The sequence below is a fragment of the Draconibacterium mangrovi genome (assembly GCF_010586825.1).
Taxonomy (GTDB): domain Bacteria; phylum Bacteroidota; class Bacteroidia; order Bacteroidales; family Prolixibacteraceae; genus Draconibacterium; species Draconibacterium mangrovi.
In genome coordinates, this window is the sequence record NZ_JAAAGB010000003.1 from 173,015 (window position 1) to 288,357 (window position 115,343).

The 115,343-nt window shown below is 40.0% G+C and carries 103 protein-coding genes (2 of these 103 running past the window's edge); 66 read left to right on the forward strand and 37 right to left on the reverse strand.

Annotated features, from left to right (window positions below; translation table 11 throughout):
• The 3 genes from G4420_RS10150 to G4420_RS10160 form a co-directional block, all read right to left on the reverse strand.
• Window positions 1–660 carry the 5' portion of a diacylglycerol/polyprenol kinase family protein gene (locus tag G4420_RS10150; protein WP_163323537.1) on the reverse strand. It extends 15 nt beyond the left edge of the window, so the window shows 660 of its 675 coding nt (coding positions 1–660); its start codon is at window positions 658–660; its stop codon lies beyond the left edge, outside the window.
• 132 nt (window positions 661–792) lie between these two features.
• The gene (locus G4420_RS10155; protein WP_163323538.1) at window positions 793–1,521 is read right to left on the reverse strand and encodes a phosphatidate cytidylyltransferase; all 729 of its coding nucleotides are present in this window, start codon (window positions 1,519–1,521) and stop codon (window positions 793–795) included.
• A 1-nt stretch (window position 1,522) separates the two neighbouring features.
• The gene (locus G4420_RS10160; protein WP_163323539.1) at window positions 1,523–2,320 is read right to left on the reverse strand and encodes a sulfite exporter TauE/SafE family protein; all 798 of its coding nucleotides are present in this window, start codon (window positions 2,318–2,320) and stop codon (window positions 1,523–1,525) included.
• Between the two features lie 232 nt (window positions 2,321–2,552).
• Here G4420_RS10160 and G4420_RS10165 point away from each other — a divergent pair, with 232 nt between their 5' ends.
• From G4420_RS10165 to G4420_RS10175, 3 genes are all read left to right on the forward strand, one after another.
• The gene (locus tag G4420_RS10165) at window positions 2,553–2,699 is read left to right on the forward strand and encodes a hypothetical protein (RefSeq protein ID WP_163323540.1); all 147 of its coding nucleotides are present in this window, start codon (window positions 2,553–2,555) and stop codon (window positions 2,697–2,699) included.
• A gap of 219 nt (window positions 2,700–2,918) precedes the next feature.
• Window positions 2,919–6,152: a S41 family peptidase gene (locus G4420_RS10170; protein ID WP_163323541.1), complete on the forward strand. Its 3,234-nt coding sequence runs from the start codon at window positions 2,919–2,921 to the stop codon at window positions 6,150–6,152.
• Between the two features lie 188 nt (window positions 6,153–6,340).
• Window positions 6,341–7,114, forward strand: coding sequence for a hypothetical protein (locus G4420_RS10175; RefSeq protein ID WP_163323542.1), 774 nt, complete (start codon window positions 6,341–6,343; stop codon window positions 7,112–7,114).
• Window positions 7,115–7,166: 52 nt separating this feature from the next.
• Here G4420_RS10175 and G4420_RS10180 read toward each other — a convergent pair whose 3' ends face one another.
• From G4420_RS10180 to G4420_RS10190, 3 genes are all read right to left on the reverse strand, one after another.
• The gene (locus G4420_RS10180; RefSeq protein ID WP_163323543.1) at window positions 7,167–8,480 is read right to left on the reverse strand and encodes a M20 metallopeptidase family protein; all 1,314 of its coding nucleotides are present in this window, start codon (window positions 8,478–8,480) and stop codon (window positions 7,167–7,169) included.
• 147 nt (window positions 8,481–8,627) lie between these two features.
• A complete protein-coding gene (locus G4420_RS10185) occupies window positions 8,628–10,898 on the reverse strand; it encodes a TonB-dependent receptor domain-containing protein (protein ID WP_163323544.1) in 2,271 nt (756 codons plus the stop codon).
• Window positions 10,899–11,070: 172 nt separating this feature from the next.
• Window positions 11,071–11,373, reverse strand: coding sequence for a hypothetical protein (locus tag G4420_RS10190; RefSeq protein ID WP_163323545.1), 303 nt, complete (start codon window positions 11,371–11,373; stop codon window positions 11,071–11,073).
• Window positions 11,374–11,762: 389 nt separating this feature from the next.
• Between G4420_RS10190 and G4420_RS10195 the strand changes: the two genes are divergently transcribed.
• A complete protein-coding gene (locus tag G4420_RS10195) occupies window positions 11,763–13,085 on the forward strand; it encodes a UDP-glucose dehydrogenase family protein (protein WP_163323546.1) in 1,323 nt (440 codons plus the stop codon).
• Between the two features lie 5 nt (window positions 13,086–13,090).
• Complete coding sequence (locus G4420_RS10200; RefSeq protein WP_163323547.1) at window positions 13,091–14,041, forward strand: UDP-glucuronic acid decarboxylase family protein; 951 nt, start codon at window positions 13,091–13,093, stop codon at window positions 14,039–14,041.
• A gap of 1 nt (window position 14,042) precedes the next feature.
• Here G4420_RS10200 and G4420_RS10205 read toward each other — a convergent pair whose 3' ends face one another.
• Together G4420_RS10205 and G4420_RS10210 are read right to left on the reverse strand one after the other, a co-directional pair.
• Complete coding sequence (locus tag G4420_RS10205; protein WP_163323548.1) at window positions 14,043–16,349, reverse strand: type IA DNA topoisomerase; 2,307 nt, start codon at window positions 16,347–16,349, stop codon at window positions 14,043–14,045.
• Window positions 16,350–16,645: 296 nt separating this feature from the next.
• Complete coding sequence (locus G4420_RS10210) at window positions 16,646–17,230, reverse strand: thioredoxin family protein (protein ID WP_163323549.1); 585 nt, start codon at window positions 17,228–17,230, stop codon at window positions 16,646–16,648.
• A 213-nt stretch (window positions 17,231–17,443) separates the two neighbouring features.
• Between G4420_RS10210 and ligA the strand changes: the two genes are divergently transcribed.
• From ligA to G4420_RS10245, 7 genes are all read left to right on the forward strand, one after another.
• A complete protein-coding gene (gene ligA / locus G4420_RS10215; protein ID WP_163323550.1) occupies window positions 17,444–19,450 on the forward strand; it encodes an NAD-dependent DNA ligase LigA in 2,007 nt (668 codons plus the stop codon).
• 57 nt (window positions 19,451–19,507) lie between these two features.
• Complete coding sequence (locus tag G4420_RS10220) at window positions 19,508–20,083, forward strand: hypothetical protein (protein ID WP_163323551.1); 576 nt, start codon at window positions 19,508–19,510, stop codon at window positions 20,081–20,083.
• Window positions 20,084–20,094: 11 nt separating this feature from the next.
• Window positions 20,095–20,613, forward strand: coding sequence for a DUF6913 domain-containing protein (locus G4420_RS10225; RefSeq protein ID WP_163323552.1), 519 nt, complete (start codon window positions 20,095–20,097; stop codon window positions 20,611–20,613).
• Complete coding sequence (dapA, locus tag G4420_RS10230; RefSeq protein WP_163323553.1) at window positions 20,610–21,491, forward strand: 4-hydroxy-tetrahydrodipicolinate synthase; 882 nt, start codon at window positions 20,610–20,612, stop codon at window positions 21,489–21,491. Before G4420_RS10225 ends, dapA begins: the two co-directional genes overlap by 4 nt.
• 74 nt (window positions 21,492–21,565) lie before the next feature.
• A complete protein-coding gene (locus G4420_RS10235; protein ID WP_163323554.1) occupies window positions 21,566–22,102 on the forward strand; it encodes a hypothetical protein in 537 nt (178 codons plus the stop codon).
• Window positions 22,103–22,164: 62 nt separating this feature from the next.
• On the forward strand, window positions 22,165–25,428 hold the full coding sequence (locus G4420_RS10240; protein ID WP_163323555.1) for a UvrD-helicase domain-containing protein: 3,264 nt from the start codon (window positions 22,165–22,167) through the stop codon (window positions 25,426–25,428).
• Between the two features lie 75 nt (window positions 25,429–25,503).
• A complete protein-coding gene (locus tag G4420_RS10245) occupies window positions 25,504–25,932 on the forward strand; it encodes a QcrA and Rieske domain-containing protein (RefSeq protein WP_163323556.1) in 429 nt (142 codons plus the stop codon).
• Window positions 25,933–25,939: 7 nt separating this feature from the next.
• Here G4420_RS10245 and G4420_RS10250 read toward each other — a convergent pair whose 3' ends face one another.
• Both G4420_RS10250 and G4420_RS10255 read right to left on the reverse strand, forming a co-directional pair.
• Window positions 25,940–27,265 (reverse strand): alpha-L-fucosidase, encoded by a 1,326-nt coding sequence (locus G4420_RS10250; protein ID WP_163323557.1) that lies wholly within the window; start codon window positions 27,263–27,265, stop codon window positions 25,940–25,942.
• A gap of 63 nt (window positions 27,266–27,328) precedes the next feature.
• Window positions 27,329–27,595: a cupin domain-containing protein gene (locus G4420_RS10255; protein WP_163323558.1), complete on the reverse strand. Its 267-nt coding sequence runs from the start codon at window positions 27,593–27,595 to the stop codon at window positions 27,329–27,331.
• A gap of 275 nt (window positions 27,596–27,870) precedes the next feature.
• Here G4420_RS10255 and G4420_RS10260 point away from each other — a divergent pair, with 275 nt between their 5' ends.
• Window positions 27,871–28,776 carry a metallophosphoesterase family protein gene (locus tag G4420_RS10260; RefSeq protein ID WP_163323559.1) on the forward strand — a complete coding sequence of 302 codons (906 nt, stop codon included), beginning with the start codon at window positions 27,871–27,873 and terminating at the stop codon, window positions 28,774–28,776.
• Between the two features lie 53 nt (window positions 28,777–28,829).
• Here the strand turns inward: G4420_RS10260 and G4420_RS10265 are convergent, their stop codons facing one another.
• Entirely contained in the window at window positions 28,830–28,985 is a 156-nt protein-coding gene (locus G4420_RS10265; protein WP_163323560.1) for a YjbQ family protein, read from the reverse strand.
• A gap of 60 nt (window positions 28,986–29,045) precedes the next feature.
• On the opposite strand from G4420_RS10265, the gene G4420_RS10270 reads away from it, so the two are divergent.
• From G4420_RS10270 to G4420_RS10280, 3 genes are all read left to right on the forward strand, one after another.
• On the forward strand, window positions 29,046–30,689 hold the full coding sequence (locus tag G4420_RS10270) for a recombinase family protein (protein ID WP_163323561.1): 1,644 nt from the start codon (window positions 29,046–29,048) through the stop codon (window positions 30,687–30,689).
• 375 nt (window positions 30,690–31,064) lie between these two features.
• Window positions 31,065–31,382, forward strand: coding sequence for a hypothetical protein (locus tag G4420_RS10275; RefSeq protein WP_163323562.1), 318 nt, complete (start codon window positions 31,065–31,067; stop codon window positions 31,380–31,382).
• A gap of 26 nt (window positions 31,383–31,408) precedes the next feature.
• A complete protein-coding gene (locus G4420_RS10280; RefSeq protein WP_163323563.1) occupies window positions 31,409–31,792 on the forward strand; it encodes a hypothetical protein in 384 nt (127 codons plus the stop codon).
• A gap of 84 nt (window positions 31,793–31,876) precedes the next feature.
• On the opposite strand, the gene G4420_RS10285 is transcribed toward G4420_RS10280, so the two are convergent.
• From G4420_RS10285 to G4420_RS10305, 5 genes are all read right to left on the reverse strand, one after another.
• Entirely contained in the window at window positions 31,877–34,534 is a 2,658-nt protein-coding gene (locus tag G4420_RS10285; protein ID WP_163323564.1) for a restriction endonuclease, read from the reverse strand.
• A 2-nt stretch (window positions 34,535–34,536) separates the two neighbouring features.
• Window positions 34,537–34,848 (reverse strand): hypothetical protein, encoded by a 312-nt coding sequence (locus G4420_RS10290; RefSeq protein ID WP_163323565.1) that lies wholly within the window; start codon window positions 34,846–34,848, stop codon window positions 34,537–34,539.
• Window positions 34,849–34,850: 2 nt separating this feature from the next.
• A complete protein-coding gene (locus tag G4420_RS10295) occupies window positions 34,851–36,824 on the reverse strand; it encodes a site-specific DNA-methyltransferase (protein ID WP_163323566.1) in 1,974 nt (657 codons plus the stop codon).
• Window positions 36,825–36,937: 113 nt separating this feature from the next.
• Window positions 36,938–37,507, reverse strand: coding sequence for a tyrosine-type recombinase/integrase (locus tag G4420_RS10300; protein WP_163323567.1), 570 nt, complete (start codon window positions 37,505–37,507; stop codon window positions 36,938–36,940).
• Window positions 37,508–37,851: 344 nt separating this feature from the next.
• On the reverse strand, window positions 37,852–39,144 hold the full coding sequence (locus tag G4420_RS10305; protein WP_163323568.1) for a hypothetical protein: 1,293 nt from the start codon (window positions 39,142–39,144) through the stop codon (window positions 37,852–37,854).
• Between the two features lie 378 nt (window positions 39,145–39,522).
• Here G4420_RS10305 and G4420_RS10310 point away from each other — a divergent pair, with 378 nt between their 5' ends.
• From G4420_RS10310 to G4420_RS23435, 4 genes are all read left to right on the forward strand, one after another.
• The gene (locus G4420_RS10310) at window positions 39,523–39,933 is read left to right on the forward strand and encodes a secondary thiamine-phosphate synthase enzyme YjbQ (RefSeq protein WP_163323569.1); all 411 of its coding nucleotides are present in this window, start codon (window positions 39,523–39,525) and stop codon (window positions 39,931–39,933) included.
• 131 nt (window positions 39,934–40,064) lie between these two features.
• Window positions 40,065–40,352 (forward strand): hypothetical protein, encoded by a 288-nt coding sequence (locus G4420_RS10315; RefSeq protein ID WP_163323570.1) that lies wholly within the window; start codon window positions 40,065–40,067, stop codon window positions 40,350–40,352.
• Between the two features lie 206 nt (window positions 40,353–40,558).
• The gene (locus G4420_RS10320) at window positions 40,559–41,020 is read left to right on the forward strand and encodes a hypothetical protein (protein ID WP_163323571.1); all 462 of its coding nucleotides are present in this window, start codon (window positions 40,559–40,561) and stop codon (window positions 41,018–41,020) included.
• Window positions 41,021–41,128: 108 nt separating this feature from the next.
• Window positions 41,129–41,296: a YjbQ family protein gene (locus G4420_RS23435; RefSeq protein ID WP_163323801.1), complete on the forward strand. Its 168-nt coding sequence runs from the start codon at window positions 41,129–41,131 to the stop codon at window positions 41,294–41,296.
• Here G4420_RS23435 and G4420_RS10330 read toward each other — a convergent pair.
• Entirely contained in the window at window positions 41,289–41,618 is a 330-nt protein-coding gene (locus G4420_RS10330; protein WP_163323572.1) for a YjbQ family protein, read from the reverse strand. The genes G4420_RS23435 and G4420_RS10330 overlap by 8 nt on opposite strands.
• A gap of 188 nt (window positions 41,619–41,806) precedes the next feature.
• Between G4420_RS10330 and G4420_RS10335 the strand changes: the two genes are divergently transcribed.
• The 4 genes from G4420_RS10335 (at window position 41,807) to G4420_RS10350 (ending at window position 44,388) form a co-directional block, all read left to right on the forward strand.
• A complete protein-coding gene (locus G4420_RS10335; protein WP_163323418.1) occupies window positions 41,807–42,226 on the forward strand; it encodes a hypothetical protein in 420 nt (139 codons plus the stop codon).
• Between the two features lie 13 nt (window positions 42,227–42,239).
• Window positions 42,240–42,608, forward strand: coding sequence for a YccF domain-containing protein (locus tag G4420_RS10340; RefSeq protein ID WP_163323573.1), 369 nt, complete (start codon window positions 42,240–42,242; stop codon window positions 42,606–42,608).
• A gap of 170 nt (window positions 42,609–42,778) precedes the next feature.
• Window positions 42,779–43,549, forward strand: coding sequence for a DUF432 domain-containing protein (locus G4420_RS10345; RefSeq protein WP_163323574.1), 771 nt, complete (start codon window positions 42,779–42,781; stop codon window positions 43,547–43,549).
• Window positions 43,549–44,388: a mechanosensitive ion channel family protein gene (locus G4420_RS10350; RefSeq protein ID WP_163323575.1), complete on the forward strand. Its 840-nt coding sequence runs from the start codon at window positions 43,549–43,551 to the stop codon at window positions 44,386–44,388. The genes G4420_RS10345 and G4420_RS10350 overlap by 1 nt, the downstream gene beginning before the upstream one ends.
• Window positions 44,389–44,390: 2 nt before the next feature.
• Here the strand turns inward: G4420_RS10350 and G4420_RS10355 are convergent, their stop codons facing one another.
• The 4 genes from G4420_RS10355 to G4420_RS10370 all read right to left on the reverse strand — a co-directional run bounded on the left by G4420_RS10355 (window position 44,391) and on the right by G4420_RS10370 (window position 47,891).
• A complete protein-coding gene (locus tag G4420_RS10355) occupies window positions 44,391–44,957 on the reverse strand; it encodes a Crp/Fnr family transcriptional regulator (protein ID WP_045029800.1) in 567 nt (188 codons plus the stop codon).
• Between the two features lie 99 nt (window positions 44,958–45,056).
• The gene (locus tag G4420_RS10360; RefSeq protein WP_163323576.1) at window positions 45,057–46,370 is read right to left on the reverse strand and encodes an aminotransferase class I/II-fold pyridoxal phosphate-dependent enzyme; all 1,314 of its coding nucleotides are present in this window, start codon (window positions 46,368–46,370) and stop codon (window positions 45,057–45,059) included.
• 148 nt (window positions 46,371–46,518) lie between these two features.
• Window positions 46,519–47,043 (reverse strand): flavodoxin, encoded by a 525-nt coding sequence (locus G4420_RS10365; protein WP_045029805.1) that lies wholly within the window; start codon window positions 47,041–47,043, stop codon window positions 46,519–46,521.
• 17 nt (window positions 47,044–47,060) lie between these two features.
• Complete coding sequence (locus tag G4420_RS10370; RefSeq protein ID WP_045029807.1) at window positions 47,061–47,891, reverse strand: prephenate dehydratase; 831 nt, start codon at window positions 47,889–47,891, stop codon at window positions 47,061–47,063.
• Window positions 47,892–48,176: 285 nt separating this feature from the next.
• Between G4420_RS10370 and G4420_RS10375 the strand changes: the two genes are divergently transcribed.
• The gene (locus G4420_RS10375) at window positions 48,177–49,742 is read left to right on the forward strand and encodes a sulfatase family protein (protein WP_163323577.1); all 1,566 of its coding nucleotides are present in this window, start codon (window positions 48,177–48,179) and stop codon (window positions 49,740–49,742) included.
• A 300-nt stretch (window positions 49,743–50,042) separates the two neighbouring features.
• Here G4420_RS10375 and G4420_RS10380 read toward each other — a convergent pair whose 3' ends face one another.
• The 4 genes from G4420_RS10380 to folP all read right to left on the reverse strand — a co-directional run bounded on the left by G4420_RS10380 (window position 50,043) and on the right by folP (window position 53,458).
• Complete coding sequence (locus G4420_RS10380) at window positions 50,043–50,234, reverse strand: hypothetical protein (RefSeq protein WP_163323578.1); 192 nt, start codon at window positions 50,232–50,234, stop codon at window positions 50,043–50,045.
• Between the two features lie 460 nt (window positions 50,235–50,694).
• Entirely contained in the window at window positions 50,695–51,645 is a 951-nt protein-coding gene (locus G4420_RS10385; protein ID WP_163323579.1) for an NAD(P)H-dependent flavin oxidoreductase, read from the reverse strand.
• A gap of 128 nt (window positions 51,646–51,773) precedes the next feature.
• On the reverse strand, window positions 51,774–52,580 hold the full coding sequence (gene cdaA / locus G4420_RS10390) for a diadenylate cyclase CdaA (protein WP_163323580.1): 807 nt from the start codon (window positions 52,578–52,580) through the stop codon (window positions 51,774–51,776).
• Entirely contained in the window at window positions 52,580–53,458 is an 879-nt protein-coding gene (gene folP, locus G4420_RS10395; protein ID WP_163323581.1) for a dihydropteroate synthase, read from the reverse strand. Before folP ends, cdaA begins: the two co-directional genes overlap by 1 nt.
• A gap of 192 nt (window positions 53,459–53,650) precedes the next feature.
• Between folP and G4420_RS10400 the strand changes: the two genes are divergently transcribed.
• The 13 genes from G4420_RS10400 (at window position 53,651) to G4420_RS10460 (ending at window position 70,070) form a co-directional block, all read left to right on the forward strand.
• The gene (locus tag G4420_RS10400) at window positions 53,651–54,196 is read left to right on the forward strand and encodes a DUF1599 domain-containing protein (protein WP_163323582.1); all 546 of its coding nucleotides are present in this window, start codon (window positions 53,651–53,653) and stop codon (window positions 54,194–54,196) included.
• Between the two features lie 8 nt (window positions 54,197–54,204).
• Entirely contained in the window at window positions 54,205–55,329 is a 1,125-nt protein-coding gene (locus tag G4420_RS10405) for a BT_3928 family protein (protein WP_163323583.1), read from the forward strand.
• A 372-nt stretch (window positions 55,330–55,701) separates the two neighbouring features.
• Window positions 55,702–56,460: a triose-phosphate isomerase gene (gene tpiA, locus G4420_RS10410; protein WP_163323584.1), complete on the forward strand. Its 759-nt coding sequence runs from the start codon at window positions 55,702–55,704 to the stop codon at window positions 56,458–56,460.
• A gap of 294 nt (window positions 56,461–56,754) precedes the next feature.
• Window positions 56,755–57,186, forward strand: coding sequence for a hypothetical protein (locus G4420_RS10415; protein ID WP_163323585.1), 432 nt, complete (start codon window positions 56,755–56,757; stop codon window positions 57,184–57,186).
• A 323-nt stretch (window positions 57,187–57,509) separates the two neighbouring features.
• Window positions 57,510–59,867, forward strand: a complete 2,358-nt coding sequence (locus G4420_RS10420) for a WD40/YVTN/BNR-like repeat-containing protein (protein ID WP_163323586.1) — start codon at window positions 57,510–57,512, stop codon at window positions 59,865–59,867.
• A gap of 70 nt (window positions 59,868–59,937) precedes the next feature.
• Window positions 59,938–62,781 carry a TonB-dependent receptor gene (locus G4420_RS10425; RefSeq protein ID WP_163323587.1) on the forward strand — a complete coding sequence of 948 codons (2,844 nt, stop codon included), beginning with the start codon at window positions 59,938–59,940 and terminating at the stop codon, window positions 62,779–62,781.
• A 16-nt stretch (window positions 62,782–62,797) separates the two neighbouring features.
• On the forward strand, window positions 62,798–64,000 hold the full coding sequence (locus G4420_RS10430) for a DUF4876 domain-containing protein (RefSeq protein ID WP_163323588.1): 1,203 nt from the start codon (window positions 62,798–62,800) through the stop codon (window positions 63,998–64,000).
• Entirely contained in the window at window positions 64,001–65,569 is a 1,569-nt protein-coding gene (locus tag G4420_RS10435; protein ID WP_163323589.1) for a DUF6850 family outer membrane beta-barrel protein, read from the forward strand.
• A 4-nt stretch (window positions 65,570–65,573) separates the two neighbouring features.
• On the forward strand, window positions 65,574–66,464 hold the full coding sequence (locus G4420_RS10440; RefSeq protein WP_163323590.1) for an ABC transporter ATP-binding protein: 891 nt from the start codon (window positions 65,574–65,576) through the stop codon (window positions 66,462–66,464).
• A 4-nt stretch (window positions 66,465–66,468) separates the two neighbouring features.
• Window positions 66,469–67,143 carry a hypothetical protein gene (locus tag G4420_RS10445; RefSeq protein WP_163323591.1) on the forward strand — a complete coding sequence of 225 codons (675 nt, stop codon included), beginning with the start codon at window positions 66,469–66,471 and terminating at the stop codon, window positions 67,141–67,143.
• Between the two features lie 79 nt (window positions 67,144–67,222).
• Window positions 67,223–68,380, forward strand: a complete 1,158-nt coding sequence (locus tag G4420_RS10450) for a DUF4857 domain-containing protein (protein ID WP_163323592.1) — start codon at window positions 67,223–67,225, stop codon at window positions 68,378–68,380.
• Between the two features lie 71 nt (window positions 68,381–68,451).
• Entirely contained in the window at window positions 68,452–69,294 is an 843-nt protein-coding gene (gene prmA, locus G4420_RS10455) for a 50S ribosomal protein L11 methyltransferase (protein ID WP_163323593.1), read from the forward strand.
• Window positions 69,295–69,398: 104 nt separating this feature from the next.
• Entirely contained in the window at window positions 69,399–70,070 is a 672-nt protein-coding gene (locus tag G4420_RS10460; protein WP_163323594.1) for a phospholipase D-like domain-containing protein, read from the forward strand.
• Here G4420_RS10460 and G4420_RS10465 read toward each other — a convergent pair.
• A complete protein-coding gene (locus tag G4420_RS10465) occupies window positions 70,065–70,577 on the reverse strand; it encodes a metallophosphoesterase family protein (protein ID WP_163323595.1) in 513 nt (170 codons plus the stop codon). The genes G4420_RS10460 and G4420_RS10465 overlap by 6 nt on opposite strands.
• A 130-nt stretch (window positions 70,578–70,707) precedes the next feature.
• On the opposite strand from G4420_RS10465, the gene G4420_RS10470 reads away from it, so the two are divergent.
• The 5 genes from G4420_RS10470 (at window position 70,708) to G4420_RS10490 (ending at window position 74,888) form a co-directional block, all read left to right on the forward strand.
• Window positions 70,708–70,986, forward strand: a complete 279-nt coding sequence (locus G4420_RS10470) for a putative quinol monooxygenase (RefSeq protein WP_163323596.1) — start codon at window positions 70,708–70,710, stop codon at window positions 70,984–70,986.
• A gap of 59 nt (window positions 70,987–71,045) precedes the next feature.
• Window positions 71,046–71,540, forward strand: coding sequence for a SixA phosphatase family protein (locus tag G4420_RS10475; protein WP_163323597.1), 495 nt, complete (start codon window positions 71,046–71,048; stop codon window positions 71,538–71,540).
• A 246-nt stretch (window positions 71,541–71,786) separates the two neighbouring features.
• Complete coding sequence (locus G4420_RS10480; RefSeq protein ID WP_163323598.1) at window positions 71,787–73,097, forward strand: cytochrome ubiquinol oxidase subunit I; 1,311 nt, start codon at window positions 71,787–71,789, stop codon at window positions 73,095–73,097.
• The gene (locus G4420_RS10485) at window positions 73,090–74,094 is read left to right on the forward strand and encodes a cytochrome d ubiquinol oxidase subunit II (protein WP_163323599.1); all 1,005 of its coding nucleotides are present in this window, start codon (window positions 73,090–73,092) and stop codon (window positions 74,092–74,094) included. Before G4420_RS10480 ends, G4420_RS10485 begins: the two co-directional genes overlap by 8 nt.
• Window positions 74,095–74,186: 92 nt before the next feature.
• The gene (locus G4420_RS10490; RefSeq protein WP_163323600.1) at window positions 74,187–74,888 is read left to right on the forward strand and encodes a 16S rRNA (uracil(1498)-N(3))-methyltransferase; all 702 of its coding nucleotides are present in this window, start codon (window positions 74,187–74,189) and stop codon (window positions 74,886–74,888) included.
• 31 nt (window positions 74,889–74,919) lie between these two features.
• Here G4420_RS10490 and G4420_RS10495 read toward each other — a convergent pair whose 3' ends face one another.
• Entirely contained in the window at window positions 74,920–75,513 is a 594-nt protein-coding gene (locus tag G4420_RS10495) for a nucleotidyltransferase family protein (protein WP_163323601.1), read from the reverse strand.
• Complete coding sequence (locus G4420_RS10500) at window positions 75,506–76,522, reverse strand: XdhC family protein (RefSeq protein WP_163323602.1); 1,017 nt, start codon at window positions 76,520–76,522, stop codon at window positions 75,506–75,508. The genes G4420_RS10495 and G4420_RS10500 overlap by 8 nt, the downstream gene beginning before the upstream one ends.
• A gap of 225 nt (window positions 76,523–76,747) precedes the next feature.
• Between G4420_RS10500 and G4420_RS10505 the strand changes: the two genes are divergently transcribed.
• Genes G4420_RS10505 through G4420_RS10520 form a run of 4 tightly spaced genes read left to right on the forward strand, consistent with a single transcriptional unit; the run spans window position 76,748 to window position 79,147 of the window.
• Entirely contained in the window at window positions 76,748–77,722 is a 975-nt protein-coding gene (locus G4420_RS10505; RefSeq protein ID WP_163323603.1) for a GTP 3',8-cyclase MoaA, read from the forward strand.
• A gap of 1 nt (window position 77,723) precedes the next feature.
• Window positions 77,724–77,966: a MoaD/ThiS family protein gene (locus G4420_RS10510; RefSeq protein WP_163323604.1), complete on the forward strand. Its 243-nt coding sequence runs from the start codon at window positions 77,724–77,726 to the stop codon at window positions 77,964–77,966.
• Window positions 77,967–77,976: 10 nt separating this feature from the next.
• Window positions 77,977–78,447, forward strand: coding sequence for a molybdenum cofactor biosynthesis protein MoaE (locus G4420_RS10515; RefSeq protein ID WP_163323605.1), 471 nt, complete (start codon window positions 77,977–77,979; stop codon window positions 78,445–78,447).
• A complete protein-coding gene (locus G4420_RS10520; protein WP_163323606.1) occupies window positions 78,431–79,147 on the forward strand; it encodes a HesA/MoeB/ThiF family protein in 717 nt (238 codons plus the stop codon). Before G4420_RS10515 ends, G4420_RS10520 begins: the two co-directional genes overlap by 17 nt.
• Before the next feature lie 1,007 nt (window positions 79,148–80,154).
• Here G4420_RS10520 and G4420_RS10525 read toward each other — a convergent pair.
• Both G4420_RS10525 and G4420_RS10530 read right to left on the reverse strand, forming a co-directional pair.
• Entirely contained in the window at window positions 80,155–82,371 is a 2,217-nt protein-coding gene (locus G4420_RS10525) for a xanthine dehydrogenase family protein molybdopterin-binding subunit (RefSeq protein ID WP_163323607.1), read from the reverse strand.
• A gap of 56 nt (window positions 82,372–82,427) precedes the next feature.
• On the reverse strand, window positions 82,428–82,883 hold the full coding sequence (locus G4420_RS10530) for a (2Fe-2S)-binding protein (RefSeq protein WP_163323608.1): 456 nt from the start codon (window positions 82,881–82,883) through the stop codon (window positions 82,428–82,430).
• Between the two features lie 1,162 nt (window positions 82,884–84,045).
• On the opposite strand from G4420_RS10530, the gene G4420_RS10535 reads away from it, so the two are divergent.
• The 5 genes from G4420_RS10535 to G4420_RS10555 all read left to right on the forward strand — a co-directional run bounded on the left by G4420_RS10535 (window position 84,046) and on the right by G4420_RS10555 (window position 89,532).
• Entirely contained in the window at window positions 84,046–84,723 is a 678-nt protein-coding gene (locus G4420_RS10535) for a YiiX family permuted papain-like enzyme (RefSeq protein WP_204273652.1), read from the forward strand.
• Window positions 84,724–84,926: 203 nt separating this feature from the next.
• On the forward strand, window positions 84,927–86,807 hold the full coding sequence (locus tag G4420_RS10540; protein WP_163323609.1) for a mucoidy inhibitor MuiA family protein: 1,881 nt from the start codon (window positions 84,927–84,929) through the stop codon (window positions 86,805–86,807).
• A 41-nt stretch (window positions 86,808–86,848) separates the two neighbouring features.
• Window positions 86,849–87,301 carry a hypothetical protein gene (locus tag G4420_RS10545; protein ID WP_163323610.1) on the forward strand — a complete coding sequence of 151 codons (453 nt, stop codon included), beginning with the start codon at window positions 86,849–86,851 and terminating at the stop codon, window positions 87,299–87,301.
• A gap of 286 nt (window positions 87,302–87,587) precedes the next feature.
• On the forward strand, window positions 87,588–87,947 hold the full coding sequence (locus G4420_RS10550) for a hypothetical protein (protein ID WP_163323611.1): 360 nt from the start codon (window positions 87,588–87,590) through the stop codon (window positions 87,945–87,947).
• 79 nt (window positions 87,948–88,026) lie between these two features.
• A complete protein-coding gene (locus G4420_RS10555; RefSeq protein ID WP_163323612.1) occupies window positions 88,027–89,532 on the forward strand; it encodes an alkaline phosphatase D family protein in 1,506 nt (501 codons plus the stop codon).
• A 15-nt stretch (window positions 89,533–89,547) separates the two neighbouring features.
• Here the strand turns inward: G4420_RS10555 and G4420_RS10560 are convergent, their stop codons facing one another.
• The 3 genes from G4420_RS10560 to G4420_RS10570 form a co-directional block, all read right to left on the reverse strand.
• Complete coding sequence (locus G4420_RS10560; protein WP_163323613.1) at window positions 89,548–91,095, reverse strand: basic secretory protein-like protein; 1,548 nt, start codon at window positions 91,093–91,095, stop codon at window positions 89,548–89,550.
• 211 nt (window positions 91,096–91,306) lie between these two features.
• Window positions 91,307–92,191: an NAD(P)-dependent oxidoreductase gene (locus G4420_RS10565; RefSeq protein WP_163323614.1), complete on the reverse strand. Its 885-nt coding sequence runs from the start codon at window positions 92,189–92,191 to the stop codon at window positions 91,307–91,309.
• Window positions 92,192–92,657: 466 nt separating this feature from the next.
• Window positions 92,658–94,262 carry a fumarate hydratase gene (locus G4420_RS10570; RefSeq protein WP_045029855.1) on the reverse strand — a complete coding sequence of 535 codons (1,605 nt, stop codon included), beginning with the start codon at window positions 94,260–94,262 and terminating at the stop codon, window positions 92,658–92,660.
• Window positions 94,263–94,502: 240 nt separating this feature from the next.
• Here G4420_RS10570 and G4420_RS10575 point away from each other — a divergent pair, with 240 nt between their 5' ends.
• The 10 genes from G4420_RS10575 (at window position 94,503) to G4420_RS10620 (ending at window position 105,930) form a co-directional block, all read left to right on the forward strand.
• A complete protein-coding gene (locus tag G4420_RS10575; RefSeq protein WP_163323615.1) occupies window positions 94,503–95,123 on the forward strand; it encodes a hypothetical protein in 621 nt (206 codons plus the stop codon).
• Entirely contained in the window at window positions 95,116–95,412 is a 297-nt protein-coding gene (locus G4420_RS10580; RefSeq protein ID WP_163323616.1) for a transcriptional regulator, read from the forward strand. Before G4420_RS10575 ends, G4420_RS10580 begins: the two co-directional genes overlap by 8 nt.
• Window positions 95,413–95,514: 102 nt before the next feature.
• Window positions 95,515–97,524, forward strand: a complete 2,010-nt coding sequence (locus tag G4420_RS10585; protein ID WP_163323617.1) for a sialate O-acetylesterase — start codon at window positions 95,515–95,517, stop codon at window positions 97,522–97,524.
• 93 nt (window positions 97,525–97,617) lie between these two features.
• On the forward strand, window positions 97,618–100,029 hold the full coding sequence (locus G4420_RS10590) for a TonB-dependent receptor (RefSeq protein WP_163323618.1): 2,412 nt from the start codon (window positions 97,618–97,620) through the stop codon (window positions 100,027–100,029).
• 133 nt (window positions 100,030–100,162) lie between these two features.
• Window positions 100,163–100,948, forward strand: coding sequence for a PhzF family phenazine biosynthesis protein (locus G4420_RS10595; protein ID WP_163323619.1), 786 nt, complete (start codon window positions 100,163–100,165; stop codon window positions 100,946–100,948).
• Between the two features lie 154 nt (window positions 100,949–101,102).
• A complete protein-coding gene (locus tag G4420_RS10600; RefSeq protein ID WP_163323620.1) occupies window positions 101,103–101,804 on the forward strand; it encodes a class I SAM-dependent methyltransferase in 702 nt (233 codons plus the stop codon).
• Window positions 101,805–101,982: 178 nt separating this feature from the next.
• Window positions 101,983–102,198 carry a hypothetical protein gene (locus G4420_RS10605; protein ID WP_163323621.1) on the forward strand — a complete coding sequence of 72 codons (216 nt, stop codon included), beginning with the start codon at window positions 101,983–101,985 and terminating at the stop codon, window positions 102,196–102,198.
• 109 nt (window positions 102,199–102,307) lie between these two features.
• On the forward strand, window positions 102,308–103,114 hold the full coding sequence (locus G4420_RS10610; RefSeq protein ID WP_163323622.1) for an FRG domain-containing protein: 807 nt from the start codon (window positions 102,308–102,310) through the stop codon (window positions 103,112–103,114).
• A gap of 90 nt (window positions 103,115–103,204) precedes the next feature.
• Window positions 103,205–104,122, forward strand: a complete 918-nt coding sequence (locus G4420_RS10615) for an aldo/keto reductase (RefSeq protein ID WP_163323623.1) — start codon at window positions 103,205–103,207, stop codon at window positions 104,120–104,122.
• Window positions 104,123–104,289: 167 nt separating this feature from the next.
• Window positions 104,290–105,930 carry a SulP family inorganic anion transporter gene (locus G4420_RS10620; RefSeq protein ID WP_163323624.1) on the forward strand — a complete coding sequence of 547 codons (1,641 nt, stop codon included), beginning with the start codon at window positions 104,290–104,292 and terminating at the stop codon, window positions 105,928–105,930.
• A 136-nt stretch (window positions 105,931–106,066) separates the two neighbouring features.
• Here the strand turns inward: G4420_RS10620 and G4420_RS10625 are convergent, their stop codons facing one another.
• On the reverse strand, window positions 106,067–107,113 hold the full coding sequence (locus tag G4420_RS10625; RefSeq protein WP_163323625.1) for a Gfo/Idh/MocA family oxidoreductase: 1,047 nt from the start codon (window positions 107,111–107,113) through the stop codon (window positions 106,067–106,069).
• A gap of 272 nt (window positions 107,114–107,385) precedes the next feature.
• On the opposite strand from G4420_RS10625, the gene G4420_RS10630 reads away from it, so the two are divergent.
• Together G4420_RS10630 and G4420_RS10635 are read left to right on the forward strand one after the other, a co-directional pair.
• Entirely contained in the window at window positions 107,386–108,108 is a 723-nt protein-coding gene (locus G4420_RS10630) for a cytidylate kinase-like family protein (RefSeq protein WP_163323626.1), read from the forward strand.
• Window positions 108,109–108,446: 338 nt separating this feature from the next.
• Window positions 108,447–108,902 (forward strand): RNA recognition motif domain-containing protein, encoded by a 456-nt coding sequence (locus G4420_RS10635; RefSeq protein WP_163323627.1) that lies wholly within the window; start codon window positions 108,447–108,449, stop codon window positions 108,900–108,902.
• Between the two features lie 112 nt (window positions 108,903–109,014).
• Here G4420_RS10635 and G4420_RS10640 read toward each other — a convergent pair whose 3' ends face one another.
• The 3 genes from G4420_RS10640 to G4420_RS10650 all read right to left on the reverse strand — a co-directional run bounded on the left by G4420_RS10640 (window position 109,015) and on the right by G4420_RS10650 (window position 113,688).
• Entirely contained in the window at window positions 109,015–110,010 is a 996-nt protein-coding gene (locus G4420_RS10640; protein ID WP_163323628.1) for a N(4)-(beta-N-acetylglucosaminyl)-L-asparaginase, read from the reverse strand.
• Window positions 110,011–110,111: 101 nt separating this feature from the next.
• Entirely contained in the window at window positions 110,112–111,914 is a 1,803-nt protein-coding gene (locus tag G4420_RS10645; RefSeq protein WP_246241595.1) for a chloride channel protein, read from the reverse strand.
• A complete protein-coding gene (locus tag G4420_RS10650) occupies window positions 111,907–113,688 on the reverse strand; it encodes a chloride channel protein (protein WP_163323629.1) in 1,782 nt (593 codons plus the stop codon). Before G4420_RS10650 ends, G4420_RS10645 begins: the two co-directional genes overlap by 8 nt.
• 96 nt (window positions 113,689–113,784) lie before the next feature.
• Here G4420_RS10650 and G4420_RS10655 point away from each other — a divergent pair, with 96 nt between their 5' ends.
• Entirely contained in the window at window positions 113,785–114,651 is an 867-nt protein-coding gene (locus G4420_RS10655; RefSeq protein WP_163323630.1) for a TIGR01777 family oxidoreductase, read from the forward strand.
• A gap of 65 nt (window positions 114,652–114,716) precedes the next feature.
• Window positions 114,717–115,343, forward strand: partial view of an FUSC family membrane protein gene (locus G4420_RS10660; protein WP_163323631.1) — the 5' portion only. The gene runs 1,506 nt beyond the window's last position; 627 of the gene's 2,133 nt are visible here — the first part of the coding sequence; its start codon is at window positions 114,717–114,719; the stop codon falls past the right edge of the window.

Sequence of the window (115,343 nt, forward strand, 5' to 3'; positions counted from 1 at the left end):
AAGTGTAACTGCTGCCCCAAGAGGGATGGTTAAATTGTCGGACCCACGCCAACTCAGTAATTCTGCCAAGGTGCTGACTACCGCTACTGCCAGCCCGATATAAAAAGTTTTCAAATCGAAAACACCTCTATTAAAATAAAGGGCCAGCAAGCTGATAACAAAGCTGGTAAGTAAAAATGCACCCGATCCGAAAATTGACTTTCCGGTATCGATGCCAAATATCTTTATTTTATGATTGTTTGTTTTAAAGCTGATTCCTACAATCGCTGCCATGGGGTCGCTGATTCCTAAAATCAGCATTGGCAGGATGAAAATGAATTTACTGTCGAGCAAATCCGATAGTAAAAATGTAAGGTAAATTGATGCCGGCAACAAGTAACTTCCTATCGATTTCCGGTCGATATCGTGAATGGAATTCAGTTGCTTGCTGTACTGTGTTATAAACAAAGCTGCAAAAAATATTAAAGCCAGTACAAACACATACCAATGGCTTGTAAAGATGTATGGAAATGGTACCACGGCAATAGTAGCAGTAAAATGCGCGAACTTGCGTGTAAACTCGCCTTTTACTTTTAGTCGTCTGTAGTTAAGTTCGTTAAAAGCCAGTAATAATATTATTGCAATAAAATATACTACTGACAGCGTAATAGTGTTTCCCATAAAAATATTTTAGTCTCTGGTATCTCCTCTTTAATTCCCGCTCCGTTTTCAATAAACAAAGTTATCGCCAAATTAGTTTCTCAACTCCATTTATTGATCGAACTGTTATTATCCTCTCCTGAAATGCTCAAGTTAAGAACCAATCATTAGAAAAAAAAATGTTACCCAGGCACCTCCGGCAATTAAACTATCAAACCGGTCGAGAAATCCTCCGTGCCCCGGTATCAAATTGCTGTAATCTTTTACTCTGAATTTTCTTTTGTACAACGAAGCAGCAATGTCGCCTAAAAAGGCAAACACAATTATTCCGAGAGTAAGCCCGGCAACCACATACCATTTATTGTTGTATAATCCGTGTAGAAAAAAGCCGCTTGCAAATGCAAACAAAGCACCACCAACCGTTCCTCCAATGGTTTTATTGGGACTGATTTCAGGTGCAATTTTTGTTTTTCCCCATAACTGTCCCGAAATCTGGCTAAACGCATCAAATATCGATAAGATCAGAAATGCAAAAAGCACCAGTTTATTATCCATAGCCCCAAACAACCACAATCCTGCCCCCAAAACGGAATAGATGATCAGCGAGATGAATACAAAACCTGAATGTTCGAATCCTGCACGTTTAAACAGCAGAAAAAGTTCGAAAGCACCTGCCAGCCATATTATTCCAACCAAAACCTGGAAGAATACCGGATTTATTGTGATGCTAAAAAACAGAATGTGGATAATTATAAAATAGCTAATGAATTTTGTCCAGCTTTTTCGGGCCACTGCTTTTTCCTTTTTCCGGTTAATGAAAAAGAATCCAACTGCACCCAACAGGAAATACGACAGAATGAATATGTATATCGTTAAAATCATGTTATCTGTTTACTATCATTAAAATACCGATTGCTGCAACTACTGCTGCATAAACGTACTTCACTTTCTTTTCTGATTTTCCGATCTTCGCTTTCGAGAACAGACGTGGCCCCAAAAAAGCACCAATTACCGAACCCGATGTAAGAAAAGCAATAAGTGTTAAGTCGATACTGCCTATTAAAAAGTGGGCACCAACCGCAAAAACGGTATTAACCAAAACCACCAGTAACGATGTGCCAACCACTAATTTAACAGGTAATCGCATCGAAAACAATCCGGCAATAATCGGCGCTGTTCCGCTGGTTCCAAATGTTCCCGCTATCAATCCGGCTGTTAAACCAAAAAATGAGCCTTTCCCAATACGAACAGCTTTAAGCTTTGTATTATTTTCTTCGTCTCCGGCCTCTCTGTATTTTCGGATACCGGTAACCAGCATATTTATTGCTATCAAAATGGAATAAACTCCAAACAGTAGCTTCAATTGCGGCTCCGAAATCAAATTTGTTATACGTGCTCCCAGTAAAGCTCCAACAATTCCGGCAATGCCAAACAAGGTGCCGGTATTGGTATCGATATTCCCTTTTCGGTAGTGCCCCCACGAGCCCACCAAACCAATGGGTAAGGTTGCTGCGAGCGATGTTGCAACAGCTGTATGCACCGGCACTCCAATAATTAAGGTAAGCACCGGCAAAAAGAAAAAGCCTCCGCCTCCTCCAAGCATAGTACCAAAAAGTCCTATTACAAAGCCAATTAAGGGTAAAACCAAATAGATATTTTCAAATGAAGAATTAAAAATCATAATTTATTTTTACGGTCAGTTAAAATTAAAAATTATATGACTCAACCGCAGTATTTAAAACCAGTCTAATTCAAAATTCAAAGGTAAAGCATAAAAATTTATCGTTAAGTGATACGAAACACAATCTAAAATCACGCTTTATATTTTAACATCTGTTAACACTTTAAGCTAAAAAGAGTTCAGAAATTGAATTTCTGACCGAAAAATAACGGGAGAAAAACAGATATATATTATGACTGCAGCACACGTTGTTGCCGATGGCTCGAAAATACAGGTTGTTTTTGCCGACGGTATCAGCACCGGGGCAAGTATTCGGCGTATTGATCAATACGAATCAAATTCGCTCATAATTCTATTTCAGCAAGCAAAATTCCTATAAAATAAGAAGCAAAATACCTACTCCAGAATTACCTAATATTGAAAAACACATCGCAAAAATCAACGATGCACAGAGTACCCGCGATATTTGATATTGATTGAGTTTGTAATTTGACCGGCACTTTGTTTACCTATGAGGTGTTGTGAACAAACTTTGTTTTAATTATGTATCCTTAAAGAGATTTTAGCGTCAATACATTCAAACAATAAATTATTATTTATGCAAAAATTAGCACTTTTAATGATGTTTCTTGCTTTGGGCTTTGTGTCGTTTTCGCAGGAAACCAGATTACTGCGACAACCAGCTATTAGCGACAACCAGGTTGCTTTTACATACGGGGCCGACATTTGGATCTACAATTTAACAAGCAATGGCACCTCGCGGCTCACAAGTACCGGTGCCGTGGAGAGCGAACCCTGTTTTTCTCCTGACGGAAAAACCATAGCATTTAATTCTAACCGCTCCGGTGTTACGTCGGTATATACCGTGCCTGTTGAAGGTGGAACCCCAAAACGAATAACCTGGCACCCCAGTGGAGCAACCGTTTGCGGGTGGTCTCCTGATGGGAAAAATATTCTGTTTACCTCTCTACGCGAAACGGCTCCAAGTTCATTCGGGCGTTTGTGGACTATTTCAAAAGATGGCGGTCCGGCAAGTTTGCTTACCAAACAATTCGGAAACGATGGATCTTTTTCTCCTCACGCAAAAAAAATTGTAATCGACCGCGTATCGCGATGGGATTTAGAGTGGCGCGACTATCGTGGAGGACAAAATAAACCACTTGTAATACTGAATCTGAAAGATTTTTCGGAAGAATTTATTCCCAACGAAAAAACCACCGATATTCAACCGCTTTGGCTGGGCGATAAAATCTACTTTCTTTCCGACCGCGATTTTGTGGCTAATATTTGGTCGTACTCGCCAGAAACAAAGGAGTTAGAACAATTAACTTCTTTTGAAGGAGCCGATGTAAAATGGCTGGCCGGCAAAAACGACCAGCTTGTTTTTGAACGCGAAGGTTATTTACACCTCTTTAACCTGAAGACAAAAGAGATTAAAAAACTCACCATAAATGTGGTTGGTGATTTTCCGTGGGCCGAAACAAAATGGGAAGATGTAAGTTCTTCTGCACGTTCAGCATCGTTATCTCCAACCGGGAAACGTGCCATTTTTGAAGCACGTGGCGAAATATTTACCGTACCCGAAGAAAACGGCGATACACGTAATATCACACAAACGTCGGATGTGGCAGACCGTGCCCCAATTTGGTCGCCAAAAGGTGATCAGCTGGCCTGGTTTTCAGATAAAAATGGCGAAGGTTACGCTTTGCTTATAGCCAATCAAAACGGGCTGGAAGAACCAAAAAGTATATCAATTGGCGAATCAAAACTGGGTTGGGAACCCACATGGTCGGCCGATGGTAAATACATTGCTTTTACCGACGATGATGTTCGAATACGAGTTGTAAACGTTGAAGATGAAACAATTGAAACCATTGATGTTGGTGGCAACAATATGGAACGTGGAGATATGGGCCTCACCTGGTCGCCCGATTCAAAATGGCTGGCTTATGCCAAAGCTGCATCCAATAATTTCAGGCAGATTACCATTTGGTCGCTTACCGACAAAACAATACACAAAGTAACCAACACGTTTGCCGACGCCTTTTCTCCTGCCTGGGACAAAGACAAAAAGCATTTCTACTTTCTGGCAAGTACTGATTTGGCACTAGGTTCTGGCTGGGCGAACACCAGCTCGATGACAGCAAATGCAAAATACAGTGTATATGCCGTAAATCTTCAGAAAGACGAAGATTCGCCATTCAAATTAAAAAGCGATGAAGAAGAAGTAAAAGAAACGGAAAAGAAAGAAGATAAAAAGGAGGAGGAAAAAACGGAAGAAAAAGAAGAATCGATTAGCATTGATTTTGAAACAATTGCCGAACGAACCATTCCGTTGCCTATGCCCAACAGAAGTTACCGCCAGGTGGTAACCGGTACCGAAGGAAATGTTTTTATTGCAGAATCGGTTCCAAATCAGCCGGGCTACACCATTCAGAAATTTACGCTTGAAGATCGCGAAGCTAAAGAATTTGAGAGTGGTGCCCGAAATATAACGGTATCAAACGATGGCAAAAAAATGTTGGCACAATTTGGCTCGTCATGGAAAATAATGCCAACCAGCGGCGCTTCGGGCAAAGATGGAAAATCATTAAAAGTCAGCTTAAAAACCAAACTCGACCGTTCGAAAGAATGGGGCCAGATTTTTGAAGAAGCCTGGCGTTACGAACGGGATTACTTCTACGATCCGAATCTTCACGGAAGAGACTGGAATGTTGTGCACGAACGTTATGCACCACTTATTTCATTTGTTAAACACCGTGCCGATCTCACCTATATTCTAGATCAAATGAACGGGGAACTTTCGGTTGGACATAGTTTTGTAATGGGCGGCGACTATCCTGAAACAGAAAGTAATTCGGTAGGATTGCTGGGTGCTGATTTAGTACCTGAAAAAGGAGCATGGAAAATCGACAGAATTTATAGTACCGAAAGCTGGAACCCCGAATTATCCAGCCCCCTGGAAGAACCAGGGTTAAAAGTTGCTGAAGGTAATTTTATTGTTGGCGTAAATGGTAAAGAATTGACTGCAAGCGATAATCCTTTTAAGTTTTTAGATGGGAGTGTGGGTGTGCAAACCGTTTTGCATATTAATGACAAGCCCGATTTTGAAAGTGCCTGGACCATAACAGTAAAACCAATTCGCAACGAAAATGCATTACGCCAACGAGCGTGGGTAGAAGATAACCGACGAAAAGTTGATGAATTATCCGATGGAAAACTGGCTTACATTTGGGTACCAAACACCAGTACGCCAGGATTTATTTCGTTTAACCGTTACTTTTTTGCACAACAAGATAAATTGGGTGCTGTAATTGACGAGCGTTTTAACGGTGGCGGTTTATTAGACGATTATATGGTCGACCTGATGACACGAAAACTACGCGCAGCACTAACCAACGAAGTGCCAAACGGTAAACCATTTCGTTTGCCGGCCGGAATTCTTGGTCCAAAAGTATTGTTGATAAACGAAAAAGGCGGTTCCGGCGGCGATTTCTTTCCGTGGGTTTTCCGTCAGCAAAATGCAGGCCTGCTAATTGGATCAACAACCTGGGGAGGTCTTGTAAAATCATCGGTACATTACAGCCTGGTTGATGGTGGCGCTCTTACCGCTCCCGACAACGCCGTTTTCGACCCGATAAACAACGAGTGGATTGCAGAAAATAAAGGAGTAGCGCCTGATATTGAGGTGCAGCAAGACACAAAATCACTTGAGGCTGGTAATGATCCTCAGTTAGAACGTGCAATAAAGGAAGTATTAAAAAGAATTGATGAACAAGGAGTAAAAGAAGTAACACCTCCGCCATTCCCCACTCCTGCCATAAAAAAATAGAAATAGTTGCACTATTTACAAAAGTTCCGCTTCTGCTTGAGGCGGAACTTTTTTTTTGCGCTCACTTCCTATTTCTCTGTAGATCAAAAACTTTAACAAACTTTAATATTAAGACTAATTTGTGTTTTATAACAGGAATCACTACCTTGAATCATGTATTTAACCACGTACTAATTAACATCCACAGCATGAAAACAATTTACACCGGACTATTAGTCCTCTTAATTTTTACACTAACTAACTTCTCGTTGAGCGCCCAGGAAAATCCATCAAAAACCAAATATATGGTTTGGGAAGCTCAGGTAAACCCTATTCAGCAAGAGAAACTGATACATGCAATCGCGAGTCAAAATGCCTTTCTGAAAGAGCAAAACTATCCTTTTGCCAGTATTACACAGTACACCAACGAAGGCTATTTATGGTACTCAGTTCCATTTACAAACTATGCCGATATCGATAAAATCGAGGCGATGTCGGAGAGATTATGGAAGGAACACACTGAAAAATCGAAGGAATTACAAATGCTATTTGATGACGCATTTAACTCAATTGGCGCATTTATTCTCGAATATCAGCCGGAATTGTCAATTCGCTCTGCAGAACGAAATATACCTGCCAATGGTAAAAAATTTCGCTTTTATGAGAAGTTCTACATCAAATTTGGTAAAGAAAAGGAATTTGAAGAACTAGTGAAGCGCTATAAAGAAATGAGAGAAACAAATGGTTTTAAAGATGATTTCCTGACACTGTATCCTGCTTTTGCCCCTGAAATGAATGTGGTTTACTTTATTGATGAAACCGGAAGTAATGCCGCCGAACACTTTAGCGACATTGAGAAACACTGGGAAATTTTTGGGCAGGAAGGCGAAGAACTATGGAAAGATGTTAAACAGGTTATTGAAAAAATAGAAACCCGCACGGGATTAATTGACTACGATGTTAGTTATTTCCCCGAGGAATAATTTTAAATAATTAATTCTTTCAGAAAAGCTCTTCTTTCTTTGGAAGGGCTTTTTATTTATTCATCAGCCCAATAACGTTTCCGGCCATAACTGCAATCCCGGTTTCGATGGTGTTTTCATAGTCTGGATTTAGCTGTGGCGAATGCAACGGAAAAGGTGCTTTTCCTGCTGCTTTTAAACGCTGCATTTCTTCAGGACTTGTGCTTCCCAACCATATCAAACAAATCGGAATATCTTCTTCGGTGCGGCCATATTTACCAAAATCCTCGCCTACCATTTCGGGTTGTGTTTCAATAATATTTTGCCGGCCAATAATGTCTGCAGCAAACCCGCTCACTTTTGCACTCAATTCATTATCGTTTAAAACCGGTGGAGTTTCAACCGCAAAAACATCCACAAATGGCAGCTTATCTTCCGGAACACCTGCTGCCCTGGCTGCATTTTCGCTAATTCGTTTTATTGCAGCAATCACTTTTTCAATTGTTTCGTCGGAAAAATAACGCAGCGTGAGTTGCATTTTCACCTCGTCGGGAATAATATTTGGGCGTGTTCCTCCATGAATTGATCCAACAGTTACAACAGCAGGTTCTGTTGGACTTAATTCGCGGCTTACAATGGTTTGCAGATCGTTTACTATTCGCGATGAAATCACAATCGGATCGATACATTTTTGCGGATAAGCGCCGTGCCCGCCTTTTCCATAAACGGTGATTTCAACGGTTTTTACTCCTGCAAATACGGGTCCGCCACGCAGGCCAATCTGCCCGATTTCCAACTCAGGGTTAATATGGTAAGCCAGTGCATAATCCGGTGTTGGGAACTTCGTAAACAGTCCGGCATCAATCGCCTGTCCTGCCCCGCCACTGTATTCTTCTGCCTGTTGCGCAATTACCATTAATGTACCTTTCCACTGCTCTTTTAAGGCAACTAAAGTCCGCAATGTTCCGGTCCAGGTCGACATATGTATATCATGCCCGCAAGCGTGCATTACCGCAACCTGATTTCCGACAAGGTCCCCCATCTTCTTGCTGGCAAAAGGCAGACCTGTGTTTTCTTCCACGGGCAAGGCATCCATATCGGTACGCAAAAAAACCGTTGGGCCGTTGCCATTTTTATAAATACCCACCACACTGTTTCCTGCAAACTTTTCAGTTACTTCAAAACCCAGCGCTTTTAATTCCTTTGCCATTCGTGCCGAAGTTTCAAACTCCTGAAAAGATAGCTCCGGATTTTCATGCAAGTATTTGCAAAGTTCCAGCGCATAAACGGTTTGTTTTTTTGCTTCCTCTTTAATCTGATTATTCATTTGTGCATATGCACTTGTTGAGAAAGCTAAAACGAGAAGAATGAGAATGAATCGGTTCATGTGTACGGTAATTTTTGAATTAAAACACAGGAAAAGTAACTAAAGTTTTTGGCAATTGCGGCGTCTCCAAATTTCTGCAATCAGATTTTTAAAAAAAGTGATTGCCTGAAAAAGACAACCACTTTTCAACAAAAACACATTTATATGCTATAAGAAACTAATAGTGAGCGTTACATAAAAGCTCCTTCCGGGCGAATAAATGGGTCGGGCATTTGCTCCACGAACCGATCGCGCCAGATGTTCGTAATACGCTTCATCAAAAAGATTCTGCACACCACCGGTGGCTGTAAAAAACTTATTCATCAACCACGAAACTTTTGCATCAACTACATTAAAAGCCGGTGTTTCTGTTTCGCCGTACGATGTTGCAATCCGATCCTGTTTCATGGCATGCCTGAACATCAGTTCCGGCTTTAGTTTACCATCTGCAAAATTCCCCATCAAGTGATAATGAAACTCCATCGGTGGAATTTCGGGCAACGGTTCATCCAGCTCCTGATTTTGGCCGTGCGTATAAACCAATCCCAAATCGTGGCTCAGGAACGAACTATATTGCTGAATCCAGTTGGCTTCAAAACCGGTCATCAATGCTTTTTTGATATTTATAAACTGACGAACACCCGGCGAAGTACTCAACGCAGGCTGCAGATCTTCGCGAATTTCAGACGAAATATAATCGCGCAAAACAGAGGTAAATACGTTTATATTAATATTCGTTTTTTCGGTTTGATAGCGAAAAACTAGGTCAAGCTGGTTGTTAATCTCCGGATCAAGATCAGGGTTTCCCAGCATTTCATACGGATCGAGCCCAATCGGAAACTGATTTATATAACGCTCGGCAATACCCGGGCTGCGCGTGGCCATTCCTACCCACAATCCCAGCGAGATATTTTCATTGAACAAACGTGTTCCGCCTGCACTAATTGACGGATGCACCTGCGACGATTCCAGATCGGAATATATTTCCACAAAACGCGGATCGGGATTATTGGCTTTTGACGAATTTATATCGAGACGTCCCGAAACAACAAACTGAAATCCCGGCTGCGCAATGTGCCATTCACCAAATAATCCGGTGCGATTTATTTCGGCATCCTGCCACACGTTATCTCTCAGCACTTTGCCGGCCATTGGCCCCATTAGCATTGTGCGCTCGCGATATCCATCGGCCGACTCAAAACGATAATCGGTACCGGCATACAGGTAGCTTTTATTAAAATCGAAACGCAATTCTGTTCGTCCGCCGTAATTTCTGGTTTCGGCCTTTGTTATTGCATCCACCATTCGTGGATCGTTAATTTTATCGTAGTTATCCATCAGGTGATCGACCACCGTACCATACACACTGGTATTCCAGGAGCTAAGTGCTTTATCATAAAAAACTGCCGAATGACTGGCGTTAACCAGCCAGGTATTGTCTTCGCGTAAATCCATTGGTAAGGCCGGAAAATCAACATCTTTGGCAATATTGTTTGAAACCAGCACACCAATATTTTGGGTTTGGCTGAGTTTTACCCCAAGTTTTCCTCCCCAGTTCAGCCGGTTAAAACGCGCCGCAATATCCACTCCATCGCCATCGGTATAATCATCGCCGGTGGAATAAGCACCAAACATACGGAAATCTACTTTTGAGCCGGAAACTCCGGCCACTCCTTCGGTTCTAAAAATGTTTCCGTTGCTCTCGTAACTTGTTCCCACACGACCAACAGGTGTTGCTTTTTCCTTAAAATCGGGCGAAGTGCTTTTAAAGTTTATGGTTCCGCCAAAGGCATTTCCATAACGCAAACTGTGCGGGCCTTTTAATATTTCTGCTTCGGCAATCATATTTATAGGAATTTGGCTCGCAGCCGGATCCATTCGGTTTGGACAAGCTGCCGATGCCGTTTGGCTTCCATCCAAAACCAGGTTAATCTGGTCGTATTTAAAACCACGAAGCACCGGATCAAATCCATATGCACCACTTTTACGAATAGTAGATATTGATGCCACCGATTCCAGCAAATTACCGGCATCGTGTGCCAGTTTGTTTTGCACGGTGAATTCCATTTTTCGTTTATCGCCGGCCGTTGGATGCACTAAAACCACCACCGCGGGCAAATAGGTAGATGATTGCACCAAGGCGATAACTCTGTCGTATGATAACGTTTCAACTTCTTCCGAACTAAATGCAACTTTCCCATATTGCAAATGCGACAGAAACAACTCTGCCTCTGCTGTTATTTGCAAAACGATATTGCCCTCCTTATCCGAGAATCCCCTCATTTCGTTGTATTGATAGTGAACATCAGGAATTCCGGTTTTCGTTTTAGAATCAATAATTTGTATTGTTTTTTCCTGCGAATAAGAAATATGTACCAGCAACATAAATACCAGCAAATACAACATTCTGATTCCGGAATTATAAAAGATCTTTCTCATTCCAAAATGATTTGTTATACCAATTCTGAAAATGATTTGGCTCTTCTTCCATTATTTTCAAATTGGTATAATGCCGATATATAAAAACAAATTCATTGGGAGTAGACGAATCAATGGCTTAATGTTTTTAATAATCGGTATTACTATTTAAATTATCGTTTGGGGCGGTATTTTAACAGCAATATTTTGGAGGATGAAAGACCTTCAAAGCCTTTAGAAATGAATAATTTGATGAATTTTTGATTCTCAGGTTTTCACTATTTGGGTATAAGCCATCATTCAATTCCGTGGCTTGAATACAAAAATCAATATTCTGCTTTTCAGTCTGTTGTGGTGGTAGTTCCCTTTTCTGCTCTTCCTGCTCATGCATTTTCTTTTTCAACTGGCAACATCCCTGGCAAGTTGATCCTTCCACATCCTTTTCAATACAAAGGTTTTTTGCAATATAATCCTGGTTGATTTTAAACGATGCCAAAACCAATAGTTCAGAAAACTGAAACAAAAAAATAGAACAGACTAATATGACTGAAATAAAGAATTTCACAAAGCCAGTTGATTTTTAGTAAAGTTACTAAAACAACATTAATTATTGTCAAAAGTTCAATACCATCTCTTTTGCGTTTTTGATTTTGAAATCAAGAGACTCACCGTAGCTTTACTAATCGCCGTTCTGTAAAAATTCATACACTAAAAACGGCCGGAGAAGCGGATTCTAATTATAATCATTGATTGTTTCTAAGGAAATCAATTATCTTTATTCCGTATTATTAAAACAGTTGTAACGGATAAATTATGCCCGATAATGACAAACTCATTATTGTTTACACGCTTAAATAGATCCATTTCAAAAAAGATAAATCAGCTATGAAAATTTCGGTAGTAGGAACAGGTTATGTAGGATTGGTTTCGGGAACATGTATTGCAGAAACCGGTGTTAATGTTGCCTGTGTTGACATCGACGAGACAAAAATTGAGAAACTAAATAACGGAATAATCCCCATTTACGAGCCGGGTTTGGAAGACATTTACAAAAAAAATGTTGAGAAAGGCCGCCTCGAATTTACCACCGACCTGGGTGCCAGTATAAAAGATGCCGACGCAGTTTTTATTGCCGTTGGTACACCGCCGGATGAAGATGGTAGTGCCGACCTGAAATATGTTTTGGGTGTGGCTCGTGAGATTGGTAAAAACATGGATCACTACCTGGTTGTGGTTACAAAAAGTACGGTTCCTGTTGGCACCTCAGTAAAAGTTAAACAGGCCATTTTGGAAGAGCTGGAAAAACGAGGCGAAAAAATACCGTTTGATGTGGCTTCAAACCCTGAATTTCTGAAAGAAGGAAGTGCGGTTAACGATTTTCTGAAACCCGACCGCATTGTGATCGGTACCGAATCGAAACGGGCACAAAAAGTGATGCAGCGTTTGTACAAACCTTTTGTACTGAACGGACATCCGATTTTATTTATGGATATCACCTCGTCGGAAATGACGAAATACGCGGCCAACTCGATGCTGGCAACAAAAATCAGTTTTATAAACGACATTGCCAACCTTTGCGAGCTTGTTGGCGCCGATGTTGACAATGTACGTCGTGGAATTGGTTCTGATCCTCGTATCGGGAACAAATTCATCTACCCTGGAACCGGTTACGGTGGTTCGTGTTTTCCAAAAGACGTGCAGGCTTTAATACGCACTGCCGATGAGTTTAAGTATTCGCTTGATGTGTTAAAAGCCGTTGAGAAAGTAAATTATCGTCAAAAAGAAGTACTATTCAACAAGCTTTACAAACGTTTTGATGGTGATCTGAAAGGCAAAAAATTTGCCCTGTGGGGACTGTCGTTTAAACCCAAAACCGATGATATGCGCGAAGCTCCATCTTTGGTAATTATAGAGAAATTACTGGAAGCCGGAGCTACAGTTGCTGGTTACGACCCGGTTGCCATGCACGAAGCAGAACGAATTCTGGGTGATAAAATCTCTTACGCAAAAGATGAATACGATGCATTAATTGATGCCGATGCATTGATTTTAGTTACCGAGTGGTCAGAATTCAGGCTGCCGAATTTCCGCGTTATGGAGAAGCTGTTGAAGAGTAAAATCATTTTCGACGGGCGAAACATTTACGATCCCGAAGAACTGGCAGAACTTGGGTTTGAATATTTTGCGATCGGTAGAAAAACAAAATAAACGATATGAAACGAATTTTGGTAACCGGAGGAGCAGGATTTGTTGGATCTCACCTTTGCGAAAGGCTGTTAAACGATGGCAATGAGGTAATTTGCCTCGATAACTATTTTACCGGCAAAAAGCAAAAGATCATTCACTTGCTTGACAATCCATACTTCGAGCTGGTACGGCACGATATTACACAGCCTTTTTACATCGAAGTGGACGAAATATACAACCTGGCTTGTCCGGCGTCACCAGTTCAGTATCAGTACAATCCCATAAAAACTATCAAAACTTCGGTGATGGGTGCTGTAAATATGCTTGGTTTGGCCAAACGTATAAAAGCCAAAATTCTGCAGGCATCAACCAGCGAAGTTTATGGAGTTCCCGATGTTCATCCTCAAAACGAAGAATATTGGGGACACGTTAATCCCATCGGAGTCCGCTCGTGTTACGATGAAGGGAAACGTTGTGCCGAATCGTTGTTTGTGAATTACCATGTACAGAACGACGTTTTGATCAAGATCATACGTATTTTTAATACCTATGGCCCTAAAATGGAGCCGGATGACGGACGCGTTGTTTCGAACTTTATAGTACAAGCGCTGAAAGGTAAAGACATTACCATTTTTGGCGACGGACAACAAACCCGCAGCTTTCAGTATGTAAGCGATTTGATTGAGGGAATGATTCGAATGATGAAAACCGATGATGATTTTATCGGGCCGGTAAACATTGGTAATCCGGGCGAATTTACCATGCTCGAGCTGGCCAACGAGATTCTTGATATTACCGGATCCAAATCAAAAATCGTTCATTTACCATTACCACAAGACGACCCGACACAACGTCAACCGGATATTACGTTGGCTAAAGAAAAACTGGATGGCTGGGAACCTACCATTCCGCTTCGCGAAGGTTTAATAAAAACGATTGCATATTTTGAGCAACTATTGAAAGAAGAAAACCTGTAATTTAACTCTGCAAAATCTCCAGCACCAACTCCTTTGTTAGTTTGCGTCCGGCAGCTTTTTCGCGAATGGCATCGAAGGTGAATTTAAAATCGCAGCCTTCTTTCCAGTTGCTGCAACCGTAGGCCGTTTTCCCTTTTAGTATTGTTCCGCCACACTTTGGGCATTTGGGCGTTGAATCGACGGCTTTCTTTTCTGACGAAGATTTATCCACAAACTCCACATTACAATCCGACGTGAGCTGCAATATACCGTCCACCTTTTTATCCCCCATTTTAAAACCTTTGAGTTTAGTGGTGGCTCCTTTTTTCAGCAAACGCTCAACCTGTTTGTCGGTGAGCTTTTTCTCCATAAAAACAAATGGCAGCCTGAAATCACAACCTTCTTTCCAACGGTTACAACCATAAGCATTTTTGCCTTTCAGCACTTTTCCTTCCGAGCACTTCGGGCAGATCATTTCATCGTTACCACCGTTAACGTCCTTTTTCCCTTTTGCCTTTTGCCTTTTACCTTTCTCCTTTTTTTCCGGTTCCGGTGCGGCCAGTTTTACCGAGCTACGATCGCGCATCACTTCAACTACCAGATCGTAAACCATACGTTTCATATCGTAAATAAACTTCGAGGCACTGTATTCACCCTGCTCAATTTCACGCAGTCGCTTCTCCCATTGGCCGGTTAGTTCGGCCGATTTCAGCAATTCATTCTGAATGGTATCAATCAACTGAATTCCCATTTTGGTTGGGTGGATCTGCTTCTTCTGTCGCTCGATATATTTACGCCGGAATAAAGTCTCGATAATTGCTGCACGTGTAGATGGACGACCAATACCGTTGGCTTTCATCAGGTCGCGCAGTTCATCGTCATCCACATTTTTACCGGCCGTTTCCATGGCTCGCAGTAACGTTGCTTCGGTATAATAACGCGGCGGTTTGGTTTCCTTTTCAGTAAACGACGGTTCGTGCGGACCGTGTTCTCCTTTTTCAAATGCGGGTAAAATGGTATCGCCGTCGCCGCTCTTCGAATTTTCATCCTGAAAAACCACACGCCATCCGGGTTGCAGAATTAGTTTTCCGGTGGCTACAAATTGCACCGTATCAACTTCTGCCTTCACCTGCGTTTTGGCCACTTTACAATCGGGGTAAAACGCGGCTAAAAAACGTCGTGCTATGGCATCGTAAACCTTTTTCTCGTTACCGCCCAGCAATTTCTCTTCCCCTGTAGGAATAATGGCATGGTGATCGGTAACCTTTTTATCGTTAAAAACTTTTGTCGATTTTCGGATTTTCTTTGCCAGCAGGGGCTGCGCCAGCTCGCTATAACTTTTTAGTCCCTTTAAAATTCCGGGAATTTTTGGGTACTGATCGTTGGGCAAAAAAGTAGTATCAACACGCGGATAGGTAACCACTTTCATTTCGTACAAACGTTGCACGGTTTTCAGCGTTTCATCTGCAGTTAATCCAAAACGGGTGTTACAATGAACCTGTAAACTGGTGAGGTCGAAAAGTTTTGGCGCATATTCCTGTCCGTCTTTCTTTTCAACGTCGGTAATGTAAAGGTCCTTACCCAACACCTGATTCAGCAGTTTTTCACCGTCTTCTTTTTTGAAAAACTTTCCTTCGGTATTGCTAAAAACCGTATCGCGATAGGTAGTTTGCAACTCCCAGTATGGTTCCGGTTTAAAATTCTCGATTTCGTAATGGCGCGTTACCAGCATCGCAAGTGTTGGCGTTTGCACCCGCCCGATAGACAAAACCTGCTTGTAACCACCGTATTTCATGGTGTATAAACGTGTGGCGTTCATTCCCAGCAACCAGTCGCCAATAGCCCGTGAGCTTCCGGCGTAATACAGGTTATCAAATTTTTCGGCCGGTACCAGCTTCTGAAATCCGGTTTTAATGGCTTCGTTCGTCAACGATGAAATCCACAAACGTTTCACTTCGCCTTTGTAACCAGCCTCTTTCATCACCCAGCGCTGAATAAGTTCTCCTTCCTGGCCGGCATCACCACAGTTAATCACCTGTTCGGCTTTATCCAATAAGCTTTTAATGGTATTAAATTGTTTGGTTACTCCGCCATCGCCTGTCATCACTTTGGTTTCGAAGCGTTTCGGCAACATGGGTAGTGTCTGCAGATCCCAGCGTTTCCACTTCGCATCGTAGTCCTCGGGCGGCCACAAGGTACAAAAATGGCCAAAGGTCCAGGTTACCTGGTAACCATTTCCTTCGTAATAACCATCTCTTCGCGAACCTGCCCCAATCACCTGGGCAATTTCTTTGGCAACACTTGGTTTCTCTGCAATACAAACAATCATAAGTGCTGCAAATATACAAGGAATGATGTGGGATGAAAAAGGGAGTTATTAACAAGCTTTTAAGAAAGATTGATTTTTAGATTGATGGAGATTGAAGAAGATTGAGCACTGAGACAAGGAGATTGTGAGAACGTGAGATAGAGAGAACTGAGAATGAAAACTGCGACTGCAACTTTTTCCTCTCTGTGAAACTCCATATCTTCTCTGTGCAACTCTGCGGTAAAATAGTTTAAAAACTGTGACTGAAATCAACGACTGAAAACTTGTAACTCGCAGCTAGTAACTTGGAACTCTTCTCACCATACCAAATCACAGGCATCAGCGGGCATCCAGTGTTTTTCTTTGCCATCCCATTTTACATTGCAACCAATCGGGTTGGTAACCGGAACAGAAATCGTTTTTCCACTGGTCAGTTCTTCCAAAGCATTCGCCAAATCGTTTACCGTAATTTTTGAGGCATCGCGCGGACTGTCAACTCCCCTTCCGGTATAAACAAGCTCGCGCTTTTCGTTAAATACATAAAAATGAGGTGTTCGCAGTGCACCGTAAGCCAATGCCACTTCCTGCGATTCATCATACAAATACTTCCACGGAAACTGGTGTTCCTTCATGCGCGCTACCATGTGGTCAAAATCATCCTCTTCGTAGGTATTTTTGCTGTTCGCGTTAATTCCGACAAACTCAACACCCAGCGGTTTAAACCGTTCAGCTGTTTTTCGGGTTACTTCGTCGCTGTTTATTACATAAGGGCAGTGATTGCAGGTAAAAAACACCACCAGATATTTCGAATCTTTAAAACTTTCCAATGAATAGCTGTTCCCGTCGGTTGCCGGAAGATCAAAACCGATTGCCTTTTTTCCTATTTCAAGTGTAAATGCCATAATTGTATTTCCTTTTACTACATAAAGAATTTCTACCTAAAATTGTTTAATCGCTGGATTGTTTTACCCTCAACCTCTAAAGGAGAGTATGACCAAGTCCCCTTTACAGGATTTAGGGATTAATCGAAATTTGGCATGTAAAATTTTATGCTTGTTTCGTCCAACAAATTATCTTTGAAAAATCATCTTGAAACATTTACAATTAGTGTACGAATGAGCAGCGAACAGGATTTACAACGAATTAAAGATTTGCAGGCCGAACTGGCCGAACATAACTATAAATACTACGTTTTAGCGCAACCATCAATTAGCGATTTTGATTTTGACATGAAATTAAAAGAGCTGGAACGCCTTGAAAAACAATACAATATTAATGATCCGAATTCGCCAACACAGCGCGTGGGAAGCGATTTAAGTTCCGACTTTAAGCAGGTTACACACAAGTACACAATGTTGTCGTTATCGAATGCCTACTCGCAGGACGAGCTAAAGGATTTCGATAACCGCATTCAGAAAATTATAGGCACCAATGATTATGAGTATGTGTGCGAGTTGAAATTCGACGGCTCATCCATTAGTCTGACCTACGAAAATGGCGAATTGGTGCGTGCCGTAACCCGTGGCGACGGCGTAAAAGGCGACGATGTAACAACCAATGTACGCACCATTCAATCGGTGCCGCTAAAATTACGCGGAAATGATTTTCCTGAAAGTTTTGAGATTCGTGGTGAAATTGTAATGCCTTTCGATGTTTTCAACAACCTGAATGCGGAATTGGGAAAAGCCGGCGAACCTTTGCTGGCCAATCCCAGAAATACAGCTGCCGGAACATTAAAAATGAAAAACTCCTCGATTGTAGCATCACGAAAACTGGATGCCTACCTGTATTATGTGCTTGGCGAAAATTTGCCGGAAGACGGCCACTACGAAAGCCTGCAAAAAGCACGCGAATGGGGATTTAAAATTTCGGAACATACTCAACTTTGCAAAAATATTGATGAAGTTTTCTCCTTCATAGAAAAGTGGGATACCGAACGTTTTAACCTGCCGGTTGCTACCGACGGAATTGTAATTAAAGTGAATTCGCGCAAACTGCAAAACAACCTCGGTTTTACGGCCAAATCGCCGCGTTGGGCCATCGCGTATAAGTTTAAAGCAGAAAGTGTTGCCACCATTCTAAAATCGGTTTCGTACCAGGTGGGCCGCACAGGAGCAGTTACACCGGTGGCCAATCTCGAGCCGGTGCTTATTGCCGGAACCATTGTAAAACGGGCGTCACTGCATAATGCCGATATTATCAGCAACCTGGATTTGCATATCGACGACACGGTATTTGTGGAAAAAGGAGGCGAAATCATCCCAAAAATCACAGGTGTTGATCCGGCCAAACGACATCCGATGTTTCAGCCGGTGCAGTTTATTGAATCGTGCCCCGAGTGCGGCACAAAGCTGATACGAAAAGAAGGTGAAGCCGCCCATTATTGTCCGAATGAAGATGCCTGTCCGCCACAAATAAAAGGTAAAATGGAGCACTTTGTCAGCCGGAAAGCAATGGATATTGATGGCATCGGTCAGGAAACCATTGAGTTGCTTTACAACGAAGGTCTGGCTAAAAACATCACTCAACTGTACCAACTACAAAAGGAGCAACTGCTAAACCTGGAACGAATGGCGGATAAATCGGCCCAACGAATTCTTGATGGTTTGGAAGCATCAAAACAAGTTCCGTTCGAGCGGGTACTATTTGCGCTGGGAATTCGTTTTGTTGGAGAGACAGTGGCCAAAACGCTGGTAAAAAAGCTGCATACCATTGAAAATATTCAGCAGCAAACAAAGGAACAGCTGGTTGAAATTGATGAAATTGGCGACCGCATTGCCGAAAGTGTAGTGGAATGGTTTTCGAACGAAGAACACCTGCAGTTTATCCAACATTTGAAAGAATACGGACTTCAGTTTGCAATCAGCGAAGACCAGCTGGAGGGACAAACCAACAAACTTGAAGGTTTGAGTATCGTTATTTCGGGTACTTTCGAGCAACACTCGCGCGACGAGCTTAAAAAACTAATTGAGCAAAACGGCGGAAAAAATGTGGGCTCCATCTCGAAAAAAACAAGTTATATGCTCGCCGGAAGTAATGTTGGGCCAAGCAAACTCCAGAAGGTGGAAAAGCTGGGTATCCCAATGATCAGCGAGGAAGATTTCCTGAAAATGATTGAATAGTTTATCTTTTTTTATGACGCAAAAATTACAATTACAGCTAAATACGCCGCTTTTAATATGACAAAAACAATTCTTCTTTTATCGATAACACTCCTCTTATCAGTCGCTGTCAGCGCTCAGAACATTATTGAGTGGTCGGCCGACTATCAACTTCAAAAAAGCGATTTTCAGGCCAAAGCGCCCAACAGCGGACAAATGCAAACAGCCTCAGGAAGTTTTTCTGTGGAATACGAAACAGGCGGTCTGAACCTGGTAATGAACCGTAACATGAATGAAAGTGTATCGTGCCACTTTCAAAAAGACGCTTCGTACATTGACGACGGGACGGAGGAAGCAACAGCCCGTTTATTACGTTACGAGCAACTGATTTTTAACCTTTATGAAATTCAGGCGCGAAATATCCGCAAAAAGTTTTTCGAAGAACGCAAAACGATGCTAACTAAAGGCCCCTCGGAACTGCACCTACAGGCATATGCCGAGCATGCAAAACTGCTTTCGCGGGTGGAAAGCGATACATTTAACGGTACGCTTGATTCGGAAATTGATAAGTGGATGAAGTGGTCGCTGGAAGAGCTGGATAAACTGGGTGACTTTTGCAAAACCTGTAATCCAAAAAAGAAGAATAGAAAATAAGACACTGCATTATGGGATTGAAAGAAAAATATGCCTATCGAAAACTCCGGAAGCTGGTGGCTGCACAGAAACGCACTCCGGTGATTCCTAATCTTGCTTTACATTCGAAAGTAGGTGTGATTTGGCAACCATCGGAAAAACCGGCGGTGCAATACCTCCGCGATTATTTTAACCGGCATGGTGCTATTTTTCGTGATTACTGCATATTCGACAGCGACTCGAACCCAGCCGCCGAAGCCAATTCCTTAACTGTAAACGACCTGAACTGGTGGGGAATTCCGAAACCCGAAAAAGTGGGTGACTTTATCGAAATGGAACTCGATCTTCTGCTGTGTTTGGCTGCCGAAAAAAATTATGCTGTCGATTATATAACAGCGTTATCACATGCTAAATTCAAAATTGGCAGTTCTGAAGCCGATGATTCCTACTTCGATCTGAATATTAAGATTGACCAAAATAAGGATGCAATGTTTCTGGCCAAACAACAAATTTTCTATCTTGCGCAGCTAAACAACAGTACAGATTCATGAGTCGATATTTTACAGGCGCGGGGGTAGCCTTAATAACTCCATTCACAACAAACGATCAGGTTGATTACAAAGCACTTGAAACCATAATCGATAACCAGGTAAAAGGTGGTATGGACTATTTGGTAGCTCTTGGTACCACCGCAGAAACTGCCACACTGAGCAACGATGAAAAAGCACAGGTGGTTGAACTGGTGAAGGAAAAAGCCAATGGTTTGCCCGTTGTTGTTGGAATGGGCGGAAACGACACCCGTACCATGTGTAACCAGATCGATAACTTTAATTTTGAAGGAATCGACGGAATTTTAGTTGTTACTCCATACTACAACAAACCTTCGCAGGAAGGAATGTACCGCCATTATCTTGAAATTGCCAAAGCCAGTCCGGTTCCGGTTATTCTTTACAATGTACCGTCGCGTACTGGTATAAATCTGGAAGCAACCACTGTAGGACGTTTGGCGGAAGCATCGGATAAAATTGTGGCCATAAAAGAAGCGTCGGGCGAGCACTCGCAAATGACTAAGATCGGAAAATATACACCCGATGATTTTACCGTTATTTCGGGCGACGACCTGCTTGCCATTACCATTGCTGCCATTGGCGGACAAGGTGTAATTTCGGTGGCAGCAAACGCTTATCCCGAGAAAATCAGCAAAATTATGCACCTTGCTATGAACAATGACTTTGATGGAGCAAGAAAAATTCATTTCGAACTAATTGAGATGTTCCAGCTGCTGTTCCGCGAAGGTAATCCCGGAGGAATTAAAGCGCTTATGAATATTCAGGGAACCATCGAAAATATCCTTCGTTTGCCGTTGTACAAAATCAGCGACGGACTGTACGACGAGATAAAACAGCGCCACGAACTGATAATGCGTTAACAGTTTTTAAGCTCACATTTTTGAATCCCCTCGTAATAAATGGTACTTTTGCATAGCACTATATTATGAAAGCTATGCGATCAGTTTTAATAGGATTTCTATTGTTCTTTGGCCTGCAGGCTGTTGCCCAGCAAGGTTTGCAAATGGATTTTGGCGAAGTTGATTCGAGCGAAGTTCTGCTGCAACGCCAGATTGAATACTACAACCTGATTAATGGCGGGATTGATGGCAGTTACCTGATGGAGGAATTGCAACTTCCGGCTTTTGATATGAACCGGTTTTACCAAAGTCGCTACACCCTGGCACTGGCAGCATTTCCACAATTAAATTATACCGGTTTATCGTTTCACGGATCTGATATTGTTTCCCCCTACTATTACAACGCAGAAATGCTAAGTTCTGCGGCATTCGAATTGGGCGACAAATTTGTTATTGGCGGATACAGCTACGGGGCGAACTTCATTAATTCGGCGCCACTTCCCAATCAGAATTCGAGCTATTTTGATGCCTACGGTTCTACCATGTTTATGCAATATAAGGTTTCAAAGAAATTCAAAATCGAAACCAGCATCAGCATTCAGCAAAACCGAATTGGACCACCGGGATTTTAGCCTTGCGTCCTCCACTCAAAATCTTATCTTTAAAAACTGAACTTTAAACTCAGATCACATACATGCTTACAGTTTACAAAGCTTCTGCCGGATCGGGAAAAACCTTTCAACTGGTGGTTGAATACCTGAAAATCATCCTGAGCAATCCGTACAACTACAAACACATTCTGGCAGTAACTTTTACCAACAAGGCCACCAACGAAATGAAAAGCAGGATCCTTGAGCAACTGCATTTGCTGGCCATTGAGAAAGATTCTCCCTACATCGAACCACTTCAAAAAGACAATAATTACACCGAACAATTTATCCGTCAAAGGGCTAAAGAAGTGCTCAAAAATATTCTGCACGACTACAATCGTTTTTCAATAAACACCATCGATTCGTTTACGCAGAAAGTAATCAAATCCTTTAACCGCGAGTTGGGTATATCGCCAAATTTTACGGTGGAACTCGACAACGACCTGCTTTTGCAGGAAGCTTCAGACCGTTTGCTGGCCCGAATAAATGACGATAAAGACCTGTTAAAATGGTTGCGCGACTATAGTAAAGAAAAGATTGAAGCCAACCGTAGCCAGCGCATCGACGACGATATACAAAATCTGGGCAAAGAGCTTTTTAAAGAATCGTTCCAGGTGTTTTTTCCTGATGAAGGAGAATCGGTTTATAACCGCGAAAACCTGAATGATTTTGGCAAAGAACTGCGCCAGATAAAAAGACATTTTGAAAGCACGCTAAAGTCAAAAGGTGAAAATGCAGTGGCTGCCATGGAAGGACTAAATCTTGGACCGGCAGATTTTTCAGGCGGTGCAAGCAGAAGTATCGGCAGCTTTTTTGTTAAGCTCGCCAATGGCCTTCTTCCCAACTTCACACAAACAGTGCGCAATTGTGCTGAAGATATTGAAAAATGGAGTTCGAAAAGCAGCAAACGTCGCGATGAAATTCTGTCAGCTGCCGAAACCCGTCTGCAGCCAATGTTAATTGATATTGTACAATATTACGATACAAACTGGACACGATACAACACCGCTCTTGCCGCTCTTAGTCAGCTTCGCATGCTCGGAATTTTAACCGATCTAAAAGTAGAAATTCAAAAAATTCAACAGGAAAAAGGTGCCTTGCAACTTTCTGACTCCAACCTTTTGCTGAGCAAAATTATCGGTCAGAGCGATTCGCCTTTTGTGTACGAAAAAATTGGTAACTACTATAAATATTTTATGCTCGATGAGTTTCAGGACACCTCGGGCCTGCAGTGGCAGAACTTTAGGCCGCTGCTTGAAAACTCGCTGGCCGAAGGAAATGCCAACCTTATTGTGGGCGACGTAAAACAATCGATTTACCGCTGGCGTAACAGCGACTGGAGTATTTTGGCCGAGCAATTGGATGCCCAGTTTTCGCCGCAACAAAAACAGGATTTCACCCTTGAAAAAAACTGGCGAAGCGATAAAAACATCATCGCTTTTAACAATGCCATTTTTGGAGAACTAAAAACAGCTTTTGAAGATTACCTGATCGGTTCGCTTGAAAACCGGGAGGCTTACATTCAAAAGTTCGATCATATTTATTCGTCGTACCAACAGGAAGCCGGAAAATCGAATGATGAAGCAACAGGTTTCACACAAATCAATTTCCTTCCGGAAGACGACTTTGAAGAAACGGCTACCGAACAATTGGTTGAGCAGGTAAAATACCTGCAGGATCAGGGAATCAAAGCCAAAGACATTGCCATTTTAATCCGTAAAAACAAAGAGGGCGGCCCAATTATCGAAGCCTTTTTAGCGGCTGCAAAACTCGATGAGAATAAAAAGTATAACCTTTCGGTACTGTCAAACGAATCGTTGTTTTTACATGCCTCCAAAGCAGTTTTGGTTGTGATAAGTACCATCGAGCTGTTGATCGATCCGGAAAATAAAATCACACAGGCTACCTTGTTACTCTTGTGGCAAAGCTGGCTAAAACCCGGTTTGAAAACCATGGGTATTCCGGTTCATTCAAACAATGGGCAAAGTTTGCTTGATTTTAACGATTACAGCGACTGGCACCTTCAACCCGGTTTTGACGAAGAATTCAGTGCGGAATTAGCCGGTAAACTCGAACAGGTAAAACGAAAGGTTTTGCTAACATCATTGGATGAAACAATCACGCATATTTGTTCGCTTTTTGGCTTGTTCAATTTTGAATCGGAATTGCCATTTCTGCAAACACTGATAGATAAAGCGGGCGAATTAAAAATATCCTTATCAAACGATTTGTCGAACCTGTTGTACTGGTGGAACGAAAAAGGCAGCAACACATCAGTAAATGTAAACGAAGAAGTAAGTTCCATTCGATTGATGACCGTTCACAAATCAAAAGGGCTGGAGTTTAAAGCAGTTCTGCTCCCCTACCTCGACTGGAAAACCAGCTGGAGTGGTACAACGGCACCTTTGCTTTGGTGCAAACCACAATCAGAACCGTTTAACAAATTTCCGTTACTACCGATCCAGGCCGGTAAACACATGGAAACATCGGAATTTGCGCCCATGTATTTCGAGGAAAAAATGAATTACTACATCGACACGCTTAATTTGGTTTATGTGGCCTTTACGCGTGCCGCATCGGTGCTGATCGCCAATTGCCCCATGCCAAAAGAGAGCAAAAATAATTCAGGCTCGGGCAAACCAATTCATTATTTATTGCACAAAGCGCTGGCGAACCAAAGTAAGCAGGATGAATTTGCCGATTGTTTTAACGAAGAACAAGATCGTTTTGAATTTGGAAGAATTGCTAAACAGCCGCAGGAGGATGACGAGCAGAAAGCCATTCTAATCAAAAAATACAACTTTAACGACATTTCGGATAAAATTAGTTTGCGATTGAATGGCGAAGATTTTTTAATTGAGAACGAACAGCAACATTCAGTAAAAAACACTGGGAAAATCATTCACGATATTTTATCTGAAATTGTGTTGGCCGACGATGCCAATGCTGCTTGTTTACAGGCGCTGCACGATGGAAAAGTGTCGAAAACAGAGTTTGATGAAATTCAAACAAGCATACAAAACAACCTGCTGCTACCGGAGGTTGAAAAGTGGTTTGACGGCAGTTACGAAGTACTGAACGAACGCGACCTGCTTACTTCCGACAAACTGCTGCGACCCGACCGCATAATGTTCTCGGGCGACGAAGCAATTGTTGTTGATTACAAAACCGGCGAACGACAAGACAAGTACCTGTACCAGGTGAAAGAGTATGCAAAGGTTTTGCAGAGCACCGGTTTCTCAAAGGTTAGTGGTTTTTTGTGGTATTTGCACACCGGTGAGCTTGAAAAAGTATGTGAGTTAAAATAAACTCCATTTTTTACTCAATCCGAACAATAAAATACATTTTGGTGTTTATACTTTCAAACATCCAATAAATTGATCATGGAAAGAAAAGAATTCATCAAAAAGTTTGCTTACGGTGGCAGCATTCTATTAACTGCTCCTGTAATTTTAAGTGCCTGCTCTAGTAGCGATGACGATTACGTGCCGAACGATCCGAATGAGCCTGGTAATGATTTAACGATCGATCTCACCAGTTCAACCTACTCAGATTTGGGAACCATTGGCGGTTATGTTTACGCAGGTAATATCATGATCTTCCGAACAGGAGAAAGCACCTACCTGGCACTTTCAAAAATATGTACACACCAGGGATGTACAGTGGCCTATAATCATGATGCTACTGAAGTACAATGCCCTTGTCATAATTCGCGTTACACAACTGCCGGAGCGGTTATTGATGGACCGGCACCTGCCAGTTTGAAAAAATATAGCGTGGTAAAAAACGGTGATATACTTACGATTAGTTAAAGTATTTTTAGTTGCTCTCAATCACTTGGCCCTGCTCGCGGTAAAGGTCAACTTTTCCGTCGAGTAGAACGGCAATTACCGTAACCTGCTCATCAAGCACTTTTTCGGGAACATCAATGTATACAATTCCCGGAACAGCGCTCCAGTATTGTTTCATTTTCACATCCCAGTTCAACTTGGTTCCGTTGCCAACAACCCAAATCCGGTTAATCTTATTTTTTATTCCTTTCAGCACCAGCGAACCGTTTGGTTTGTGTGGCACAAATAAATAAAGAATATCTCCGGTTTTGTTCAGTGCAGTTGGTCCGTAATAATGTTCATACGGAATTCCGGCCTGCGTTCCGTAAATGGCTTCAGCATGTTTGTTGGTCCAGCGGCCCAGTTCTTTTAAAATCTTAACCTGTTCTTCAGGAATTGAGCCATCTGCTTTCGGACCAATATCAAGCAGTAAATTTCCTCCTTTGTTGATACAATCCACCAAAATACGAATAACCTGGTTGGGTGTCTTATAATTGTGATCGTTGTGCTGATACCCCCAGCTGTCATTCATCGTCATACACAGCTCCCAATACGGTGCATCGGGCCTTGTAACAGGTAATCCCTGCTCCGGAGTGGCATAATCGCCATAGCCCTGAATCCGGCTGTTTAGAATCACATCTTTATTCCAGCCACGTAATGCTTCGCTTAACTCCTTTGCTTTCCACTTTTCTGCTGATTGCTCCCAGTCGCCGTCAAACCAATACAAATCGGGCTTAAATTGTTTCGACAATTCTTCCAACTGGCAAAAGTTAAAGTCCACAAAATTCGCCCAGCGAAGCGAGTCATTTTCGTAACGTTTTATTTTTCGTGTTTTATTTGGATAATCAGGGTGCGACCAGTCGAGCAACGAATAATACAAACCAACTTTTAGATCGTTTTTACGAAGTGCTTTTACAAAAGGAGCTACCAAATCTCTTCCGGCTGGTGTTTTGTCCACCACATTTAAACCGTTACAGTGGGTATCCCACAACGCCACACCATCGTGATGTTTTGTGGTAAGAACAGCGTATTTTGCTCCACTTTGGGCAATCAGTTCAGCCCATTGCTCAGGACCATAGTTATCGGCCGTAAATCCTGAAAGCTGCTTCATATAATCGTCGTACGATATGTAGTCGTTAAAAAACGACCAGCTTTCATCAATGCCGTTTACCGAATAAATTCCCCAGTGAATAAAAATGCCCAGCTTCGAGTCGCCAAACCACTGCATTCGTTTCTGCGTTTCTTTACTTATTTCCTGAGTGTTTGCACCAAGTGACAAGATGATTGCCATCCCCAAAAATAAAATCTTTCGCATGAGATTTAATTCAATAGTTAGTTCGGCTGCAAACTTTGTAAATTATTTAAAAAGCAAATATGATTATTCGCAGGAATAGTGCATTTCTATTTCGGACTCTACATCCCAAACACACTCGAGACCTTTCGGAAAGGTTACAAAATCACCTGCTCGCACTGTTATAATCTCAAACTCAGTTGTTATTACCGCTTCACCCTCGACAATATAACACAACTCTGTTTCATCGTAGTACCAATCCATTTTTTCTTCATCGAGTTTACGAACCGGCCATTCAAAAACTCCCTCTTCCTGTAATTCTTCCTCGGAATAGTTGTCAACGGAAATTTTCATCAGTATTAAATTTAGTTTCACAAATTACGAACAAAAATGATAAAAATCTGTGACATTTTTCGATAAAAAATCATTCTCATATGCTTTCTGTATAACAGGAGTTCGATTGTGATATTATAAATTACGATAATTCCTGATTGATGACGAAAAGCGGCCTGTTTTCATACAAGTTCTAGGTAGCAACCAATTAGCAGTTAAAGATTATTTAAATTATAATCAACTTTTTTTTTCGCTAATTCTGCTAAATTCACAGAATAATTTAAAAAAAAAACAAAATGAAACGACTTATCTATTTATCATTAAGCCTATTTCTGTTTTTTAGTTGCACGCAAAATTCCAACCAGCAAGCGCATTCAGAAACAGATAACTTTTCTTTTGTATTTATGACTGATATTCATATCACGCCAGAACGAAATGCAACAGAAGGTTTTAGCCAGGCTATTGATACGATAAACAGTCTGAATCCGGATTTTGTGTTAACCGGAGGCGACAACATAATGGATGCGCTTGGGCAGACATATGAGGTCAGCGACAGCCTTTACAAGCTATACGAAAATACGGTAGCAAAAGTGAAAGCTCCGGTTTATAACACCATGGGAAATCATGAAGTTTTCGGACTTTACGAAAATAGCGGCGTTTCTCCGTCGCATGAAGAATACGGCAAACAGCTTTACCAAAACCGACTGGCCAAACGATATTACTCGTTCGATTATAAAAACTGGCATTTTGTGGTTCTTGACGGAATTGGATTTACAAACGACAGACATTACTACGGACATGTTGACGAAGAACAACTGGAGTGGCTAAAAAATGATCTGAAAACAGCAGGAGACAAACCAATAGCCGTAAGCATACATATTCCGTTGTTAAGTATAGGATCGCAGATTATGCAAGACCCTACAGAGGGGATGTCGGAGGGCTCGATTGTTACCAATGCGAACCAGGTTAGGGAGATACTCGAACAACACAATACAAAACTGGTTTTACAGGGCCATTTGCATTTCCTCGAAGATATTGAATACAATGGGATTCATTACATTACCGGGGGAGCTGTTTCTTCGCAGTGGTGGCAAGGCCAACGATTTGGCATGGAAGAAGGATTTTTAAAGATTGATGTTAAAGGAGAAAACTTTAGCTGGGAATACATCGATTATGGCTGGGATGTAAAAGAAACAAATTAATACAGCACATAAAATGAAGCAGAAAAACCGGGGAGTTCCCGGTTTTTCTGCTTTTAGCTATATATCGTTAATACCAATCGTCGTGCACCTCCGTAATCACGGAATTCGCCAAAATATATTCCCTGCCAGGTGCCCAAATTTAAGCGATGGCGAGTAATGGGTATGGTTACTTCGGCACCAATAACCGACGATTTAAGGTGCGCAGGCATATCATATTAGTTGGAAATTAATACATATATTTGTATTGGTTCAATTAATTGATATTGTGTATGAAAGCAATTCTATTAGTCCGTGTTTCATCGGACACACAGGAATATGAGGAACAAAAAAACGATTTAATCAAAACTGCTATTGATAAGCAATACAGTGAACAAGATTTAATAATCGTAGAACACGAAGAATCTGCCATAAAATTAACAATTGACGAAAGACAAGGTATAATAAAATTAAAAAAGTCAATCGCAGAAGATAAATCAATAAATGCGGTCTTTGTATGGGAATTGTCAAGGTTAGCTCGGAATCAAACCGAAGGTCACTTATTAAAAGACTTTTTCTTCAAAAACAAAATACAATTCTACTGCACACACCCTGAAATACAACTGTTTAATGATTCCATTACTGCTCCTTACGAAATTGGCGACATAACATTCTCGTTATTCCTACAAATGACAGAAAGTGAGATGCGAACAAAAAAAGCACGTTTTCATCGTTCAAAAATACGAAATGCTAAAACAGGTAAGTATAGTGGTGGTTTTATTAAATATGGTTACACCGTTGATGATAATGGTTATTACCAGATAAAAGATGATGAAGCTGAATTAATACGATATGTATTTAACAGGTATGAAGCAGGAATTAGTGTTTGGAAGCTGAATAAGGAAATTGTAGAGAGAGGTTTACACAATTCAATATCATTTGTAAATGAAACATTAAAATGTGAGGCATACACAGGTTTAAGTAACAAGTATGGAATGAACAGAGTTTATCCACAAATTATATCTGTGGAACAGTTTAATAGGGTTAAAGAGCTAAAAAAGAAGAATAACAAGAAGTTGGATAAAAGCAATGAAATCTACTTTGGTAAAGGTTTAATAAAGTGTAACCATTGTGGTGCAAAATATTTGGCAATGAAATCGTCAATTCAATATTTGTGTTACAATCGATTTGGTAGAGAACAAAAAATTAATCCAACATTAGCTTGTCGAGAATCAGCAAGTATTAATATTAATGTTTTAGATACAATTCTATTTGAAGCGAGTGTAATTGAAGAAACATACTTTGTTATGAACAATTCTAAGGATGCGATTAAAAATTTAGTCGAGCAGATAAATGTTAATAAACAAAAGATAGATAATCTTAGATTGACCATAGAAAAATCTGAAGCTAAGAAAGAACGAAATAATACCATGTACTTTAATGGCGGTATTTCTGAAGAAAAATACTTAGCTAACGTTAAAAATGTAGATGCAGAAGTAAAAGAAGCTACTAATGCTATCGTTGCTACTACCAATTTAAACACACAGTTGGAGAATAGAATTAACGATATTAATACTGAAAAACGTGATTTGTGGACTGAATACCGTAAATACGAAAATGGTGTTTATGCAATTGAAGATTTAAAAGAAAAGCAAAAAATTGTACAAAGGCATATTAAAGAAGTTGAAATAATTGATGAAATACCAAATCATACAAAAATCGTTATGATATATTTCCATATGAACCCAAAAGTACCATTGTTATATCGGGTACATTTCAAAAAGATTCCCCAATTGATAGAAATTTGCACTGATTTTTATGATGACGGACATAACGGCTACAATAACGAATTTATTTCTGCATGGGGCAATAATATCTTGTGGCAAGAAGTAGATTTTAAAATTGAAAAAAGATTTGTAAGAAACAAAGCCAAATAAGACCTTCCATTTTACACCCTGACCTAAATTTTTCTAAATAAAAATTCACTTTCCCATAAGAAGGTTGAACCCCTTTCTTCCAGATTATCAATTTTTTATATTTTTTTTAAGACCTTCTTTTTTCCGAAACGAGTTTCAATTTTCAAAATAAAAAATTGATTTAAGCATTTATAGTAAAAACACAGACCTTCGATTTAGCAAAAACGAAACGTATAAAAGATTTACATACGCTGCACCTCGTTAATATAATGGGGGTATCCCGTGGGGGTAACCACGGGGGGGTACCGTGGTTCGTACATTATTTTTAACGGATAAAACAGCGATTATGACAAGTTTTGTAACTCTAATCCGTATTTATATGAAAAAAGGCACACTATGAATACAATAGGAGAACTAATAACCAACATGACGATTAATCCGCAAGAGTTTAACCACTTAAAAATATTCCTACACCGTGAAGACACTAAAATACAATCGGATTTCGGTGGAAAATTTCTGTTTGTTTCACCAAACTCATTTGGTCTGGTTAAGTTGAACGACCTTGTTGTAGAGAACAATAACATTCAGCTTTATCTGGAAGATGTTTTCACTGGTCAATCGGACACATTTACAATTGACACTAACGATAAATCGTTTCAATTTCTGCTGATTGAATGGAATGATATTCAGGAATTAGTTTCCCGTGATTCGTAAATTAATTAAATCGTAAAACAGCAATCATGAGCAAATTACAAGACCGATTTCCATACTACGACCAGACATTACTTGGTTTAAACAATCAGTACATAGCCATTGGCAATGATTCATTTCTTATTAACTCACCAGCGGTACTTGCAGATCAGCATATAGTTGTAACGGGATGTTCCTATCTATTGGTCTGGTCTGAAAACGAAAAAATGAATGTTCATCATGTAAAGCTAACAGATGTGTACCACGACAATGAAAAAGTAAACGTGCTCTTAAAAGAAATATCTACCAACCACGTTAAAAAACTGGAACTATTTCTGGATATGGAGCATCAATCTACTTGGATTTTGATTGATGCAGGTTATATTAAAAATCAGGTTGATAGAATTCTTATAAAAGAATACTGCGGCTGTTAAAATAATTGCTATCCACAACAAAATGAACCGCGGGTTTCACCCCCGGATCATTTTTTGCTTGCAATAGTTAACTGAAATATTCATTTAACTTATCAATTGCCCAACTTTATTCACCACCTTGTAATCCAAATCTTCAAACTCATTGAAGTGTGCTTTCCCACATTTAATTTTTAACTGTTCATCAACTTTCAATTTTGATAAATCGACTTCTGGCGTTCCTGTATCTTTAGTTTCAGCAACAAAATACACTTTCATATCATCTTCAAACACGACTGCCCAATCAGGATTATAATTTCCAATTGGCGTAGGTATTTTAAACCAATTAGGTAATTTGAAATAAAACTTTATTTGGTCGCTTGTTTCACAATCCTTAGCAAACTTGTTTTCAACACCAGAATCCAATGGGATTAATTCATCATAAATGGTTTTAGAATTATCTGATACTTTAAACGTGTAATCATTTAAATAAATTTCAAGTTCTTGCGCCTCAAATAAAGCCATTTCGTAATCTATTCCACCAATGTTATGGTATTTTATCCCATCTATCATTAAGTGATATAAAGTACGTCTAATTGCCTGTGAAGCTAAGTCAAGGAATAGTTGTGGATTAATCAATATGTCACCTATTCTTCCAGATTTTTCTAATATCTCTAATATTGTCGAACGTGTTAGCTCTGTTCTACTTTGGATATAACCTAATACATCTGGTATTTTCCATGCGTAACCATCATATGATTCAACTTTATCACCTGCATAATTCGTCCCCACACCTTCGTCTGTCATCGTTACTGAAACTTTTGTAGAGCGTATGGATGGTGCTTTTATTTCTGGTAATTCTTTAACTGCATTACCAGCAGAAATAACTAAATCCTTCGTGTCGTAATCAACCCTGTAAGTGGTTTTCTTCTTTATTTTTTCCCATATCTCAAGAAATCTTGGGTCTGCCTCAAATCCTTTACGATATTTTATTTCGGTACGTTCACGTTTATTTTTGATACGTCCTTTAAACTCAACACCACAATCTTCTTCAATTTCTTTTTGTAATGTTTTGGCAAAATCATCATACGATTCATTCGCAACCACTGTTAACCGATTTATGTTTTGGTCGTAAATACGTTTACCATCTTGATTAACAGCTAAACGCAAACCTCGTCCAATTTCCTGACGTTTCTTCATGTCAGATTTGGTTTCGTTTAAAGTGCATATTTGAAATACATTAGGGTTATCCCATCCTTCTCGTAAAGCAGAATGTGAGAATATGAACCTCAAAGGATTGGTTATATCAAGTAGTTTTTCCTTGTCTTTCATTATTAAGCTGTATGTATCATCATCAGCTTTTGTTTCCCCCGATGTATCTTTCACTTTTCCTTTTTTGTCTTGGGAGAAGTAACCATTATGGATTTTATCTACTGGAAATTTATTTAATTCTTTAAATGCTGGTTTGCTTACGTACTCTTGATATATTTCTTCAAACCATTCAGCAAATTTTCCCTGTATTGCATTCCCTGTCGTATCATACTGCCTGTAGTTAGCTACCTTATCAATAAAGAACAATGATAACACCTTGATTCCTTTGCCACTCAAACGCTTTTCCTTTTTCAGGTGTTCTTCAATGGTTTTTCTTATTTGAAACTTCATCACCTCATCAGTTAAACCACCTTGAATCTCCCCTTTGTAAAGCATATTACCATTGGATAATGCAATACAATTATTAGCTGCATCTATTTCTTCAACGATGTAGCCATCAGCATAAATTTCACGTTCTTTAGATTTCTTATAAAGGTCATCACCTACTTTTACTGTAATAGCCTTCTTTTTAACACCATTGTCTTCGTTAACGTTAATCGATACTTTAGCTGTAACTTTGGTTTTAGTTGCTGTAACAGATTCTAATGCCACGAATGCATCATTAAACGAATTTTCTTCCAATATTGAATCTACTTCAATCTGCTTTACCAAACCTAAATCATATGCTTTTACAGGATTAAGACTATACACTAAATTGTAATGATTTCGGTGGGTTGCCGAATACCGTAAGGTGCATAATGGTTTTAGGTTATCAATTGCAGCCGAACGCTTTTCTGTCTCCATGTTTTGGGGTTCATCCACAATAACAATTGGATTTGTTGACTGTATAAATTCAATCGGATTTTGACCATTCAATTTATCATTTGGCTTATTAATTATGTTTTCATCTTTAGCAAATGAATCAATATTAATCACCAGTACCTCGATGTTATTCCCCGAAGCAAATCCCCTTAGCGATGATGGATTAGCACTATTGTAAACCTGAAAATTGATTGGAATATTATCGTACAGATTTTGAAAGTGTTCATGTGTAATTTGAAGGTTTTTTAGAACGCCTTCACGTATTGCCACAGATGGTACAACAATCACATATTTCTTAAATCCGTATTGCTTAAACAACTCGTAAATGGTACGCAAATACACATAGGTTTTACCTGTACCAGTTTCCATCTCTACAGAAAAATGCATTCCATCTAATTTTTTGGACTGTGGAATTTCATTTTCAGACTGCACCGATTGAAGATTTTTAAGAACTTGGTCTTGTGAAAGTACCATCTTATTGCCAACACCATTAATAAGATTAAGTACTCCAACATCCTTAGTAAAATCAAATTCAGCTATTGAATCTTCTAATGGTTGACCTTCAAACAATGAAGTTACCGATTTTATAGCTTCTGCTTGGTATTGAAGATTTGAATCAAACGTTAATTTCATAATTACCTTAATTTCCAAAGTTCCTTAGATTCATTACCTTCCTTTGTGTTTAGCTGGATATTCGAAGAATTACTACAAACAAACCGAACCCTATCTTCAGTTAAATCATTATGGCTCGCAATCGCCCTTGTTGAACGCCATTCTTTTGCCTGATTTGGCGTTGTATTATTTTTAAGCCACTTTTTCACTTTAATGGTATGACATTTATTCATGATACCTTTTTTTATCAAATCTGCAAGCCATATTATCAGACCAGCAATTGCACCACCAACACCACCAATTATTATACCTTCAACAATAGTTTCTTTTGACATAACTAAATTGTTTTAAATTCAATATCTGCATCCTTCATTTGCAATACTGTATTTGTTTTTAATTGGTCGTTTCCTTTAAACAAACGGTCTAATGCAATTACCTTTTGTGGCTTAATCTTCAAAATACTACTTACAATTTCTTGAGTAGCTTTTTCAAGCATTAACACTAATTCAGTATCATTTACACAGTAGAAATCATCACTATTATCAATTCGACAATTAATGTCTTTTCCACTCTTTAATAATAACTCATAGACCATGTTTTCAGTAGTAGCTTTTTCTGAAACAGGGTCAACAAACAACTTCATTTGTTCGGCCAACGCATCAGCATCATTTCCTTTAATTTGCTGCCATTGCTTAAAGTTACTTTCAGCTAATTTCAATACTTTAAAACCTAAATCCTGTTTTACTTCAAATTCTTTTTCATTAAAATTCAATTCTGAATTTTTCTTTTTCTTCTCCTTGCTTAGACCGTCTTGGATTTTATATGATGCCCTTCGAATTCTTTCCTTTGCAACGTCTGCAATTGTTGCATAACCGCTTTTATATGCTTCACTTTTTATATCACATTTCTCTGGTAATTGAATGCATATAAACTTCCGATTTTTACCGTCCTCACTATTTAATTGATAAACAGCATGTGCTGTTGAGGCAGAACCCGAGAAGAAATCTAATACAATATCATTTTCATTTAAAAGAAATGGGAAAAATTGATTCAAAAACTGAATTGGTTTAGTATTGTTAAATAATCTTTTTTTGTCAGGAAACAGAGATTTCATATCATAAGAACCTAACCTTCCGTCCAATTCTATAACACCAGATAGCTTTTCCTGATAATCCTTTGCATAAACTTTTAATTCAATAATTTTATTTTCATCCTTTCCAAAAATCACCTTCTTTTGCTCCAACAATTCCAGCATAGTTTCTTCAGGAAATCGATACCCCATTAATGGTTGTTTTGTAGGTTTTTTAGTTACAGGATGAACAACATCATACCTATATCCTTCCTTCCCTGGGTTATGAACACTCTGACTTCCCGTATAGATACCACCAAAATCGATATACTTATATCTATCCAAGGGAACAAGAAATTTCTTATTTTGCTTATACCATTTGGCATACTCATATTGTAATTGTTCTAAATCTTTAAATTGATTGATAAGATTTTGACCTACCTCTACAAGCAAATCTTTGATAACAGAAACATTACTTTTCCATACACTTTCTATCGAATTTTTGTCCTTTGCAAAAACATGAACATATTCGTGTTCGACTGCAATATTGGTGGGATTATTATCTGTTGCATTTTTCCAAACTATCGTTCCAATCCAATTTTCTTCTCCAAATACTTCATTTAACAACAAGCGTAAATTATGAACTTCATTATCATCAATCGAAACAAATATGACCCCATCAGTTTTAAGCAGATTTTTAGCCATAAACAAACGAGGATACATCATATTCAACCAATTGCTATGATACTGCCCGTTTTCCTTGCTATTCTTCTTAAACATGCCATCTTTGGTCATATAGCCTTCTTCATCCTTATCACCAACACGTTTTTCATAATCAGCTTTTGTTTCAGAAAACTTGTCAGGATAAATAAACGAATCGCTTCCTGTATTATATGGTGGGTCGATGTATATCATTTTCACCTTCCCGAAATAAGATTTTTGTAAAACTTTAAGTACTTCCAAATTTTCACCTTCTATGAACAGATTTTGCGTTTCACTGAAGTTTATGGATTCATCTTTAGCAGGTATTAGTGTTTTTGCCGAAGGTGCTTGCAAAACTTTAAATGCTTCGCTTTTACCTGCCCAATTCAGTACATAACGTTCGTTTGAGAAGTTAATATCATCACCCAATGTTGCTTTTAGTTTTTCAATGTCAATTTTCCCTTCACTAAATGCTTCTGGCAATATTTCTTTTAGTTGTTGTAACTTTATCTCCTGTGGAGTAAGGCTTTTACCGTCCATGTTTTTGGTTGTTTTTAAAGGTATTTCATGATCGTGCGTTTCACGCACAATCATGAATGCAATGTCGCAATTAAAAATTGATTTTTAAAATGGATTAATAGATAGGTTATCCCTTATAATGTTAAATAAGCATTTTCAATGGTCTTCTGCCGAATACCAATATAACGTCTGGTTATTGCAATACTTGAATGCCCGAATATATCAGATAGCAACACCAAAGCATTTTCACTTTCGTTATTGTTTTCATAAATTCTTCTTCCAAAGGCTTTGCGTAAAGAGTGCGATGAAACCTGCAACTCTTTTGTATTAAATATTTGCTTTAACACTTCATTGATAGATTGTGTACGATATACAGTACCCTTTTGACTAACAAAGATGAAATCTTGCTCGTTAAACTTTATTCCATTTTCAGTAAGCATCAACTTCAACTTTGCATATGCATTAATCACATTATTGTTAAGTGTAATGGTTCTTTTTTTCTTAGTCTTTTTTTCCTCAACAATCAGTGTGTTATTGCTTGTTATATCACCATGCTTAACTCTTAATGTATCAGAAATCCGCAATCCAGTATTAATACTAAATATCAAATAAAAACCAAGAACACACTTCTTAGGGTCTTTCAACAATAAATTAGCTTTGTAATTTACCTTATCAAATTCTATGTAATCGCTTGCTTTATTCATACAGTAAATTTAGTAATATATCTTCATTAATACAAGGATGGCTCATTAATGAAGAATAAATTTAATATATTATCACATGTCGCCACATAACCATCTAAATATGTGATAGTTGTGAAATAATCTTCAATAATGTTATTATTGAAGATTTATAAAATACGGTTTCACAGAATATAAATTCAATTAAAAATGCACGTGTATCAGGTACATTTTTGTCATTTGAGAGCAAAAGATGTATAAATCACCGATACCTGAAGGATTTTCAGCACATTTAATGCTCCAAACACAATCTTAATTAAGAGTTATAGTACGTTTAAAAGCATATTAATGTGTATATAAATCGAATTTTAATTCCCCGTTTTTTTTACCTCGATTCTAAGTGCATCCAACTTTATTAATTGCTTGTTTGTTTTTCTGTAACTTGATGTGATTTGTTTTTTGATTTCATTTTGGCTTTTTACATGTGTAGCGTAATTCTGTGAAAGATTTAATCTTTCCAATTCGCCAACAAAATCATCAAACTGTATCGTCCCATTCACAATTTCATTTTTCTGAATAAACTCTTTTGCCCAGTATTTTTGTTTCTCTTTATAGTATTGAATCAAAGTTGGATGCAGGAATAGATGGTCGTTTATGGTCTCATTCCATTTTTTATAATTACTAATTATCTCTGGATTAAACTTTTCATCAAATTCCTCTGGCATATATAAATCAATATAAAGTGCCTGAGCCATATTGAAATATAAATTCTTTAAAGTAATCCTTTCGTTTCTGGTGGCTTGAACTACTAATGGTTTGGTTTTCGTTAATAGTTCTGTACTAAATTCATCAAATCGAATTGGTGTTACATTCCTTTTCCATTTTTTATCATGATTTGAGATTGTTTTTTCGAATTCAAAATAATTCTTACAATGGGTTGCAAGGATTGATGCAAGGTAGTTACTATCACACAATCTATTATAAATAATATTTTTAGCGTGTGTCTGCTTTAAAGTAAGTTCAAACCGTTCAACAGTTTCGCCTGTATAATTCAACCCATTATCTTGCCAACACTGATTTATATAACTTTTATCTGTCTTACACTGCTGTAACTCATTGGTTTTGTTGTAAATTTTAATGTATTTATTAGACCTGATATTTCCCCATTTAATCATTCCGTCAATATCGGTACTAATACTCTTTCTTTGGACTTTACCCTTGTGTCTAACAGAGTACTTTTTGCGTCTTCGTGTTTGGATTAAATAATTATTAGTAAAATCTATCAACGTATGGGAAATGCAATCCACAGCTATATCTAACAGGCTTATATATTGGTATTTAATATTGAATATTTTACACAGCTTATCAATGTAATTTGTAAAGTTAGATTGGTATAATATCTGGTTATTAAATTTGAAATATATTGGATGATTGTTTTTGTATGAATGGCGTGGAATGAACCGTATTTCGCCAATACTAATTCCGCTCATATAAACATCAGCTATAAATTTATAATACCTATTGCCTTTACGGTAAATAATGAAACAGTCATTAGATATTTGTTGCTTTCTATTCAGGGTATAATTACCATCACTTGAAATAACACCAGTGAATGTTATCTCCAAGCAATCAACAAATATTAGTTTTGTTACATTATTCATATTTTTAAATTTATCGATTATAAAACTACTCATTGGTTTGAGTAGTCACACCATCAAAACCACATTGAACCCCTTGTTATTCTTAGCATTCAGAAGATTTCGTTAAACCACTTGATTCATGGTTTACACATAGGATGCAACAAACTTTAAACTCAACACCTTTCGAACGTATCAGATACATTTTTTAATTAAAAAAAGTGTTCCCTTTTTAAACCAACAATGACAGGTGTATAACCTGCCATTGACATATACTTTTATGTGAATTTTTATTTATTTCATTTTATTACTTTTCAATTTTGTGATGGTGTTTATACGCTTTCTCTTTTAAATTGTTACAAAATATTTGGTACATTCAACAGAACAATAATTCAACTATATATGATAACACAATCAGAAATAAGATTAAATAGCTATTCTCGTGGTTTTCATTTAATAACTCACGTAATCGAACAAAAACTACCAGACTTACCCAAAAATGGATTAGTTCATTTGCTATTAAAACATACATCGGCTGGATTAACTTTAAATGAAAATGCCGACCCTTCAGTACGGTATGATTTTGAAAACTTCATCAATAAACTCATACCAGAGAACCATCCAGTGTACACTCATGTACTTGAAGGTGCTGATGATTTTCCTGCGCACGTAAAGAGTTCTCTATTTGGTGTAGAACTAACTATTCCTATCACTAATCACCGTTTGAATTTGGGTACTTGGCAGGGGATATACTTATGTGAATTTCGCAATCATGGGGGTAGTAGGAAGATTGTTCTAACTGTTCTTAGTTAGTGCCAATTTGATGGCTTCCAAATTTTTAAATGTTTTTCTAAAAGGTGCACCTTGAACAACTTTTTGAAACAAAATCCAATGTGAACCATTACTGTTGGTCTATTTTGATAATTTTATAAAAAACATATTGTATGGAATTTGAATATGGATTTGAACACTTAAAAAAAGATTTTGAGAGAAGATTTAAAAATAAATTTCTTTCGTGCGAATTTAGTATTGGAGACGATGCTCTATATGGCGAAATAAAAGAATTGATTTGGTCGAACCGAGAGAAGGACTCAAACGTCTTTGTGTTAGATATTAAAATAAACCGTGATGAATTTGATACAGCAAAAGTAATGGGAATTAAACATTTTATACTGTATTATCTTGAAGAATGCGAAAGAAACTTTCAGGAAATCTTTATTTCGATGAAATAGGAAATCCGAAAATAACTTTACTCAGGTATTTTGGAATGAAAAACATATTTGCTAAAACTTGCATTATCAATCAAGCTGTGAAACTTTTTGAGCCTATGAAGTCGTTGAAATTCCATTAACTTATCCATTTTAGATTGCAAAATCCTCTTAGTAAATCCAATATTAATTATATTAGCATGCAGAGATATAAATTGTCCTGAAAAAGTATGAAAATTCTGAATGACGGTATCTATTTTAAGCAGAATGACCTCAAGGAGGTAGGGTATTATACAACCGATGATGATGGAGATTTAATACATCACGAGTACAAAAAACCTACATTATGGCAACGCAAAATGTATTATGTTAGACATGGTTGTGAGATGAACTTGAATACAAAGTCAACATCGTATTTCTATTTTAGACCTGAGCAAAATAAAGTCCATTCTCAATTAGTAACAGGCGATGCGGTTTCCACGGCTAAATCGCTGAAAAAAAATGGAGTTGTAGGACAGTCTTCCATTTACAGTACACATGAGAATACTGTTAATTTTGAAAAGAATGGAATATTATATTATTTAACATTCTCTGAGGATGGACTGTCTGTCAAAGTTGAGGCAAGTAGCAAAGCAGATAACAAACATTTTAAAACAGAAACGTATAGTTATCTCGACTGGTATAATATTTAAATTAAAATCTCTCCCAAACAATGTTCTTTCTTAATTTATATAGTCTTCCATACAATAAGGTTCAACCTATAAATTAAGTTGAACCAAAATCACTATGTATTAAAATAGATTAGCTACGATTTTCCTGCGAACGTAAAGAGTTCTCTATTTGGTGTAGAACTAACCATTCCTATCACTAATCACCGTTTGAATTTGGGTACTTGGCAAGGAATTTACTTATACGAATTCAGAAATCATGGTGGCAGTAGAAATATTATTGTAAGTATAATTAACTGATTAACTGATTTTTGAGTTGTTTGTTCATCAATGTGCAATATGTATTAAAATATTGTGTAAATGATATATCATCAGCTCCCTCGTAGGTATGCACGTAAACCGGATCGTTCTCGGGGATCATTTTATTGATAAAATTCTCAAAATCGGTGCGCACAGTCGGGTCGGCGTTTTCGTTCAACGTAATACCGGCCGATGTATGTTTAACCAGTATATGCAGCAAACCTTTCTCGGGCAGGTCCGGTAATTGCTCTTCAATTAATCGGGTAATTAAATGGTATCCGCGTCGGAATGCAGGAAGTGTTATTTCTTTCTGTTCAATCATAATTCTGATTTCTATTCAAAAGCTTAAAATTAAAAAGTATTTAGCAACTGTAGAAAAAATACCACTTGTTCGATGCTGAATATTTAACACTCATCTGTAATTATCGGCGTTTTACCTTTTTCACGCGGTAGAAAAACCGATGAAATAAGTAATTTCGTTTTGGTTTGATACACATATAAAAGAAAACGATGAACGCAACTCTACTCTTTGCTGGACTGGCCATTGGCATTTTACTATTATCGGTGTTGGTAATTATCCTGATCAAACAAAATAAAGCAGGAATGTACAGCGCGAATAATCAGTTGGCTTCGAAAGCAATGGGCCGGGGAATTGCCATTGGTTACGCTATTGGAATGGGGCCCGGAATTGCACTGGGGGTTGCGTTGGATAATATAGGACTTGGTATTGCGCTGGGCGCAGGAATTGGAATATCGATTGGGGTGGCACTTGGCGAGAGTTTTAAGAAGAAAGAACTGGCCAAAATAAATCAGAAAATTGACAGACAAACAATAGCTGAACAAAATGCAATGCCAAAGATTGTGATACTTTTACTCGCTTTATTTGTATTTCTATTACTGGCTTTGTATTTCTTTTTAAAAATGAATTAATAATTATAAACAGATGAAAATTTTAGGAAACTTAATTTGGTTACTATTCGGTGGTTTTGCCATCTTTTTGGAATACATGCTAGCCGGCATCGCACTTTGTATAACAATCGTTGGAATCCCGTTTGGTATTCAGTCGTTTAAACTCGGCATACTCGCACTCTGGCCTTTCGGTCAAAAAATTGAATACATGGATTATGCCCCGGGCTGTCTGTCAACCATCATGAATATTATTTGGTTATTAATTGGGGGAATTTGGATTATGCTAACTCACGTACTTTTTGGCTTACTTTTGGGAATTACGATTATCGGTATTCCGTGGGCGAAACAACATTTCAAAATGGCCTCGCTGGCACTTACCCCTTTTGGCAGAAGAATTGTATAATTCGAATCATTCCGATTAATTCGTTCAGCAATCTCAAACAAAAGATATTTTCACAGGTTATATTAATACAAAATAAAATCTATAGAAATCAATCCGGCAATGCCGGATTTTTTTCAAGATATGATTTTTCGGACTAAAAAAATGATAATTTTAGTTATCAAATTCTTACTATGGCTAAAGTATCAATATACGGTAGAAAGCAACTGAATCCTGGTGAAAGTGAATTAATCCACCACAGCACGTTCACGCTGGGAATTAAACGCAACGACGAAGGCTGGTACCTAAAAGCTTTTGACGATACATACGATGGACAGGAAATTGCCACCAGTGAAATTATTGACGGAACTTATTACCACTCAGGAAAATCAAATAAACTGATACTGGCTCCTGCCCTGCCCGAAAAACCGATGGTTTTTAAGAGCAGCCGAATAATAATTTCGCCCAAACAACGCTTAACTTTTTTTGTTAAAATCCCGCTCATCCTTCAGGTGTACGCCAGTAAAAAGCAGGATGAAACCCTGCTTGCAGAGTTTCCCTTGCAACAAATATCGAACACCTGGTTTGGCGAACCGGTAAACGGCGAAGTTGCCTTTGCTCTTGAATCGGAGCACTATCTGGATTTTAAAACAATTGAAGCTGATGAGCAATTTGCCATTTGCCCCATAACCATTTATAACAACGACAATGCAGCTCTCGAACTCGAACGATTGATTATTCGTGTTGATCAGATGCATTTGGTGAAACACAGCAATCATTTGGTTACCAGTCAGGTGAAACTGGAATACAAAGGAAAAGATTATCTGAGCTCAGTAAACTATGGTTTCTCAAAAGCTTATCATGGCGAGAACCACGATATTGTTGCCAAACCAAGAAACCCCGAAGGCAAAAGTATGCTTAAGATTAACTTTCATTTTATTAAAAACATTTATCGTTCAGAATAATGGAATTTGACTTTTCGAAATATTTTAATGCTGAGAATCTGGAAAGATTAATGTGGGCACTGATCATCCTGGTGGTTGGTGTTGCAATTATTTATGCGCTGGCATTCATTGTAAAAAAACTGCTGCCTAAGTCCCTGTCGCAGCAGCGAAAAATGATCATCCAGCGCCTGGTGTACTACTCCGGATTTCTGTTGCTTACATTCATTATTATTGCCCAGTTGAAAATAAACCTTGCTCCATTTTTTGGTGCTGCGGGTGTTATCGGGCTGGTAATTGGTGTGGCCTCGCAAACCAGTATTGGTAATATTGTAAGCGGATTTTTCCTGGTAGGAGAAAAGTCATTCGAGATTGGTGATGTGATTAAAGTTGGCGATAAAGCTGGTGCAGTATTTAGCATCGATTTGCTATCCATTAAAATACGAACTTTTGATAACCAGCTGTTGCGAATTCCAAATCAGACCATTATTTCAACCGAGCTGATAAATGTTACACGTTTCCCTATCAGGCGCCTGGATTTTAACGTAAGTGTAGCCTACAAAGAAGATCTGGCGAAAGTAAAAACCTTGCTGGAAGAAGTTGCAAAAGCAAATCCACTGAGTTTAGACGAGCCGGAGCCATTAATCGTTTTCAAAGATTTTGGAGCAAGCGGAATTGATATTCTGTTGGGAATCTGGTTCGAGAAACAAAACTACCTGAAAGTAAAAAATTCTATTTTCCAGGAGATAAAAGCCCGTTTTGATGCCGAAGGAATCGAGATCCCGTTCCCACACGTTACGTTGTACACCGGCGAAGCCACCAAACCTTTTCCGGTTATGAACACAACAACAGGCAAAAAATAAACCTACAATTTATAAAGAATTCGGGTTAAAATGTTTCGGTGAATACCAAGATATGAAGCAATGTGCTGACGTTGTAACTTTTGAGCAAGCTCAGGGTATTCCACAAAAAACTTACGGATGCGCTGCTCCGCGTTCAGCGACTGGAACGAGTGAATACGGTCCATTGCCTGAATATAACTTTCTTCGGCAAGAATACGCACCGTACGCTCAAACTTGTGATTCTCATCGAGTAAAGTTTTAAACTCATCCTTCTCAATAAAAATCAAACGCGAGTCTTCGTAAGCACGAATGGCTTCGGTTGAATCTTTACCCAGCACAAATCCGCGGTGATTGCTAACAATAAAGTTATTGGGAGGGAAGAAAAAACGCGACACCCATTCAGTACCGCTGTCGGACAGATAAGAAGCATAAAGTAAACCATCAAGCAAAATCCCCAGCTTTTTGTTCTTTTCGCCGTAGTCAATAAATAATTCGCCCTTTTTGAGCACCACCGGTTCGTTATGCAAATCGAAAGTATCAATCAGGCTCAGGGTATGCTCAAATCGCGATATTATCTTTTGTCTATCCATTTCGCTCTAATCTTCTTCTGCAATTTCGGGAAGAAACGGAGAGAAATCTATTTCTAAACAGATTTCTCTCTCGCTACTCGCATTAAAAATGCAAAAAGTTTATTTTGAAAAATTCTCGTTAAACAATTTCAGGCGCTCTTCGAGGTCGCCAAACTGATGCGGCAGCACAAACGATACACAAGCCCGAATGCCTTCTTCATCACTACCGGTATTATCAAGTGCTATGGCACTAATTCCATAGAAAAGCAAGTTGGCAACCAACTCGTTTCCTGTCATTCCCGGATAGCCAATAGTGAAATAGAAACCATCGGCAATGGGTACGCCCAAATCGTTTTCGTAAACTACTTTAAAGCCGTTTTCAAGGAAAAGGCGTTTCATTTCTTTGGCACGTTCGCCATAGGCTTTTACGCCCTCCACAAAATTGAACTCGCCAGCGTTTGCAGCTTTAAACATGGCTGTCAGTGCCCACTGTGCCGAATGACTTGTACCCGACGAAAGCGAATACAGCAAACGCAAAGTTATAGTAGCACCAAAGGTTGTTCCTTTAAAACGCTCCTGCAAATCGGGATAATCGCGGCTAAACAATTTATCAGAAATAGCCATTATGCCGATACGCTGACCGGCATAGGAAAATATTTTTGAGCTGCTGACAAACAGCACATAATTATCGGTGTAATGAGCAACCGACGGAGGAAATGGCGCTTCACCCGGCTTCGAGAAATCGGTTCGGAAATCCATACCAAAATACGCCAGGTCTTCCATTACAATCACATCGTATTTATTGGCCAGTTCACCAATTATCTGAAGCTCCTCATCGTTAAAGCAGATCCAGGCCGGGTTGTTTGGATTGGAATAAACAATTGAATTGATATTTCCTTTTGCAAGAAACGATTCCAGTTTTTCCTTCAGTTTGTCGCCGCGGTAATTAAATACATCGAAAGTTTCGTATTTCTGGCCCAGCACCATCATTTGTTGTTTCTGCACCGGAAATCCCGGGTCGATAAACAAAACGGTATCTTTATTTTTATCGCAATTACCGGCCGCCATAAAAGCGGCGTAGGTTCCCTGCATCGATCCGGTAGTTGGAATACAACCCGCAGGTGCCACATCAACATTCAGAAAGTTTTTAATGAATTTCGATGATTCTTCCTTCAGTGGTTTTATTCCGTCAACCATTGGATAAATAGCCGAAACACCGCGGTCGAGTGCATCCTTTTCGGCTTCAACACCAACTTTTGCAGGCGGTAAACCGGGCACACCCATTTCCATTCGGATGTATTTAAAATCGCTGGCTTCTTCAACAAGGTTTACCAACGCAACAATTTCGCGAATGGATGCTTTGCCAATATCGGGAATGCGCAATTGCGCTATCTTATCTTCAACAAGTTTTTTGTCGAGAGGTGAATTGTTCATGCTTTAAAATTCAAGGTTTCGAGTTCAGCGTTCAGTCTATACCACAGAGCATCGCAGAGAAGTCACGGAGTTGCACAGAGACTAACAGTCTCAGTCGCAGTTTTCAGTCTCAATAACTCACAGTCCTCAGTCTCTGTAATCAAGGTGTTTAGAATCCGAAGTCAGGTTTAATTTGCTCCACCCAGGCTGCTACACGTTCGTCAGTCATCTCAGGTTCAAAATCTTCGTCAAGCGGTAAACCAATAAATTTACCATCAACCACTGCGTCAGATTCTTCGAACTCGTAACCTTCGGTATCAACCGGTCCAACTAAAACAGCATCGTTTTTCATCAGCTCTTTACCCAGCAAACCAATATGATCAACAAAAGCATGCGAGTAGGTTACATGATCGCCCAAACCAAAAATAGCTACTGTTTTATCGCTGTAATCCACTTTTGAAATTTCAGGTAAAAATTTTCCCCAGTCGTTGTTTGAAAAACTCGAATCCCAGGTGTCTTTTCCAACAGTTGAAAGACCAAAAATTATCTTATCATATTTCTCCAGGTCGGCAGCCGAAGCATTTTTAACTGCTACCATCTCCACTTTATCTTCGCCAATTAGTTCTTTTATTTTATCTGCCACGCGGTTTACCGATCCACCTTCAGGACCGTAAAAAATTGCTATTTTACTCATATCGTATTGTTTTAGTTTTATTCATTATGCAGGTTTCCTTTTTGATATTCGCCTAAAATCGACAGGCTCGATGCACATTTCAGCACCTGGTGAATGGCGTGATCGTAATTTTCAGGTTTTTCCCACTCAATATCAACGTGGAACATATATTCATTGGGTTTACCGATTTTTGGTACCGACTGAATTTTGGTGAGGTTAATCTCATTCTTGGCAAAGGTATTTAACACCGCAGCCAACGATCCGTAAAAATGTCCAACTTCAAAACAAACCGATGCTTTATTGCTTCCCTCGGTTGGGTTGCCATGTTTCGACAAAACCCAAAAGCGGGTGTAATTTTTCTTGTTGGTTTCAATTCCGGTATCCAGCACACTCAATCCATACAACTCGGCCGAGCGCAGGTTTGCTATCGATGCCGCATCTTTTAGTTTTTTATCGGCAACCAGTTTCGACGATGCCGCCGTATCCAGCTTTTCGTGCAACTGGGCGTTCGGATAATTGTGCTCGATGTATTCCATACACTGGCGCAACGCAATGGGGTGCGAGTGGATATCTGTAATATCCTCCGGTTTCACTCCTTCATTCACCAGTAAATTCATTTGAATATGAATATAAATCTCGCCAATAATGCGCAAGTGATAATCGCGAATCAACTGGTAATTATTCAACAAACTACCGGCAATGGAGTTTTCAATGGCCATCACGGCATAATCCACCTGGTCGTTATCAATCATCTCGCATACGGTAGTAAATGTCTTACACTCAACCACCTCAATATCTTCATCAAAATATCGTCGGGCCGCATCTTCGTGAAAAGAGCCGGCTATTCCTTGAATTGCTATCCGTTTCATTAATTTCTTTTAAGCAGACCAAATATACGAATTATGCGCTAAGTGAAAGGGTTTCGGCACAGAATGCCTTTAAAAATTAAAGAACAATCGTCATAATTCCTGAAATTATTTTTGCAACACTTTGTGAATCTGACATTCGGCATTTAAGGGGAATCTGAATCAAGGGTTGGTTTTACGCTTCCCAATACTTTCTAAAAAACATTCAAAAAATGGTCCGATCAGGAATTTATTTCACGAACCTTTTATCTTTGTGTCAACACTAACAACTGAAATTAAACTAAACCAATGAAGAACTTATTCCTACCAATTTATCTTGTCGCAGTACTTTTTTTAAGTGCATGTTCAACAAAAACCAACGAGCAAAAACATCCGAACATCATTTATATTTTAGCCGACGACATGGGCTACGGCGATGTATCGGCTTTTAACGAGCAAGGGAAAATACACACTCCGAATATCGACAAACTGGCTACTGATGGCATACGTTTTACCGATGCACACACCACTTCGGCTGTTTGCACTCCCACCCGCTATGGCATTTTAACAGGCCGTTACAATTGGCGAAGCACATTAAAATCGGGTGTGCTTACCGGCAAATCAAAAGCACTTATTCCGCAGAGCAGGAAGACTGTGGCTAAAATGCTACAGGAAAACAACTATACAACGGCATTTATCGGAAAATGGCACCTGGGCTGGGACTGGGCCATAAAAGATGAAGCAGGTAACGGTGGAGAAGGCTGGGATCCGGATGATTTCGATAATGTTGATTTTTCGAAACCGGTGAAAAATGGTCCGAATGAATTGGGTTTTGACTATTCGTACGGGCACAGCGCCTCACTGGATATGGCTCCCTATGTTTATGTAGAGAACGGCATGCCCACACAAGTTCCCGATTCGGTGACTGTAAATACGGGCAAATACTCGTGGTGGCGCGAAGGGCCTACATCGGCCGATTTTGTTCACGAAGATGTGACGCCTAATTTTTTCCGTAAATCGTTTTCGTACATAAAACAAATATCGAAGCAGGAGAAACCGTTCTTTTTGTACCTGGCGCTGCCCTCACCTCACACACCCATTTTACCAACCGAGGAATGGCAGGATAAAAGTGGTTTAAATCCCTATGCCGATTTTGTGATGATGGTTGATGACTATGTTGGACAGCTGCAACAAATAATAAAAGAAGCAGGAATTGAAGAAAATACCATTGTGATTTTTACCAGCGATAATGGTTGTGCTCCGGCTGCAAAAATTGAGGAGATGACCGCAAAAGGCCACTATCCCAGTTACATATTCCGGGGACACAAAGCCGACATTTTTGAGGGAGGCCACCGTGTTCCGTTTATCGTAAAATGGCCGGGGAAAATTACTCCGGGATCATCGTCAGACCATACCATCTGCACCACCGACCTGATGGCAACATGCGCCGAAATTATTGGCTACCAACTGGCAGACAACGAAGGAGAAGACAGTTTCAGTTTGTTACCACTGATAGGCGAATCCACTCACAACCAGCCCATTCGTGAGGCAACCGTACACCATTCTGTTAACGGAAGTTTTGCCATTCGTAAAGGTCCGTGGAAATTGAATTTGTGCCCGGGCTCGGGCGGCTGGAGTTATCCGCGTCCGGGAAATAAGGAAGTTATTGATACACTTCCGAAATACCAGTTGTATAACCTGGAAACCGATCCGGGCGAAACCAACAATCTCTACCTAACAAATCCGGGAAAGGCTGATGAACTAAAGTCGCTGTTGACGAAATACATCGTTGACGGACGAAGTACTCCGGGAGTACCGCAACAAAACGATCCGATCGATTTCGAATGGCAGCAGGTAGATTTTATGAATGAATAAAAGCAGTTAATAGCTTTCACCAGCAACAAAAAAAATATTACTAACTGATTTTAAAGGCTCCCCATCCACCATTTTGAAGCCGTCGCAGGCCGACGACAGCATTTTTTTGACCATTTTGGGACCGGCGTAGGAATACGAAAGCATTTTTTTCTCCATTTTGAAGCCGTCGTATGCCTACGACATCACTTTTTTCACCGTTTTGGATCTAGCGTAGTCATACGACAAGACTTTATTCACCTTTTTGGGACCGGCGTAGGAATACGAAAGCATTTTTTTCTCCATTTTGAAACCGTCGTATGCCTACGACATCACTTTTTTCACCGTTTTGGTGCCAGCGTAGTCATACGACAAGACTTTATTCACCGTTTTGGAGCTTGCGTACCAATACGAAAGCACTTTTCCCACCATTTTGAAGCTTTCGTAGGCGTACGACATCACTTTTTTCATCATTTTAGTGCTAGCGTAGTCATACGACAAGACTTTATTCACCATTTTGGAGCTAGTGTAGCAATACGAAAGCACTTTTCCCACCATTTTGAAGCCGTCGTATGCCTACGACATCACTTTTTTCATCATTTTAGTGCTAGCGTAGAGCTACGAAAGTACCTTGCTCACCAACGAGAAGCTTTCGCAGGTATACAACAGCATATTGGTTATCTTTTATTTTCTACCACAGAGTTGCGCAGAGAATTCTCGGAGTTTCAACAAGGGAAAAAGTCGCAGTCGCAGTTGGCAGTCGCAGATTGCAATTTTACAATTGGATTTTACCACAGAGTTGCGCAGAGAAGTCATGGAGTTTCACAGAGAATGAAAGTCGCAGTCGCAGTTGGCAGTCGCAGATTGCAATTTAACAGTTTTACAATTTAACAATCTGCTTCAATCTGCTTCAATCTCACCGTCTCAGTGCTCATCGTCTCACAGTCTCAAATCTCAGTGCTCAATCTTCTTCAATCTAAAACTCAAATCGTCCCTGCCCCGCAGCTTTTTGGGCAGCTTCATAGGAAGCAATAATATCCTTCATGATTTCTGCGACTGGTCTGATCTGATTTAGCTGAGCAGAAACCTGTCCAATTTCCAGTTCACCTTCGTTCAGGTCGCCTTCAAACATTCCCTTTTTTGCGCGGCCACGACCAAGTAATTCGGCCATAGCCTCAGCTGTTTGTCCGGCTTTTTCGGCTTCATCAACCCGGTTAAAAAAGCTGTTCTTTACCAACCGTACCGGTGCCAGTTTTTTTAGGGCCAGTTTTGTACCGCCTTCGCCGAGTTCGGTTACCAATCGTTTAAATTCGGGGTGTGCCGACGATTCTTCCGACACGGCAAATGCCGATCCTATTTGAACACCATCAGCCCCTAAAACCATTGCAGCCAACATCGCTTCTCCCGATCCGATTCCTCCGGCTGCCAACAAGGGTAAACTGGTAGCTTTTCGCACCGATGGAATCAATGTCATCGTAGTGGTTTCTTCGCGTCCGTTGTGGCCACCGGCTTCGAAACCTTCGGCAACAATAGCGTCAACACCGGCTGCCTCGCATTTACCGGCAAAAAACGAGCTCGACACCACATGGGCCACTGTAATTCCTTTGTCTTTTAACCAGCCGGTCCACTTTTTAGGACTTCCGGCCGATGTAAAAACCACCGGCACTTCGTGTGCGGCAATAATATCCATTACACGTTCGGTTTCGGGGTACATCAAAGGCACATTCACTCCAAAAGGTTTGTCGGTTGCCGCCTTCATTTTTATGATATGCTCCTCCAGCGTTTCGGGGTGCATCGATCCGGCGCCAATCAGTCCCAGTCCTCCGCTGTTACTCACTGCCGAGGCCAGTTTCCATCCCGAACACCAAACCATTCCCCCTTGAATTACGGGGTATTTTATATTGAATAGATTACAAATACGGTTCATACTTTCTTTTCAAAACAATAAACTATTGAAATAACAAATAAACACCATGCTGAACGATTGAACGATAGCAGAGGTTCAAAAAAAATAATGCTTATAAGAATCAGGAGTGATGCGTCTGTTCTCTGAAACTACTTTTTATGACCGGCAGACTCATCATCCTCAATGATATTTTCTTCCAGAATTTGCACCAGCGTTTCTTTTGACAAGCGGCGTTTAATTTCACCTTTTTGTGCAACAGAAATTGATCCTCGTTCTTCCGAAACGACAATACACAGTGCATCGGTATTTTCTGTCATGCCAACAGCTGCACGGTGGCGAAGCCCCAGCGCTTTATCCAGTTCCTTTTGTGTTAGCGGAAGAATACATCCTGCAGCAACAATACGGTTTCCTTTAATAATTATAGCTCCGTCGTGCAGCGGCGAGTTTTTGAAAAATATAGTGCGTATAAGCGCCGACGATATTTTTGCATTGATCCTTTCTCCGGTATTGATCTGGTCGTTTAATTCGTTTTCATCCGCAATAACAATCAGCGCACCGGTTTTTGTTTTCCCCATCGACTGGCAGGCGTCAACAATACTGTCAATCTGCTGCTGATTAATGCTCTTTGGTTTCCCCTGTCCAAACAACTTGTCGAGCATCAATATCTTATTCACATTATAATTGGTACCGATAAACAGCAGGAATTTTCTAATTTCGGGGTGAAAAACGATAATAAGCGCAATAGCACCCACACCAATAAAATAACCCATTATCGATCCCAGCAGCTCCATGTTCAGCGCTTTCACCGTAAGCCAAACCAGGTACAGCGAAAACAGCCCGATAACAATATTAAAAGCTACCGTTCCTTTTATCAGGCGGTAAAGCTGGTAAAGCAAAAAAGCCACCAGCAGAATATCGAGAATATCAAGAAATCGTATGGTTATAAATGCCAGCATCAAATGATTGTTGCTTTAATTTCACAAAATATTTTTACGGCCTCAACCGCTTCTTTTACGTCGTGTACACGCAAAATGTCGGCCCCGCCCATTAATGCCAGGGTGTTGGCCACCGAAGTGCCGTTAAGTGCTGTTTCGGGCTGGGCATCCAATGCTTTCCAGATCATCGATTTACGGCTTAATCCCACCATCACCGGAAGCTGGTACACTTTAAATGCATCGAGTTTATTTAATAACTCGTAATTATGGTCGAGTGTTTTTCCAAATCCAAAACCGGGATCGAGAATCACTTCTTTTACACCCAGTTTATTGAGCTTTTTTACGCGCTCGGCAAAATACTGTGCCACTTCCCGGATCAGGTCGTCGTACTGCGGATCTTCCTGCATATTTAACGGCGTTCCTTTTATATGCGACAGAATGTATGGAACCTGCAATTTCCCAACGGTTTCAAACATATTGCTATCGAGCGATCCTCCCGAAATATCGTTAATGATGATTGGCCCCACCTCATCGATTACACGAACTGCTACCCACGAGCGAAAAGTATCAACCGAAAGCGCCACATCGGGAAAAGCCTTATGGATTGCCTTTACTGCCGGTAACAGACGCGCCAGTTCTTCTTTTGTTGAAACCGTTTTTGATCCCGGACGTGTGGAAACCGCTCCCACATCAATAATTCCGGCGCCATCGGCAACCATTTGCTCAACGGCCTTTAACATGGTGGTTTCGTCTTCCATTTTTCCACCATCGAAAAACGAATCGGGCGTAATATTTATAATTCCGGCAACCACCGGAATGGATAAATCAACTTCTTTTTCGCCAAGATGTAATGTACTGTTTCGTTTAAGGAACTTACCCGCAGACTGCGTAATCAACATAAGAACTGGGCTTTTTTGTTTAACAAATCATTAACTATCTATTAATTGTCGTTAACTACAAATGTAGAATAAAACAGGCCAAATTTGCCATTTTTTCATACTTTTATCCGGCAATTTTAGCATACAAAAATATACAGAACTTAACGAATTGAGCACAATTGGCTCAAGAAGAAGAAAAAAAGACACATAATAATGGACAGAACAAACCAGCAATACGACCAGGTAATTTCAATATGCCGTAATATATTTTCGAAGAAAATGACCGATTACGGAACAGCATGGCGAATATTGCGTCCTACCTCTCTTACCGACCAGATTTACATTAAAGCACAGCGCATACGAAGCATTGAAGAAAAAGGTGTTACAAAAGTTGACGAAGGCGTAAAACCTGAATTCATTGGTATTATTAATTACTGTATTATGGGCTTAATTCAGCTGGAATTAGGAACATCTGACCAGGAAGTACCCCATGAAAAAATTCAGGAGCTTTACGACAAATATTTTAACGAGGCCAAAACGCTTATGATGGATAAAAACCACGATTATGGCGAGGCCTGGCGAAATATGCGCATCAGTTCGTACACCGATCTGATTTTAATGAAAATACAACGCACAAAACAAATAGAAGATAATCAAGGGAAAACACTTATATCGGAAGGAATTGATGCCAATTATATGGACATGATCAATTACTCTGTGTTTGCCATGATTAAAATTGAATTTGAAAACAAAGAATAAACTCGCCTATGAATATTGTTAAGCAACTCGCACGAATTCTTTTTGGTATTGTTTTTATTTTCTCCGGATTTGTAAAAGGAGTCGATCCGTGGGGATCGGCCTATAAATTTACCGACTACTTTAATGCCATGGGGCTCGACTGGTTGCTTTGGGCAGCCTTTCCGCTGGGAGTTTTGCTGGCATTTGCCGAGTTTGCCATTGGGGTGGCTTTTTTATTTAACTGGCGAATGCGTTTGTTTTCGTGGCTGGGTTTATTATTTATGGCCTTTTTTACACCTTTAACACTTTGGATTGCACTAAAGAATCCGGTTACCGACTGCGGTTGTTTTGGCGATGCACTGGTGATTTCAAACTGGGAAACATTTTATAAAAACCTTGTATTTATTACACTGGCAATTATTGTTGTGGTGAATCGAAAATGGTATGCTGAGAAAGTAAAAAGTATAGTTCCGGGCATACTTAGTATCGGTGTTTTTATCGTGTACTTCGGCATTGTTTACCACTCATACAACCACTTGCCGGTTTTCGATTTCAGACCGTACAAAGTGGGCACCAATATTCCGGAAGCCATGAGCATTCCCGATGATGCACCACAGGAAATCTACGAGAATATATTTTATTACAAGAACAAAAATAACGGTGAAGTGAAAGAATTCACCGAAGAAAATTATCCCTGGCAGGACACCACCAACTGGGAATACCACGACATGGAATCGAATTTGGTGCAGGAAGGTTACGAACCGCCAATTCATGATTTCACAATCGAATCGCCCGAAGGAGATGACATAAAAGACTTCTTTATTTACGATGAGAACTATGTGTTTATGCTCGTAGCTTACGACCTGCATAAAACCAGTACTAAGTCGCAGGAAGAGATTAACACATTAGCGCATTGGGCCATGGATAAAGGATATTCGTTTGTTTGCCTCACCTCTACTCTACAGGAAGAAGCAATGGAATTTGCCGAGCAAAACGACGCGCCTTACGAGTTCTTTAATTGCGACGAAATTACCTTAAAAACGATGATTCGCTCGAACCCGGGATTGATCGTAATGAAAGACGGAACCATTCTGGATAAATGGCATTACAACGACATTCCATTACCGGAAGCGGTTGAGGCTGAATTTGAGTAGAGAGTTGCGAGTTACTAGCTGCGAGCTGCGAGTTAGAAGTTAACAGTCGCAGTTATCAGTCGCAGTTATCAGTTGTTTTTACCGCAGAGTTACGCGGAGAAATCACGGAGTTTCGCAGAGAAAATAAACAGCAGACTGCGGAGAATTACAATTTATCAGTTTTACAATTTAACAATGCCGAGGTTCAAGAATCCAGCATCAAGAATCCAGAATCCAGTATCTAGCATCCAGTATCCAGCTTCTCATTCCTCCAATTTTAAATAAACAAATAGTTAATAATATTTAAGCATTATATTCAATACCCCGCGAATCAATAATTTCGGTTAAATTTGTGGTCGATTTTGAAAATCTAATAAACTAAAATTCAATAATATGAGACAAAAGATAGTTGCAGGAAACTGGAAATGTAACACAACCTTACAAGAAGGTGTTGAGTTGGCAAAAGCTGTTGACGCGATTGTAGCAAGCGAAGGTGCTGACGATGTTGTTGTTGTATTGGGAACACCATTTACACACATTACAAAAGTAGTTGAATCGGTAAATACCGACAGAATTGGCGTTGCTGCACAAAACTGTGCTGCCGAAGCTAAAGGAGCTTTCACTGGTGAAGTTTCTGCTGAGATGGTAAAATCAACAGGTGCTGAGTACGTAATTTTAGGTCACTCTGAGCGTCGTGAATACTACGGTGAAACCAGCGAGATCCTGAACAAAAAAGTTGCACTTGCATTAGAGAACGGATTAACTCCGATTTACTGCTGTGGTGAAGCTTTGGATATTCGCGAAGCCGGTACACACAACGAATATGTTGTTAATCAATTGGAAGAAACAGTTTTCCAACTGTCAGCCGAAGATTTCAAAAAAATCGTTATTGCTTACGAACCAATCTGGGCAATCGGAACTGGTGTAACAGCAAGCTCAGACCAGGCACAGGATATGCACGCTAACATTCGCGCTGCTATTGCTGCTAAATTTGGTGAAGAAGTTGCTGAAGAAACTTCAATCCTTTACGGTGGTAGCTGTAAAGCAAGTAACGCAAACGAATTATTCGCCAACAAAGATGTTGACGGAGGTTTGATTGGTGGTGCTTCGTTAAAAGCTGAAGACTTCATCGGAATCATCAACGGTTTCTAGAAAACAATCATATTGCAAAATATTTTAAAGCCATTTTCTGCACAGTCAGAAAATGGCTTTTTAGCTAACAATAAGCTGTTAGTTAGCTATTTTATATAGATAATTACTACATTTATCCCCGTTCTTTCGAAACATCTGCTAGGGTCGCGTTGTTATTCAAAAAGGGCACAGGTTTATTCGTTTATGTCAAACTTTTTATTACATGAAACGAGCATGTAAACAGCACACGCAAGAGGGTTATAAAAACGCGTGCGAATTACATACTAAACCGCTAAAAGAAAACAATTTTATTGTATGAAAAAACTGGTATTATTAGTCATTTTGTTCACCTCATTATGCATTATCAGTTGTAATTCTTCTAATAAGTCGGAAGAGATAGCCTCATACACCTACGAGGAGAAAAAAGTTGAAATGAGCAATGCCTTACGGGTAAAAATTCCGGATTGGGTAAAAGAAGGAAAAGTTTGCTACGGATTGGTAATTCAAATTACAAAAGAAAGAAAACCGATAACCGGAAAACCTGTTAAAGCCAAAGTAGTACAAATTGATGAGAACTCGGTAAAAATGAAAGCCCTTGAAACGGTAATTCTTTACGAAGGGCCAGATCGCAACCTGAAAGGAATAAACAAAGGCCAGGTTTGGGACGAAAAAGAAGGCGACCTTTACCTAACATTTGACGAAGCAGTTGAGGCACTTAAAAAAATGGAGATTTATAAGCCGGATTGATTCTACTCTGAAATTGAAAACACTACAAAATCATTATTAAACCTGTAAAACCCGATTTTCATTCTTTTCCAATACATAACACACTGTTCGTCTGCTACGAAACATAAAAAAACAATAGATTTAGTCCAAACTACATAAAATGCTATTAAGAAATAACAGATTTCTTGTATCTTCAACCTTTCAGAATAATTGAAAATAAATTTATTGCATTTTAGGGGTATTAAAAGTGTACCCTAAATTTGTATGAAATTTGATAAGGTAGAATGAACAATCATTTCTACTACTTTCGGCAAAAACGAGATGAAAAAACAAGGAATGTGTATATGAGAATTTTTACCCTTTTTATTATCCTGTCCCTCATTGCTGGTTACAGTAGTGCACAAAACCCAGTTTTCGATTGGGAAAAAGACACACTTAGCCTTGGAAACACCCTACAAAAAATGACGATAAATGGTGACCATGCCACCATTGCCGGATTCAACAATACTTTTCTTACATCGAACGACGGTGGCGAAACCTGGAACACAATTAACCTGGTAAAACCCAGCTACGATTTAATGGATATCAGTATTAAAAATTCTGTTGGCTATATTATTACCGCAAGAGAAAAATTATATGATGCCGCCCAGGACGTTTATACAAACGGTGTTATCTTTAAAACAACTGATAACGCTCAAACCTGGGTAACATTAGAACCCATTTTTGACACCTTAAATGATCCCGCACTTAATCCGATGGCCGACCTGTGTTTTGGAATGGATTTTCAGGCAGTTGAAACCGTAAATGATACTACGGCTTATTGTGCCGCGCGTTGGTATGAATATATACCCGGAGGAAAAGAGTCTCACTCTGCTGTTTTTAAAACCATCGATGGAGGTTATAGCTGGCAAAATATAAGTGGCGACCTTGGTGGAAGCTCAGTAAGTTGTATTGCTTTTAATGGCGAAAATGGTTTTATTGGAGGTAGCAATATTCTTCTCAAAACAACAGTTTCGGCAGATACTGTTGTCGATATTTTTTCCGAATTCCCCGGTAGTGGCTCTGTGTATATTTATGATATCGAGAATGTAAGTGAAACAGAGGTATTTATCACTACTACAGCAGACAGTGTTTTTGTTACAACGGATTTGGGAAATTCTTATTACGCTTTTAAGGGTATTGTTGGGGCATCTGATATTTATAAAGTAAACGATTCTACCATCGTTGTTACAAATTCAAAAGACTTTTACGTATCAACGAACTATGGTCTCTCATGGGGCAAGCATACGTTTCCTCAAGTGCAATGGGAAATAGGTGGAGTTGCCAATGATTCGTTAATACTATTAGCTGAGAGTGCGATATACAAAGGTGCCGTTCAGGATTTACTCAACGGCGACTTAAATTTTGTAACACAGAATTTAGGTGATGACAAACTTTACAAAACCGTTTTCGAGGGCGATACCTTAACTATCGTTGGAAAGGAACAGAATTTTTACCGTTCAACTGATGGAGGGGTAACCTGGGATTCAAAACAACTACCAGAAGTTCCTGCACTCGAAGAGGTATACCAAAATATTGATTTCTACGGATTAAGTGGAGTTGGAGATGAAGCTTATGCTTGTATTAACCGCCATAAGTTAATGGATTATTCTTCAAGCTCGGGCAAGGAAGATGTATATTGGTCGGGCGGATTATTTTATACCAACGACAACTGGCAAACTTATAATTCGGTTGACATTGCAAAACTGGGCGATGCAAATGAGACAGATCCTTCGGCCAATCCATATCATGATTCGTGCAACGGAGTAAACACTTCTGTTGTTCATTATATTGGCGATGAAACTGTTTTACTTTGGGTACTGTGGAATGACTATTCTAAAGGTAATATGGTGGAACATTCAAGAGTTTTCAAATCAATTGATGCCGGGAAAAACTGGATTCCGATAACTGATGATTTGGGATACAAAAATGTACAGGATATTCAATCAAGAGGAGACTCGGTATATATTGCAGGAGAAGAGGTTCTGCTCTTCTCGGAAGATGCCGGACAAAAATCCCTTGATCCCGCCCCGGTATTCACCGATCTTTATCCTAACCTGGATAGTAACGAAGATGATGAAATGTTTATTAATGCCATTGAACTGGGCAATGCCAATGAGTTCTTTGTGGTTACCACTCGCGATAGCTGTTTTATGACAAGCGACAACGGTGCCACCTTTAAAACAATAGGAAACCTAAAAGGAGCTTTCGATTTTTATAAGTTCGATAATAACTCCTATATCATTATGGGTGTAAGTGGATCGATATTTACAAACGATGGTGGAGCAAACTGGTTAGATTGCGATCCGGGCGAAATGATATATGAAATTGGTGGAGTTTATAACAACAGACTTTATGCACTTGCCAGGAGTTACGCCATTTCAAACAAAACAAACAATTTTGACCTGAAAACAGCAATACCTCAACTTTATACAAAAGCAGAACTAAAGGTTGCTTATGACTCTTATGCTGTTAAGCTAACATCTTCAGAGTATGATATCGAGGCCTGTTCCGTTTACAGTATCAATGGCACGCTGGTAAAAAAATCGATGCCCAACAACCGCATTTTTAAACTAAACAACAATGAGTTTACACCTGGAGTTTACATTGTACATTCAGTAGTAAAAGGCAAACCATACGTGAATAAAGTTATATTGAGATAAAACGGCAACAATTTGGTGTGGTTCCGGGAAAAACTTCATAGCCACATTTTTTGTTGCGACCATTCCAATCATGAAGAAACTGCAAAACTATATCTACGCAACTATTCTTTTACTGTTTGCCTGTATTTTCACTCTAACGGCCCAGGATAAAATAACGGTGAAAGGAATAGTTCTTGATGCTGAAACAAATAATCCCATCGTTTATGCCAACGTGGCACTGCCTCATTTGGGGCTTGGGACTACAACAAACGAGAAGGGAGAATTTACTATAAAAAATGTACCTATAGGAACAATCCAACTTGCAGTTACCTATATTGGTTATCAGAAACTTATTCAAAACTTACACATCTCAGATGATGTTGATCTTAACATTTCGCTAAATCAACAATCGCTTGGTTTGCAAGAAGTGATCGTAACAGCCGAAAGGAGTTCATCAACAACGTCGGCCGCTACCATTAACCAGGAAGCAATCGATCATATTCAGGCTACAAGTTTAAAAGAAGTTCTGCAGTTAATTCCCGGCAATCTTTCGGAAAACCCTGACCTATCAGATCCTAAAAAAATAAGCATCCGGGAAGTTGGTACTGATGTAAACAGTGCACTCGGAACTGCAATTATAATCGATGGCATTCCTCTTTCGAATGATGGGAATATGCAACAAAGTATACAAACAGGTGGATTTGCATCTGTAGCCGGAAGCGGCACCGATTTAAGACAACTTTCGGTTGACAACATCGAATCGATAACTGTTGATATTGGTATCCCTTCGGTTGAATATGGTAACCTCACATCAGGCGCTGTTCATATAAAAACCAAAACCGGAGGTTCGCCCTACACTGTAAAAGCACAGGCCGATCCGCACACCAAACAGTTTGATATAGGGAAAGGCTACCTGTTGCGGAATGATCGTGGAGTAATTAATATCAACGCCGGATATGCCAAATCTTACCAGTTCATTCACAAAAACACCGACGAGTATGAGCGATTTATAGCCTCAACAAAATATTCGAATACGTTCTTTCGAAACCAAAATCCATTAAACCTTGAACTACAAGTAAACTACAACGAAACACTGGATGGTAAAAAATGGGATCCGGATATGAAAGCCGAGGAAGAGCATTATGCCAAAGACCGAAGATTTCAATCCAAACTATCGGCATTATGGTCGTTTAATAATTCCTTTCTGAAAAGTTTATCGTTTGATGCAGGCTATAACCAAACCCGGCAAAAAGGTTTTGAGAAAACACTGGAGGCAAGCAGTTTTGGTCCTAACGTTATTATTTCGTCGTTAATCGATGGAGAACACCAAGCACTTTACGGAGATTCAACCTACTATTCAGAAGTTACGTATGATGGGCAACCATTTGATTTGTATGCCAAACTTAAAGCCGGTTTTTCGCATAAAACCGAAAAAACCACTGGCAATATTATTCTGGGAACCGAATGGAGAACAACGGGCAACAACGGTAATGGCCGCACCTTTGATGTAAACAATCCTCCTGCAGGAACAAGCCTGCGTCCGCGCCCGTTTACCGATATTCCCTCGTTAAATCAATTTTCAGTTTTTGCCGAAGATAAAATGGACATTGATTTAGGTGCAACGCATTTGAATGTTATGGTCGGTATTCGTATGGATAATATTCAGCCAAATGGTCTTTTCTCAAGTGACGGAAGTCTCACCTTTGATCCGCGACTAAATATCGGCTACCATATTATTGATCGAAACAGGGATCATTTTTTTAGCCAACTCAATTTCAGATTGGGATACGGAAGGACTACAAAAGCTCCAACCCTCACCCATCTATATCCTGATATTGTATATAACGACATCAAAAACTTCGATTACTATCCTGATTTGGTTGTGGCCACCACGCAACTATTTGAAGACACAAGAAACTACAATTTAAAAGCTTCTCGTGGGCGAAAATACGAAACCGGCATTGATTTCCAACTGGGAAGTACGACGTCGAGAATTACGGCCTTTTATGAAAAATATAGTGGCGGCTATATCCTCGACAGGAATTATTATTTAATGCCGTATCGTGACTATGAACAACCACCGGCAGATGTTCATCCGTATTTTACTGAAGGAGAAGGCATTTTTTATTCCGATCAGGCGACAGGAGAAACTGTTGCTGTTCCGTACGAGATGGATGCAAAATGGCAAAACTACGACACGTACAGAAATGCGCAAACCAGGATAAAAAGAGGAGTTGAATATACTGTCGATTTTGGCAAGATTAAGGCTTTGCGCACTTCGTTTGTATTTAACGGAGCATGGCTGCAAACCGAATCACACTCAACCAATGCTCCTTACTGGAAAGAAGTTCCTTATACTGTATATGAAGGAAATTCCAGTAAACAACAAGAGTTGCTGGTCAAATTTCCAAACCGTTTGGGATACGGTACTGTAAAAGAAAGGCTGAATACCAACCTAAGCATCATTACTCATATACCTGAGATTAAAATGCTGGTAACCTTAACAACACAAATGATTTGGTACGAAAAAGACCGGCGAAAAACATACGACGAATATAAATTCTATACACTGCAAGAACTTCGCGAATATCTTGACCAGCCCGGGCTGTTTAGTTCGCACAACGAAGGTAATTTCTATTATTACCTTCCAACTGCTTACCGAACTTACGATGACGTTGAACATGAATACTCCATCAGCGATTTTGAAAACACTTTGCACCAACAAGCTATTGATTTAAACCAGCAATACCGTTTTGAAAAGTTAACACTGCCGTCACTTCTGCTATGTAACATTAGAATATCAAAAGAAATAGCACAACGCTTTCAACTATCGTTTTATGCCAATAACTTCCTGAACATTCGTCCTTGGGAGTTAAACGAGCGCGAGGGAAATTATATACGTAGAATAACGAGCCTTATTTTGGGGCTGCAATAAAAATGAATATTTAAAGATGAAAAAACTGATATATCTGATCATGCTGGTTTTAACCGCATGCGAAATTTATGATGAGCCTTCAACCTATCTGTGTGAAGTTTCAGCCTATTATCCGGCAATAATTGATAACGGAGGTCCCATTGCCAATCAAATTATAATCCTGAAAAACCAGCAAACCGGAAGGGAATACAAAGCGCAAACAAACGACAACGGACAGGCAGTTTTTAATGTACGTGGCGGTAACTACGATATTTCAATTTCATTTGTAGAAGAACATGTTATCGACATTTCAGGTTTCCCAAACGAGAGAGACCTTATATTTTTTGGCAATACAGCCAACGAAATAATAACTGAAGACAATATTTCAATTTCCCTGAATACCGAATACTCAATTAAAAATGAAGGTTTTGTTATAAAAGAGCTTTATACTTCAGGAAGTTTAACTCCCGAAGGAAAGAATTACACTGCCGACCAGTTCGTAGAAATCTATAACAATACAGATCAAATATTATATTCTGATGGTTTATGTTTCGGAGTTGTAATAAATACCACAACCTATAAACCAACTCCCTGGGTAGATGAAAACGGGAACCTGTTGCCCCGTATTCCTTTGTGGAGTTTTGTGGCTATTGTTCCAGGTTCAGGAGAACAACATCCGGTTCAACCGGGAGAATCTATTGTCATAGCTCTATCCGGTCTAAACCACCGCGATGATCCCAACGGGAATCCGAACTCAATTGATCTTTCTATTGCAGATTGGGAAATGGTAGTTGATGATGGCAAATACGTTGATATTCCAGAGGTTCCTAATATTTTAATGCAGAGACTGACAATTGGAAATGCAATGATTATGGATAGCCGCGGACAGCCAGTTATAATTTTCCGATTACCATCTGACGATCTGGAAGCAATGTTTACAAATCCTGATAATTTTATGATGAATCCAACGGGGAGATTCAACTGTTTTATGGTTCCAACAGAATGGGTAATCGATGGTGTAGACAATTTACGATTGGATGATCGTGGTGCCTATAAACGCCTTCCCGGAATTATTGATGCGGGCTTCGTTCAGCACAATGCCGGACATTCAGGTGTTTCTATCCGCCGAAAAGTACAAGAAGTTGTTAACGGGCGTACCATCTACATGGACACCAATAATTCCTCAAACGATTTTCGAACCAACCAAATTCCGGCACCGGGCGTAATTGCAACAGAATAAATGAGCAAAGTAAAGTACATAGCACTTTTTATTGTGGTTTGGACAGCCACTACCTATTTCGGACAAGCAATTGCCAATGAAACCGATTCATTGCAATCTTCGCTTTCTTCCGAATCGATGTTATTGCTCAAAAGTCCATGGTCATCCTCTGAAAATGCTGCCGGATTGCAATTTATTGATATCACGCAACGACTTGGAAAAGCATCACTTTTTTACCGAAAAGACAAAGGTAATTTCCACCGTTTTCAGGAAGCTGATGAAAACCTTCAGTATGGCTTTTATACCAACGGCTACACAACTTTTCAGCACTGGAAGTTTTATGGCGATTTTAGTTATTACAAACACCTTGAAAAAGATATTCTGTGGACTGATGTAATGCACCCCTACAACGATAATCCATACACCATTGGCGATGATATTGGAGGAAAATACCGGAAAGAATATTTTGAAATGAATGCAAAAGCCGCCTGGCATATCAGTAACGCCCTTAATTTTGGTTCTGAAATGAATTACCAGACCGGCGTTGGTACCCGGCGGAAAGATCCGCGCCCGGTGAATAAAGAAACCAATTTTAAATTCAAACCCGGCTTGGTGTATACTTTCAATCGATTTAATCTCGGATTAAATTTGAAAATTGAAACAGCCACTGAAGACATCAATATTGAACTGGTAACCGATTCAGCATACACGTACTATAATTTCAAAGGATTGGGTACATTTTCATCCACATTCGAACGTGATCCCAGAATACATCAATCAACAACTTTTGGCGGAAGTTTGCAATTCGGTTTCACAGGTAAGAAACTGCAGAATATGACAGAGATTGGTTTCTTTCAAAAAGAAACAGATATAAAACGAGGAGAAAGTGTTCCCCTGCAAGTAGTGCTATTGGAGAAGTTCCAAACCGATGTTAATTCGGTATTTCTAATCAATCCGAATAAACAATCAATTAATCGTTTAAAGTTCACTTTTAATGATAAGCATATTTACGGACACGAACCTGTTATAGAGCCTAAAGTTGTTCAGGAGAATTTTCAATGGGAAACCATTACAAAATACGTATTGTACTGGCATAAAGAAAATACTGTAGGTTTAACCTACGACTATTTAAAACTGGTTGACAACAACCATTTTAACTGGGGAACAAGCTTTGGGGGAAATATTTACACAAGCGAAACGAAATACTTTTTTGTACCCGAAAAGAATAAACAGAAGCTGAATTATTATATGCTGAATGCAGCTGTAAAAAAAGAGATACTGGCTTCGTTTGCCAACATTGTAATCGAAATTAACGGTGCATACCAAAATGGTTTTAACAGTAGTTTTCAACTGGTTGAAGACGAAATATTGCAACAAAGCGTAAATACGGATTTTGTTGAAACCGATTTCAATTATTTCAATAATGGCATGGCTGAAGCGGGACTTTCTGTTAGTGTAGGGAAAAACATAAAGCTTTACAGTAAAAACATGCAATTGTATTTGGATACCGGCTACAAGAAGCAGTTCTCGCAAATGCCCGGAAATCCAAATCGTAGTTTTGTTGATTTGCAATTCGGAGTTAACTTTTAAGCTTATGAGTAATTACGCAATTGAATGTAAAAACCTAACCCATTACTACGGCAAAAAGCTGGTTTTCGAAAACCTGAGTTTTAACGTAAAGGAAGGAAGTATACTCGGGCTTTTGGGCAAAAATGGTACGGGCAAAACCACTACTATTAATATATTGAATGGTTTTCTGCAACCGCAAGACGGAGAGTGCCTGATTTATGGTGAGAACTCGCAAAACTTATCTCCGCAAAACAAGGCGCGAATTGGTTTTCTTATCGAAGGGCACATTCAGTATACTTTTATGAATATTCATCAAATCGAAAAATTTTACTCGAAGTTCTACCCTAAATGGGATAATGAACCTTATTGGCATCTGATGTCAAAGTTACAGGTTTCACCTAAACAAAAAATCTCCAACATGTCGTGCGGGCAACGTTCGCAGGTGGCACTGGGGCTTATTCTGGCGCAAGATCCCGATCTGCTTATTCTCGATGATTTTTCGATGGGACTCGATCCCGGCTATCGCCGCCTTTTTATCGATTACCTGCGCGAATATGCCAAAGAAAAGAAGAAAACCATTTTCACCACGTCACACATTATTCAGGATATGGAACGCCTGATCGACGATTTGCTGATCATGGATTTTAACCGCGTACTGGCCCAGCGTAGTGTAAAATCGTTTATGCAGGAGTTTAAACAGTTTCACTTGGAGCTTGAAAATCCGGACATCGATATTTCGAACGAGGAGTTTGTAGTCAACTGCGAAAAAGTGAACAACAAGCTGGAATTGTATACCTACGAGTCAGAGGAAAAGGTTCTGAACTTTCTGAAAAACAAAGGAGTTGCACACAAAAACTTTCGGCAGGTGGAGATGGGTTTGGAAGATGCATTTATTGGACTAACCGGAAAATATTAGCAAAATGTGGAAATCGATTATATACAAAGAATGGCTAAAAATCAGGTGGTTTGCAATTATTTACGCAGCACTTGGTATTTTGGTTGTTGGAAATATATTTCTAAAAGGCCAGCACGATTTTGAATTCAGTCAGGAGGCTTATTATTGGTATAGTATTCTTTTCAATCAATACCGGTTTTACGAATACAGTTTGTTCAAATTTGTTCCGCTTATTGGAGCATTGGCCATTGCCTTAGCCCAGTATTTTCCCGAAACTGTAAACAAAAGAATAAAGCTCACTTTTCATTTGCCGGTTAATGAAAACAAAGCGCTGATGGTGATGATGTTGTTCGGAGCATTTTGCCTGTTCGCCATCGCTGCAGCTCAGCTTCTGCTGTTTACAGGATTGAGCCTTGTGTATTTTCCTGCAGAGATTGTTCAATCGGCCTTAATTTCAATTGCTCCCTGGTTTTTATGCGGTTTTGTAGTTTATTTCCTGACTGCATTAATCGTTATGGAGCCGGTATGGAAATACCGTTTTTTATACCTTTTGGTAACTGCCACTTTTGTGCCTCTCTACCTTCAAACAGCCGCTGCGAGAGCCTACTCTCCTGCCCTTCCGCTGTTAGGTGTATTTACGGTTCTGTTGTCAGTTGCCTTGTTGTTTTCGGGATACCGGTTTAGAAAAGGAGAAATGTAATATGGTAAAAATCAGCAGATATATCTTAGTTCTTACCGCCGTTGTTGGGTTGTCGGTTGTGCTGCCTCAATTTTACCGGATGGCTTTTGAAAAACCAGGCAGAAATCCATTGATACAATACAGCTGTATCGATCATGACTTTATCATCCTTCGACCGGATGCCGACGATAAATGGACGAACCGCGAAGGAACAAAACTAACACGTGAAGCCTACGAAAAGAAATTGCCACTAATGCACACGCGGCAATTGGTTATGGATGGAACGATGCCCGATTCGATAAATGGAGAAAAAATTAATATCCAACACGCCGGTATATTTCGATCAAACTTTAGGATAACGCCAGATGAAATTCATGCGCCGAAACCCAAACTCTATCCTTTATTCGAATCGCAATCGGGCCGTGCAAATCTGGAAATGCCCAACGACTTTTTTCGCATTACCTGGCGCATGGAATTTATCGATGCACAAACAAACAGAATTCTCGAAGACAAAAGCCGGATGTTTTCGGCCGTTTTATATAACCGGGGTTTTAAGTTCCCGGCAACATCGATAAACGGTATTCCTACCACCCGAAAATCGTGCGACGAAGGTTATCTGGTAATCGATTCTGCCAATCAGCTTTTTCATATAAAAATGGTTAAGGGAGAACCTTTTGTTCGCCAGGTTGAACTTCCAAATGGTATGAAATTCAAAACCATCCAGTGTGTTGATTTTAGCGACAAACTTTATTACGCCTATTTATTTACCGAAAATAATGAGCTGTATGTATTGACTCCATACGATTATATGTTGGAAAAATTTGAGGTTGATGATATCAATCCTGATAAATACGAAATTCGAATCTACGGCGATTATTTTAATTTTAATGTTATAACAATTGGCAACGGATTTATAAGAACGCAGGTTGTAGACCGCGACCATAACAAGGTTGACGAATATGCTGAAACCCGCCCAACTTATGACACGCGCCCTGAAGGAAAAATTGCACAGTTGCTGTTCCCCGCCGAATTAAAAATGACTGATGACAATTCGAGCTATGTGAATTTCTTTCTAAAAATGAGCAAATCGTATTGGTGGCTTATTTTAAGTCTGGTGCTAATTATTGCGCAATACTTCATCATCCGGCAGCGAAAGAAAAATATCAGAACCGAAATTATTGACCTCATGCTTATTGGACTTACCGGAATATTTGGTTTTATCGCCGTAAATATCTTTCCCAATAAATTCATTGATTAAAGAACAAGCAAACTTCCAAGAGTAAACATCAGTGGATGTTTTTTTATACCTTCGCCGCAAATACCAAACAAATGGATTACCAAAAAATAAGTATACAAATCACCCCTTTTCAAGAGTGGGTACGCGATGTTTTAAATGCTCAGCTGGCCGAAATCGGTTTTGATAGTTTTGTGGAAACCGAAACCGGATTCGACGCATTTATTCCCGCAACTTCATACTCCGAAGAAAGTTTGAATGAAGTTCTGGAAGATTTCTCCGGCGATTTTTCTTTTGAAATTCAATCGGAGTTTATCGCCGATCAGAACTGGAATAAAGAGTGGGAAAAGAACTATTTCAAACCACTGATGATTGGCGGCGAATGCCTGATCCGGGCACCTTTCCATACGGAATATCCGGAGGCAAAATACGAAATAGTAATTGAGCCCAACATGGCTTTTGGTACCGGAAACCATGAAACCACAGCGTCAATAATCGCATTGATTTTGCAGAACGACCTCACCGGAAAAACCATTTTGGATATGGGCTGCGGTACGGGAATCCTTGGCATTTTGGCCTCGATGAAAGGTGCCAGGCAAATTACGGCTATCGACATCGACAAATGGTCGTACGAAGGAACTCGCGAAAATGCAGCCTTAAATAATATCACCAATATCAATGCAAAACTGGGAGACGCCGGTCTGCTTGGAAACGAGAAGTTTGATTTGATTTTTGCCAACATTCATAAAAATGTATTGCTAAACGACATGGAAGCATACTTCAATGTATTGAACGATGGCGGAACGTTGATTATGAGTGGTTTTTACACCGAAGACATCAAAGATATTAGAACAAAGGCTGAAAGCCTGGGAATGAAAGATGCCGGTTTTATGGAGAAAAATAACTGGGTAGCCCATTCGTTTATTAAAGAAGATTGATGAAGATTGAAAACAGATTGATTAAAGATTGACTGATTCGTCTTTGTTCTTTAATCAATCTGCTCAATCTCATTCAATCTACTATCAATCTTATAAAACAAACCATGCAAGACCTTTTTAATTACTTTGTGAAACGCTGCGATTCGTTGCATGAGAACGAAGTACCAAAATCAATTACCGGCAGGTTAAAAAGGCTCAACCGTAAAGACAGGGAGGCACTAAAAAAGCTGCTTATTGAAAAGGGAAAAGAGCTGGAATTATCCGGTCATAACCAGGTAATTTCGTGGTTGGAAACCAGCCTTAACCTAATTAATGAACATGCTTTTCACTTTAACAAAGTATTTTTCAGCCCGGGGAACGACATTAAAAATGAGATTAAAACCCTGCTCGATCACGCCTCACAAACCGTTGACCTGTGCATTTTTACAATTACTGATAACGAACTGGCGCGTAGAATAGTTTCCTGCCATAAACGTGGAGTAAAAGTGCGGATCATTACCGACGATGAGAAAATGGAAGATAACGGATCTGAAATTGCCAAACTAGCCGAAGCCGGAATTCCTGTAAAAATCGATCATTCGCACTACCACATGCACAACAAATTTGGCATTATCGATAATAAAATTGCAATAACCGGCAGTTTTAACTGGACTTACACTGCCACCAAACACAACCAGGAGAACATGGTGGCTACCACAAAATTTGAAATTGTAGAACAATACTACAACGAATTTAACCGCCTCTGGAACGAGTTATTCGATTTTAAAGGTTTATAATTTCGGTACCGCTTCGTGGCGAGGTAACTCCCATATTTCAAGATCACGAATTTCTTTTCCGTCGATTACAAAACGCAGAGCGGTACAAACTTTATGAAAGCCTTTGTATCCGGCAGCTCCGGGATTCATATGCAAAAAGTTTAGCTTTTTATCATAGATCACTTTTAAAATATGTGAATGCCCGCTAATAAAAAGATCGGGCGAATTGGTATAAATATCCGGTTTTACATAGCGCTCGTAGCGCCCCGGATAACCGCCGATATGCGTTATCCAAACATCCACATCCTCGCATTTAAAACGCTGGTGCATCGGGTGAACCACACGAACATCCTGTCCGTCGATATTTCCGTAAACACCACGTAAAGGTTTAAATTCAGCCAATCGATCTGCCGTTTCTATATTTCCAAAATCTCCGGCATGCCAAATCTCATCCACCTTATCGAAAAAAGTAAAAATACGCTCGTGAATAAATCCGTGAGTGTCCGATAACAGTCCAATTCGTCTCATTAAAATTTGTCTTAATGCCACAAATTAAGTTAAATTTGTTTTAGACAACTTCTACAGCTTAATAAAAACCGGATTTAACTTTTTATAATTCCGTTTTGGCGGGGAAGATTCACATTCTAAAATTAACACGATGATTACAATTGTAGCCAAATTCATAGTACACAAAGGACAGGAATCAACATTTTTGAAACTCATTGAAGAATTGGGAGAAGCATCTCGCGCCGAGGACGGAAACATTGAGTATGTTTTGCATAAAAAAGTGGACGATCCGTCAACCTATTGCCTGATTGAAAAATGGAAAGACCAGGCAGCTATCGATTTTCACAACAATACCCCGCATTTTACCGGTACTGTTCCTAAAATTGTAGAATTGGCAGAAGTTAGCATTGACCTTTACGAACCGGTTTAAAAATGGCTAACCAGACCGCTGCTCCACTCAGGTTTAGCATCGGTCTTTAATTTATATATATGAAACAAGTAGTAATCGTACGACATGGCAAAGCTGTACCTTACGGGTACGAAGATGATTTTACGCGCGACCTGCGTGAACGTGGTAAAAACGACGCCAAACTGATAAGTCAGGATCTGAAAAAACAAGGAGTAATTCCGGATACCATTATTTCAAGTCCAGCCAAACGAGCGTTTAAAACGGCCATGATATTTGCCGAAAACCTCGACTTCAAACGCCAGGACATTATTACTGTTGAAGATATATACGACGGGCTTAGCACCGACGAATTTTTGGAGCTGATACATAAACTAACACCGAGTTCCAATACGGTATTCTTCTTCGGGCATAATCCGGGCTTTTATTACTACGTGTGCAATTTGCTCGAAGAATTTTACAGCGACATGCCAACCTCATCAACCGTTGGAATAAATTTCGATGTTGAAAGCTGGGAAGAAGTGGAAGCGCGAAGTGGGAAACTGGCTTTTCATTTGGTTCCACGTATGTTTAAATAGCAGTTTTTATTTTCATTTTTTTTAAACTTTAGTTTACTTAAATCATTGAAACTTCCTGTTATTACTTAATTATATTTTCTAAATTAGCACTACTGATACGAAATTTTCCTATTCTATATTCCAATTAATCAGGATATTGGATCGAATTGCTTATGTAGAATGGAGAAATCGACAAAAAAACTCAAACTACAAGAGGAAATTGTTGTTAGGAATGGCATACAATGTAAACAGAAAATAGAATAAAACATGGATGAATTTTTGGCCGCAAGAATGCAAATGGCCGTTTCGTTAGGATTTCACATCGTATTTGCCTGCATAGGAATGGTAATGCCGTGGTTTATGTTTGTTGCCGAGTGGAAATGGCTGCGAACAAAAAATCCGGTTTATCTCGACCTGGCAAAAGCATGGGCAAAAGGTGTGGCAATATTTTTTGCCGTGGGTGCCGTTTCCGGTACCGTATTATCTTTTGAGTTAGGTATGTTATGGCCCACATTTATGCAACACGCCGGCCCCATTTTCGGGATGCCCTTTTCGTGGGAAGGAACTGCTTTCTTTGTGGAAGCTATTGCTCTAGGATTGTTTCTTTATGGCTGGAAACGACTGAACAAATGGGTTCACCTCTACACCGGAATGGTTGTGGGGATATCAGGTGTGCTTTCAGGAATTTTTGTGGTTTCGGCCAATGCCTGGATGAATTCTCCTTCGGGTTTCGACTGGATTGACGGACAAGCTTTTAATATCGATCCGGTGAAGGCGATGTTTAACAAAGCATGGTTCTCGCAGGCGCATCACATGACCATTGCAGCCTTTTCGGCAACAGGATTTGCCGTGGCCGGAGTACATGCTGTTCTATACATGAAAAACAAGCTGGAGATTCATGCCAAAGCCATAACAATAGCACTGGCATTTGCATCAGTCGCTGCCGTTCTTCAACCCATAAGTGGTGACCTCGCCGCCAAGAACGTTGCCAAACTGCAACCGGCAAAACTGGCTGCTTTCGAGTCGCATTTTAAAACAGAAGAAAAAGCATCGCTAATTATCGGCGGAATTCCTGACGTTGAAAACCGCGAAGTAAAATACGCGATTAAACTACCCGGATTCCTGAGTTTTCTTGCGCACGGCGATTTTAATGCTGAAGTAAAAGGTCTGGAAGAATTTCCGGAAGAAGAATGGCCACCGGTACCGATAACCCACTATTCTTTCCAGTTAATGGTTGGGATAGGAATGTTTTTAATGCTGATTGCCGCCCTGTTTTTTGCCGGAACCTACAAATGGAAACACTGGTTTGAAAAGAAATGGTGGCTGCGTTTGCTGGCCATCGCTACCCCGCTTGGGTTTATTGCAGTGGAAGCCGGCTGGGTAGTTACCGAAGTTGGTCGCCAGCCGTGGATCATTTATGGCATTATGAAAACAAAAGATTCATTAACGCCGATGCCGGGCATCCAGTACACTTTTTACACTATTACTGCGGTTTATGTCATATTAACTTTTGTAGTTACCTGGCTGTTGAGCCGGCAAATACAACTATTACAATCAAAATATCTGAAAAATGGCTGAAGCTAATCTCATTATACTTGTTATTTGTTTAATGCTTTATGTATTGCTTGGCGGCGCCGATTTTGGCGGAGGTATTCTCGAACTTTTATCGAGAGGTAAAGCATCAAAAATTGTGTCGCGAGCCATTGCTCCGGTTTGGGAAGCCAATCACGTGTGGCTCATTTTGGTGGTGGTAATCCTGTTTGTTGGATTCCCATCGGTCTATTCCACCGTTCTTACGGCATTGCACATTCCTGTACTGCTGGTGCTGCTTGGTATTATTGCCCGTGGATCAGCGTTTACCTTCCGCCATTACGATATCGACGAAGAACGTCCGAAAGCTATTTATTCGGCCATATTTCGCTATTCCAGTGTTTTCACCACCTTCTTTTTAGGAGTAACCGTTGGAGGACTGATCTTAGGCGAAATAACGATGGATTATCAACTTGGTTTTTACCAGGTATACATCCACCCGTGGTTAAACTGGTTTTCGGTAAGTATGGGCTTATTTATGGTATTGTTATTCGCCTTTCTGGCTGGTATTTTTACCGTTAGCGAAATTGAGGACAAAGACTACATCATCTACTTTACCCGTATGACCAAACGCCTGTTGATCTCGCTGGTGGTAATGGGAGCAATAGTTTTTGCAACAGCCAAAGTTGCCGGTCATCCACTGCTAAAAGACTTTATCAACTCGCCCATAAGCGTAGCCTGTATTGTTATCGCCACGCTGGCACTTCCGGCGTTCTGGTATTTCCTGAATAAAAACAAGGGCAACTGGCTACGATTAACTGCCGGGCTTCAAACTACACTGATCGTTACCGGATGGTTTGCCATTCAGTTTCCGGTGCTGGTAAAAACAAAAAGTGGTCACGATATTACCATTCAGGCAGCTAAAGCACCTGAACAAGTACAGCTATTCCTGTTAATTGCTTTGATCGTCGGTGTGTTGATCATTTTCCCGGCAATGGGATTTTTGTATAAAACATTTAAGTTTAGTGAAGAACCGGAATCGTAAATTCACCATTCCGGTTTTTAACCACTTCGTTATTTCGAAAAAATCAGAATAACATTTTTACTAACTTTGGCACTTGAAAAAGTTTTGAATCCATGCAATTATTTTATGTCCCGACTATTTCAGGTGCCGAAGTTATTTTAGATGAAACCGAATCGAAACATGCCGTTCGTGTTCTTCGCTTAAAAGAAGGCGACGAGATTGAGCTGGTAGATGGAAAAGGAGGATTCTACAGAGCAAGAATCACCGATGCCAATCCGAAAAAATGCCAGCTCAGCATTATTGAATCGCAAACTGAATTTGGCAAAAAGGATTTTCATTTACACATTGCCATTGCACCGACCAAAAACATCGACCGCACAGAGTGGTTTTTGGAGAAATGCACCGAAATTGGGATAGATGAGGTAACTCCTCTACTCACGGAACATTCGGAACGTAAAGTGATAAAACCCGAACGTTTGGAGAAAATCCTGGTTTCGGCCATGAAACAATCGGTGAAAGCTTACCTGCCAAAACTAAATGAGCTAACAAAACTTTCCGACCTTCTGACTCAAGCTACTGAAACAAAAAAATTCATCGCTCATTGTAATGAGGGCGAAAAACCTCATCTAAAAAATGTGGTAAAACCGGGTGAAGAAGTGCTTATACTGATTGGTCCTGAAGGTGACTTTAGTCCCGAGGAAGTGGAACTTGCTTTGGAAAATGGATTTGAAGCCATATCATTGGGAAATGCCCGCCTGCGAACAGAGACCGCCGGAGTGGTTGCCTGCCATATTGTAAACCTGGCAAACGACTAACAGGGCAATTATCAAGATCTGAGTCTTTTAGCTACTGATCATTCCTGAGTTTTATATACTGCGCCGGCGTATCCATGTCTTCTAAAATATCTCCGCACGCAATAGCTTTTACCTGATGTATATAATTCCTGAAGATCGTTTTAGCACCTTGTTTCCCGCTTAATTCTGAGAGTTCCTTAAAGTAAAACCGGTCGAATATTACCGGAACGCCCTGCCATCCCAATTCGGCTTGCGAAACGATAATTTGCTGGTCACCCGGTTCGAAATCAGCAAGTAGCGTATTTAAATGATCAGTTGTAATCAAGGGCTGGTCAATCAAAGTTATCAGTACGGCTTTACAATCAGGAAATAATTGATCAACAAATTTAACTCCGGCAGCAATGGAAGTTCCCATTCCTTGTTCCCAGTTTTCGTTTATGGTGAATTTAACAGGCAGATCATGTAGAATTGGAATAATATTTTCAGCCTGATTGCCTAAAACCACAACTACCGGATTGCCTGTGCTCAATAACGTGTTTAACTGGTGTTCAATTAAGCTTTGTCCACCCCAGCGCAATAGTGGTTTTGACTGCCCCATTCTTAATGAAGCACCTGCTGCCAACAATACTATTGGAATATTATTCATGAATTGCACCCATTTTTTCGCGCAAAGCCACGGGTTTTTGCTTACGTACCACGCTTAATATTTCAGCCAAAACAGAGATCGAAATCTCAGCAGCGTTTTCAGCGCCAATGTTTATTCCGGCCGGTCCGTGGATCTGTTCAATAAACTCAAACGAAAGATCAGGAACCTGCTCCAATAACATCGAAATAATACGTTCCCGGCGGTTTACTGAGCCCAGCAAACCAATATAAGCCGGGTTGATATCTTTTAAAGCCATTAAATACTGAACATCCTTATTAAAACTGTGTGTCATTAAAACCACCGCTGTTTGTTCATCGATGGCAGAAGTATCGATAGCATCAAACGAAGGAGTGATCAACGCTGCTGCTCCCGGAAAATAATCGCATGATTTCGATTCCTCCGGCGAAGCAACAACCGTCACCTCCCACCCCAGTAATTTTGCGGCCTGACTGAGTTGAACGGCATCATGCTCGGCGCCGAAAATAAAAAGCTGGAACAAAGGTTCGAAAGTTTGTGAGAAACACTTTTGGTTTGCAGTTTCATTTTTTTCAAATTTGGAATTCAACGAGTAGTTGACACCATTAATTTGAAGCACCGAACCGACATTATTATACTCTCCAACTTCGGTATAAAAAAACGAATCCATACGGAAAGGTTTTCTGCTTTCCAGTTGATTTTCAAAAGCTTTTGTAAGTTCTTCCGAAAGAAAAGCGGGTTCAATCAAAACATGAATAATACCCTCGCAACCAATCCGGTACCGGCCATCGTAAGTAATAATTTTTGGCTTATTGGTACGGAAAACACTTTGTGCCTGTCGTTCAATTTCGCTTTCCACACAACCGCCGCTAACTGCTCCGACATACTCACCATCCTCACTGATCAGCATTCGAACACCGGGCCTGCGGTATGATGAACCTTCAAGGTCGACCACAGAAACAAATACGGCTTTTTTATCAAGTAGTTGCCACGATTTTAACGTATCAAACAGTAGTTTCAGTTCGTGCGTCATATCAATATCGTTAAAGGTTAGTTTCGTTCGGCAAATTTCAATTCACCTAAATAAAAATACATCAAATATTTATAAACCAAGATTATAACAAGAAAATGATTACTACTGTTCAATAAAATACCAATCTTCGATGGATAATTTCCGACTAACTAAAAATTGTCACAATCAAAATACCTATTAGTCTGAATTAACTGAACAAATCAGCGATTTTCAAGTTAAATAGACATGTTGAAAATTGAAGATAAACTGGGCAGAAGATTTGAAAAGCTAAGGATAAGTCTCCTGAACTCGTGTAATTTTTCATGCGTTTATTGTGTTGACAATGAGTTTGATGAAAATGCAAACCTTCAACCCGATCAAAACGGCGCTGATCAACCTATTTCAGTGGAAGAATTTACACAGTTGATTCAGGCAGTACACCGCTTAACGGACCTTAAAAGCGTTCGGTTAACCGGCGGCGAACCTTTGCTTTATTCCAATCTTTACCCACTTATTGAAAACATTAAAAAGCTCGGCATTAACGATATCCGGCTAACCACCAATGCGTTTTTCCTAAAAGAAAATGCCGAAAAACTGGTGAATGCGGGAGTAAATTCAATCAACATTTCAGTGGATGCCATCGATAACAAAACTTTTGGGAAGATTATACGCCGATCGGATACTTCGCGGGTTTTCCAGGGTATTGAAGCAGCTGCTAAAGCAGGATTAAATATAAAACTGAATGCTGTTATTATGCGGGGAAAAAACGATTCGCAGATTGTTCCGCTACTTGATTATGCCACCGAACTTGGGGTAAAGATCCGCTACCTGGAATTGATGAAAATGGGGCATTTATACCATTCGGAGAACGGACTTTTCTTTCCTGAGAAAGAGATTCTTTCAACGATTCAGGAAAAATACGAAATTGAAGAAATGAGGCGCGAGCATGCATCAACAGCACATTACTGGCGTACTTCAAACGGTGGAGTTTTTGGGATTATCGCCAATGAATCGACACCATTTTGTCACGACTGTAACCGTTTACGCTTGGATAGCAACGGCTACTTTTTTGGCTGTCTGAGCAATGCCCACGGCGAAAAACTGATGCCGTATATCGATAACGAACAGCTACTTGCTGAGAAACTGAAAGGATTACTGATGCTTAAACAAGCAGTGAAATTCCACGGCAGCGAATTATCAATGAGAAATATAGGAGGCTAAAATGAATAGAAAGATTGTATGTTTTGCGGGACTGAAGAAGTTCTTTGGCGACGAAACCAGCGTTGAAGTGGCACCGGAAGAAAGTTATGCCAACTTATTGGAAAAACTGGGTGAATTAAACCCGGAAGCAAAAGAGGTACTGACCAGCTGCCGGATTGCGGTGAACGAAAAATTTGTACCACTCGATGAAACGATAAATGACCAAACCACATTGTTTTTAATTCCTCCCTCAAGCGGAGGATAAATCAATAGATATGAAGCACATTCAAAATACAGCGATTAATTACAGCGAACTGTTTGATGACTTCAGGCATCCGCATAGTGGTGCGGTAGTGCTGTTTAGCGGCGAAGTTCGTGATAACAATAAAGGCCGGGCAGTAACACATTTGGAATACGAAGCCTACGCGCCCATGGCCAATAAAATGATTAGCGAAATTTTGGAAGAAGCAAAATCGCGCTTTAATCTTAACCAGGCAGCCTGCGTTCATCGTGTTGGGCGTGTTGAGATCAGCGGCTGTGCGGTTGTGGTGATCACCGGCTCAGGCCATCGAAAAGAAGCTTATGATGCCAACCGTTACATCATCGACCGCGTGAAAAATGAAGTGCCCATTTGGAAGCACGAGTTTTTTGCTGACGGTACCAGCGAATGGGGCCAGAATTGCGATTGTGTAGGCGACGATCACCATCATCACCAACATCATCACCATTATGAAAGAGCTGAATAACGAAGACCGGACACGATTTACTCGTCATTTTTCTTTATCGGAAATTGGCCTTACCGGCCAGCTAAAACTGAAAAATGCGCGTGTACTGGTAATTGGTGCCGGCGGATTGGGAAGTCCGTTACTGGTGTACCTGGCAGCTGCCGGAATTGGCAACATCGGCATTGTTGACGATGATGTGGTGAGTACCTCGAACCTGCAACGACAAATACTTTATACCTCGGCAGAAGTGGGACAAAAGAAGGTGGAGATCGCTGCCCGAAAGATAAAGGCCTTGTACCCGGAAATTGAGGTTCAGTCATATGATACAAAACTGGATGAATCCAACGCCGAAGAGCTTTTTCAACAATACGATGTGATTGCCGACTGCACCGATAATTATAAAACCCGGCTGCTGATCGGTTTAAAATCGGCAAGCTTAAACAAGCCACTGGCTTTTGCTTCGGTGCTAAATTACGAGGGGCAAGTAAGTGTGTTCAATTATCAGAACGGACCTGTTTATACCAATCTGTTTCCAACAACCCCAAAAGACGGAATTTACAAGGAATACGACATTGGCCTTTTAGGTGTTTTGCCCGGAATAACCGGAACGCTGCAGGCTAATGAAATCATAAAAATAATAACCGGTTACGGTGAAGTGATCAGCGGAAAACTATTGGTGTTTAATATCCGCGATAACCGGTTTAATTTGTTTCGGTTTTGAGTGAAGATGGAACGCTAATAACGCTGATTTAGCAGATATTCACTGATTTATCTGTTCATTTTATCAAACAAACCTAAAAACATAAAAGCTACTAAAAGAAATATTCGGAAAACGATTGAATCATTTTGAGTATAGATGGAACGCTGATAACGCTGATTTAACAGATATTCTCTGTTTTATCTGTAAAGTTTAGAAACAAACCTCAAAACACAAAAGCTACTAAATGAAATATTCGGAAAACGATTGAATCATTTTGAGTATAGATGGAACGCTGATAACGCTGATTTAGCAGATATTCACTGATTTATCTGTAAAGTTTAAAAACAAACCTCAAAACACAAAAGCTACTAAATGAAATATTCGGAAAACGATTGAATCATTTTGAGTATAGGTGGAACGCAGATAACGCTGATTTAACAGATATTCTCTGTTTTATCTGTAAAGTTTAAAAACAAACCTCAAAACACAAAAGCTACTAAATGAAATATTCGGAAAACGATTGAATCATTTTGAGTATAAATGGAACGCAGATGACACTGATTTAGCAGATATTCACTGATTTATCTGTAAAGTTTAAAAACAAACCTCAAAACACAAAAGCTACTAAATGAAATATTCGGAAAACGATTCAATCATTTTGAGTATAGGTGGAACGCAGATAACGCTGATTTAGCAGATATTCACTGTTATATCTGTAAAGTTTAAAAACAAACCTCAAAACACAAAAGCTACTAAATGAAATATTCGGAAAAACGATTGAATCATTTTGAGTATAGATGGAACGCTGATAACGCTGATTTAGCAGATATTCTCTGATTTATCTGTAAAGATTAGAAACAAACCTCAAAACTCAAAAGCTACTAAATGAAATATTCGGAAAACGATTGAATCATTTTGAGTATAGGTGGAACGCAGATGACACTGATTCTGCGGATTTTCGCTGAGTAATCTGTGATTATCATTAAAATCCGCGTCATCTGCGTTCTAAACTTTATATCTTCTCCCAACTATCCAATACTGTTTTTCACAAATGGCTGATGGTAATAGCGCTCTCCGTTGGCTTTGTATAAGGCGTTGGCCAGCGCTCCCATCACCGGAGGATAAGGTGGTTCGCCCAATCCGGTCGGGTCGATATTGTTTTCTACAAAATGTACTTCTATTTCTTTGGGTGCTTCGCCATGCCTGATCAACCGATACATATCGAAATTGTTTTGTTCCGGCTGGCCTTCACTAAAGGTCAAACCGCTGTACATGGCGTGGCCTATTCCATCCACAATACTTCCTTCCGTCATGTTGACCGCAGCATCGGGATTTACCACAATTCCACAATCAACTGAAGCATATACTTTTTCAATTACCGGCTCTCCATCCTTGTTAGCGATATCCACCACGTTTGCCACATACGAATTGTGACAAAAATAAGCGGCAACACCGCGGCTTTTACCTTCGGAGTTGGTATCCCAGCCCGATTTTTCGCGAACCTGTTCCAAAACGCCGGCATAACGGGCCGCATCATAATCGTTGTTGCTACCCACCGGATTTTCCTGTGCGCGTTTCAGCAAATCGAGGCGAAACTGAATCGGATCTTTACCTGCAGCTTCGGCCACCTCATCGAGGAACGACTGTTCGGCGACAGCATTAAAATTGGAGCCGGGAGCACGGAAGGCACCGGTGCTTATATTTGTATCAACTGAAAAACTTTCGGCAAGGTAATTATCAACACTTCCTGCCGGAAAACGGTTGGCATGCAACGGACTGTCAGGGATACCTCCCATTCGAACATGGAACCCAATCAGGTTATTATCGGCATCCAGCGCTGCACGGTATAGGGCATGATACGCCGGACGATAAATTCCGTACGACATATCGTCTTCGCGCGAGTAGATCAACTTTACAGGTGCTTTCACCTTTTGCGAAATAACAGCTGCTTCCACCATAAAGTGGCCATACAGTCGTCGACCGAAACCACCTCCCATACGGGTCATTTGCACATCCACTTTTTCCAATGGCAAACCCAAACGGGCGGCAACCGTATTCTCCATAAACTCCGGCGTTTGAGTTGGGCCTGCCAATTGTGCAAAATCATCTTTTACGTCGGCAAAAAAGTTCATGGGTTCCATTGGGTTGTGCGCCTGAAATGGTGCAGTATAAGTTCGTTCAATTACTTTGGCAGCATTTTTAAACGCTTCTTCAGGATTTCCGTCGCGGCGCCGTTCCCTACTTGAGTTGGCAGCTGCTTCCTCCATTTTTTTGTAATGATCGGTAGTGTTTTCCTTACCTACAGGAACACCCTGCGCATTGTCATCCGCGATAGGTTCCCACTCCACGTTTAGCATGAGCTTGGCATTCATTACCTCCCAGGTTGATTTACCAACTACAGCCACTAATTCGGTAAAAGATGTCACATCAGACCACTGCCATTCGTAGTCGTCGTTATACGTTTTTATAGCAAAAACATCAATTATCCCGGGCATGGCTTTAGCCTCGGTGGCATCAAACGATTTTAGTTTCATACCAAAAGCCGGCGGATGCTCGATCATGGCAATTACCATTCCTTCGGCTTTATAATCCAGGCCAAACAAAGGTTTTCCGGTAACTATTTTTGGGCCATCCACATTCTTCCTTGAGGTACCTATAATGGTAAAATCCTTTATGTCTTTCAACTCTACCTCTTCAGGAACGGTCAGTTCAGCTGCGGCAGAGGCCATTTCTCCATAACCGGCTTCTTTTCCGCTGCCCGTATGATACAAAACTCCGGCTTCGGTAGTAATTTCATCAACCGGAACCTTCCATTCGTGCGCAGCGGCCTCGCGTAACATCCTGCGGGCGGTTGCACCTGCCATTCGGAGTCCGTTCCACCCCTGCCGGATAGACTGGCTACCTCCTGCCAACTGCCGGGTGAAAATATCGGTGTTCAGCGGCGCCTGTTCTACCATTACAAACTTCCAGTCAATATCCAGCTCGTCGGCCACAATCATCGGCATCGATGTTTTTACATTCTGGCCAATTTCGGGGTTGGGCGACATAATGGTAACCGCTCCGTTATTCCCTATTTTCAAAAAACCGTTTAACTCATACCATTCATCGGGCATGGTTAGTTGTTTCGGCGAATCGGTGGTGCAAGCCGGAGCCAACCAACTAAAAGTCAGCAGTAATCCGCCACCGGCCAATGCCGAACTTCGTATAAAAGAACGTCTATCGAGTTTTGTTTTAACCGTTGTCATGTGAAATGATTTTAATGTTAGTGAATGCGAAAAGCGTAGTACCTGTGCGGTGCAGATTAAGAATTAGCGGCTGCTTTAATGGCCTTTTTAATCCGTGTGTAGGTTCCGCACCGGCAAATATTACCATGCATGGCCATCTCAATTTCTTCGTCGCTGGGCGATGGATTCGCATTTAATAATCCTGCAGCGTTCATAATTTGTCCGCTTTGGCAGTAACCGCATTGCGGCACATCTTCTTCGATCCAGGCTTTTTGAAGCGGGTGATCCCCGTTTTCCGAAAGTCCTTCGATTGTAGTGATTTCCTTGTCGCCCACCGAGTCGACAAAAGTGATACACGAACGCGTTGCAAGCCCGTTAACCAAAATGGTGCACGCCCCGCACTGTGCAATTCCACAGCCGAATTTTGTTCCTACTAAATCCAGATGATCTCTGAGTACCCAAAGCATAGGTGTGGACGGATCAACATCCACCTCATGCTGTTTTCCGTTGATGTTTAGATTAAATACTGCCATTTATTTATAGATTTTAAACCATGTTACGAAGCTTAAACAGTAAGATATACAGTTTTTTAGATATTTTACTAACACCCTTTACAACAAAGACTTATCGTAAATGTTCAGGAATAAATAAAGAATTCTGAAAGAGGCCCCGGTTCTGCAATACATGGTTGTATTGTTGTCGTTTATCGTGGCTTGAGCAGTGAGTAATGAGTAGAGTGAAAAAGCAAATACCTGCAACACATTACCCGGATATTTTAAAATAGCATGGTAACGAGTATATTGAACATTACCCTGCGTACTTCTACGAAAGCAGTAAATAGAACTCCGGGAAGCTTTCGCAGCACTACGAAAGGACTTTTGAGTACACAGTGGAGCTTTTGTAGTAGTACGAAAGCAGTAAATAGAACTATTTGGTGGCAGCGTACGCCTGCGAAAGCAGTAAATAGAACTCCGGGAAGCTTTCGCAGCACTACGAAAGGACTTTTGAGAACTCGGTGGAGCTTCCGTAGCAGTACGAAAGCAGTAAATAGAACTATTTGGTGACAGCGTACGCCTGCGAAAGCAGTAAATAGGACTCTGGGAAGCTTTCGCAGCACTACGAAAGGACTTTTGAGAACTCGGTGGAACTTTTGTAGCAGTACGAAAGCAGTAAGTAGAACTATTTGGTGGCAGCGTACGCCTGCGAAAGCAGTAAATAGGACTCTGAGAAGCTTTTGCAGCATTACGAAAGGACTTTTGAGAACTCGGTGGAGCTTTTGTAGCGGTACGAAAGGACTAAATAGTAGTCGGTGAAGCTTTCGCAGTCCTGCGAAAGTTACAAATAGAGCTCCGGGGAGCTCTTGCAATCAGGCAGTTAGATATTTTTAATTACAAAAGACTTTTCGGAAACCCGCCCACAGTAAGGCATACCAACCAAAGACGAAATAAACCACTCGCGAGCATAAATTCGGAAATTAAAGCACTGTTGTTTTATTTTTTTATTATGCTAACTTTAAGCTCCGAATAAAAACCATAGCCGTTGAATACGCGCCCTGAAATAACAACAGTAAATAACCCTTACAAGATTCAATATTGTATACCTAAACCTGGTATAATTTCCTGTATATGGAATTATTGTACGGTTTTCATGTAGATATAAACTTGTAGTGGCTAAGTTTAAGAAAACGAAGTACCTATGAATAAAACGATACGAAATTCAATAATAATAGCAATTGCGATACTTGGATTAGTATTTGTCGTGATAGTTAAGTTCATTGAACCTTTAATGGCCGATGAAGCAAGACACATTGATGTAACTGATTTATATGATTATGTTGAAGATGGAGATATTATTTTTCAAACATCAAAATCAAGCCAGAGTAAAGCTATTCAAATAGCTACAAATTCAAAATATAGTCATCTCGGAATTATTTATAAAATTGAAGGAAATTGTTTTGTTTACGAAGCTGTCCAGCCAGTTAAGTTGACATCATTAGAGGAATGGATTGACCGTGGAGAAAAAAGACATTTTGTAATTAAACGACTTAAAAACTCAGATAAAATCCTGACTACTGACATTAAAAATAAAATGAAAACCGAGGGAGAAAAGTATAGAGGAAAGAATTATGATTTGTATTTCGAGTGGTCAGATGATAGAATTTACTGTTCTGAATTGGTATGGAAAATTTATAAAAATGCAGCAAACATTGAAATCGGGAAACTACAAAGATTAAGCGAATTTAATTTGAAAGATAAGACTGTAATACAGAAACTTAAAGAAAGATATGGAGAAAATATTCCAAAGGATGAAATTGTTATTTCTCCATCAAGCATGTTTGAAAGCGAAAAGTTGACTTCGATTTATATTGAATAAAAACCAGGCCACAACAATGTATAAAAATAATAGCCGAGACAGTAGTAAAATCAACGGTTGTAACCCGCTTCAACTGCATAGCGGTTTGACAGGAAAGAAGCCCGCAATCTGCCATTACTCATACAATTTACCCCTAGCATAATTTTAATAAAGACATTTATGGAATTAATGAAAGTTTTGCATCCTATGAGAAAAATTATATTATGAAAGCAATAACTATTTTACTATTCAGCCTAATCTTCAGCAACCTACTTGCTCAAGAGATTGTAGAAAAAGAAATCAAAACAGAAGTTAATGAAGTAACGGTCTTTATTGACAAAGCACAAGTTACAAGACAAAAAACTGTTGAACTCAACTCTGGAATCACAATTTTAAAATTTATAAACCTATCCCCTTTCATCGATGCAAAAAGTGTTCAGGTTAAAGCAAAAGGAGATGTGACAGTTTTGGCAGTAAATCATCAGCAAAACTTTATTGATAAACTTGAAAAATCGGAAGAAGTAAAAAAAATTGAAGAAAAGCTTGATGACCTAAAGGGTCAAATAAAATTAGAAGAGACCTACCTTTCAATTTTAAAAGAAGAATTGACCTTTTTAAATGACAACCGGATTATCGGGGGGAAAAACAATGAACTAAATATTTCGACACTTAAAGAAGCGTCTGAGTTTTACAGTTCAAAACTAACTGCATTAAAACTCAAAGAAATAGAAAGAAGTAATACTCTAGAAAATTTAAGAAAACAAAAGAACGAACTTCAAAGCCAATTATATACATTAACAAGCAAGAAAGAATTTGCATCGGGTGAAATTTTAGTAAAAGTTCAAGGTAAGATAAAAACAAATCCTTCTTTCGAATTATCATACATTGTTGACAATGCAGGATGGTATCCGACATATGATATTCGTGCAAAAACGATAAATGACCCCGTAGAAATTATTTATAAAGCAAATTTAAGACAAGACACTAAAGTTGATTGGAAAAATGTAAAACTTAGCTTTTCTTCTTCAAATCCAAATTCTTCGGGAGTTGCTCCGGAACTTAAAGCTTATTTTCTCGACTATTATAGTTTGCCGCCGGTATACAATAAATCAATAAACTCCGTTGGCGGTCAAGTTGTGGATGAAGAAAATCAACCATTAATTGGGGTAACGGTAATGGTACCAAAAACAACAATTGGAACTGTAACAGATATGAACGGAAATTATTCAATTACCCTTCCGAATAATGCGGATTATCTAAACTTTTCGTTTGTAGGTTGCGAAAGTCAAACATTGCCAATTACCAGCTCGGTGATTAATGTAAAAATGATTGAGGATGTAGCGGGATTGGAAGAAGTTGTGGTAGTTGGTTATGGAGTTCAGGGAGATGCTGAAGTATCAACACAACTTCAAGGAAGGGTTGCTGGTGTTTCAGTAAATAAAACTAAAAGCAGAGACGCAGAAAGTATTGCAATTCCTTTTGAAAAAACCGAAAATCAAACTTCCATAAATTTTGAGATTTCCACTCCATATACTGTTAATTCAGACAATAAAAACTATTCGGTTGACATGGTAGTGTATCAGGTACCTGCATTCTTCCAATATTATACTGTACCAAAAATTGAAAAAGAAGCTTACTTAATTGCAAATATCACTGACTGGGAAAAATATAATTTATTGGAAGGTGAAGCCAATATTTTTTTCGAGGAAACATTTGTTGGGAAGTCACTTTTGGATGTTCGGTTCGCGTCTGACACTTTGCAACTTTCATTGGGTAAAGACAAAAATGTAATTGTTAACCGGGAAAAAGAAAAAGATTTTGAAACCAGACAATTTATTGGCTCAAAGAAAGAAGAATCAAAATCATGGAAAACAACCATTAAAAACAATAAAAGTCAAGAAATTAATATGGTTGTACTTGACCAGGCTCCGGTATCAAAACTTGAAGAAATTGAAGTAAACATTCAAGATGTTTCAGGCGGTAAGCTAAATAAAGAAAGTGGAGAAGTTAAGTGGGAGTTTACGTTAAAACCAATGGAGCAAAAGGAATTTGATTTAAAATATTCAGTCAAATATCCAAAATCGAGGAATTTGACAATCGAATAAAAACTTCGCATAACTCGTGTGACCGTTAGCACCAATTTAAAATGAAGCAAATAAGTAAAATACTAATAGTATTGTTTTTTGCTGGATGTCAAAGCAAAGTTGAATCCGTTAAGCATGAAAATAAATACGATATTCAAATTTTATATAATCATTACAAAAAGGATAAAACCTTTAATCGAAAATATTTAGACAAGGAATATTTACGCGACGGAAATTTGTATTTAATTTTTGAAAGTTATTTTAATCAAGACACCGTTGAGGTTAAAATCAATGGGAAAAAAGAAATTTCTGAAATTATAAATACAGAGTCTTCTACTGGTGTTGCAAAATCAATAAAACTTAACGACATGGAAACGATTAATAATGTCGGAATTATTGTAAATAATGGGAAAGAAGCTTTTATCGAAATCGATACAATGAATTTCTTTTTAATTACATTTTCCGACTCAATTTTAAAAATTCGAGTTCCTAAAAGCGTTCCATTTTATGACTAATCCGTTGAATCAAGCAAGAAAGATAAGTGAAAGGCATTGAAAAAATATATGATGAGTTCTATGAGATTGATGTAGAAAATCACTTTGAAATAGTAAAATTCTATGAAAAGAATCAGATGATTTTAGACAATAAATCGAATTTCATAGACTTTGAAGAATTCAATGAACACATACTTATTCTCACAAAATATATTATTGGTCTGGAGAATTTGGGGCGGTATACAAAGACAATTCAATATGCTGATAAAACATATCGTTAATAGAAAATAACATTGATAAATTTAATGTGCCATTTTCTGATTTTGATACTTATTGGAGTACACTAACTAGCAAAGGACGTGCGCATTATAATAATAAAGAATATAAAACATCAATCGAAATATTTGAGAAACTTTGTGAATGGGACAATGAAAATGACTATTTAAAACAATGGCTTGAGGCATCTAAAAAGGGAAAAAGAAACTCTTTAAATAAATACTTTTACTTAACCGCATTCATATTCATTTTTGGAGAATTGGCATTCAGTGATGGTTTTTTAAGCAAAGAAATAAAATTAATAATGCTAAAAGTCGGTTTTCTTTTCTTACTGGTAGCCTTAGTAAATGAGTACTTCTGGGATAAAATAATTAAATGGACAAAAAAATAATGTACAAACCGTTGTACTTCATTTTGAGGCATCCTGCATATAAAAATTTAACTTTGAGAGATAGAAAATAACACAGCCAATGAGATTCATTGAACCAAAGTATCTATTCGTATTTATTACGATGATTTATTTCAGTAATAATTGTTTTTGTCAAAACACTGATAAGGTTTCGCCTCGTTATAATGTTACCTTAAAAGAAGCTCATATTGGAAGTTTTGAAATAGATACTATGCTGCTCAATAGTTATGAGACTTTACCATCAAATATAACCTCATTTTATCTTGATGCCAGAGCTGTATTTGAGAAAAACAAGGTAGATTTTACTGACATACAAATTGTTGAGGCTGCGACAAAAAATAATATAAGATTAATGGGTGGCCCTATGCTGGGTGATGTAAAAGAGAATGGGATAAGTATTTGGTTTCGACCATCAAACGAATTGCCAATCCACATAAAAGTAATTGCCTTGAATAGCAATGAAGAAAATAGTTATACATTAAAACCTGTTGCTGCAGGCAGAGCACAGCGAATCGTTATAAATGATTTGTCTCCTTCAACGAATTATAAATATGTAGTACTATCACAAGATATCAAAATAGCCGAAGGAGCATTTCAAACAGCACCCAAAACGGATGAAAATACTCCGTTAAGACTAACTTTTGGTTCATGTTTTCATAAAATAGGTCTTCATAATCCCAACCTTATCAACACCATATTAAAAAGAAAAACAAATGCAATGTTGCTTTTAGGTGATATTGCAGTTGATGATAGAGAAAACAATTTTAATATGCACAGTTCTGATTATTTACTCCGTGATGTTTCTCGATCGTGGAAAAAACTCGCTGCTAATGTTGCTCTCTATACGAGCTGGGATGATCATGATTACCTCAATAACGACCTTAGTGGTATTCCTGAAAACTTTACAGAAGAGGAAAGAGAAAAACTCCGGACATTATGGCGACAAAATTGGAACAATCCCCAAAATGACGCAGAAGGAATTTACTTTACTACCCGAATAGGTCAGGTAGAAATAATAATGCTTGATACAAGGTCGTGCCGTAAAATTGAAGAAAGGGGTGAATATGGCTCATATTTGGGGTCGGAACAGCAAAAATGGTTAAAAAGTATTTTGAAAAATTCCACCGCGCCTTTTAAGATTATTTCCAGTGGAACGATGTGGAGCGATTATATTACAAATGGAAAAGATTCATGGGGAACATGGGATACTTTGGCTCGGGAAGAGATATTCAACCTGATAGAAGAAGAAAATATACCCGGCGTTTTACTGATTAGTGGCGATCGTCACGGTGCCCGTGGTTTTACAATACCAGGAACATCAGGTTTTAAGTTTTATGAATTTGAAGCAGCTTCGCTCGGAGGAGTACCCGGACCTCCGGCAATGGCTAACGACACTTCAAATCAATTATTCGGGTATCATGGTGAAGGATTAAAAGCTTTTGGTGAGTTTACTTTTAATACACTGGAAAATAAACCTCAAGTGACGTTTAGATTAATTGATGAATTTGGGAATGTTATGGAAAAACATATTTTGTCATACGATATGTTAACTCCCAAAAAACAATAAGGTAAATTGAAATTATCAGAGTTTAGCAGCAACCAGCTCATCGTCTGCTTGTTTTTTACCGATAAGTTCAATTTCTGCCAATTGTAAAACAGCTCTGCCAAAACGATCTATTCCCTTATGAGTGAGATCAAACCTGTAAATTTTATAGGCAGGTGAATTTTCCAAAAGAAATTCCAGTGTTTGTCCGCGATCGGAAAAATTCTCATCAACACGTGTATCGATAGCAATAAACTCTACTCCATCGTTCGAGCCTTTAAGTACCCAGTCTTTTGGGTCGCGCATAGGCGCATCATTAGCAGATGTTATGGTGTACTTTTCCAGTTGATAAACATCCTCCATCTCGAACTGTATCCAGGCTGAGGAATTAAAAGTCAGGAATTTTGTGCCCGGGTTATTATCAATACTGTTTTTCAGCCCTTCGCCGGATGGCGAATCGTTGTACTGACAAGTAACTTTGCCGGCTAAATCGGTAATATCCATCGTTGCATATGGATCAATAACCTTAACCAGCTTCGTTAATGAACATGTATCTTTTTTTCCGTTTTGTTCTACGATAAGCGATATGGTATAATCACCCGAATTCGCATACGAAACTACCGGCGACTTTTCAGTGCTTGTTGCAGGTATTCCTCCCTCGAAAGTCCAGTTATAGTTAATTCCATCCTTGATTAATGGTGAAAAAGTAACGGTTTCGTTCTGTAAAATACTAAAGGCTGACGGGTTAAACCACGCTTTTAGGTCTTCTGCATTATCCCAGGGATAAGCGGCCACTTCGTTCTGATAAAGCTTCCAGAGCACATCAGCAGACATGCCATACAACTCTTCGGTAACCGCCGATAGCGTCCAGGTTTCATATTCCTCCGCAGTACGATTAATATCTTTTAGAAAGTTATTGCTCAGATTTTTATAGATCCACAAATAAAAAAATGCGGTTGTATTATAGCCATCGCGGAAAGTTCCTCCCTGTTTCGGAAAACGTTCAGGATTAAAGCCACCTGTATTTAAACGGCTCAAATCGGCAGTACCTTCGATAAAACCAAAACATTCAGTACCTCCGTTGTAGCCACCGGCATTTTTGGGTTCATTTTGCAAACCATGTGTTATTTCGTGACACAAAACTCCATATATTTCATCACGAGCCACATCCATACCATGCTTATCGATAAAATTAACCAGGTAGTTTAAATCGAAACCAATTTCGATGTGCGGTACACTGCCACCTTTATAAGAAAGTGCTCCTCCATCGTTCAGTTTATAAGTAATCTCTTTCAGTCCGTGTTTATTTGCCTCTTCCGGTGTGTAATAAAGCTCTTTTGCAATTTCAAGGCAACAATATTGTACCCAATCTTCTATACCATCATATCCTTGTTTTTCCACCAACTCTAAATACTTCGCGATTCCTTCATGCCCTTCCGCTTCAATTTGAAGTGTTACCTTTGGTGCTTCATATAAATTCCAATCAACACCAGGTGTCCCCTCGTTCAAATCAGGACTAGATTTACACGCGTTTAAACTCAGAATTACCAGAGTTGTAAAAAGTATTCCAACGATATTATTCTTCATATTGTAATTTGGATAAATAAATTAGTTGCTTCTGCGTTGTTACGATTACTCGATATCTATAATGCAGCGCGAATATAAGATTTCGGACGAAAAGTCGATTAACAATAATATGATGTGAACAAATTGTTTCAACAAAATGTCACATTTACAACAGAAAATAGTGCCTTGTAAAATATAATTCCGCCCGGGATACAAGAAAATGGAACGAATATTACAAACCCGATAACTTTTCCAAAGCAAGGGTTAGTGCATGTGTTCCGAGTTTTCCGTGGCCCTGCGCCTGAACAGCCAGGTAAAGTTGTTTTACCAGTGCCAGTCCCGGTAACGACAAGCCCATTGCTTCGGCTTCTTTCAGAGCAATACCCATGTCTTTTATAAAATGCTCCACAAAAAATCCGGGATCGAAATTACGGTTTACAATACGTGGCGCCAGGTTATCGAGTGTCCAGCAACCTGCCGCTCCGCCACTAATTGATGAAAGCATGGTTGGCAAATCAAGACCGGCTTTATGTCCATACAACAAAGCTTCGCAAACACCTATCATTGTTCCGGCAATGGTAATTTGGTTACACATTTTGGTATGTTGCCCCGATCCGGCTTCTCCCTGGTAAACGATCTGTTTTCCCATAGTTTCGAACAACGGATAAACCTTATCAAAAGCTTCTTTATCGCCACCGGCCATTATCGACAATGTTCCATTTTTTGCACCAACATCACCTCCGGAAACCGGTGCATCAACCGACTGAATACCTTTAGCTTTGGCTGCCTCATAAATTTCAACGGCTAAACTCGGCTCTGTGGTTGTCATATCAACTAAAACAGCACCCGGTTTCGCTTTTGCCAGAATCCCGTTTTCGCCAAAGTACACTTCGCGCACGTCTTTCGGAAATCCCACAATGGTAAAAATAACATCGGAAACTGCTGCAACTTCTGCCGGGCTATCGGCCCATTTTACACCGTTTGCCAGCAAAGCATCTGCCTTACTTTTTGTTCGGGTATAAGTGGTACACTCATATCCGGCTTTATTTAAGTGACCCAGCATGGATATTCCCATCACTCCGGTGCCAATCCAACCAATTGTAATATCTTTTTTCATTCGTGCTTTTTTAAGTATGCCAAAGCTAAAGTTTTCATGACATTGAACAAAATCATTCTGCCATCAATAATTCGTATTTGTAATCACTATTTATAATGAATTAATTTTACACTCTATATGCAAAAGTAACTACCTGTTTTGATCTAAAAAAGGTAATTAAATTTCCCGCCTTTAACTCTGATTTCCTAAACCTTACATACATCTCGCCTGTAAACAAACTTTATAAAAAGTACCTAATACTCTTTTATAATATGCTCTACAACAGTCCGATTACAATTCCGTATTTTTTAAAGTAAAATAATTATAATTTATATTTGAGGCCAAATCTTTCGCATAGATTTATAAATTGATAACGGAGAGTGGATGCTGACTACTTTCCGTTTTCTTTTAAAAATGCCTCATCCACAGCATAAAAAAACCTCCGGATAAACTCCGAAGGTTTCTATTATATCTAATCAAATTATTCTTACAATTCTTTAAAGAAATCGTTTCCTTTATCGTCAACAATAATGAATGCAGGGAAATTCTCCACTTTGATCTTACGAACAGCCTCCATGCCAAGGTCTTCAAAATCGACCACCTCAACAGATTTAATACTGTTTTTGGCCAGAATAGCAGCCGGTCCGCCAATCGAACCGAGGTAGAAACCTCCATGTTTTTTACAGGCGTCGGTAACGGCTTGAGAGCGGTTTCCTTTTGCCAGCATAATCATCGATCCGCCGTGGCTTTGGAACTCGTCAACATACGGGTCCATACGGCCTGCCGTTGTTGGCCCGAAACTACCTGAAGCCATTCCTTTTGGTGTTTTTGCAGGGCCTGCATAATATACCGGGTGGTTTTTAAAATACTCGGGCATTGGTTTGCCTTCGTCGAGCATTTGTTTAATCTGCGCGTGAGCAATATCGCGGGCTACAATTAAAGTACCGCTCAGGTTCAAACGCGTTTTTGTTGGGTATTTTGTTAATTCGGCCAATACTTTATCCATTCCCTGATCCAGGTCGATATCGACAGCCGGACTCATCGCCGGTGCTTTTGCCGGTAAGAAACGAGCCGGATTTTTCTCCAGTTGCTCAAGGAAAATACCGTCTTTGGTAATTTTTGCTTTGATGTTACGGTCGGCACTACAGCTAACACCCAAACCTACCGGGCACGAAGCTGCATGGCGTGGCAAGCGGATAACACGTACATCGTGCACAAAATATTTTCCGCCAAACTGAGCACCCACTCCACTTTCCTGGCAAATTTTGGTTACTTTTTCTTCCCACTCCAAATCGCGGAAAGCCTGACCACCTTCATTACCTTCGGTTGGTAAATGATCTAAATAACCTGCTGATGCTTTTTTCACCGTCGCCAATGTAGCTTCGGCAGAAGTACCGCCAATTACCAGCGCCAGGTGATACGGAGGACAGGCAGAAGTACCCAGATCCATAATTTTTTCCTGAACAAATTTGGTAAGGTTTTCTTCGGTCAGCAACGATTTGGTTTGCTGATAGAGGTAGGTTTTGTTACCTGAACCTCCACCTTTTGTAACAAATAAAAATTCGTATTTATTTCCTTGCTCGGCATACAAATCAATTTGTGCAGGCAAGTTTGTTCCGGTGTTCTTTTCTTTGGTCATGGTAAAAGGCACCACCTGCGAATAGCGTAAGTTCTTTTCGGCATAGGTAGCGAAAATACCTTTCGACAAGGCTTCGGCATCGTTGGCGCCAGTGTATACATCTTCTCCTTTTTTACCAATAACAATTGCTGTTCCTGTATCCTGGCAAGTTGGCAGTTCGCCCTCGGCCGAAACAGCCTGGTTCATTAACATGGTGTGTGCTACAAACCTGTCGTTGTCGGTTGCTTCCGGGTCTTCGAGTATTTTGGCCAGTTTTTCAAGGTGCGAGGCACGCAGGTAAAACGAAACGTCGGTAAACGCTTCTTTTGCCAGTTCTTCCAAACCTTTGGGGTCAACTTTTAAAATCTCGCGGCCATCAACTTCAATGGTCGACACATAATCTTTTGTAATACAACGATATTCGGTATCGTCTTTTAAAATTGGAAATGGTTTTTGATATTTAAAATCTGCCATTGTATAATCGGTTAAATTAATTTTCCTTCAAAGATAAAACTATTCGTTTGTTTCTATTTTATTTTAAAGCGAAACCTGAAAAATTTAACCCGAAACATTCGATGTATTTGAATCCAATGATCATTATATGCACACGCAACAACTATTGATTTCAGAATACTTAATCTGACTGGCATTTTTTTGCAGCAACATTTGGTTTGTATTACAAACTTGTTTAATTTTATAAACAAAATAAGTATCATGAGCTCAACTACATCAAACCAGGAAATGAGTGACAACGAAATGTTGAAAACACTCAAAACGGCTATTGCCACTTCAAAACATTCGTTATACCAGGATGGAATTCTGCTCATCTTGTGGGGGGCATCATTTACCATTGGATTCTTCCTGCACTATTACAAATCTTCTCACCTTGTGGTTTATTGGGAACGTAATATCATCAATATTTTAAATATTGTAGGAGCCGTATTATTAATCGGTTTTACCATCTATTATCTATTTTTTCGCAAACCCAAACTCCGCACTTACACTGCTATTTCAACGCGTTTTGTTTGGATTGGAATTATCATTGCCCATAACCTGAACGTGATCGTTACCAAAAGCTTCTTGCAGGAAGTTGATTTTGCACTGCTCCACCCTCTTCAAATGGTACTGATTGGATTCGCACTTTTTGTTACAGGTGGAATTTATCGATACAATTTATTATCAATCAGCGGTGCAGTTATGTGGATTGCGGCAATAATGTGTGCCCGGGTTGAACTGGCCGACCAGTTTCTGATTCGGGCAATAGCCAACTTTATCTGTTTTGTAATCCCGGGCGTTTTAATGTATCTGAAAAGTAAAAAGCCGGCCCATGTTTAAAAACCTCGATCCACTTCTTCATTCGCAGGTACGGCTGGCTATTATGACTATTTTGCTTAATGCAAAGTCGGCCGAATTTTCGTATTTGCTCGAAAACATAGAAACCACAAAAGGTAACCTGAGTTTTCAGATCGCAAAACTTAAGGAAGGTGGATACATAAAGGTTAAAAAGTCGTTCCGCAAAAACTATCCCCTCACCACTTTAAGTATCACCCCAAAAGGAATTACGGCCTACGAAAACTATGTAGAAGCCATTTCAGAATATTTCAAAAAATCGGGAAAACTATAGCCCCCGCCTTCCGTTTTATCTATAGTTTACGTTTAAAGCCTTTTGAATTGGCTGTATATTTCATTCAATTCATTAGTTTTGAGAAAACGAAAATATATTCAGATGAAAACGAAAATCCACTTTTTATATGTTTTACTTTTTGCCCTTGTTTTTACTGTAAAAGCAGAAGTACAACTTCCAAAAATATTTAGTTCGAATATGGTGCTTCAGCAAGGAATTGAAATTCCGGTATGGGGCTGGGCAACCGAAGGAGAAGAAATATCTGTTTCACTTCTTGCGCAAAAAACAAAAGTAGATTTTGGTACAGGTGAAAAAACCACCGTGACCATTCTCCTGGCGAATGCTAAGGCCACTACTGATTCGGATGGCAAATGGATGGCCAAACTGCCGACACAAGAATATGGAGGTCCTTATACCTTGATGATAAAAGGCAAAAACACCATTTCGCTAAAAAATGTAATGATTGGCGAGGTTTGGGTGTGTTCGGGGCAATCGAACATGGAATGGCCGCTGGCACAGGTAAAAAATGCCGATGAAGAAGTAGATGCTGCCGATCATCCCAATATTCGTTTGTTTACGGTACCACGTCGGGTGGCACAATTTCCTGAAGAGGATATTGAAAGTGGCGAATGGATGGAATGCACCCCCCAAACGGCCCATAACTTTTCTGCAGTTGGCTATTTCTTTGGCAAGGCTTTGAAGGAAGATCTTGATGTTCCGATCGGACTTATTCACACTTCGTGGGGCGGCACCGTTGCCGAAACATGGACCAGCGCACAAACCATTCAAAACGATCCTGATTTCAGAGAACCGATGATTGAGCTGCAACAAATGAATCTGGAGGAATACAAAAAGAACAAGGAAGCTGAGATAAGAAAAATACTCGGTGGCGAAATTCCAACCGAAGACAAAGGAATGCAAGACGGAAAACCCGTTTGGTCTGATCCGGAGTTAAACGATACCGACTGGAGTAAAATCATAGCTCCCGGATTATGGGAAGAACAAGGTTATATTGATATTGACGGAGTAGCCTGGTACCGAAAAGAACTTGACCTGACAGAAGACCAGACCCAAACGAATATGAATCTGCACTTGGGGAAAATAGACGACTCTGATATTACTTTTTTAAATGGTATTGAGATTGGGAAAACCGAAAATCAGTACAATAAGGAACGCGTTTACACCATCGACAAAAAATATTTGAACCCTGGAAAAAATATGATCGTTGTTCGTGTTAACGACACCGGCGGCGGTGGCGGAATATGGGGCACTCCCGAAGATCAGTACGTGGCTATCGGGCAGGAAAAAATCGATATCTCGGGCGACTGGAAATTCAAAATTTCAAAAGCAGTGGTGCAAGATATAAATCTTGGCCCGAACTCGTATCCTACCCTTTTATTCAACGGAATGATCAATCCAATTGTACCATTCGGGATTAAAGGTGTTATCTGGTACCAGGGCGAATCAAATGCCACCCGTGCCAAACAATATCAGCGCGTATTTCCGAATCTCATAAACGATTGGCGTACGCATTGGAACCAGGGAGATTTCCCATTTCTGTTTGTGCAGTTGGCCAATTATATGAAACCGGTACAAAATCCAACGGATAGCGAGTGGGCAGAGTTACGCGAAGCACAAACCAAAACGCTGGAGCTGCCCAATACCGGTATGGCATCGGCTATTGATATTGGTGAAGCTGATGATATTCATCCGCGCAACAAACAGGATGTTGGCAAGCGACTGGCTTTAAATGCTTTTAAAGTGGCTTACGGAAAAGATATTGTATACACCGGCCCAACTTTCGAATCGGTGAAATTTAAAGACGGGAAAGCCTACATAACTTTTTCAAATACTGGCTCGGGACTGGCCGTAAAAGACAAATACGGCTATGTAAATGCATTTTCAATTGCGGGTGCCGATCGTCAGTTCTACTGGGCCAAAGCAGAGGTTATCAATAAAAACACGGTGGTTGTTTATTCGTACGCGGTTACCGATCCGGTGGCAGTGCGTTTTGGCTGGGCCGACAATCCTGATGATTTAAACCTGTATAACCTGGAACTTCTGCCGGCCAATCCTTTCAGAACAGATGACTGGCCGGGAATAACAAAATAAACAGCTCTGCATTGAAAATAAATTATACCGGCAGCACAATTTATTGAACAATAAAATGTTGATTATAAAACACCTTTGCATAGCTTTGTGTTAATGATGAAAAACTTAACCACTCTATTTTTATTACTGCTAACCCAACTAGTTGCTGTTGCACAAAGTAATAATGCAACGTTAAAAGGAGTTATCACTGATCAGGACGGTGTTCCGATAGATATGGTAAATGTGGTATTAAAAGAATATCCAACCCTTGGAACCACAACAAATGCCGATGGCGAATTTCTGCTTCGTATTCCGGCGCGCAAACAGCTCACGATAATTTTTTCATCGCTGGGCTATCAAACTTTTCAGGATTCAGTTTATGCCAATCGTGAAGAAACGATTATCAAACAGATTACCATGCCGGAAGCCAACCTGGAACTGGCAGAGATAATCGTTAAGGAACAGCGACGCAACGGAGGAAGTATTGTTAGTCTCGATCCAAAAATCATCAACTCCATTTCTAGTGCTTCGGGAGGTATTGAAGCCGGACTAAAAACATTGCCCGGTGTTTCATCAAATAACGAGTTAAGCTCACAATACACGGTTCGCGGTGGTAATTTCGACGAAAACCTGGTGTATGTAAACGATGTGGAGGTTTACCGTCCGTTCCTGATTCGCTCGGGGCAACAGGAAGGTTTGAGCTTTATAAACAGCGACATGGTTTCTACCGTCGATTTTTCGGCGGGTGGTTTTAATGCCAAATATGGCGATAAAATGTCGTCGGTACTTGATATAAAATACCGCAGACCAAGCGATTTTAGCGGATCGGCATCAGTTAGTATGCTCGGTGCTTCGGCGCATTTTGAAGACGTAGCGCTAAAGGGAAAGCTCTCGCATATTTCAGGAATTCGATACAAAACCAACCGCTACATATTGGGGAGTTTGGATGAGCAGGGCGAATACGACCCACGTTTTCTTGATTTTCAAACCTATATAACTTATCAGTTTAACGAGAAGTTCGATCTCTCGTTTTTGGGTAACGTAGCGCAAAACCAATACAATTTTATTCCGCAAACCCGCGAGACAAGTTTTGGTACGTGGCAAAACCCATTTAACACCAAAATATATTTTGACGGACAGGAACAGGATGATTTTCAAACCTATTTAGGAGCTGTAACTGCTAACTATCATCCCAATGCCAACCTAAACCTGAAGTTTATTGCATCGGCTTACCACGCCAAAGAAAAAGAGACTTACGATATTCAGGGGCAATACTATTTAAACCAGCTGGAGCGAAATATGGGCTCGGATGAGTTTGGCGACAGCACGCTGAATTTGGGAGTAGGTACATTTCTCAATCATGCCCGAAACAGTCTGGATGCAACCGTTTACAGTTTTTCGCACAAAGGAGCCTATAACTCGGAGAAGCACCTGATAAACTGGGGAATTAAATTTCAGCACGAAAAAATAAACGACGAGTTAAACGAGTGGATCTACCGCGATTCTGCCGGTTATTCCATCCCTTATTCAGATCAGCAAGTAAAATTGTTTTATACGCTTAATGCCAAAAACAAAATCAGCTCTAACAGGGTAACCGGATATATTCAGGACAGCTGGAGCGTACCCACCGAAAATGGCGATTTGTATTTAACTGGCGGAGTGCGATTCAATTACTGGGATTTTAACAATGAATTACTGGTGAGTCCGCGAGCCACATTAAGCTACTTCCCCGAATGGGAGAAAAAAATGTCGTTCCGTTTATCGGCGGGCTGGTATCATCAGTCGCCCTTTTTTAAGGAGCTGAAACAAAGCGACGGCTATATAAATTACAACTCAAAAGCACAACGTTCGTTTCAGGTCCTTGGTGGAACCGATCTGTTGTTTACCGCCTGGGATCGCCCGTTTCGTTTTACTTCCGAGGCCTACTACAAACACATGAACCGCCTGATTCCTTATCAGATAGATAATGTTCGTATACGTTACCTGGCCGAAGAAGAAGCAACCGGTTATGCCACAGGAGTTGATTTTAAAATTAATGGTGAGTTTGTGAGCGGACTGCAATCATGGGCCAGTTTGTCGTTCCTGCAAACCGAAGAAGATATTAAAGGCGACGGACATGGAATGATTCCACGCCCTACCGATCAGTGGATGAATTTTAGTTTGTTTTTCCAGGATTATTTACCCGGAAATCCAACATACAAAATGCAATTGTCGGGTTTTTACGGGGCCCGCCTGCCCACCGGGCCTCCAAATGGCGAGCGCTACCAGGATGTTTTTCGTATGCCGCCTTACCGCCGCATCGACCTTGGATTTTCAAAAGTATTTATAAGCAGGGCAAACCGCTCCAGCAGCCCGTTTTTCAGGCATATTACCGATTTATCGTTAAGCCTCGAGGTATTTAACCTGCTGGATATCAACAATACCATCTCCTATTTTTGGGTATCGAGTATTTATGGCGACCAGTATGCGGTTCCGAATTATCTTACTTCAAGAAAGTTCAACTTGAAACTTACGGTAAAATTCTAAAACACAGCAACATATTCATTTCATTACATAATGTAATGTTTAAGCAACATTAAAACTTTGGCGTACAACGTGTTTGATATGAACTATTGTAGCCAATCGGTTAACTTTGCCTTGCAAATTAATTAGTTACTCTATGAACCTAACAGTATACCAGGGGGATGCCTTCGCCGAGAAGATTTTTGAAGGAAATCCTGCAGCCGTTATTCCGCTGAATGATGAGTGGCTTCCGGATGATATCATGCAAAAATTGGCCATGGAAAACAACCTCTCGGAAACAGCATTTTTTATTATAAAAGACGACTGTTACCATATCCGATGGTTTACTCCTGAAGCCGAGGTCGATCTTTGTGGTCATGCTACACTGGCGACTTCGCATGTTCTGTTTCAGCATTTAAATTATACTGCCGATAGCATCTGTTTTAAGTCGAGAAGCGGTAAACTCAGCGTGAAAAAAGAAGGCGATTTGCTGGTACTGAACTTTCCGGCATCAGAAGTGGAGGCCAAATATATTCCCACCGGGTTAAAAACGGCGTTTGGCATCCATCCGCAGGAATGTTTTAAAGGACGCGAAGACCTGATGCTGGTATTTAAAAATGAAAACGACATTGCCAACCTCGAGCCCGATTTCACAAAAATGCTGGAAGCCACCTCGCGGGGAATAATCTGCACGGCCAAATCGGAGAAATACGATTTTGTATCGCGCTTTTTTGCCCCATCGGTGGGCATTAATGAAGACCCCGTCACCGGGTCGGCGCACACCATGCTTATACCATACTGGTCGGCTCGACTGGATAAACAAAACCTGCTGGCAAAACAAATATCGAAACGAGGCGGAGTGCTGCATTGCAAACAATTGGGCGATCGCGTTGAGATAGGCGGCAAAGCAGTAACTTACCTGGTAGGAACTATTAATATTTAAGCACTTCATTCCTTTTATTTCTATTTCAGCAGTAACACTTAACTTTTATTCAGATTTATTTGTCGGGAGGTATGGATTAACTTAAAGAAAAGTCGTATATATTTGCCGAAGATAAATACACAACTGCACTCATATTCACTATTTATATTTAAAAATGAACGATCCGATTGGCCTGGCCATTAAAGAATATTTTGAACGGGGAAAAGCGCCTCAAATTCAGGTAGATTCGAATTATACTGAAGGCGAAACCATTGCCCCATCGTATTTTTTCCGCAGCGAAAAAGAACTGCACAAAATCGAAAAAGTTGCCCTGAAAAATTGTAAAGGCCGCATTTTGGATATTGGTGCTGCAGCAGGCTGTCATTCACTCATTCTGCAGAAAAAAGGCTATAGTGTTACTGCGCTTGAAAAATCGGAAGCTTCGGTTGAAGTGATGCGCAAACAGGGAATTGTAAAAGTGGTTCATGCCGATATTTTTGAATACAGCGAAGAACAATACAACACCATTTTGTTGCTGATGAACGGTTCGGGCATTGGCGGGACCATCGCAGGTTTAAAAAAATTACTTTCTCATTTAAAAAGCCTTCTGTTGGAAGGGGGCCAGATTTTAATCGACTCGTCGGATATAAAATACCTTTTTGAAGAAGAAGACGGATCGCAGTGGATTGATATTGCCAACAACAACTACTATGGCGAAATGCAGTACAAAGTGAGTTTCAGGAAAGAAGAGGCGCAGTTCGACTGGCTTTTTATCGATTTCAACACCCTGCAACTTGTTGCCAACGAAGTGGGTTATAACTGTACTTTGCTGGAAAAAGGTACGCATCACGACTACCTGGCAAGACTAAATCTTTAAAGATTGTACAGTTACCACGAAATTTTTCACGTTCGGCACAAACCGGGAATCGATCGAGTGAGTCCTTTCGCAGAGTTTAAAATGCCGTTGGCAGAGTAATTCAGCTCATTCACAGATATAATTTCGGTATTTACTGACGTTTACATAATTTGGTGTTCGAATTAAAACAGAAAACACCATGAAAGCTCTTATCCTCATCTCCTCAATTTTTTACATTCTCGGATTGAAGATCAGCAACAAAATCGACCTGGTAAAAAAATCGAACCCGGTGGAGAAAATTATTACCCACAAGGTAAAAGCTGCTGAAACCGAAGAAAATGCAAATTTTGAAGCCGAAGCCCAAAAAGACGCCCCGGATAAAGAAAAAACACCCCCCAAAGAAAGTATGGAATAACACCCTCCTCTTCGAAATAAACAACAAAGAATTAAACAGGAAATCATTTAATGGTTTCCTGTTTTGTTTTTTGTACATTAGGTAACTCTAAATTCGGAACTATTGATTTATGAATTGCGAGATCACATCAAACGATATTCGGGTTAACAGCTGGGAGGAATTAACACAGGAAGTTTACCACCAGTCGTGGAAACCGGATCTTGGACGGTTTAGGTCCGACTTTGCATTTCGCGGCCTCTCCGACTGCCATTATAAACTGGAGAACAGCTTTGTTCGAAACTGCGGAGAACGTCCGGAGCTGGAATACCATATGCTGCGTAATTTCCGTAAATATGCCCGTATCGATGATTTTTCTCTGGCAAACACACCACTGCGGGCACTGGTACTTGCTCAGCACCATGGCTTAGCCACACGTTTGCTCGACTGGACTTACTCTCCCTATATTGCCATGCACTTTGCCACATCGAACACCGAAAAATATGATTTGGATGGCGTGATTTGGAAAGTAGATTTTGTTCAGGTAAACCGGCTTATTCCTGAACCGTTAAAAGAATTGCTTACACTTGAAAAATGCAATGCTTTTACCGTGGAAATGCTGGAATCTGTTTTCCCGACAATTCAGAAACTGGATGAAACCATTGGCAGAGGCCATGCTTTGTTTTTTGAACCGCCATCGATCGACGACCGGATTGTAAACCAGTTTGCACTGTTTTCGGTAATGACAAGCGCCACTTCGATTCTGGACGAGTGGCTGGTTAAACATCCCGAACTGTACCGGCGCATTGTTATTCCGGCTGAATTAAAATGGGAAGTACGCGACAAACTCGACCAGGCGAATATTACCGAACGGGTACTTTTCCCCGGGCTTGATGGTTTGGCTAGTTGGTTAAAACGACATTACCGGCCAAAACAATAATCGAAACAGACAAACAACTGGTTAAAACATTTGCATTCAACAAATTCATCCGCTTACTGTTTTTAATTAAAATGACTAAAAAATATCCTTATGACCAACTTTCAAATGAATCGACGAAAATTTATCGGAGCGCTTAGCGCAGGTACTGCACATGTTTTATTTTCGAATCCACTATATGCCGGTAATATTCCGGCGCGGAGTCACGATCCATTTCAGTTGGTGGAGTTGGGGAATTCGGGGATAAAAACCACGCTGTTGGGAATGGGAACCGGAGTACACGCTACCAACCGCACTAGTTTCCTTACCAAGCAGGATAAAAATGCCAGTCTCGATCTGTTGCATCACGCATACGACAAAGGCATCCGGTATTTTGATTTGGCTGATACCTATGGCACACACGGGCTTTTTGCCGAAGCAATGACGAAAATGAACCGTGAAGAACTAACGCTCACCACAAAAATATGGACACGCCCGGGTGGCATTCCGGAACAAGAACGCCCCGATGCCAATATTGTGGTGGAGAGATTCCGTAAAGAACTGAATACCGATTACATCGATTTGGTGCAAATTCATTGTATGGTTGACGAGGACTGGACAGAAACCTTAAAACCCCAAATGGAAATTCTTTCGAACCTGAAAGCGAAAGGAATTATAAAAGCTCACGGCGTTTCGGTGCACTCGCTTGATGCCATGAAAGATGCAGTAAAAAGCTCGTGGGTTGATGTTTTGCATGCACGTATCAATCCTTACGGAATTGCGATGGACAAACCCGATCCGCAGGAAGTGGTAGAGGTTATTCAGCAATTGCACCAATCAGGGAAAGGCATTATTGGAATGAAACTCGTTGGCAACGGTCAATTACGCGACGACAGCCAAAAAATAGATAACTCATTACGTTTTGTTTTGGGATTGGGTTGTGTGGACCTGATGTTGGTTGGCTTCGAAACAAAAGATCAGGTTGATAATTACATTTCGCGAATGGAAACCCAATTAAAGAAACTGTACTAAAAGCAGTTTTCTTCATAAATCGGGGTTCAGGCAAGCCAATGTTAAAAAATATGCACTTCGTAAGGCCTTGATTTACTGAAAATAACAGATCTGATTAATTTTCCGACTTAAGTACAGAACAATGAGGCGGTAATCCATGTAATTTTGCGCGAAATTTCATCAGTATCATGAATACAGTATTTAAGCCCAAACTATTTACGATTTTAAAAAATGGCATCAGTAAAAAACAAATTACATCGGATGTACTTGCCGGAGTTGTTGTTGGTATTGTTGCCCTTCCGCTGGCCATTGCTTTTGCTGTTGCTTCCGGTGTATCGCCCGAAAAAGGACTGATAACTGCTGTAGTTGCCGGTTTTTTTATTTCGTTTTTAGGTGGCAGCCGTGTGCAGATTGGCGGTCCTACCGGAGCATTTATTGTAATTGTTTACGGAATTGTTCAACAATACGGTGTAAACGGACTCATCATTTCTACCGTTTTGGCCGGTATTATCCTTATTCTTTTTGGCTTACTAAAACTGGGGACTTTGCTAAAATTTATTCCCCACCCGCTTATCGTTGGATTTACAAGCGGTATCGCATTAGTAATATTCTCTACGCAAATAAAAGATGCGCTCGGTTTAACTATTACAAATCTTCCTTCGGGATTTATCGAAAAATGGCACGTTTATATCACAAACCTGGGCAGTGTAAATATTACAGCTCTACTGGTAACACTGGCAACAATTGGCATTACGCTCATCAGCGGAAAATTTGTAAAAAAAATACCGGGATCGTTTTTGGCCATTATCCTTGTAACACTGGTTGTTCAGCTTTTTAAACTACCTGTTGCAACTATCGAAACCTATTTTGGAGAGATCAGTAATACCATTCATTTTACCATTCCGCAAATTCGTTTGAACGATCTGCAAAATTACCTCGAACCGGCGCTTACCATTGCATTGCTGGGTGGTATTGAATCGTTGCTTTCGGCCGTGGTTGCCGATGGTATGATAAGTGGAAAACACCGCTCGAACACCGAATTAATTGCCCAGGGAATTGCCAACGTGGTTACCCCGTTTTTTGGCGGTATTCCGGCAACCGGAGCTATTGCACGTACGGCAACCAACGTAAAAAACGGCGGACGCACGCCTATTGCAGGTATTGCACATGCCGTTACCTTGTTGCTGATTATGCTGTTTTTGGGCAAGTGGGCGAAATTGATTCCGATGTCGTGCCTCGCCGGAATTCTAATAATTGTTGCTTATAACATGAGCGAATGGCGCTCGTTTGCGTCTATTCTAAAGGGCTCAGTTTTCGATATAATTGTACTACTTACAACATTCATTTTAACGGTATTGGTTGACTTAACTGTGGCCATTGAGGTTGGTGTGGTGTTGTCGGCTATCCTTTTTATGAAACGGATGTCGGACATTAGCGAAAAACGAATAAATAACATTGTTGACACCGATTTAATTGAAGACTATTCGCAGCTGCCAAAAGGTGTTTCGGTTTACGAAATCAGTGGACCGTTGTTTTTTGCATCGGCACGTCGTTATTCCGAAGTTATTCAGGAAATCGGGGAAAGTTGCAACACGCTGATTCTGCGTATGCGCCATGTTTCTTTCATCGACGAAACGGGAATGAAAAACCTGCAGAGTTCACTTAAAATCCTTCAAAACAACGGGGTAAAAGTTATTTTGTCGGGGGTTTCTTCGCAGCTAAAAACCGACTTGCAGAAACGCCTCAGCCCAAAAGTTATTGATTACATCGATATGGAAGATTCGTTTGAAAAAGCGCTCGGCTCTGCTAAATCTTTTTCCAACTTGTAACGGGTATTTCCCGATTCGGAGGAGTCATTTTTTGAGTTAAAGTGCTTATTTTTTGAATTGAAGCATATATTTTTTGATTTCGAGTGGTTATTTTTTGAGTTGAAGTACCTGTTTCTTCCGCACTTCCGAAAGGCTTCTAAAGCAAAACCGTTTTCCGCTGTTTATTGCTTAACAGGCAGGCCTCTAAAATTTTTAATACTTCCAGAGCTTCAGCCGGATCAACCGGTAAGGTTTTGTCGTTTCTCATAGCTTTATACAATTTATCGTAAAAAATGCGGTAATCACCCGGCATGGTTTCAACCAGTTCTTCCACATACTCGTCGTTTTCGGTGTAAACCAGTGTTCCCCACCAATCGGTTTCTTCTTTTCCCCAGTCGTCGCCTTTGGGCAAATTACCGGCCTTTAACAGCTCTTCCTGCCCATCAATTCCCCACTTTTTAAAGGTGCCGTACTCGCCGTTCATAGTATATCTCGGTCCGGGATCCATAACCAGGTACGAGCATTTTAACAAGGCCGAAAAACCTTCATAATCCATTCGAATATCGTAATAATCGGCCACTTCCCCTCCCGTTCGCACTGTTTTCAAATGTGCGGTAACCGTTTGCGGCTTTCCAAATAGCACATAAGCCTGATCAACCATATGCGACCCCAGGTTATACAAAACGCCACAATATTCATCGCCTTCTTCTTTCCAGGTACCGGGAGTAATTTCGGTGCGGTAACGGTCGTAATGCGATTCAAATTCCACCAGCCGGCCAAACCGTGCTTCCTTAATAACTTTTTGTACCGTTCTAAAATCACCATCCCACCGGCGATTCTGGAAAACAGTAAAAACCAAACCTTTTGCTTTTGCCAGTTCAATCAGCGCTTGTAATTCTGCACTCCGCAATGTGGCCGGTTTTTCTACAACCACATGTTTTCCGGCTTCCAGCGCCTGCTTTACCATCGGATAGTGATACTTATCCGGGGTGTTTACAACTACCAGCTCAACCTCGTTATCGGTTAAAATGTCGTCGTAGGTTTTTACAATCGTCGCATCGGGAAACAACTCTTTCGATAAAGTTTTAGAACGTTCGAGCACCAATTTTACTCTGAAATTATGATTTACCTTCAACAAAGGTCCGTGAAATACTTTTCCCGACATACCAAACGAAGCCAACGCCACTGTAACCTGATTTTTCATGCTCGAAGTTGTATGAAATGAATACTCGCAAAATTCTAGTCAATAAAAATACAGAAATAAGTTTCCCACACAAAAGTTGCTGAATAACATTCGCCAAACAAGGTATTGTATAACACAAACGCTTCTATTCCACAAAATTTGATTGTAAATTGGTCTGATAAACTAAACTAACATTCCGGTTATGAAACGGGCACCAGCATTTATTTTTTCCCAAAGAGTATTTAAGGTGCGAGTTAAATATGATACTGCTGGAAACAAACAATCCTAATCATATGAAAAATTTTCTGAATAGTTATCTAATGGAATCGAAATGTATTAACCTCGAATCAGGTGACTACCCCGGACCTTTTCTTACGATTTCGCGACAAGCCGGATGCTCGGCAAAACGTATCGCTATTAAACTATCGAAAATCCTTACCGGTTACAGTTACATGTCGGAAACCAAAACCGATGTGGAGTGGAAATATGTTGATAAAGCCGTGTTTTTAAATGTTGTAAACGAAATGATTGAAGAACTGAAGTCGGGAGATTTTGAAGATGCGGAAGAGTCGATATTGTTTCTAAAGGAAGTTGGCCGCGCCTTTTCGGATGAAACGATTTACGACATTTCAGACGACAGACTCATTGCGGCCTTAAAAGGGATTATTTGCCGACTGGCCTACCACGGACGTACTATTATTGTCGGGCGTTCGTCGGGAGCCATTTTAAAAGATATACCAAACAAACTGAACATCAGGCTTGAAGCTCCTGCCGACTGGCGAATTAACCGCATAATGCAAATTAGAGACATGTCCCGTATGGAGGCTGCAGAGTACATTACGCTGGCGGATAAAAAGAGAGATGCCTTTATTGAAAAGATTATTGGCAGGAAAGCCGAAAATGAGGATTTTGATGTGATTTTTAATTATGCCTCAATGGAAGACGATCAGATCGTTGATGCAGTAATTAACATATTACGAAATAAAAAAATTATTGCTCCTCATTACGAATTCTAACAAATTTGCTATTTTAGCTAATAGAAGTAACGAAAAAAAATCTTCCGAAAATCGGAAGAAATTAATTAAAATCTCACCTTACCAAGGCCTTTCTTCGGAGAGGCTTTGCTTTTTGAATTTTTTTTTGAGTTTTTAATAAAAAAACAATGACTTTTTTGTGAAAATCTAATAATTAGTCCGTTACTTTGATATAAGATTTTAATTCGCACTTCACCTGTGTTTGTGATTTTCCGTTTTAACGTCTGACGCGTTCTTTATACTTAACAATAATTTTTTAAGAATAACGCGGTATAATGCCGCCAATTTTTACATTTATACATTTATATTTTTCTATTTTTATGAATCTATTTGTTGCAAAGTTAGACTCATCGATTACAGGTGACTACTTAAATGAGCTGTTCTCTGCACACGGAGAAGTAGCGTCTGCCAAAGTTGTATTTGACAGAGAAACGGGAAACTCAAAATGTTTTGGTTTTGTTGAAATGCCAAACGAAGAAGAAGCTAACGCAGCTATTGCTGCTCTTAATGATGCTGAAATTGAAGGAAAACAAATCGTAGTTAAAGAAGCAAATCCTCCACAAGAGCGTCCACGTCGTGATTTTAATCGCGGTGGCGGCGGTGGTGGCTACAACCGCGGTGGCGGTGGTGGTTACAGCCGTGGCGGCGGTGGTGGCGACCGCAGAGGCGGTGGCGGTGGTGGATACGATCGTCGCGGTGGCGGCGGTGGTGGCGACCGCAGAGGCGGTGGCGGTGGTTACGATCGTCGTGGTGGCGGCGGTGGCGACCGTTGGTAAGCTTTCCGAAAGATATTTAAAAGAAGGTGTTCGATTTTTGAACACCTTTTTTTATGGATTATGAGATACTAAAGCTTTTAAATGTATGCCCTTCGACTTTTTATTGAGTAGTTTATAATGTCTTCAACCAGGCTTCAGCCTCAATAAGTTCGGTTTGCTCAGCCGTTTTTACAGCATAGTTAAAACCGGGTTGGATACAAAACGATCCGTACTCGCCTTTTGTATTCAATGCGATATAACCGATTTGATGATTTTGATAATCGGGAATCTTTTTGGCGATACGTCGAACGGCCTCTTCGCAAGACCTGTCGGGCGTCATGCCGCTACGCATTAACTCAACCACCAAAAACGAACCCAGCGTTTTCATTACCAGTTCGCCCGATCCTGTAGCTGTTGCTCCTCCAACTTCGCCATCAACAAACAACCCGGCACCAATAATCGGCGAGTCGCCTACCCTGCCGGGCATTTTATATCCCATTCCGCTGGTGGTACAAGCACCTGAAATACGTCCATCTTCATCGAGTGCCAGCATTCCAATGGTATCGTGGTTATCTTCAGTAACATTCTCGATATTGATCTTGTTACTGAATTCCTTATTTTCTTTCTTCCACTTCTTCCACTCTTTTTTACGGGCTTTGGTTAGAAGTTTTTCTTTTTCAAAACCATTATCCAGTGCAAATTCCAATGCTCCTTTTCCGCTCAGCATCACATGTGGCGTTTTTTCCATTACAAGGCGAGCTACGGAAACCGGATGAACAATGTGCTGCAAATAGGTTACACTTCCTGCACGCCCTTTCTCGTCCATAATACAGGCGTCGAGGGTAACTTTCCCGCTGGCATCCGGAATTCCGCCTTTTCCTACGGTAATTACATTCGGATCGCCTTCGGGAACGCGCACTCCCGCTTCCACTGCGTCAAGCGAGTGTCCTCCTTTTGACAAAATCTCCCAGGCAGCCTCATTGGCAGGCATACCATGATTCCATGTTGAGATTACAACGGGATATTTATTTACTGACTGAAAAACCGAATTTGAAAATGCTTTTGTGGCAACACCGGCACCGGCAAACATTAACGAACTTTTCGCTAAAAAGGAACGTCGGGAAATCATAACTCAATACTTTTTAAATTATTTTCAAAAGTAAAGAAAATAAATTCCAAAACTCAGCGCTCCGCCTATTTTAAACATTTAATGTATCTAAATAAAAAGCTTTATTCGTGCGAGAAATACTCCAGCGTTTTTCTGTAGTTGGAAAAAACCACTGCACGCGAAATAAAGCCAAGGTATTTACCATCATCGATAACAGCAAGATTGTATCGGTTTGATGTTTCAAATTTTTTGGCCACTGTTTCCATATTGTCTTTCGACGAAATATAGAATTCAGGCATAAACATCAGGTCTTTAACCATCACCTGATCGTACAGTTCGTGCTCAAAAATAAGGTGCTTCACCTTCGAGAGTTTTACCATACCTTTCAGATAACCATCTTCATCTACAATCGGGAAAAGGTTCCGGTTCGATTTTGAAATTGCTTTTACCAGATCGCGCAAACTTGCATCGGGAGAAATAATTTCAAAGTCGTTCTCAATCAGCTTTTTTACCTCCATCGAGCGTAGAATCGCTTTGTCTTTATGGTGCGTAATTAAATCGCCGGTTTGTGCCAGATGTTTGGTATAAATAGAATGCGGCTCAAAACGCATTATGGTTACATACGCCACTGTTGAAGTAATCAGCAAGGGAATAAACAAACCATAACCTCCGGTTATTTCGGCGGTTAAGAATATTCCTGTAAGCGGAGCATGCATTACAGCAGCCATCATTCCGGCCATCCCTGCCAATGCAAAGTTATTTTCGGGTACTCCAAGATCGAAAAAAGTATTGAGCAAAAACACCAAAAAATAGCCGGCAATAGCACCTGTAAACAATGTTGGAGCAAAAATACCTCCGTTACCGCCCGAGCCGGTTGTAGCCGACATTGCAAACACCTTAAAAATGAGTATTCCGGCCAGTACCAATAAGACGATGTATGGATTATCTTTCCACTGAAAGAACATGGAATTATTTAATAAATCAGCCCCCTGGTTATTAAAAACCGAGTTAATGCTGGTATAACCTTCGCCCCAAAGCGGAGGGAAAATAAAGATTAGAATACCCAGCGTAACAGCTCCGATCAGCACGCGAACAAACCAGTTGTTTATGGCGGCAAAATGTTTTTCAAGAAACATGGTTCCGCGGGTAAAATAAATTCCCAACAGGCCGGTAAAAATTCCCACGAGTATGTAAATCCATATCATATTAATATGAAATGGTGCTATCTGGTCAAAGTGAAGCATTACGCCTTCGCCCATAAAAAAGTACGAGATTACCGTGGCCGACACTGCAGAAATCAGTAAAGGAATTAAAAAGGCCATGGTTAAATCGAGCATCAACACTTCTAGAGTAAAAACAATACCTGCCATTGGCGCATTAAAAATACCCGCAATTGCGCCGGCTGCTCCGCAACCAACCATAAGCGTAATATATTTATACCGAAGCTTAAAAACACGTGCCAGGTTCGACCCGATTGAAGCACCCGTTAGAACAATTGGGGCCTCCGATCCTACCGATCCACCAAAACCAATGGTTAACGAACTGGCAATCATCGACGAATAAGTTTTTGAAGGCTTTAGCTTACTGCTCTTCTTCGAAATTGAATAGAGAATTTTAGATACTCCATGCCCAATATCATCGCGAATTATATACCGAACAAACAACACCGTTAGCATTATCCCGATGAATGGATATAATAGATAGAGGTAATTAAATCCTTCAACAGAAATTACCTCTGTTAACTCTTCAGCAACAAAGTGGATCAGGTTTTTTAACAACAGGGCGGCCAGTCCGCTTAACAGTCCTACAATCAGACTAAGCAAATACAAAAAGTTCTTTTCCGGAATTTTTGCAATTCGCCAGGCAACAAGCCGGTTAAGTGACTTATTCAGCAACATCTTGTTAATTCGAAATAATCTAAACATGAGAAACATCAATTATCTGTTTTCGATAGCGGGTAAACACACGTGCCCGCGAAATAAATCCGATGTATTTACCATTTTCTATCACCGCCAGGTTATAACGCCCCGATGACTCGAATTTAGCAGTAACAATCTCCATGCTGTCATTCGGGTCGATAGAAAATTCAGGCATATACATCAACTCGTTAATTTTCACAGTGTCGTATAGTTCATATTTAAAGATCATCGTTCTTACATCGTCCATTTTTACCATACCCACCATTGTCCCGTCCTCATTAACAATCGGAAACAAATCGCGGTGTGCCCTTGTAATGGCCTCTGTAAGGTCGCGCAAAGTTGCATCGGGCGACAATACTTCAAAGTCAGTTTCGATTAGTTTTTTTACCTGCATCATCTGCAACACATTTGCATCCTTATCGTGGGTTAACAATTCTTTGCGTCGTGCCAACTGAATATGATAAACCGAGTTAGGCGTAAATGCCCTAACAACAAGATATGCAAATGTAGCCGTGACCATAAGTGGCACAAATAACTTGTACCCTCCTGAAATATCAGCAATGAGGAATATTCCGGTAAGCGGCGCATGTAAAACGCCTGCAATTAATCCGGCCATTCCTATTAGTGCAAAGTTATTCGAATTTAGCTCGCGCACGCCCAGCCGGCTTACAACCAGGGAAAAAAGCATTCCGGTATTTACCCCCATAAAAAGCGTTGGCGCAAAAATCCCCCCAACACCACCGGCTCCAAACGTTAGCGACGTAGCTACAATTTTTAGCAAAATAACAGCTACAATAAGAAGCATGGCAGCCCACATTTCTTCGCGTAACGAATAGAATAAACTATTATCGAAAAGATAGTTTAAATCGCCTGCCAAACATTCGTTTATCGATTCATAACCTTCGCCGTAAAGTGCCGGAAAAAGAAAGATGAGTGCCCCCAGACTTGCTCCACCAATTACTAACCGGATTCTGCTACTTTTAAATTTCTCAAAAATATCAGCTATGAACAAGTACATTTTGGTAAAATAAACCGACACAAAACCGGTTACAATTCCCAAAGCAATGTAGTAAGGTACGTCACTCAATTCAAAAGCATCAACTACATTAAAAGGGTAAAGCACATCCTGCCCGAGAAACAAATACGAGGTTACCACTGCCGTTGATGATGCCAGTAAAAGAGGTACCAGTGAAAATACAGTGAGGTCGATCATTATTACTTCAACAGCAAAAACAATGGCTGCAATGGGCGCTTTAAAAATAGCTGCCATAGCTCCGGCGCAGGCACAGGCAAGCATCAATATCGTATTCTTATAGTTGAGCCGAAAAATATTGGCAATCCACGATCCCCAGGCCGTTCCGGTGGCAACCGTTGGGCCCTCCAGCCCTACCGATCCTCCAAAACCAACGGTTAACGAAGCCGTTACAACCGATGAAAATAAATTATGCTTTGAGATTTTTCCTTTTCGTTTTGAGATACTATGCAGCACATTGGGTATTCCGTGTCTGACTTCTGAACGAACAATATATTTAATAACCAAAATCGCAAGAAAAATACCAACAACCGGCAAAGCAAAATAAATGTAATTTTGAAATTCGTTCGAAACAAGACGATGCACCATCTCTTCCGTAAAACGCACCGTATTTTTAATAATTACGGCGGCAATACCGGCCAAAACACCAATAACAATACTCAGCACGGTTAAAAAACCCCGCTCGCCCAGGTGCTTTAACCGCCACCTGTGCAACCTTACGAAAATATGCTGTCTGTGCTTTGCCATTTTTGATCTGGTAAAAGTAACAATTAGCAAGCGCGATTAACAAATTTTAAGGAACTAAAAGCTAAAGTTTTTGTTAACCTAATAAATCGTTATAAGATGAAAATAAAACTCACGGGGAGTAACGGATATATTGGTCAGCTAATTTCATCAGAATTGGTAAAAAAAGGGCATACTGTATCTGGCATAAACCGGGACTTACTCTATAGTTCATCAGCTAACCTGCAGGAAGAGATCCAAAATACCGATGTTGTAATTAACCTTGCCGGGGCTCCCATTTTACAGCGCTGGACAAAGAAAAATAAAGAAATCATGTACAACAGCCGGGTAAAAACCACCCATAACCTGGTAAAAGCGATTAGTGAACTACCCGAAAGTGAACGTCCGAAAAAAGTGGTATCAGCATCTGCCATTGGCCTATACAAATCAGGACATTCGCACACCGAAGAAAGTAAAAATTTTGATGATGGTTTTGTTGGGCAGGTAGTTAAAGACTGGGAACACGAACTAACTGCTTTACCCAAGAATGTGCAAACTGTTGTATTTCGGCTCGGAATTGTTTTTGGCAAAGAGGCAAAAACAATACAAAACATGCTTTTACCTTTTAAACTCGGACTTGGTGGCAAGATCGGATCGGGCAAACAGCCTTTCCCTTTTATTCACGAACAAGATGTGGTTAATGCATTTATTTGGGCAACAGAAACAATTGATACGAGTAATACCTTCAATTTAACCGCGCCCGAAACGATTTCGAATAAAGAATTTACCCGCAGCTTTGCCCGGCAGGTAAACCGCCCTGCGTTTTTTACCGTCCCTGCTTTTATGTTGAAATTGATGTTTGGCGAGGCAGCTTCGTTACTTACGCAGTCGCCGGAAGTATCGTCTGATAAGTTGCAGAAAGCCGGTTTTAAATTCAAATACCCAACAATAAAAGCTACCTTACAAGATATTATTGTTAAGAGCTGAACGGTTTAGTAATTAAATTCTATTCGCATTCATTAGCTTTGTAAAAACACTTTTACACATTAGCCATGAAGAACCGTGAAAAAGGCCATTTGCGAACAAACATAAAATTTTTTCGCGATGTATTTCTGCTACATCCCTACCGTTTGTTTGCTTTACGTGCAACCATTTCGATGGGTGTTTTGGCAATACCTTTTATCATTGCCGGCCTGCCGTATTTCGGAGTAACGCTGGCTTTGGGAGCATTGGCCGGTGCTTTGTCGGAAACCGACGACCACCCCAAAGGGCGTGTAAAATCCTTGTCGACAACCATCCTCAGCTTTTTTATTTCCAGTTTTTCGGTTGGGCTTTTAAACAACTACACCTGGCTACTTGGGGCCGGTTTTATACTTTCCACCATCATTTTCATTTTAATTGGCGGCATTGGCGAACGTTATCGTGCCATAACATTCGGCTCCATATTGGTGGGCATTTATGCCATGCTTGGTGTTGAAATCAGTCCGGCGTGGTACTGGCAGGCGATTTTATTACCAACCGGAGCACTTTTTCACGGCATACTTACTTTGATTTTGATCTTTCGAAATCCGTGGCGTTTACTCGACCAGCAAATGGCCAGCGGTTTCCGGGCGCTTGGCAACTATCTGGAGAAAAAAGCGCTGCTTTTCCCCAGCCATAAAGAAGACCAGGAAGACATA

Coding starts and splice junctions, on each gene's coding strand:
- tpiA (WP_163323584.1), top strand. CDS start 55,702: ATGAGACAAAAGATAGTTGCAGGAAACTGGAAATGTAACACAACCTTA.
- G4420_RS10290 (WP_163323565.1), bottom strand. CDS start 34,848: ATGTCAAAAGAAACTATTGTTGAAGGTATAATAATTGGTGGTGTTGGT.
- G4420_RS10340 (WP_163323573.1), top strand. CDS start 42,240: ATGAAAATTTTAGGAAACTTAATTTGGTTACTATTCGGTGGTTTTGCC.
- G4420_RS10270 (WP_163323561.1), top strand. CDS start 29,046: ATGAAAGCAATTCTATTAGTCCGTGTTTCATCGGACACACAGGAATAT.
- G4420_RS10380 (WP_163323578.1), bottom strand. CDS start 50,234: ATGGTGAATAAAGTCTTGTCGTATGACTACGCTAGCACTAAAATGATG.
- G4420_RS10470 (WP_163323596.1), top strand. CDS start 70,708: ATGATTACAATTGTAGCCAAATTCATAGTACACAAAGGACAGGAATCA.
- G4420_RS10345 (WP_163323574.1), top strand. CDS start 42,779: ATGGCTAAAGTATCAATATACGGTAGAAAGCAACTGAATCCTGGTGAA.
- G4420_RS10335 (WP_163323418.1), top strand. CDS start 41,807: ATGAACGCAACTCTACTCTTTGCTGGACTGGCCATTGGCATTTTACTA.
- G4420_RS10640 (WP_163323628.1), bottom strand. CDS start 110,010: ATGATTTCCCGACGTTCCTTTTTAGCGAAAAGTTCGTTAATGTTTGCC.
- G4420_RS10195 (WP_163323546.1), top strand. CDS start 11,763: ATGAAAATTTCGGTAGTAGGAACAGGTTATGTAGGATTGGTTTCGGGA.
- G4420_RS10275 (WP_163323562.1), top strand. CDS start 31,065: ATGAATACAATAGGAGAACTAATAACCAACATGACGATTAATCCGCAA.
- G4420_RS10625 (WP_163323625.1), bottom strand. CDS start 107,113: ATGAAAAATCAGGTTACAGTGGCGTTGGCTTCGTTTGGTATGTCGGGA.
- G4420_RS10525 (WP_163323607.1), bottom strand. CDS start 82,371: ATGACAACGGTTAAAACAAAACTCGATAGACGTTCTTTTATACGAAGT.
- G4420_RS10225 (WP_163323552.1), top strand. CDS start 20,095: ATGGGATTGAAAGAAAAATATGCCTATCGAAAACTCCGGAAGCTGGTG.
- G4420_RS10315 (WP_163323570.1), top strand. CDS start 40,065: ATGGAATTTGAATATGGATTTGAACACTTAAAAAAAGATTTTGAGAGA.
- G4420_RS10175 (WP_163323542.1), top strand. CDS start 6,341: ATGAAAACAATTTACACCGGACTATTAGTCCTCTTAATTTTTACACTA.
- G4420_RS10405 (WP_163323583.1), top strand. CDS start 54,205: ATGAATATTGTTAAGCAACTCGCACGAATTCTTTTTGGTATTGTTTTT.
- cdaA (WP_163323580.1), bottom strand. CDS start 52,580: ATGCTGGCATTTATAACCATACGATTTCTTGATATTCTCGATATTCTG.
- G4420_RS10490 (WP_163323600.1), top strand. CDS start 74,187: ATGCAATTATTTTATGTCCCGACTATTTCAGGTGCCGAAGTTATTTTA.
- G4420_RS10465 (WP_163323595.1), bottom strand. CDS start 70,577: ATGAGACGAATTGGACTGTTATCGGACACTCACGGATTTATTCACGAG.
- G4420_RS10240 (WP_163323555.1), top strand. CDS start 22,165: ATGCTTACAGTTTACAAAGCTTCTGCCGGATCGGGAAAAACCTTTCAA.
- G4420_RS10430 (WP_163323588.1), top strand. CDS start 62,798: ATGAAAAAACTGATATATCTGATCATGCTGGTTTTAACCGCATGCGAA.
- G4420_RS10425 (WP_163323587.1), top strand. CDS start 59,938: ATGAAGAAACTGCAAAACTATATCTACGCAACTATTCTTTTACTGTTT.
- G4420_RS10510 (WP_163323604.1), top strand. CDS start 77,724: ATGAATAGAAAGATTGTATGTTTTGCGGGACTGAAGAAGTTCTTTGGC.
- G4420_RS10365 (WP_045029805.1), bottom strand. CDS start 47,043: ATGAGTAAAATAGCAATTTTTTACGGTCCTGAAGGTGGATCGGTAAAC.
- G4420_RS10160 (WP_163323539.1), bottom strand. CDS start 2,320: ATGATTTTTAATTCTTCATTTGAAAATATCTATTTGGTTTTACCCTTA.
- G4420_RS10235 (WP_163323554.1), top strand. CDS start 21,566: ATGCGATCAGTTTTAATAGGATTTCTATTGTTCTTTGGCCTGCAGGCT.
- G4420_RS10645 (WP_246241595.1), bottom strand. CDS start 111,914: ATGTTTAGATTATTTCGAATTAACAAGATGTTGCTGAATAAGTCACTT.
- G4420_RS10560 (WP_163323613.1), bottom strand. CDS start 91,095: ATGAAGAATAATATCGTTGGAATACTTTTTACAACTCTGGTAATTCTG.
- G4420_RS10255 (WP_163323558.1), bottom strand. CDS start 27,595: ATGAAAATTTCCGTTGACAACTATTCCGAGGAAGAATTACAGGAAGAG.
- G4420_RS10580 (WP_163323616.1), top strand. CDS start 95,116: ATGTTTAAAAACCTCGATCCACTTCTTCATTCGCAGGTACGGCTGGCT.
- G4420_RS10530 (WP_163323608.1), bottom strand. CDS start 82,883: ATGGCAGTATTTAATCTAAACATCAACGGAAAACAGCATGAGGTGGAT.
- G4420_RS10620 (WP_163323624.1), top strand. CDS start 104,290: ATGAATACAGTATTTAAGCCCAAACTATTTACGATTTTAAAAAATGGC.
- G4420_RS10555 (WP_163323612.1), top strand. CDS start 88,027: ATGAGATTCATTGAACCAAAGTATCTATTCGTATTTATTACGATGATT.
- G4420_RS10635 (WP_163323627.1), top strand. CDS start 108,447: ATGAATCTATTTGTTGCAAAGTTAGACTCATCGATTACAGGTGACTAC.
- G4420_RS10360 (WP_163323576.1), bottom strand. CDS start 46,370: ATGAACAATTCACCTCTCGACAAAAAACTTGTTGAAGATAAGATAGCG.
- dapA (WP_163323553.1), top strand. CDS start 20,610: ATGAGTCGATATTTTACAGGCGCGGGGGTAGCCTTAATAACTCCATTC.
- G4420_RS10250 (WP_163323557.1), bottom strand. CDS start 27,265: ATGCGAAAGATTTTATTTTTGGGGATGGCAATCATCTTGTCACTTGGT.
- G4420_RS10545 (WP_163323610.1), top strand. CDS start 86,849: ATGAAGCAAATAAGTAAAATACTAATAGTATTGTTTTTTGCTGGATGT.
- G4420_RS10280 (WP_163323563.1), top strand. CDS start 31,409: ATGAGCAAATTACAAGACCGATTTCCATACTACGACCAGACATTACTT.
- G4420_RS10615 (WP_163323623.1), top strand. CDS start 103,205: ATGACCAACTTTCAAATGAATCGACGAAAATTTATCGGAGCGCTTAGC.
- G4420_RS10420 (WP_163323586.1), top strand. CDS start 57,510: ATGAGAATTTTTACCCTTTTTATTATCCTGTCCCTCATTGCTGGTTAC.
- G4420_RS10165 (WP_163323540.1), top strand. CDS start 2,553: ATGACTGCAGCACACGTTGTTGCCGATGGCTCGAAAATACAGGTTGTT.
- G4420_RS10180 (WP_163323543.1), bottom strand. CDS start 8,480: ATGAACCGATTCATTCTCATTCTTCTCGTTTTAGCTTTCTCAACAAGT.
- G4420_RS10310 (WP_163323569.1), top strand. CDS start 39,523: ATGATAACACAATCAGAAATAAGATTAAATAGCTATTCTCGTGGTTTT.
- G4420_RS10400 (WP_163323582.1), top strand. CDS start 53,651: ATGGACAGAACAAACCAGCAATACGACCAGGTAATTTCAATATGCCGT.
- G4420_RS10305 (WP_163323568.1), bottom strand. CDS start 39,144: ATGAATAATGTAACAAAACTAATATTTGTTGATTGCTTGGAGATAACA.
- G4420_RS10205 (WP_163323548.1), bottom strand. CDS start 16,349: ATGATTGTTTGTATTGCAGAGAAACCAAGTGTTGCCAAAGAAATTGCC.
- G4420_RS10155 (WP_163323538.1), bottom strand. CDS start 1,521: ATGATTTTAACGATATACATATTCATTCTGTCGTATTTCCTGTTGGGT.
- G4420_RS10355 (WP_045029800.1), bottom strand. CDS start 44,957: ATGGATAGACAAAAGATAATATCGCGATTTGAGCATACCCTGAGCCTG.
- G4420_RS10595 (WP_163323619.1), top strand. CDS start 100,163: ATGAACCTAACAGTATACCAGGGGGATGCCTTCGCCGAGAAGATTTTT.
- G4420_RS10435 (WP_163323589.1), top strand. CDS start 64,001: ATGAGCAAAGTAAAGTACATAGCACTTTTTATTGTGGTTTGGACAGCC.
- G4420_RS10610 (WP_163323622.1), top strand. CDS start 102,308: ATGAATTGCGAGATCACATCAAACGATATTCGGGTTAACAGCTGGGAG.
- G4420_RS10505 (WP_163323603.1), top strand. CDS start 76,748: ATGTTGAAAATTGAAGATAAACTGGGCAGAAGATTTGAAAAGCTAAGG.
- G4420_RS10220 (WP_163323551.1), top strand. CDS start 19,508: ATGACAAAAACAATTCTTCTTTTATCGATAACACTCCTCTTATCAGTC.
- G4420_RS10500 (WP_163323602.1), bottom strand. CDS start 76,522: ATGACGCACGAACTGAAACTACTGTTTGATACGTTAAAATCGTGGCAA.
- G4420_RS10485 (WP_163323599.1), top strand. CDS start 73,090: ATGGCTGAAGCTAATCTCATTATACTTGTTATTTGTTTAATGCTTTAT.
- G4420_RS10495 (WP_163323601.1), bottom strand. CDS start 75,513: ATGAATAATATTCCAATAGTATTGTTGGCAGCAGGTGCTTCATTAAGA.
- G4420_RS10565 (WP_163323614.1), bottom strand. CDS start 92,191: ATGAAAAAAGATATTACAATTGGTTGGATTGGCACCGGAGTGATGGGA.
- G4420_RS10475 (WP_163323597.1), top strand. CDS start 71,046: ATGAAACAAGTAGTAATCGTACGACATGGCAAAGCTGTACCTTACGGG.
- G4420_RS10460 (WP_163323594.1), top strand. CDS start 69,399: ATGCAAGACCTTTTTAATTACTTTGTGAAACGCTGCGATTCGTTGCAT.
- G4420_RS10520 (WP_163323606.1), top strand. CDS start 78,431: ATGAAAGAGCTGAATAACGAAGACCGGACACGATTTACTCGTCATTTT.
- G4420_RS10300 (WP_163323567.1), bottom strand. CDS start 37,507: ATGAATAAAGCAAGCGATTACATAGAATTTGATAAGGTAAATTACAAA.
- G4420_RS10515 (WP_163323605.1), top strand. CDS start 77,977: ATGAAGCACATTCAAAATACAGCGATTAATTACAGCGAACTGTTTGAT.
- G4420_RS10605 (WP_163323621.1), top strand. CDS start 101,983: ATGAAAGCTCTTATCCTCATCTCCTCAATTTTTTACATTCTCGGATTG.
- G4420_RS10370 (WP_045029807.1), bottom strand. CDS start 47,891: ATGAAACGGATAGCAATTCAAGGAATAGCCGGCTCTTTTCACGAAGAT.
- ligA (WP_163323550.1), top strand. CDS start 17,444: ATGAGCAGCGAACAGGATTTACAACGAATTAAAGATTTGCAGGCCGAA.
- G4420_RS10585 (WP_163323617.1), top strand. CDS start 95,515: ATGAAAACGAAAATCCACTTTTTATATGTTTTACTTTTTGCCCTTGTT.
- G4420_RS10570 (WP_045029855.1), bottom strand. CDS start 94,262: ATGGCAGATTTTAAATATCAAAAACCATTTCCAATTTTAAAAGACGAT.
- G4420_RS10170 (WP_163323541.1), top strand. CDS start 2,919: ATGCAAAAATTAGCACTTTTAATGATGTTTCTTGCTTTGGGCTTTGTG.
- G4420_RS10445 (WP_163323591.1), top strand. CDS start 66,469: ATGTGGAAATCGATTATATACAAAGAATGGCTAAAAATCAGGTGGTTT.
- G4420_RS10450 (WP_163323592.1), top strand. CDS start 67,223: ATGGCTTTTGAAAAACCAGGCAGAAATCCATTGATACAATACAGCTGT.
- G4420_RS10480 (WP_163323598.1), top strand. CDS start 71,787: ATGGATGAATTTTTGGCCGCAAGAATGCAAATGGCCGTTTCGTTAGGA.
- G4420_RS10655 (WP_163323630.1), top strand. CDS start 113,785: ATGAAAATAAAACTCACGGGGAGTAACGGATATATTGGTCAGCTAATT.
- G4420_RS10245 (WP_163323556.1), top strand. CDS start 25,504: ATGGAAAGAAAAGAATTCATCAAAAAGTTTGCTTACGGTGGCAGCATT.
- G4420_RS10285 (WP_163323564.1), bottom strand. CDS start 34,534: ATGAAATTAACGTTTGATTCAAATCTTCAATACCAAGCAGAAGCTATA.
- G4420_RS10600 (WP_163323620.1), top strand. CDS start 101,103: ATGAACGATCCGATTGGCCTGGCCATTAAAGAATATTTTGAACGGGGA.
- G4420_RS10375 (WP_163323577.1), top strand. CDS start 48,177: ATGAAGAACTTATTCCTACCAATTTATCTTGTCGCAGTACTTTTTTTA.
- G4420_RS10200 (WP_163323547.1), top strand. CDS start 13,091: ATGAAACGAATTTTGGTAACCGGAGGAGCAGGATTTGTTGGATCTCAC.
- G4420_RS10385 (WP_163323579.1), bottom strand. CDS start 51,645: ATGAACCGTATTTGTAATCTATTCAATATAAAATACCCCGTAATTCAA.
- G4420_RS10265 (WP_163323560.1), bottom strand. CDS start 28,985: ATGCCTGCGCACCTTAAATCGTCGGTTATTGGTGCCGAAGTAACCATA.
- G4420_RS10295 (WP_163323566.1), bottom strand. CDS start 36,824: ATGGACGGTAAAAGCCTTACTCCACAGGAGATAAAGTTACAACAACTA.
- G4420_RS10210 (WP_163323549.1), bottom strand. CDS start 17,230: ATGGCATTTACACTTGAAATAGGAAAAAAGGCAATCGGTTTTGATCTT.
- G4420_RS10590 (WP_163323618.1), top strand. CDS start 97,618: ATGATGAAAAACTTAACCACTCTATTTTTATTACTGCTAACCCAACTA.
- G4420_RS10575 (WP_163323615.1), top strand. CDS start 94,503: ATGAGCTCAACTACATCAAACCAGGAAATGAGTGACAACGAAATGTTG.
- prmA (WP_163323593.1), top strand. CDS start 68,452: ATGGATTACCAAAAAATAAGTATACAAATCACCCCTTTTCAAGAGTGG.
- G4420_RS10440 (WP_163323590.1), top strand. CDS start 65,574: ATGAGTAATTACGCAATTGAATGTAAAAACCTAACCCATTACTACGGC.
- G4420_RS10260 (WP_163323559.1), top strand. CDS start 27,871: ATGAAACGACTTATCTATTTATCATTAAGCCTATTTCTGTTTTTTAGT.
- G4420_RS10540 (WP_163323609.1), top strand. CDS start 84,927: ATGAAAGCAATAACTATTTTACTATTCAGCCTAATCTTCAGCAACCTA.
- G4420_RS10415 (WP_163323585.1), top strand. CDS start 56,755: ATGAAAAAACTGGTATTATTAGTCATTTTGTTCACCTCATTATGCATT.
- G4420_RS10330 (WP_163323572.1), bottom strand. CDS start 41,618: ATGATTGAACAGAAAGAAATAACACTTCCTGCATTCCGACGCGGATAC.
- G4420_RS10535 (WP_204273652.1), top strand. CDS start 84,046: ATGAATAAAACGATACGAAATTCAATAATAATAGCAATTGCGATACTT.
- G4420_RS10320 (WP_163323571.1), top strand. CDS start 40,559: ATGAAAATTCTGAATGACGGTATCTATTTTAAGCAGAATGACCTCAAG.
- G4420_RS10650 (WP_163323629.1), bottom strand. CDS start 113,688: ATGGCAAAGCACAGACAGCATATTTTCGTAAGGTTGCACAGGTGGCGG.
- folP (WP_163323581.1), bottom strand. CDS start 53,458: ATGTTGATTACGCAGTCTGCGGGTAAGTTCCTTAAACGAAACAGTACA.
- G4420_RS10350 (WP_163323575.1), top strand. CDS start 43,549: ATGGAATTTGACTTTTCGAAATATTTTAATGCTGAGAATCTGGAAAGA.
- G4420_RS10630 (WP_163323626.1), top strand. CDS start 107,386: ATGAAAAATTTTCTGAATAGTTATCTAATGGAATCGAAATGTATTAAC.
- G4420_RS10185 (WP_163323544.1), bottom strand. CDS start 10,898: ATGAGAAAGATCTTTTATAATTCCGGAATCAGAATGTTGTATTTGCTG.